At 62.5% G+C, this 113,862-nt stretch carries 99 protein-coding genes and 1 tRNA gene (2 of these 100 cut by a window edge); 43 read left to right on the top strand and 57 right to left on the bottom strand.

All coding sequences use genetic code 11. The features are described 5' to 3' along the window. The 6 genes in view from FTO74_RS12680 to FTO74_RS12655 are tightly spaced (at most 31 nt apart) and all read left to right on the top strand, a layout consistent with a single transcriptional unit that may run on beyond the window. Nucleotides 1-1,550, top strand: partial view of a putative baseplate assembly protein gene (locus tag FTO74_RS12680; RefSeq protein ID WP_162538481.1) — the 3' portion only. 946 nt of this gene lie to the left of the window's left edge; the window shows 1,550 of its 2,496 coding nt (coding positions 947-2,496); the start codon falls outside the window, past its left edge; it ends in the stop codon at nt 1,548-1,550. Continuing rightward, nucleotides 1,547-5,626, top strand: coding sequence for a putative baseplate assembly protein (locus FTO74_RS12675; RefSeq protein WP_162538480.1), 4,080 nt, complete (start codon nt 1,547-1,549; stop codon nt 5,624-5,626). Before FTO74_RS12680 ends, FTO74_RS12675 begins: the two co-directional genes overlap by 4 nt. Then, nucleotides 5,623-8,004 (top strand): hypothetical protein, encoded by a 2,382-nt coding sequence (locus tag FTO74_RS12670; RefSeq protein ID WP_162538479.1) that lies wholly within the window; start codon nt 5,623-5,625, stop codon nt 8,002-8,004. Before FTO74_RS12675 ends, FTO74_RS12670 begins: the two co-directional genes overlap by 4 nt. An 11-nt stretch (nt 8,005-8,015) precedes the next feature. Next, the gene (locus FTO74_RS12665; RefSeq protein WP_162538478.1) at nt 8,016-10,475 is read left to right on the top strand and encodes a DUF6519 domain-containing protein; all 2,460 of its coding nucleotides are present in this window, start codon (nt 8,016-8,018) and stop codon (nt 10,473-10,475) included. An 11-nt stretch (nt 10,476-10,486) separates the two neighbouring features. After that, nucleotides 10,487-11,413 carry a DUF6734 family protein gene (locus FTO74_RS12660; RefSeq protein WP_162538477.1) on the top strand — a complete coding sequence of 309 codons (927 nt, stop codon included), beginning with the start codon at nt 10,487-10,489 and terminating at the stop codon, nt 11,411-11,413. 31 nt (nt 11,414-11,444) lie between these two features. Continuing rightward, entirely contained in the window at nt 11,445-13,631 is a 2,187-nt protein-coding gene (locus tag FTO74_RS12655; RefSeq protein ID WP_162538476.1) for a DUF4157 domain-containing protein, read from the top strand. An 83-nt stretch (nt 13,632-13,714) separates the two neighbouring features. On the opposite strand, the gene FTO74_RS12650 is transcribed toward FTO74_RS12655, so the two are convergent. The 4 genes from FTO74_RS12650 to FTO74_RS12635 form a co-directional block, all read right to left on the bottom strand. Next, a complete protein-coding gene (locus tag FTO74_RS12650; protein ID WP_162538475.1) occupies nt 13,715-15,757 on the bottom strand; it encodes a glutaminase family protein in 2,043 nt (680 codons plus the stop codon). Between the two features lie 60 nt (nt 15,758-15,817). After that, a complete protein-coding gene (locus FTO74_RS12645) occupies nt 15,818-16,327 on the bottom strand; it encodes a DUF1003 domain-containing protein (RefSeq protein WP_162538474.1) in 510 nt (169 codons plus the stop codon). 103 nt (nt 16,328-16,430) lie between these two features. Then, nucleotides 16,431-19,106, bottom strand: a complete 2,676-nt coding sequence (gene ligD / locus FTO74_RS12640; RefSeq protein ID WP_162538473.1) for a DNA ligase D — start codon at nt 19,104-19,106, stop codon at nt 16,431-16,433. A 60-nt stretch (nt 19,107-19,166) separates the two neighbouring features. Beyond that, on the bottom strand, nt 19,167-20,003 hold the full coding sequence (locus tag FTO74_RS12635) for a Ku protein (protein WP_162538472.1): 837 nt from the start codon (nt 20,001-20,003) through the stop codon (nt 19,167-19,169). A gap of 409 nt (nt 20,004-20,412) precedes the next feature. Between FTO74_RS12635 and msrB the strand changes: the two genes are divergently transcribed. From msrB to FTO74_RS12605, 6 genes are all read left to right on the top strand, one after another. Then, complete coding sequence (gene msrB / locus FTO74_RS12630) at nt 20,413-20,865, top strand: peptide-methionine (R)-S-oxide reductase MsrB (protein ID WP_162539862.1); 453 nt, start codon at nt 20,413-20,415, stop codon at nt 20,863-20,865. A 4-nt stretch (nt 20,866-20,869) separates the two neighbouring features. Continuing rightward, nucleotides 20,870-21,376: a peptide-methionine (S)-S-oxide reductase MsrA gene (msrA, locus tag FTO74_RS12625; protein ID WP_162538471.1), complete on the top strand. Its 507-nt coding sequence runs from the start codon at nt 20,870-20,872 to the stop codon at nt 21,374-21,376. Between the two features lie 641 nt (nt 21,377-22,017). Continuing rightward, complete coding sequence (locus tag FTO74_RS12620) at nt 22,018-23,346, top strand: TlpA disulfide reductase family protein (RefSeq protein WP_162538470.1); 1,329 nt, start codon at nt 22,018-22,020, stop codon at nt 23,344-23,346. A 74-nt stretch (nt 23,347-23,420) separates the two neighbouring features. Next, on the top strand, nt 23,421-25,106 hold the full coding sequence (locus tag FTO74_RS12615; RefSeq protein ID WP_162538469.1) for a hypothetical protein: 1,686 nt from the start codon (nt 23,421-23,423) through the stop codon (nt 25,104-25,106). Then, nucleotides 25,103-25,582 carry a protein-disulfide reductase DsbD domain-containing protein gene (locus FTO74_RS12610; protein ID WP_162538468.1) on the top strand — a complete coding sequence of 160 codons (480 nt, stop codon included), beginning with the start codon at nt 25,103-25,105 and terminating at the stop codon, nt 25,580-25,582. Before FTO74_RS12615 ends, FTO74_RS12610 begins: the two co-directional genes overlap by 4 nt. 727 nt (nt 25,583-26,309) lie before the next feature. Beyond that, nucleotides 26,310-29,129 carry a TonB-dependent receptor gene (locus FTO74_RS12605; RefSeq protein ID WP_162538467.1) on the top strand — a complete coding sequence of 940 codons (2,820 nt, stop codon included), beginning with the start codon at nt 26,310-26,312 and terminating at the stop codon, nt 29,127-29,129. Nucleotides 29,130-29,340: 211 nt separating this feature from the next. On the opposite strand, the gene FTO74_RS12600 is transcribed toward FTO74_RS12605, so the two are convergent. Continuing rightward, a tRNA-Glu gene (locus FTO74_RS12600) sits at nt 29,341-29,416 on the bottom strand. 111 nt (nt 29,417-29,527) lie between these two features. On the opposite strand from FTO74_RS12600, the gene FTO74_RS12595 reads away from it, so the two are divergent. Together FTO74_RS12595 and FTO74_RS12590 are read left to right on the top strand one after the other, a co-directional pair. Next, the gene (locus tag FTO74_RS12595; protein WP_162538466.1) at nt 29,528-30,259 is read left to right on the top strand and encodes a queuosine precursor transporter; all 732 of its coding nucleotides are present in this window, start codon (nt 29,528-29,530) and stop codon (nt 30,257-30,259) included. Nucleotides 30,260-30,482: 223 nt separating this feature from the next. Beyond that, on the top strand, nt 30,483-33,593 hold the full coding sequence (locus FTO74_RS12590) for an efflux RND transporter permease subunit (RefSeq protein WP_162538465.1): 3,111 nt from the start codon (nt 30,483-30,485) through the stop codon (nt 33,591-33,593). A gap of 135 nt (nt 33,594-33,728) precedes the next feature. On the opposite strand, the gene ligD (FTO74_RS12585) is transcribed toward FTO74_RS12590, so the two are convergent. Genes ligD (FTO74_RS12585) through FTO74_RS12575 form a run of 3 tightly spaced genes read right to left on the bottom strand, consistent with a single transcriptional unit; the run spans nt 33,729 to nt 38,202 of the window. After that, a complete protein-coding gene (gene ligD / locus FTO74_RS12585) occupies nt 33,729-34,625 on the bottom strand; it encodes a non-homologous end-joining DNA ligase (protein WP_255462237.1) in 897 nt (298 codons plus the stop codon). Nucleotides 34,626-34,674: 49 nt separating this feature from the next. Then, on the bottom strand, nt 34,675-35,457 hold the full coding sequence (locus tag FTO74_RS12580) for a fumarylacetoacetate hydrolase family protein (protein WP_255462236.1): 783 nt from the start codon (nt 35,455-35,457) through the stop codon (nt 34,675-34,677). Between the two features lie 30 nt (nt 35,458-35,487). Then, nucleotides 35,488-38,202, bottom strand: coding sequence for a PIG-L family deacetylase (locus tag FTO74_RS12575; RefSeq protein ID WP_162538463.1), 2,715 nt, complete (start codon nt 38,200-38,202; stop codon nt 35,488-35,490). Between the two features lie 85 nt (nt 38,203-38,287). Between FTO74_RS12575 and msrP the strand changes: the two genes are divergently transcribed. Further along, nucleotides 38,288-39,232, top strand: coding sequence for a protein-methionine-sulfoxide reductase catalytic subunit MsrP (gene msrP, locus FTO74_RS12570; RefSeq protein ID WP_162538462.1), 945 nt, complete (start codon nt 38,288-38,290; stop codon nt 39,230-39,232). Here msrP and FTO74_RS12565 read toward each other — a convergent pair. Next, complete coding sequence (locus FTO74_RS12565) at nt 39,226-39,702, bottom strand: hypothetical protein (protein WP_162538461.1); 477 nt, start codon at nt 39,700-39,702, stop codon at nt 39,226-39,228. The genes msrP and FTO74_RS12565 overlap by 7 nt on opposite strands. Nucleotides 39,703-39,838: 136 nt before the next feature. Between FTO74_RS12565 and FTO74_RS12560 the strand changes: the two genes are divergently transcribed. Both FTO74_RS12560 and FTO74_RS12555 read left to right on the top strand, forming a co-directional pair. Further along, nucleotides 39,839-40,537 carry a protein-methionine-sulfoxide reductase heme-binding subunit MsrQ gene (locus FTO74_RS12560; RefSeq protein ID WP_162538460.1) on the top strand — a complete coding sequence of 233 codons (699 nt, stop codon included), beginning with the start codon at nt 39,839-39,841 and terminating at the stop codon, nt 40,535-40,537. Between the two features lie 81 nt (nt 40,538-40,618). After that, a complete protein-coding gene (locus FTO74_RS12555; protein WP_162538459.1) occupies nt 40,619-42,097 on the top strand; it encodes an RNB domain-containing ribonuclease in 1,479 nt (492 codons plus the stop codon). A 113-nt stretch (nt 42,098-42,210) separates the two neighbouring features. On the opposite strand, the gene hpt is transcribed toward FTO74_RS12555, so the two are convergent. Then, nucleotides 42,211-42,789 carry a hypoxanthine phosphoribosyltransferase gene (gene hpt, locus FTO74_RS12550; RefSeq protein WP_255462235.1) on the bottom strand — a complete coding sequence of 193 codons (579 nt, stop codon included), beginning with the start codon at nt 42,787-42,789 and terminating at the stop codon, nt 42,211-42,213. Nucleotides 42,790-42,888: 99 nt separating this feature from the next. On the opposite strand from hpt, the gene FTO74_RS12545 reads away from it, so the two are divergent. Beyond that, entirely contained in the window at nt 42,889-43,752 is an 864-nt protein-coding gene (locus FTO74_RS12545) for a prolipoprotein diacylglyceryl transferase family protein (RefSeq protein ID WP_162538458.1), read from the top strand. A gap of 173 nt (nt 43,753-43,925) precedes the next feature. Further along, nucleotides 43,926-45,134, top strand: a complete 1,209-nt coding sequence (locus FTO74_RS12540; protein ID WP_162538457.1) for a glycosyltransferase family 4 protein — start codon at nt 43,926-43,928, stop codon at nt 45,132-45,134. Nucleotides 45,135-45,144: 10 nt separating this feature from the next. On the opposite strand, the gene FTO74_RS12535 is transcribed toward FTO74_RS12540, so the two are convergent. From FTO74_RS12535 to FTO74_RS12520, 4 genes are all read right to left on the bottom strand, one after another. Then, nucleotides 45,145-45,831, bottom strand: a complete 687-nt coding sequence (locus tag FTO74_RS12535) for a M48 family metallopeptidase (RefSeq protein ID WP_162538456.1) — start codon at nt 45,829-45,831, stop codon at nt 45,145-45,147. Between the two features lie 260 nt (nt 45,832-46,091). Beyond that, nucleotides 46,092-46,631, bottom strand: a complete 540-nt coding sequence (locus tag FTO74_RS12530) for a hypothetical protein (RefSeq protein WP_255462234.1) — start codon at nt 46,629-46,631, stop codon at nt 46,092-46,094. Next, nucleotides 46,628-47,083, bottom strand: a complete 456-nt coding sequence (locus tag FTO74_RS12525; RefSeq protein ID WP_162538455.1) for a hypothetical protein — start codon at nt 47,081-47,083, stop codon at nt 46,628-46,630. Before FTO74_RS12525 ends, FTO74_RS12530 begins: the two co-directional genes overlap by 4 nt. Nucleotides 47,084-47,152: 69 nt before the next feature. Then, a complete protein-coding gene (locus tag FTO74_RS12520; RefSeq protein ID WP_255462233.1) occupies nt 47,153-48,475 on the bottom strand; it encodes a tetratricopeptide repeat protein in 1,323 nt (440 codons plus the stop codon). A gap of 402 nt (nt 48,476-48,877) precedes the next feature. Between FTO74_RS12520 and FTO74_RS12515 the strand changes: the two genes are divergently transcribed. Further along, nucleotides 48,878-49,225 carry a hypothetical protein gene (locus FTO74_RS12515; RefSeq protein ID WP_162538453.1) on the top strand — a complete coding sequence of 116 codons (348 nt, stop codon included), beginning with the start codon at nt 48,878-48,880 and terminating at the stop codon, nt 49,223-49,225. Between the two features lie 55 nt (nt 49,226-49,280). Here FTO74_RS12515 and uvrA read toward each other — a convergent pair whose 3' ends face one another. The 4 genes from uvrA to ileS all read right to left on the bottom strand — a co-directional run bounded on the left by uvrA (nt 49,281) and on the right by ileS (nt 57,007). After that, a complete protein-coding gene (uvrA, locus tag FTO74_RS12510; protein WP_162538452.1) occupies nt 49,281-52,256 on the bottom strand; it encodes an excinuclease ABC subunit UvrA in 2,976 nt (991 codons plus the stop codon). A gap of 41 nt (nt 52,257-52,297) precedes the next feature. Further along, complete coding sequence (locus FTO74_RS12505; protein ID WP_255462232.1) at nt 52,298-53,458, bottom strand: acyltransferase; 1,161 nt, start codon at nt 53,456-53,458, stop codon at nt 52,298-52,300. A gap of 126 nt (nt 53,459-53,584) precedes the next feature. Then, entirely contained in the window at nt 53,585-54,118 is a 534-nt protein-coding gene (gene lspA / locus FTO74_RS12500) for a signal peptidase II (protein WP_162538451.1), read from the bottom strand. Nucleotides 54,119-54,136: 18 nt separating this feature from the next. Then, on the bottom strand, nt 54,137-57,007 hold the full coding sequence (ileS, locus tag FTO74_RS12495; protein ID WP_162538450.1) for an isoleucine--tRNA ligase: 2,871 nt from the start codon (nt 57,005-57,007) through the stop codon (nt 54,137-54,139). A gap of 348 nt (nt 57,008-57,355) precedes the next feature. On the opposite strand from ileS, the gene FTO74_RS12490 reads away from it, so the two are divergent. After that, nucleotides 57,356-58,339: an energy transducer TonB gene (locus tag FTO74_RS12490; protein ID WP_162538449.1), complete on the top strand. Its 984-nt coding sequence runs from the start codon at nt 57,356-57,358 to the stop codon at nt 58,337-58,339. Nucleotides 58,340-58,431: 92 nt separating this feature from the next. Here FTO74_RS12490 and FTO74_RS12485 read toward each other — a convergent pair whose 3' ends face one another. Both FTO74_RS12485 and FTO74_RS12480 read right to left on the bottom strand, forming a co-directional pair. Further along, complete coding sequence (locus FTO74_RS12485; protein WP_162538448.1) at nt 58,432-60,246, bottom strand: chloride channel protein; 1,815 nt, start codon at nt 60,244-60,246, stop codon at nt 58,432-58,434. Further along, complete coding sequence (locus FTO74_RS12480; protein WP_162538447.1) at nt 60,243-60,677, bottom strand: MarR family transcriptional regulator; 435 nt, start codon at nt 60,675-60,677, stop codon at nt 60,243-60,245. The genes FTO74_RS12485 and FTO74_RS12480 overlap by 4 nt, the downstream gene beginning before the upstream one ends. A gap of 101 nt (nt 60,678-60,778) precedes the next feature. Between FTO74_RS12480 and purB the strand changes: the two genes are divergently transcribed. From purB to FTO74_RS12465, 3 genes are read left to right on the top strand one after another with little or no spacing between them, the layout of a single operon-like run. After that, nucleotides 60,779-62,074, top strand: coding sequence for an adenylosuccinate lyase (purB, locus tag FTO74_RS12475; RefSeq protein ID WP_162538446.1), 1,296 nt, complete (start codon nt 60,779-60,781; stop codon nt 62,072-62,074). 57 nt (nt 62,075-62,131) lie between these two features. Next, nucleotides 62,132-62,713: a YkgJ family cysteine cluster protein gene (locus FTO74_RS12470; protein WP_162538445.1), complete on the top strand. Its 582-nt coding sequence runs from the start codon at nt 62,132-62,134 to the stop codon at nt 62,711-62,713. A 14-nt stretch (nt 62,714-62,727) separates the two neighbouring features. Then, a complete protein-coding gene (locus FTO74_RS12465) occupies nt 62,728-63,333 on the top strand; it encodes a UbiX family flavin prenyltransferase (RefSeq protein WP_255462231.1) in 606 nt (201 codons plus the stop codon). A 237-nt stretch (nt 63,334-63,570) separates the two neighbouring features. Here FTO74_RS12465 and FTO74_RS12460 read toward each other — a convergent pair whose 3' ends face one another. From FTO74_RS12460 to FTO74_RS12450, 3 genes are all read right to left on the bottom strand, one after another. Continuing rightward, nucleotides 63,571-64,524 (bottom strand): alpha/beta hydrolase, encoded by a 954-nt coding sequence (locus FTO74_RS12460; protein ID WP_162538444.1) that lies wholly within the window; start codon nt 64,522-64,524, stop codon nt 63,571-63,573. Nucleotides 64,525-64,848: 324 nt separating this feature from the next. Further along, nucleotides 64,849-65,496, bottom strand: coding sequence for a nitroreductase family protein (locus FTO74_RS12455; RefSeq protein ID WP_162538443.1), 648 nt, complete (start codon nt 65,494-65,496; stop codon nt 64,849-64,851). 151 nt (nt 65,497-65,647) lie between these two features. Next, nucleotides 65,648-66,706: a hypothetical protein gene (locus FTO74_RS12450; RefSeq protein ID WP_255462230.1), complete on the bottom strand. Its 1,059-nt coding sequence runs from the start codon at nt 66,704-66,706 to the stop codon at nt 65,648-65,650. Nucleotides 66,707-66,826: 120 nt separating this feature from the next. Here FTO74_RS12450 and FTO74_RS12445 point away from each other — a divergent pair, with 120 nt between their 5' ends. Then, nucleotides 66,827-67,543 carry a hypothetical protein gene (locus FTO74_RS12445; protein ID WP_162538442.1) on the top strand — a complete coding sequence of 239 codons (717 nt, stop codon included), beginning with the start codon at nt 66,827-66,829 and terminating at the stop codon, nt 67,541-67,543. A 5-nt stretch (nt 67,544-67,548) separates the two neighbouring features. Here FTO74_RS12445 and FTO74_RS12440 read toward each other — a convergent pair whose 3' ends face one another. The 7 genes from FTO74_RS12440 to FTO74_RS12410 all read right to left on the bottom strand — a co-directional run bounded on the left by FTO74_RS12440 (nt 67,549) and on the right by FTO74_RS12410 (nt 71,235). Continuing rightward, nucleotides 67,549-67,806 carry a glutaredoxin family protein gene (locus tag FTO74_RS12440; protein WP_162538441.1) on the bottom strand — a complete coding sequence of 86 codons (258 nt, stop codon included), beginning with the start codon at nt 67,804-67,806 and terminating at the stop codon, nt 67,549-67,551. Nucleotides 67,807-67,834: 28 nt separating this feature from the next. Further along, nucleotides 67,835-68,608, bottom strand: a complete 774-nt coding sequence (locus FTO74_RS12435) for a glucose 1-dehydrogenase (protein WP_162538440.1) — start codon at nt 68,606-68,608, stop codon at nt 67,835-67,837. A gap of 26 nt (nt 68,609-68,634) precedes the next feature. Beyond that, on the bottom strand, nt 68,635-68,898 hold the full coding sequence (locus FTO74_RS12430) for a GlsB/YeaQ/YmgE family stress response membrane protein (protein ID WP_162538439.1): 264 nt from the start codon (nt 68,896-68,898) through the stop codon (nt 68,635-68,637). Nucleotides 68,899-69,014: 116 nt separating this feature from the next. Beyond that, entirely contained in the window at nt 69,015-69,371 is a 357-nt protein-coding gene (locus FTO74_RS12425) for a DUF3175 domain-containing protein (protein WP_162538438.1), read from the bottom strand. Between the two features lie 57 nt (nt 69,372-69,428). Beyond that, a complete protein-coding gene (gene tadA / locus FTO74_RS12420; RefSeq protein ID WP_162538437.1) occupies nt 69,429-69,878 on the bottom strand; it encodes a tRNA adenosine(34) deaminase TadA in 450 nt (149 codons plus the stop codon). Further along, nucleotides 69,875-70,204 carry a hypothetical protein gene (locus tag FTO74_RS12415; protein WP_162538436.1) on the bottom strand — a complete coding sequence of 110 codons (330 nt, stop codon included), beginning with the start codon at nt 70,202-70,204 and terminating at the stop codon, nt 69,875-69,877. Before FTO74_RS12415 ends, tadA begins: the two co-directional genes overlap by 4 nt. Beyond that, entirely contained in the window at nt 70,201-71,235 is a 1,035-nt protein-coding gene (locus FTO74_RS12410) for an agmatine deiminase family protein (RefSeq protein ID WP_162538435.1), read from the bottom strand. Before FTO74_RS12410 ends, FTO74_RS12415 begins: the two co-directional genes overlap by 4 nt. Before the next feature lie 213 nt (nt 71,236-71,448). Here FTO74_RS12410 and FTO74_RS12405 point away from each other — a divergent pair, with 213 nt between their 5' ends. Further along, entirely contained in the window at nt 71,449-71,880 is a 432-nt protein-coding gene (locus FTO74_RS12405) for a CRISPR-associated protein Cas5 (protein ID WP_255462639.1), read from the top strand. Nucleotides 71,881-71,960: 80 nt separating this feature from the next. Here FTO74_RS12405 and FTO74_RS12400 read toward each other — a convergent pair whose 3' ends face one another. Continuing rightward, on the bottom strand, nt 71,961-72,875 hold the full coding sequence (locus FTO74_RS12400) for a carbon-nitrogen hydrolase (RefSeq protein WP_162538434.1): 915 nt from the start codon (nt 72,873-72,875) through the stop codon (nt 71,961-71,963). A gap of 284 nt (nt 72,876-73,159) precedes the next feature. Between FTO74_RS12400 and FTO74_RS12395 the strand changes: the two genes are divergently transcribed. The 3 genes from FTO74_RS12395 to mdh all read left to right on the top strand — a co-directional run bounded on the left by FTO74_RS12395 (nt 73,160) and on the right by mdh (nt 76,860). Beyond that, complete coding sequence (locus FTO74_RS12395; RefSeq protein WP_162538433.1) at nt 73,160-74,590, top strand: glutamine synthetase family protein; 1,431 nt, start codon at nt 73,160-73,162, stop codon at nt 74,588-74,590. A gap of 177 nt (nt 74,591-74,767) precedes the next feature. After that, nucleotides 74,768-75,841, top strand: a complete 1,074-nt coding sequence (locus tag FTO74_RS12390; RefSeq protein ID WP_162538432.1) for an acyltransferase — start codon at nt 74,768-74,770, stop codon at nt 75,839-75,841. An 89-nt stretch (nt 75,842-75,930) separates the two neighbouring features. Further along, entirely contained in the window at nt 75,931-76,860 is a 930-nt protein-coding gene (gene mdh, locus FTO74_RS12385; protein ID WP_162538431.1) for a malate dehydrogenase, read from the top strand. Nucleotides 76,861-76,931: 71 nt separating this feature from the next. Here mdh and FTO74_RS12380 read toward each other — a convergent pair whose 3' ends face one another. Then, nucleotides 76,932-77,453, bottom strand: coding sequence for a peptidylprolyl isomerase (locus FTO74_RS12380; RefSeq protein WP_162538430.1), 522 nt, complete (start codon nt 77,451-77,453; stop codon nt 76,932-76,934). 83 nt (nt 77,454-77,536) lie between these two features. Then, nucleotides 77,537-78,343, bottom strand: a complete 807-nt coding sequence (locus FTO74_RS12375) for a peptidylprolyl isomerase (protein ID WP_162538429.1) — start codon at nt 78,341-78,343, stop codon at nt 77,537-77,539. 231 nt (nt 78,344-78,574) lie between these two features. Here FTO74_RS12375 and FTO74_RS12370 point away from each other — a divergent pair, with 231 nt between their 5' ends. Next, complete coding sequence (locus FTO74_RS12370) at nt 78,575-78,742, top strand: hypothetical protein (RefSeq protein ID WP_162538428.1); 168 nt, start codon at nt 78,575-78,577, stop codon at nt 78,740-78,742. Nucleotides 78,743-78,806: 64 nt separating this feature from the next. On the opposite strand, the gene FTO74_RS12365 is transcribed toward FTO74_RS12370, so the two are convergent. From FTO74_RS12365 to FTO74_RS12335, 7 genes are all read right to left on the bottom strand, one after another. Further along, on the bottom strand, nt 78,807-79,226 hold the full coding sequence (locus FTO74_RS12365) for a heme-binding protein (RefSeq protein ID WP_162538427.1): 420 nt from the start codon (nt 79,224-79,226) through the stop codon (nt 78,807-78,809). A 178-nt stretch (nt 79,227-79,404) separates the two neighbouring features. Continuing rightward, nucleotides 79,405-80,151, bottom strand: coding sequence for a succinate dehydrogenase iron-sulfur subunit (gene sdhB / locus FTO74_RS12360; RefSeq protein WP_162538426.1), 747 nt, complete (start codon nt 80,149-80,151; stop codon nt 79,405-79,407). A 131-nt stretch (nt 80,152-80,282) separates the two neighbouring features. Then, the gene (sdhA, locus tag FTO74_RS12355) at nt 80,283-82,052 is read right to left on the bottom strand and encodes a succinate dehydrogenase flavoprotein subunit (RefSeq protein WP_162538425.1); all 1,770 of its coding nucleotides are present in this window, start codon (nt 82,050-82,052) and stop codon (nt 80,283-80,285) included. 89 nt (nt 82,053-82,141) lie between these two features. Then, nucleotides 82,142-82,903 (bottom strand): succinate dehydrogenase, encoded by a 762-nt coding sequence (locus tag FTO74_RS12350; protein ID WP_162538424.1) that lies wholly within the window; start codon nt 82,901-82,903, stop codon nt 82,142-82,144. A gap of 126 nt (nt 82,904-83,029) precedes the next feature. Beyond that, nucleotides 83,030-83,626, bottom strand: a complete 597-nt coding sequence (locus FTO74_RS12345) for a non-canonical purine NTP pyrophosphatase (protein WP_162538423.1) — start codon at nt 83,624-83,626, stop codon at nt 83,030-83,032. 64 nt (nt 83,627-83,690) lie between these two features. After that, a complete protein-coding gene (locus FTO74_RS12340) occupies nt 83,691-85,115 on the bottom strand; it encodes a hypothetical protein (protein WP_181955709.1) in 1,425 nt (474 codons plus the stop codon). 61 nt (nt 85,116-85,176) lie between these two features. Next, entirely contained in the window at nt 85,177-85,587 is a 411-nt protein-coding gene (locus FTO74_RS12335; protein WP_162538422.1) for a hypothetical protein, read from the bottom strand. Nucleotides 85,588-85,616: 29 nt separating this feature from the next. On the opposite strand from FTO74_RS12335, the gene FTO74_RS12330 reads away from it, so the two are divergent. Beyond that, nucleotides 85,617-86,045 (top strand): secondary thiamine-phosphate synthase enzyme YjbQ, encoded by a 429-nt coding sequence (locus FTO74_RS12330; RefSeq protein WP_220399009.1) that lies wholly within the window; start codon nt 85,617-85,619, stop codon nt 86,043-86,045. A 256-nt stretch (nt 86,046-86,301) separates the two neighbouring features. On the opposite strand, the gene FTO74_RS12325 is transcribed toward FTO74_RS12330, so the two are convergent. The 4 genes from FTO74_RS12325 to FTO74_RS12310 all read right to left on the bottom strand — a co-directional run bounded on the left by FTO74_RS12325 (nt 86,302) and on the right by FTO74_RS12310 (nt 90,014). Further along, complete coding sequence (locus FTO74_RS12325) at nt 86,302-87,849, bottom strand: helicase HerA-like domain-containing protein (protein ID WP_162538421.1); 1,548 nt, start codon at nt 87,847-87,849, stop codon at nt 86,302-86,304. A gap of 283 nt (nt 87,850-88,132) precedes the next feature. Then, a complete protein-coding gene (locus tag FTO74_RS12320) occupies nt 88,133-88,891 on the bottom strand; it encodes a flagellar motor protein MotB (RefSeq protein WP_162538420.1) in 759 nt (252 codons plus the stop codon). Further along, complete coding sequence (locus FTO74_RS12315; protein WP_162538419.1) at nt 88,888-89,703, bottom strand: flagellar motor protein; 816 nt, start codon at nt 89,701-89,703, stop codon at nt 88,888-88,890. The genes FTO74_RS12320 and FTO74_RS12315 overlap by 4 nt, the downstream gene beginning before the upstream one ends. A gap of 44 nt (nt 89,704-89,747) precedes the next feature. Beyond that, complete coding sequence (locus FTO74_RS12310; protein ID WP_162538418.1) at nt 89,748-90,014, bottom strand: flagellar FlbD family protein; 267 nt, start codon at nt 90,012-90,014, stop codon at nt 89,748-89,750. Nucleotides 90,015-90,306: 292 nt separating this feature from the next. Between FTO74_RS12310 and FTO74_RS12305 the strand changes: the two genes are divergently transcribed. From FTO74_RS12305 to FTO74_RS12295, 3 genes are all read left to right on the top strand, one after another. Beyond that, nucleotides 90,307-91,848: a flagellin gene (locus tag FTO74_RS12305; protein WP_162538417.1), complete on the top strand. Its 1,542-nt coding sequence runs from the start codon at nt 90,307-90,309 to the stop codon at nt 91,846-91,848. A gap of 184 nt (nt 91,849-92,032) precedes the next feature. Then, nucleotides 92,033-93,409, top strand: a complete 1,377-nt coding sequence (gene fliD / locus FTO74_RS12300) for a flagellar filament capping protein FliD (protein WP_162538416.1) — start codon at nt 92,033-92,035, stop codon at nt 93,407-93,409. A gap of 45 nt (nt 93,410-93,454) precedes the next feature. Continuing rightward, the gene (locus FTO74_RS12295) at nt 93,455-93,925 is read left to right on the top strand and encodes a flagellar export chaperone FliS (RefSeq protein WP_162538415.1); all 471 of its coding nucleotides are present in this window, start codon (nt 93,455-93,457) and stop codon (nt 93,923-93,925) included. A 60-nt stretch (nt 93,926-93,985) separates the two neighbouring features. On the opposite strand, the gene FTO74_RS12290 is transcribed toward FTO74_RS12295, so the two are convergent. The 3 genes from FTO74_RS12290 to FTO74_RS12280 all read right to left on the bottom strand — a co-directional run bounded on the left by FTO74_RS12290 (nt 93,986) and on the right by FTO74_RS12280 (nt 97,896). Further along, nucleotides 93,986-95,737, bottom strand: a complete 1,752-nt coding sequence (locus FTO74_RS12290; protein ID WP_162538414.1) for an ABC transporter ATP-binding protein — start codon at nt 95,735-95,737, stop codon at nt 93,986-93,988. A gap of 144 nt (nt 95,738-95,881) precedes the next feature. Continuing rightward, complete coding sequence (locus tag FTO74_RS12285) at nt 95,882-96,790, bottom strand: HAMP domain-containing sensor histidine kinase (protein WP_162538413.1); 909 nt, start codon at nt 96,788-96,790, stop codon at nt 95,882-95,884. 167 nt (nt 96,791-96,957) lie between these two features. Next, nucleotides 96,958-97,896, bottom strand: coding sequence for a fatty acid desaturase (locus FTO74_RS12280; protein WP_162539854.1), 939 nt, complete (start codon nt 97,894-97,896; stop codon nt 96,958-96,960). 361 nt (nt 97,897-98,257) lie between these two features. Here FTO74_RS12280 and FTO74_RS12275 point away from each other — a divergent pair, with 361 nt between their 5' ends. After that, nucleotides 98,258-99,154: a type I phosphomannose isomerase catalytic subunit gene (locus tag FTO74_RS12275; RefSeq protein ID WP_162538412.1), complete on the top strand. Its 897-nt coding sequence runs from the start codon at nt 98,258-98,260 to the stop codon at nt 99,152-99,154. Between the two features lie 12 nt (nt 99,155-99,166). On the opposite strand, the gene FTO74_RS12270 is transcribed toward FTO74_RS12275, so the two are convergent. Next, nucleotides 99,167-100,024 carry an IclR family transcriptional regulator C-terminal domain-containing protein gene (locus FTO74_RS12270; protein WP_162538411.1) on the bottom strand — a complete coding sequence of 286 codons (858 nt, stop codon included), beginning with the start codon at nt 100,022-100,024 and terminating at the stop codon, nt 99,167-99,169. Between the two features lie 177 nt (nt 100,025-100,201). Here FTO74_RS12270 and pgi point away from each other — a divergent pair, with 177 nt between their 5' ends. Continuing rightward, nucleotides 100,202-101,836 (top strand): glucose-6-phosphate isomerase, encoded by a 1,635-nt coding sequence (gene pgi / locus FTO74_RS12265; RefSeq protein ID WP_162538410.1) that lies wholly within the window; start codon nt 100,202-100,204, stop codon nt 101,834-101,836. A gap of 85 nt (nt 101,837-101,921) precedes the next feature. Here the strand turns inward: pgi and FTO74_RS12260 are convergent, their stop codons facing one another. From FTO74_RS12260 to FTO74_RS12250, 3 genes are all read right to left on the bottom strand, one after another. Then, nucleotides 101,922-102,776: an MqnA/MqnD/SBP family protein gene (locus FTO74_RS12260; protein WP_162538409.1), complete on the bottom strand. Its 855-nt coding sequence runs from the start codon at nt 102,774-102,776 to the stop codon at nt 101,922-101,924. Between the two features lie 48 nt (nt 102,777-102,824). Then, the gene (locus FTO74_RS12255) at nt 102,825-103,445 is read right to left on the bottom strand and encodes a biotin transporter BioY (RefSeq protein ID WP_162538408.1); all 621 of its coding nucleotides are present in this window, start codon (nt 103,443-103,445) and stop codon (nt 102,825-102,827) included. 90 nt (nt 103,446-103,535) lie between these two features. Next, complete coding sequence (locus FTO74_RS12250; RefSeq protein ID WP_162538407.1) at nt 103,536-103,769, bottom strand: hypothetical protein; 234 nt, start codon at nt 103,767-103,769, stop codon at nt 103,536-103,538. Between the two features lie 193 nt (nt 103,770-103,962). Between FTO74_RS12250 and FTO74_RS12245 the strand changes: the two genes are divergently transcribed. The 3 genes from FTO74_RS12245 (at nt 103,963) to FTO74_RS12235 (ending at nt 106,089) form a co-directional block, all read left to right on the top strand. Then, on the top strand, nt 103,963-104,337 hold the full coding sequence (locus tag FTO74_RS12245) for a septum formation initiator family protein (RefSeq protein ID WP_162538406.1): 375 nt from the start codon (nt 103,963-103,965) through the stop codon (nt 104,335-104,337). Nucleotides 104,338-104,385: 48 nt separating this feature from the next. Further along, nucleotides 104,386-105,024, top strand: coding sequence for a flavin reductase family protein (locus FTO74_RS12240; RefSeq protein ID WP_162538405.1), 639 nt, complete (start codon nt 104,386-104,388; stop codon nt 105,022-105,024). 96 nt (nt 105,025-105,120) lie between these two features. Further along, nucleotides 105,121-106,089 carry a TIGR01777 family oxidoreductase gene (locus FTO74_RS12235; protein WP_162538404.1) on the top strand — a complete coding sequence of 323 codons (969 nt, stop codon included), beginning with the start codon at nt 105,121-105,123 and terminating at the stop codon, nt 106,087-106,089. Here the strand turns inward: FTO74_RS12235 and FTO74_RS12230 are convergent. Both FTO74_RS12230 and FTO74_RS12225 read right to left on the bottom strand, forming a co-directional pair. After that, on the bottom strand, nt 106,086-106,919 hold the full coding sequence (locus tag FTO74_RS12230; RefSeq protein WP_162538403.1) for an ATP-binding cassette domain-containing protein: 834 nt from the start codon (nt 106,917-106,919) through the stop codon (nt 106,086-106,088). The two genes, FTO74_RS12235 and FTO74_RS12230, sit on opposite strands and share 4 nt — an antisense overlap. Continuing rightward, entirely contained in the window at nt 106,916-107,695 is a 780-nt protein-coding gene (locus FTO74_RS12225; protein WP_162538402.1) for an ABC transporter permease, read from the bottom strand. The genes FTO74_RS12230 and FTO74_RS12225 overlap by 4 nt, the downstream gene beginning before the upstream one ends. A 117-nt stretch (nt 107,696-107,812) precedes the next feature. Here FTO74_RS12225 and FTO74_RS12220 point away from each other — a divergent pair, with 117 nt between their 5' ends. The 4 genes from FTO74_RS12220 to hpnE are packed head-to-tail and all read left to right on the top strand — an operon-like array spanning nt 107,813 to nt 112,162. Further along, nucleotides 107,813-108,880 carry an alcohol dehydrogenase catalytic domain-containing protein gene (locus tag FTO74_RS12220; protein ID WP_162539853.1) on the top strand — a complete coding sequence of 356 codons (1,068 nt, stop codon included), beginning with the start codon at nt 107,813-107,815 and terminating at the stop codon, nt 108,878-108,880. Continuing rightward, a complete protein-coding gene (hpnC, locus tag FTO74_RS12215) occupies nt 108,877-109,836 on the top strand; it encodes a squalene synthase HpnC (protein ID WP_255462229.1) in 960 nt (319 codons plus the stop codon). Before FTO74_RS12220 ends, hpnC begins: the two co-directional genes overlap by 4 nt. Further along, on the top strand, nt 109,833-110,759 hold the full coding sequence (locus tag FTO74_RS12210) for a phytoene/squalene synthase family protein (protein WP_162538401.1): 927 nt from the start codon (nt 109,833-109,835) through the stop codon (nt 110,757-110,759). The genes hpnC and FTO74_RS12210 overlap by 4 nt, the downstream gene beginning before the upstream one ends. Next, nucleotides 110,756-112,162, top strand: a complete 1,407-nt coding sequence (gene hpnE, locus FTO74_RS12205) for a hydroxysqualene dehydroxylase HpnE (RefSeq protein WP_255462228.1) — start codon at nt 110,756-110,758, stop codon at nt 112,160-112,162. Before FTO74_RS12210 ends, hpnE begins: the two co-directional genes overlap by 4 nt. On the opposite strand, the gene FTO74_RS12200 is transcribed toward hpnE, so the two are convergent. From FTO74_RS12200 to FTO74_RS12185, 4 genes are all read right to left on the bottom strand, one after another. Further along, nucleotides 112,159-112,530: a hypothetical protein gene (locus tag FTO74_RS12200; protein WP_162538400.1), complete on the bottom strand. Its 372-nt coding sequence runs from the start codon at nt 112,528-112,530 to the stop codon at nt 112,159-112,161. The genes hpnE and FTO74_RS12200 overlap by 4 nt on opposite strands. A 191-nt stretch (nt 112,531-112,721) precedes the next feature. Then, complete coding sequence (locus tag FTO74_RS12195) at nt 112,722-113,111, bottom strand: hypothetical protein (RefSeq protein ID WP_162538399.1); 390 nt, start codon at nt 113,109-113,111, stop codon at nt 112,722-112,724. Continuing rightward, entirely contained in the window at nt 113,108-113,533 is a 426-nt protein-coding gene (locus FTO74_RS12190) for an EamA family transporter (protein WP_162538398.1), read from the bottom strand. The genes FTO74_RS12195 and FTO74_RS12190 overlap by 4 nt, the downstream gene beginning before the upstream one ends. An 83-nt stretch (nt 113,534-113,616) precedes the next feature. After that, on the bottom strand, nt 113,617-113,862 hold the 3' portion of the coding sequence (locus tag FTO74_RS12185) for a DUF3574 domain-containing protein (protein WP_162538397.1). It continues 225 nt past the right edge of the window; only the last 246 of its 471 coding nucleotides appear in the window; its start codon lies off the right edge, out of view — the gene reads right to left on this strand; the stop codon is at nt 113,617-113,619.

The following is a 113,862-nucleotide window of genomic DNA, read 5'->3' as shown; positions in this document are numbered from 1 at the left end:
CGGCGTTGCCCTTCCAGGCGCTGCATGACCTGAAGGCGTACTCGGCAAATAACCAGATTCTGATCTACACGTGGAGCGATACGGGCTGCTGCCTGCCCGTGGGCTCGACGTCTGCGACGCTGCGGGACGACGGCTCAGAGGCGGTGGTGCTGGCGGCGGGCGATGCGTTGTTGCTGGAGGAGATCATCAGTCCGGTCACTGGCGCAGCAGCAGATGTGGATGCCTCGCACCGTTGCGTAGTCCGGCTCACCACGGTCACGCCGAGCATGGACCCGCTGACGGGAACGCGCCTGCTGGAGGTGACGTGGGCCGCTGCGGATGCGCTGACCTTTTCACTGTGCCTCTCTGCGTCGGTGGAGGCACTTGGCGACGCGATGCTGACTGACCTGAGCGTGGCTCGCGGCAACATGGTGCTCGCGGATCATGGCGTGACGGTGGAGGACGAGGCGCTGCAGCCCGCGGTGGTTCCGTCGACCGGCGTGTACCGGCCGGTGCTGGCGAACACGGGGCTTACCTTTCAGGTGCCCTATGACGATGCGGCGGCGAGGTCGAGTGCAGTCTCGACACTGCAGACGATGGACCCGCGCGTAGCACTCCCGGCCATCACGCTGCAGGGCAGTGAGAGTGTCTGGCAGCCCGTGGACAACCTGTTGAACGCGACGCCGTTCGAGCAGAGCTTCGTAGTGGAGACGGAGGATGACGGGTCTGCCACGTTGCGCTTCGGAGACGGCACACTGGGCGAGCTGCCGGAGAGCGACATGACGGCGACCTATCGCATTGGTAACGGGAGCGAGGGCAACGTGGGCGCAGGCTCCATCTCTAACGTGACTGCAACCGCTGTTGCCAGCGTGCGCAATCCTCTAGCGGCCGCGGGCGGCGTCGATCCCGAGCCGACGGACCAGGTGCGGCTGTATGCGCCGCAGGCCTTCCGCGTGCAGCAGCGGGCCGTGACGCCGCAGGACTATGCGGACATCGCAGGGCAGCGTGCGGATGTGCAGAAGGCCATGGCCACACGGCGTTGGACCGGAAGCTGGTACACGATGTTCGTCACCGTGGAACGCGCGAGTGCGGTGGCGGTGGATGCGACCTTTGAGAAGGATGTGGCTGCCTATCTCGAACCCTTCCGCCTGATGGGCTACGACATCGAGGTGTTGCCGCCGGTCTTTGTGCCGCTCGATATCGCCTTCAGCGTGTGCGTCAAGAGCGGATATCTCAGCAGCAGCGTGGAGGCGGCGCTGTATCAGAGCTTCAGCAGCAAGCGGATGGCGAATGGACAGACAGGGTTCTTCTACCCGGCGAACTTCACCTTTGGACAGACGGTGTATCTCAGTACCCTGATCGCCCGGGCGATGCAGGTGCCGGGCGTGCAGTGGATCAACACCGATCCGGCAGACCCGCGCAATCGCTTTCAGCGCTGGGGACAGGCCGCGGCGGGCGAGCTGCAGGCGGGCGAGATCCGTTTTTCGGATCTGGAGATTGCGCAGCTAAGTAACGATCCCAGTTCACCCGAAGACGGCCGCATCGTCTTCACCATGATGGGGGGCCTATGAGCTGCGCGAACGGAGGCTGCACCTGCGGCTGCTGCACGGGGCTAGGGCCGGTCGCGGCGGTGACGAACCGTCCCGGCCTGCCTGCACTGTCCTATCGGATCGGAACTTATACAGACTTCTTCGCGCGCATGAGTGCGCAGATCGCCTCGCCAAGCCTGCTGGCTTCGCCACCGGAGAGCGGAGGGTGGCCGATCGCGCGCCTCTCCACTCGGTCCACGGACGATCCGGCGATTGCTCTGCTGGATGCATGGGCTGTGGTGCTGGACGTTCTGAGCTTCTATCAGGAGCGGATTGCGAACGAGGGGTTTCTACGCACGGCGACGGAGCGGCGCTCGGTGCTGGAGCTGGCGCGTGAGATTGGCTATGAGCTGGACCCGGGAGTGGCCGCGAGCACATATCTTTCCTTCCTGATCGAGGACGTGATCGGCACGCCTCCTCCTGTGTCGATTCCGCAGACGCCGCGAACGCCGAGCGCGCCGACGCAGGGTGGAGCCACTTACAATCTGGGCACGGTGCAGCTCGATGCGGGGACACAGGTGCAGAGCGTGCCGCCGCAGAACCAGTTGCCGCAGACGTTTGAGACGTCGTCGCCGCTGGCCGCGCGCACGGCATGGAACCTGGTGCTGCCGCGGATGACGCGGTTCGCGGATTATGCGTTGACCGCGACGGGCACGCTGGTGATGATCGACCTGCGTGTGAACTTTGCGCCGGGCACGCCTGTGGTGCAGTTGGACGGCACCAGTTGCTATTTGTTGAATGAGTCGACGCCGATGTTGCCCGCCGGAACGCAGGTGAACGCCGTGGGCGTGGATCACGTGTACGTCGATGGCGTGAGTACGGGCTTGAGCCTGGGTGATCTGCTGATGCTGGTGGGAGTGAACGGAAGCGGGCAGGTGGTGGCAGGCTTCCAGCATGTCTTTCAACTGACGGCGGATGTAGTGGCCGGGCGCACCCGCATCGACTTCGACAGCGCTCCTGCCGCCGATCCGGGATTCGCCCTGAAGAGTTTCCCCACGAACGCGGTGCCGGGAACTCCTCTGCCGTTGACCCAGGCCAACGTGGACAAGTACATCCTGCTGGCCTCCATCACAGAGTCCGACCTGCAGGCGCTGATCGGCATCAGCGGATGGGACCCGACGCAGTTGGCGACGATGGTGAACAGCGCTCCGGAGACGGGTGTTGCGGGGGCGATGGGGATCTACAGCTTCGGGTCGGAGGCTTCGTTCTTCGGGAACAATGCTCCGCTGTGGAAGTCACTGCCGAAGCCGGACTATCAGCGCAGCGACCCGTACCCTTCAAGCTGGGACGATCTGCATGGAGGCGCGGGACCTCTGATTACGCAGACCTCGCAGGGCTCGCTGTATGGCAACGGACTGGCATACCTGGAGAGGAGCATGACCGTCACGCCTGGGTCGCTGGGGGTGCTGGAAGATAACTCCGGAGATCTGGCTGGCGTAGAGATCACGTCGGCCAACGACCGCTCGCTCGCCGACTATAGCCTCTCGGGCAAGTCCACCGGCGTGACCTTTCAGTTGATCGCGGCATCGGGCGTGCAGCAGTTCAGCAATCCGGTTGCAGCCCTGCTGAACAGCGGCAACGTGGCGGTCTTCGGGACGGCGGGCGGCAGCGTGTACCAGATGCAGAGTGCGACGGCTGCATCGTCCAAGCCGACGCTTCGGCTCTCCGGCAGCTTTCCCGCATCGGCGACCGCTATTGCGAACTACCCCAGTGCGCTGGAGGTGTTCGCGGTGGACGGCTCGGGCAACCTTATACACACCAACCTGCTGAGTGAGTCGAGCGGCGTCTGGTACGGTCCGTTCACCATCGGCACGGGCTACCGCGGCAAGCCCACGGTGGCGACGGCGGTCCTGGGGACGCCGTTCAGCAATGTGATCGATGTGTTCGTAGCCAGCGTGGATAACGAGCTGGTGCACTTCTGGTACAACACCGACCAGCCGTGGTCCGGGCCGGAGGTTCTCTCCTCGAAGTACAGCATCGGGAGCGGAGGCGCGCCGGTGTTGGTGAAGGATGGACCATCCTCGCTGGAGGTCTTCTTCATCAACGCCTCCGGTATTTTGATGCACGCCGGATATCCCCACCCGGTTGCGGGAGCGCCGCTGCCGACGTGGTGGGGACCGCTGAGCGTGCTCGGCTACCAGAACGTCAGCCTGCGCGGAACGCCTACGGCCAGCCTGTTCACGCCGGGTCATCCTGCCGGGCAGAAGCCCATCGACGTGTTCGCGCATGGGCTGGACGGTCACCTGCATCACGCCTGGTACATCAATAACGCCTGGAATGGGCTGGAGGATCTGGGCGCGCCAGCGACTGTGTCGCAGCCCTCGAACGGCGTGACCTTTGTGGGTGATCCATGCTTAGTGGAGAACGGTCCCTCGGCGTTGGAGGTGCTTTCGATCGGTACGGATGGCAACCTGTACACCACTTGGTGGACTGCCGGGAGTTGGCATGGTCCGGTGAGCCTGGGCGGAGATGGCCAACTAGTGGGCTCGCCTTCGGCCGTATCGGCGAACGGACAGATATGGGTGGTGGCGTCCGCCAAGGACGGCACGGTCTTCCAGATTCAATACGCTACGCAGGGGACATCGAGCGCGTGGTCTGGACTGGTCTCGCTGGGTGGTGGATTGAGCTTCTACACGCGTACCTCTAAGCTGCACTTCGATAGTCAGCAGCAGCCGCTGGGGCAGCCGCCGATCACCGACATCGTCGCGGCTGGAAGCCTTTCAGTGCAACTGAATGGATTTCTGCCGGGGTTGAGCGTGGGGCAGGCTGTGGCGCTGACGGGGCAGCATCCCGCGACCGACGCGGCGGGTGTGACCGGCAGCGAGATCGTTCTGTTGACGGGGATCGCGCATCACGGTGGATTCACGGAGTTGCAGATTGCATCGCCGGGGCTTCAGTTCAGCTACATCCGCAACACGCTGACGCTGAATATCAACACGGTGCTTGCCACCAACGGCGCGAGTATTCCTGTGACCGAGATTCTGGGCGGTGGCGATGCGACGCAGGCGAACCAGAGCTTTGTGCTCTCGCGGACGGCGCTGACCTATGTGCCTGCGGCAACGGCTACAGGTAGTATCAGCACGCTGACGATTCGGGTAAACGGCATTGAGTGGAAGGAGGCTCCGACGCTGTACGATCTGGGGCCTAACGACCGTAACTACATCCTGCGTGAGGACGACACGGGTACGGTGACGGTGACGTTTGGCGATGGCATCTGCGGGGCGCGCCTGCCCACGGGGCAGAACAATATCTCCGCGCAGTACCGCACGGGCATCGGCGTTGCGGGCAACGTAGCGGCTGGAACGTTGAGCGTGTTGCAGTCGCGGCCGCCGGGGCTGCGCTCCGTCAATAACGCGGTGCCCGCAAGCGGAGGCGCAGACCCGCAGGTGCTGGCCGACGCGCGGACGAATGCGCCGCGCACCGTGCTGACGCTGGATCGCATCGTCTCCGTGGAGGACTATGAGAACTTTGCCGCGACCTTTGCGGGGATCGGCAAGGCCCAGGCAGTTTTGCTTCCGCTGTCGAGTGCGGAGTTCCAGGTGATTCACATCACGCTCTCAGGTGGCGGCGGCGCTGCCGTCGACGCTACTTCGGACCTGTTTGTGTCGCTGGCCGCTGCGATTGATGCGATGCGCGATCCCGGCCCCTTTGTGCATATCCGCACGTATACCCCGGCGCTCTTCAACCTGTCGGCGCAGCTCATTCTTGATCCGGCTTACATTGCGGCGGATGTGCTGGCGAGTGCGGGGGCGGCGGTGAGCACGGCCTTCAGCTTCGCCAATCGCGACTTCGCGCAGCCGGTGCTGGCGGCCGAGGCGATTGCAATCCTGCAGGCGGTGGAGGGCGTGGTGGCGGTGGAGCTATCTCTGCTGCGACGGAACTCGGGCACGTATGCACCGACGGACCCGCTGGTGATGCCGGTGCTGGTGGCCGCGGCCGCGGGCATTCCTGCCGGATCGAATCCCACCACGGTTTCTGCTGTATTCGCGGCCATTACACCGGCGGAGCTGCTGCTGCTGAATCCGGTGGGTCTCACGCTTACGGAGAAGACATCATGACCAGCTCGACGCCAACGACCAACCTGTTCCAGATGCTGCCGTCGGTGTACCGGATTCGCGATGGCCTGTCCGGCGGCGCTCTCGAGAACCTGATGGCGATTCTGCAGGACGCGCACGATGCCATCGACGCGGACATCGCGCAGATGTACGAGAACTGGTTCATTGAGACCTGCGCGGAGTGGGTGGTGCCGTACCTCGGCGATCTGTTGAAGTCCACGGTGCTGGAAAGCTCGGACCTGGCGGGCGTGACGCTGCGCGGCTACGTGGCCTCGACGCTGTCGTACCGCAGGCGCAAGGGAACGACGGTGGTGCTGGAGCAGTTGGCGCGGGATATCACCAACTGGCCTGCTGTAGCGGTGGAAGGGTATCAGTTGCTGGCCACCACGCAATATATGCAGCATCTGCGGCCCGGCAACGTGGTGACGATGGATATGCGCGATGGGGATGCGTTGGCGGCGCTGGGTGGGGCGTGGGACCGCGCGGCGCGTACGGCAGACCTGCGCGGAATCGAGAGCCCGTCCATCCGCAGCATGGCGACGAGTGGAGATCCGGGCAGTGGCACGCAGTTGTACGGACGGGCGAACCTGACCAACATTGCGATCTTCTTGTGGCGCATCGAATCGTTCGCGCTGAACAGTGTGACGCCGCGCGCTGTGACTGCGGGGGCAGACGGTAGATATCGCTTTCATCCATTGGGCATCGATGCGCCGTTGTTCGGCAACGGGAGTCCGTTGCCGCAGTTCACGCAACCCGCGGGTCCGCAGGATATTCCTGGGCCGTTGCTGCTGCGTGCGCTGGCAGCAGACCTGGAGGCGCTGCGGCAGTCGATGGTCGATAACGGATCGCTGCCGGGTGTGGCAGGTACGGCGACGTATGCGTCTATCTACTTCGGCGCTGCGCCTGTCCTGCAAGTGCTGATGAATGGCCTCCCCATCGCGCCGGAGAAGATCTCCATCTGCGACCTCAGCGATGTGGATGCGGCAGGGAACTGGAGGACGCTGCCCGCCTCCCGGACGTACACACGGTCGTTCGACGGCACCAGCACCGTGATGCCGATTCAGGCGTGCGTCGATCCCGTGCTGGGGCGTCTGGCATTCCCGGCAAGTGCGCCTGCGGGGTCGGTCACGGTGGACTTCAGCTACGGCTTCAGCGGGGAGATGGGCGGAGGGCCGTATGATCGCACGGCCTCGCTGCGCGGCGTGATGACCGGCATCGACCCGACGGACGATACCGATGTGTACTGGCAGGCGCTGGTGGACGTGACGGGCAGGTTGGCCAGAGCAGACTATGTCTATCCGGATCTTGCGTCGGCGGTTGCCGCATGGAATGCACTGCCACCGTCAGGAAGCAGCTCGCCCGGAAGCAGTACGGATGCGCCAAGGCCCGGCCGCTTTGGCGTGATCGTTCTGCCGGACAGCCGAACGTACACGGCTCCGACGGCCACGATTGAGGTTGCGGATGGCGAGAGCCTATTGCTCGTGGGCGCGACGTGGCCGACGCTGGAGAGCCTGAGTCCGACCGTGTCCTTCGCGATCACGGCCGGTAACTGCCGCCCGCACATACTGGGCGATCTACAGGTAGCGGGCACCGCGCCTTCGACCAGCGCAAACCCGGGAACGCTGCTGCTGAACGGCATTCTGCTGGAAGGTTCTCTGCGCGTGATGAGCGGCAACCTGGGGAAGTTGCAGATCGATCACACCACGGTGTCTCCGCTGGATTCTGTGCTGCAGGTGCTGGCCGATGCCAGCGGCCTGCCGGGGTTGCAGAACACGGCGTTGAGCGTGGTGGTGAACCGCAGCATCGTGGGTCCGGTGGTCTTTGCGGATGGGACCGGCGGCGCGCCGACGATTGCCATAACGGACTCAATTGTGGATGCGGCAGGCGCAGAGGCGATCCACGCGCCGGAGGCGGATGCGACGCTGAGCGGATGCACGATACTGGGAACGATCGGCCTGGTGGATGCGATCGGGTTGCGCACGCTGTCCGCATCGAATGTGATCTTTACCGGCGTGGTGAACGTGGAGCGGGTGCAGAGTGGATGCCTGCGGTACTGCTCGCTGCCTCCGCAATCGGTCTCGGTGCCGCGACGCTTCCGCTGCCAGCCGGATCTGGCAGCCGCGGCCGTTTCGGGTACAGCCGCGATTGCGGCCGTGCAGCGGAGGCTGACGCCCTCGTTCACCAGCACGCAGTTCGGTGATCCAGCCTATGGGCAGTTGAGTGCGACCTGCGCGCCGGAGATCCGGGCAGGTGCCGACGATGGATCGGAGATGGGATCGTTCGGGTTTCTTGAGCAGCCGCAGCGCGATGCGAATCTTCGCTCCGTGCTTCCGGAGTATCTTCTCCCCGCGTTTGGGGCTGGCATCTTTTACATGTCCTAAGGAAGGTTTATATGGCAGGCGATATCTCTCGTTTCTCCTTTCAAGCAGCCAAGGCGAACACCGGCGTACGGATGCAGCAGGGCCGCGTCATGCTGGACGCGGACTGGAATGAGCAGCTCGATATACAGGCATACCGTGAGCGGATGCTGGCGACGGATCTGCTGGGATCGGCGGTTCCGAGTGTGGTTCCGGGCTTCGCTATTTCGACGGACGGAACGGCGCTGATCGTCAATCACGGACGGATGTATGTGGAAGGCATCCTGTGTGAGAACACGACGCCATGCACGGTATTTCCTCCTGCGCCGCCCTCGACTGGCTCCGGATCTCCGACTGAACCGCCCAATCCGGGGATGAGTCTTGTTCCCCTCAACCCAGGGCTGCTGGGCCGCACCTTCAGTGAGCGGGTGGACCTGGCTTTGAAGGCGAAGCTGACGCTGGCTCCAGTCGTGTCTGTTTCTACTTCCACTGCTGCCGATGATGATGATGGGACTCCAGCGCCGAGCCTCTTCGATACTCCAGTGACGAGCAGCGCGGGGCTGTCTGTTCAGCCGTTTCTGCCTAGCCTTCCTGCTGTGTTGCAGACTGGCCAGTACGCGGTCTATCTCGACGTGTGGGAGCGCGACATTACCGCGCTGGAAGACCCGTCGATCCGAGAGGTCGCGCTGGGCGGCCCTGACACCACGACGCGGACGCGGGTGGTCTGGCAGGTGAAGCTGGGCCTGTACGATGGACCTCAGGGGTGCCCGTCGAACCTGTATAGCGAAGGCATTCTCAACCCGAGCGCAAGCTGGTTGAGCGCGCGCGCGGCTGCGGCCGATCCGACGAGCAATCCCTGCCAGATCTCCGCGACGGCGGGCTATCGCAGCCTCGAGAACCAGCTCTATCGCGTGGAGATTCATACGCCGGGACAGACGGGGCAGGCAAGTTTCAAGTGGTCGCGCGACAATGCCTCCATCGTGGTGGGATGGGAGGGAGGCGATGGCAGCTTGTCTGTCACCTCGCTGGGGCGAGACAACACGCTCGGCTTTGCGGCGGGGCAGTGGGTGGAGCTTACGGATGACTCGCACGAGATCGCCCAGAAGAATGGGACGCTGGTGCAGTTGAGCAGCGCGGAGCTGGTGGGACAGGTGCCGACCCTCACCATCGATACCTCGACCGCAGCACCCGGTTCGGACCTCACATTCGCGAAGTTTCCGTCGAACCCGAAGGTGCGGCGGTGGGACCAAAGCTCCGCTTCGTCGACGAACCTGGTGAGTGGCGCGATCCCCATTGTCGAAGAGACCTGGATAGACCTGGAAAACGGTGTGCAGGTGTACTTCGGCAAAGGCGGCTCCTACCAGACTGGAGATTTCTGGCTGATGCCCGCGCGCACGGCAACCACGGCAAGCCAGCCCACGGTGATCTGGCCGGTGGACACAAATAACGCGCCGGTGGCTCAGGTGCCGCAGGGGATTCGCCACCACGTTGCGTCGCTCGCGGTGGTGAACTTCGATGGAACGAACTGGTCCGTGTTGAGCGATTGCCGCAGAGTCTTTGCACCCATCTCCACGGTGCCGGCAGCCGTTGTTTCTTCGGTGAATACGCTGGACCCGCAGTATAAACAGGTCGTTTCGGGATCGGTGTTGGAGCCGGTCGACCTGTTCACGGGGTTGCATGTGGCCTTCAGGAACATCATCGACGCTTCCAGGCTGAATGTGAGTACGTTTGCGGTGAGCCTGGATCTTCCGGCAAGCGATGAGCTCTTTGCCGAGTCAGTCCAGTTTGGGCAACAGGTGCCCGCGGCAATCGCAGTGAAGGCGCTGGGCAACTATAGCGTCGTGAAGCAGAGCGGCACCACGTGGTCTCCGTTTGCATCTACAAGCAGGTACTTCCTCACGCGCCTCGCTCAGTTCGGAGCGGTCACGCTGGCGCAGGGACGGGCGCAGTTGCAACTGAGAATTCGTACTGCGGCCATTCTGCAGGGGGTGCAGAACGACACAGGGTTTGGCTTGAACGAGGAGATCGTCTTCACGCTGTCGGCCTGGGTGAAGCCGTATATGGATCCGACGGTTTTCGCAGGTCCGGTGATGAGCCGCTATCAGGTCTTCGGTCCGGATGCCTCCGGCGATTACGTTGCGGTGGGCTTTATGGCATCTTCTGTCTTCAATCAGATGATGCAGTTGCCCGCTGCGGATGTGAGCGGCAAGATCTACGAGCAGCCGGTGTTGATGGCGACAGGGAAGAGCGTGTACGCCTATGTGCCGACCGATCTGGAGCGCAAGGGAAACTTCTCGCAGTTTGCGGTGCAGCTACTGGATCCGGCCACAGGCGGGGTCATCCCCGGCAATGTGATTCCAGCCAGCGAGTGGCCGGTTGCGGGGCAGCGCGACGGCATCTTTGCCTGGCGCTTCCGCGGTAACGCGCCTCCACCTTCGCCCTATGCGGCGTACTACGGCTATGGCGGCGGAGTGGTAGGCGGTGAGCTGATCTAACAGGAGGTCCCTTGCGAGCAGTCTGGTCATTCTGGAGCCGTCCTCATCTGTCCGGGCGCAACTTTACCTGGAAGACGGAGCTGCATCACCGTCTTTCCTGGATTCTGTCGGTGGAGAGCGCCCGCCCGCACTTCAGCTCTCTGGCTTTGTGGACGGACGACGCCGGTGCCGAGATGCTGATCGGCCAGCTTGGCCTGCGCTTCGATGAGGTCTCGACATCGTTGAATGTGCTGGCCGAAGACGACACCGACTGGTGGATGATGGGCAAGTTGCAGTGCTATGCGGAGCAGTATCAGCCCTATGTACACATCGACTCCGACGTATACCTGTTTCAGCCGCTGCCGGAGTGGGCCAGGACGGCTGCAGTGGTGGCGCAGAATCCGGAAGACACCGTCGCGGCTCTGCCCTGGTATGACGCGGACCGCGCCGCGCTGATGATCCGGGTCCATGGCAACCGCCGGATTCCAGAGGAGTGGACGTGGTATCGCACCTTTTCTCCGGTGCAGACGGCGGCGTGTTGCGGCATAGTCGGCGGCAACCGAACGGATCTCCTTCGTCGTTATGCGGATACGGTGCTGTCGGTGCTGCGTGCGCCGGAGAACCGCAGGGCCTTTGACGATTGGGACGACAAACGTGTGCTCAATCCACTGTTTGAACAGTACCTGCTGGCGGCCTGCGCGGCGTATGAGGGCGTGCCCATCACGTATCTGTTCGAGTCGTATGGGCAGGCTGTGAACGGCGGCGCTGCGCGTCTTGGCTTCACTCATCTAATGGCGGGATCGAAGGTCGATCCCGATCTGATGGAGCGGCTGGAACGCCGTGTTGCACGCTGCTATCCGGAACTCTACGAGAGGGCCGTGAGCAGCATGGAGGTATTGGAAGAGAGCGCCGCGAAGGACTCCGCGCCTGTAGAGGACGAAGAGCGCGTCGGGGTCTGAACGAAGGGTTGCCGCAGGAGGAGCGTACATCATGGAGTTTGCCTCAGCGGAGCGCAAGCCCGCAGCCAGGACCACACCGGCACAGTTGCGTGTGGGGCCGGTGCAGGATGCGCTGGAGATGGAGGCCGAACGAGTTGCAGATGCTGTAATGGCATCGGCTCCGCCGAGCTTTCCGTCGTCTCCGGGGGGCGGCGGTGCGCCGATGATTCGACGCTGCGCCTGCGGTTCGCCAGCCCGCGGCGAGGAGTGTGAAACGTGCCGGAAGGCGCGGCGGAAGAGCGAAGGCAAGGTGCAACGCGAGGCCGATGGCCAGGCGTATCCGGAGTTCGCTCCTCCGCTCGTGCATCATGTGCTGGCGACGTCGGGTAATCCGCTGGATGGTTCTGCGCGGCCCTTCCTCGAAGGGCGCTTCGGATTCGACTTCAGCCGGATTCGCATTCACAATGACGCGCGCGCGCACCAGTCGGCGGAGGGGATTGGAGCCAATGCGTACACGGCGGGCGATCACATTGTGTTTGCTCGCGGACGGTATGCCCCGGAGACCTGGGCAGGCCGCCGTCTGCTGGCGCACGAGCTTGCGCACACGGTGCAGCAGCGCAGGGGCGAGGCGAAGAGCGTGCAGCGGCAGCCGACTCCGCCACCGATTCATGCGGATGCGGATTTTTCCGCCAACGTGACCCGCCTGGAGGAGATCATCCGCACTGGCGGTCCAGTTCCGGGCGAGACGCGGGTGATTGCTTCCGCCATCATCGACGTGGAGGGGTATACCGGACCGCGCGAGATGCGCGCCATCAGCGGAGCGGCCACGGACGCTTTGGGGCAGGGAGCGCCGGTGTACCATGCGCACTCTCCCGCGGGTGGACCAGGGGCGGCAACCTCGGCTACTCGGAGCATCGCAGGTGCGGGCAGCCGTCGCGAATTTCCGTTCTCGCACATCAACGATGCGGAGCGGAAGATCTTTGAAGACCTTGCGGGGAGGCTTCCCGAGAACGCGAGAGGAACAGTCCATTTTCTTACGGAGCGCGTTCGGCAGGTGAATGGGCAGACTGTGTTTGAACCCATCCCCGCGTGCTCCGGATGCACGCAGGCGACCTTTCAGATGGGCAGCTTTCGCGGAGTGAACTTCGTCAGCCACGCCGCGACGCATCCGACGCCGACGCTGGATCTCGGCAAGGGGCCGGAGAATAAGGTGAATCCGCCGCCGGAGACGAAACCGAAGGCTGAGCCTGAGAGCACCAAGGCGTTAGGCGAGGCGGAAGGAGGCGTTGGGACTAAGGCACTGGGAGAGGCCGAGGGAGGACTGGGTACGAAGGCTCTCGCGGATTCAGAGGGTCTGGAGGGAGGCTTGGGAGCGGCTGCCGGTGAAGAGGCTGCTGCTGCCGATGCGGCGCTGGGAACTCGCGCCCTGGGCAAGGCAGGAGGCATCGCAGTAGGCATCGCCTTGATCGCGGGGTGGGTTCTTTGGGAGATCACGGTAGAGCCCAAACTGCAAAAATTACGTGACACGGTGGAGGGGTACAAGGATGAGCGCCGTAAAGAGTTTATGGCGAAGATCCAGCAAGATTTTCAGAAGCAGGGATCGGAGCGGGTGGGGCTCATCCTCAAATCCTGCTGGCTGCAGAGGCTGCGTGAGAAAGAGAAGGAAGGTAAGAAATCGTACGTCCATGTTTCGCTCAAAGTGACGTATAGGGACAACCGGATCTTCTTTACGCATGGTGATCCCGAAGCCCCGCTCGATCTAGATTATGCAGGCTCGGAGGTGGTCGGTGTCAGCGTAGATCAGACGGTTCAGGGGGCGTCCCTCGAGCCTCTGGTGCACTCTGATGAAAAGAGCTTTATGACCGCCAGCAAGGTCTTCTGGACGCAGATTCTTCACTTTTCTTTTGAAGCGCCTACAACGGCTGCTATCGAGAAGGAGTTCGGCAAAGCGGACGATGTGCTGAACTGTCAAAGCGGGGCTTGCTTCATCGCGACGGCCTGCTACGGTACGTCCAGCGTTCCGCAACTGGATACGCTTCGCTCATTCCGTGACGGGGTGTTGGCGCGCTCGCGTGCGGGACGCGCATTGGTGCGGTTCTACTACCGCAACTCCACTCCAGTTGCCCTCTATCTATGGAAGCACAGCGCTGCTCGTCGCACCGTTCGTTACGGGCTGGTTGCACCGCTAGTCCTGCTTGTTCGCGTCTGCGGGGCGGGTGGCGCAGGTCAGCAACTCTGATTGATGGGGGTTCGGCTTCCGCTCGCTCATCTTATTCGTCAGCTTTCATGACGCTCTAGCCTTGTCGAAGAGAGGCTAGCTCACTACTTGGGGCCAAGCCCTGACTGCCGCAGCGATCGGATGAAGATGCCTCCTACGACGGATCGTGCTTGAAAGCCCTCCTGTTTGCCGGTCTTTGTGTCGTACCAATCGGTAAGTGGGACACGGGTTGGGGTTTCATCCAGCCACCTTCCCAGCGGGACGACCAGCATGCGGAAGGTAGCATCCTCGTCGGCCAACGTTGCCGTCCACAGCTCCCAGTCGAGCTTCGTGTAATCTCTTCGACTGTCGAGCGGAAGGCCGTACTGGTTGAGCTTTGTCTTGTAGTACGCCAACTCGGCGTTCTTCACGGATGCAGGAAAGAGCCTCAGTTCGAGCAGGTCGTCCCACACCAGGTTGTACTTTTGGCTCCAGGTGTTTGCAGAATCGAATGCCAGTTTGTAGTGGTCGCCTTCCTTTGCCAGGTCAATCCACTTCTTAGCCATGTCCTGAGACAGAGCTGTGTATTCTCTGGCCAGCTTGTCATCGCCAACTCCCTTTGCTATTTCGGCAAAGGCTCCGAGCGCATCAATCGCTTTGATGGAGAGGTTCGCATTGTGTGCGAGGTGGCCGGCAAAATCATCGGTGGAGAGCTGGTTTTCCGGATCAAGACCTTTATCTTTCAAATAGGCTGCCCACTTGACCAGCAGCGGCCAGTACTGCTTCGCGAAGTGCCAGTCGCCCTGAGCCCTGCCCATTGCTGCGATCATCAGCAGCATGTTGCCGCTTTCTTCCACAGGCATCTGGTCCTCTTCAGTCATCTCTCCGCCGCCGTAAACCTGGCCGTTAGCCAGTGGATAAGTTCCTAAGTCGTGCGGCGCAAAAGGGAACCTCCACCTTGGGAGAGAGGCGTACTCCATCACAGGCTTTAGCTGCGCCTCCAGCAGGGCCGGGTTGAAGTAGAGAAAGAACGGCGAGGAAGGATAAAGCACATCGACGGTCGCGATGCAGCCATTAGAAAAGTTCTCTTTAGGAAACTGCAGCGGAGATCCATCCATATCGGCAGCCAGGCCATTGGCAGCCAGTGTCTGCCGGAAGGCAAGCGTCGCGAGCCGTGCATAGACCGGTCCACCATCTTTTATGAGCTTCGCGGTTAGCTGTTTATCGTATGCCTCGGACTTTGATACAGCCGAGGCATACCCTTGCATCGCTTCGATGAGCATGGCTTGCACCGGTTTTCCGTTGCGAGCCCAGTAGGGCTTAAGACGGCGGTTCAGATATTCGATTGCAAAAGGCTGCGTGAACGCGAGACCGACATGCCGCTCGACGGTTTGCGATGCGCTCACCTGCAGCGTCTCTGCCACGGCCAGCAGCGGGGCACGATTGGCCTGCCGAGGCTGATCGAGATCGTCGTCGTGCGGGATTCCGCCGGTCTTGAGAAATTCGGCCTGTGAGTTGGCAGCGGTGGAAGTCATCGCCTGTGAGTCAGCCGGTACGACAAGATGGAAGTAGCCCCAGTCGGCGCGAAGATTGTCTCCGGCCCGGACGAGTGCTCTCTGCTCCAGGGAACCAACGCTCAGGATTTCCAGATTACCGGCCCTGCCGCGGCGCCACGTTACCTGCTGATCGGAGGTATCCACGGCGATGCGTGCATCAATCCCCAGATAAAGTTCAATGGTGTGTGGTTTCCCGTCGGTTGCGGTGGCTCTCCAGGTGAGATAGGTCACTGGCTGCGAGAGCAGGTCAAGATCCGTAGGGATTCCGGGGGAGAGAAACGTCGCCTGCAGCCGGACTCCCGCCGACTCAAACGTGTACTCCGTCCGCGTCGGCGTGACATGTAGCCCTGTCTGCTTCATAGCTGGAGTCATGCTGGGATTGCGGCCCATCCAGCGATATGATATGCCATCAATCCGGGCGAAACCATGCATCGGCATCTCGGCACCGGTCCAGTGCTTCGTATTCTGGTCGGTAAGATTGTCTGCCATCGACCAGACGCTGAAGTAGGGGTCAAAGGCGATGAGAGGCGAAGCGGGGTTGCGCTCGTTTTGAGCTGTTGCGAATGGAGAGGTGAGAATCAGAACAGCCAGAGCAAGAGTCTTCAGAGCCATGCAGAGCAGGCTACCGCATAATACTCAGGTCCCGCCACTCTGCATGTGCAGGACGCATGGTTATTCCGCAGCCTGGATATTTTCCTGGATGTTTTTTGCCATGTCTTCGATGGACGTCTGCTCACTGAGCTCTTTGATCTCGGGTTGGTCGGCCACCCTTCCGAGACCCGCCTGTTTCGCCAACTGCCTGCTCATTTCGAGGACCGCGGTGATCTCCCTCTCGCTCAGAAGAAGAATCTGTAACATCAGATGATCTCTTTCGTCCCCGCGCCGTCCTATGCGCGATTGCCGAATGAGGATGAAGCTTGCCAGAAGAAGCGCCTCCAGCGCCACGATGGTGCTGAGAAGAGAGTAGGGCGGCGGATCGAAGTGATGTAGTTGGGTAATCTTGAGGCTGTTCAGAGTGATCCATGCCGCAAAGATCACCAAGTGGAGGCCAACGAATGCCAGGCTCCCGGCGAATCCGGCGACTTCATCACTCAGTTTTTCGGCGCGGGTTCTCCGTGACAGGAAATCCTGTTCGTGTTTGGCGATGAGATCAATGTGTTCCTGAACGTGGCTCTGAGACATTGCAATTCCTTCCTTGCTATCTAGATCCTCGATATCTTCGTTGCTACGCTGAGGGCTATCAAGGTTCGATGCAAGCCATACTGGATACCTTCTTATCGCATCGCTATTGTCGCGCTACGGTAAAAGAGAGTTCCTGCTGTGCCTGGAAGAAATCCTTCCATGGATCCGATTTAAGCCGTTTCCTCCACTTTCCGAAGTCGGCAACACGACAGACCGGATATTCATCCTGTTTCAGTTCGGACCAGTCTAAGGGCAAAGATACGTTCATACCGGATCGCGCTCGGGGCGAAAAAGGTGCGACTGCTGTCGCCCCTCGTTCGTTACGAAGATAATCCAGATAAATCTTGTTCTTGCGGGCTGCCTTACTCATCTTTGTTAGATAAAGATCTGGATTCTGTTGTTCCATCGCCAGTACAAACTGGTGCGAGAACTCTTTGACATCCATCCACTCGCGTGTCGGCTGTATGGGAACTACAACATGCAGGCCCTTGCCTCCCGTTGTTTTCAGGAAGCTGACAAGGCCCAAAGTCTTTAGCTGCTTCCTGATCTCTAGAGCGGTAGACGCGAGAGTCTGCCAGGAGATGGCGATGTCAGGATCTAAATCGAAGATGATGCGATCGGGGTGCTCAAGATCTTCATTGCACGATCCCCAGGGGTGCACTTCGAGAACGCCCATCTGCGCAAGCTCTGCAACGGCCTCTCGCGTTGACAGAGTAATGTAGGCTTCTGGTTTCCCGGTCTTCTTATCGGGAACGGAGACGGTATCGACTGCTGCTGACACTGTCTTGTTCCCATGCTTCTGAAAGAAGCAGTTATGGCCGGTCCCATCGGGGCAACGCACTAAGGACAACGGCCGGTTCGCGATGTGAGGCAGGATGAAGGGAGCGATCTCCCAGTAGTACTCCGCCAACTTACTTTTGGTCAGATTTGTTTCCGCGTCGAGAATCTTATCTGGATTGGTAAATGTAATGGGCGATACCGGGGGAACGTTTTTCTTCGATAGAGCCGTCTCTACTGGAGCAGGGAATGATGCTGGCGTTTTGCTCTTCGTGGGTTTTGTAGCTCGGGGTTTGGAAACCGCACTATCTTCCTTCCGTACCTCAATTGCGGGTTTATCTTCCCGAATGCCTTGGAACGCGGCTTGCCTAACCAGGTTATCGGCGGTCCAGGTAGCGAAGGTTACCTGGGCTACCAATTCGGGCTTCACCCAGATCGCACCGCGCCGCGCGTCGGCAGGTAGCTGACCATGAAAGGGACTCTTCTCCTGTTTGCGCTCATCGAGCTGCGATCGCAGTGCCTGATGGGTCTTTTGCGTAAAGCCTGTGCCTGTCCGGCCTGCATAGATCAGTGCGCCATCCCGATAGTAGCCGAGCAGCAATGCACCCACGCCAAGACCTCCATTCGAGAGGAGTGTGTAGCCGCCGATCACGAACTCCTGTTCGTGGATACACTTCGACTTCAGCCAGCTTGAGGATCGTCCAGAGACATAGGCAGACGACGCTGATTTCGATACGATGCCTTCGGCATGAAGCTCACAAGCATGATGGAATAACTCCATTCCATCAGCCTCCAGGTGTTCGCTGAAGCGGATGAACTCGCCCGCATCCTGAACGATGCTCAAGAGTAGTTCTTTTCTCTCCTTCAGCGGCCGCGGGCGAAGATTGTGTCCGTTGAGATGAAGCAGGTCGAATACAAAGTAGGTAAGTGGGTGCTTGACGCCTTCCTGAAAGGAAGCTTGCAGGTTCGCAAAGCTCGTCGTGCCGTCCTCGGAGAGCACGACTACCTCTCCATCAAGGATGGCCAGTTCTACTGGAAGAGCCGCAATTTGTTCGGCAATGGTCTTCATGCGGTGCGTCCAGTCGAGACCGTTGCGGGTCAGGAGCTGAACTTTCTTACCTTCTTTTCGAGCCTGGATGCGGTAGCCGTCGAGCTTTAGCTCATGCAGCCAGCCAGGTCCCCTGGGAGGTGTGGCCGTCGAAGACGCGAGTTGAGGCTCCATGAATCCGGGCAATTTCTCATCAGGAATTTTCGCGAGCGAGGGAAGCGGGCTTGCGGCTCTCTTCTTCTTCGCTCCATTGCTATTTGTCGGCTCCTGCCTGTACCAGGCGTTGCCATCCGCAGTCTTGCTGGAGTCCCAGACATGGTCTTCATGTTCGGCAATCTGTTCTAAGCTACGCCCGGTGACGACGCTGTTCGGCATCTCTTCAGTGATGGGCTCGTCATCCGCAGTCTTCTCGAACTCATCATGTTCCTTGATCAGAAGCCAGTTTGGCTTTCGTTCGCCGCCAGCCTTTCCTTCCATGCGAACGAGTGCCCATTTGCCGCGCATTTTTTTGCCGTGCATGACGAACTTGAGCGATCCCTTACGCAATCCTTCAGCCACGTCGGTGTGGCCGGCCTGTGGTTCCCAGGTTCCCTGATCCCAGATCATGACGGTGCCTCCGCCATATTGGCCCTTTGGAATAATGCCCTCGAAGCCGCCGTACGCCATGGGATGATCTTCGACCTCGACTGCAAGACGTCTCTCGCTGGGGACATAACTCGGGCCTTTAGCGACAGCCCAGCTTTTTAGAACCCCGTTCCAGCCAAGTCGAAAGTCGTAGTGAAGCCGCGTCGCGGAGTGTTTCTGAACAACGAAGGGGAACTGACCCTGCTTGGGAGCGGCACCTTTTTGCCTGCCGCTTGGCTCGGATGTGATGGAGAAGTCGCGCATGGAACGATAGCGCTCAAGTTGTTCCTCAACCGCATCGGATGGTGCCTGCTTTCGGTGTGTCTTCATTGTCCCCCCATCGAGCCACTCCGTTGGAGACCAGGCAAAGCATACCGCTGATGGTAGTCATCAAGCAGCCTTTCCACGACGGGCGGAGCCTTTCTGCGATGAAGTGGAAGAGGTCTTCTTCTTCGCCAGACTCTGGCGAAGGGCGTCCATGAGGTTGATGACCTTGCCTGATCTTTGCTTCGGCTCTTCGACCGGCAACGGCTTGTTCTTACGCTTTGCATCTACCAGTTTTCGGACGGCACTCTCATAGTCATTTTTGTAGGCTGCATGATCGAACGTCGAGGTGCCGCTGCTGATCAGTTGTTTTGCCAGCGACAGTTCTTTGGAATCTATAGCGGTGTCCTTGACACTGCCGACAGCTGACTGAGGATCTCGCAGCTCTTCTTTGTATCGCAAGGTGTATAGCATCAACCCACCTTGTTTCGGGTCAAGAGGCGCGGCGATAGCGACAAGGTGCTCGCGGCCGCTGAAGGCGATCTCGCCGATTCCCATGGTGCCGGTCTGAGCGAGTCCCTTGCGCATGATAGCGAGCGCTTTAGCCTGTGCCTCATCTTTGGGGGCAACAAAATATGGTCTGTCGATCAGCTCCCGCGATATCTCTTCGGCCTTCACGAATTGCCTGATCTCCATGACGGTCGCTGTCGGAATGCGAAGTCGCTTCAGCTCATCCGGTTCGATCTGAACATACATTCCCTTGGCGTACTCGAAGCCTTTGATAACGTCCTTCTGTTCGACCGACTCGCCTTCGGCAACGTTCTGATGGTGGACCCGCTTGCCAGTCTTTCGGTCAATCTGGTGGAACTCCACCTGGCGGGCGGAGTTGCTTGCGGGAAAAATTTTGACTCCAATCGACACTAGAGAAATCTGGATTTGCCCTGACCAGGTTGGCCTTGCCATGTTGTCCTCCGAAATAAGCAATTTAGTACGATGCACTTAGTCGATTTTCGGTTTCGCAGCGATCCGATACGGAGCCTTTCCACAAGGTCGACATGGGTTGGTTTCCGGCGCGGAACTTCATGAAGTTCCGCTGGGATATCTACGAGTCTTCACGGATCGTATTACGAACTTGGCGGTATAGTGGGATCAGCCAGATTGGGTTATCCCAGGTCGGAGTTGCAGCCGCTCAAGAACCTGCCAGATGCATCACTTAGCTTGCTGGATCGTGGGGAAGGTAGGCGATTTCGCTCGCCCTCGAACCTGGGCTGAACAAGCAATAAGCATTTTTCCTGAACAAAGCTGCATCTGCTTTGTCGTCGGAAAGATCAAATCAACAGCTAATGGAATTAGCTCAAGATCGGCGGAAAAAATGCCAAATTACACCAAGGACCCAGATGCAATTGCTCGACTGTCTCCCGAACAGTTTCAGGTCACACAGCAGAGTGGAACGGAACGGCCATTCGATAATGCCTATTGGGACTATAGCGAACCTGGTCTCTATGTAGACGTGGTCTCTGGTGAGCCGCTCTTTTCTTCGCTCGACAAGTTTGACAGCGATTGTGGATGGCCTAGCTTTACCAAGCCGGTCGAGGGCGACAATGTGGAGCAGCGGCCTGATAACAGTTACGGCATGGCCCGGACTGAGGTGCGTTCGAGCCACGGTGACAGTCATCTTGGGCATGTATTCGACGACGGCCCGCAGGAAGCAGGTGGTCTTCGATACTGCATCAACTCCGCTTCGCTGCGGTTTATTCCCGTGGACGAGCTTGAAAGCGAAGGCTACGGCGATTATTTGAAATTATTCGATCCGAAGGAGGAGTAACACAATGAGTTCTTTTGAGACCGCAATCTTGGCTGGTGGCTGCTTCTGGGGGATGCAGGATCTTTTGCGCCGGTATCCCGGAGTGATCTCCACGCGAGTCGGATACGCCGGTGGCGATGTAGAAAATGCAACTTATCGCAACCATGGCACTCATGCCGAAGCGATTGAGATCGTCTTCGATCCGAAGCAGATAAGCTATCGTAAGTTGCTCGAGTTCTTCTTCCAGATTCACGACCCGACGACACTGAACCGGCAGGGAAATGATCTTGGAACCAGCTATCGCTCTGCGATCTTCTACACGAATGAGGAACAGAAGCGCACGGCGGAGGAGACGATCGCGGACGTCAATGCCTCGGGCCTTTGGCCGGGTAAGGCGGTGACGGAAGTAGTGGCTGCCGGGCCTTTCTGGGAGGCGGAGCCGGAGCATCAGGACTACCTGGAGCGTATTCCAAACGGCTATACCTGCCACTTTATTCGGCCAGATTGGAAGCTCCCCCACAGGGCCGCGTGAATGGTATAGACGCCATGCCGGAGGGCAAATGATTGGCACAAATATGCCTGTCTCATCAGGATCAGCTAGATGAGACAGGTATATTTATGCCTTTGTCAGTTGTTGAAAGCATTGGTGTCCATGACGGAATTCGAACCCATGCCGTTGCCGTGAAAAGCATCGTCCTAAACCGTAAGCCTGACCGGCCACTGTTGGGATACTCCCATGGGCCTATTCCTCCATCCAGAACCCAGTAGTTCGGGACGGGCTCATAGCTGAGTTCCTGCTTGATGTAATCGCCGAAGATCGAGGTATAGGGCGGGCGGATCGTCACTTCACTGGGATCACAGTCATTGGACTGCCGGGTAACCATCCTGGCGGCGGCCGGGAAGTGATCGGGCTGAGTGAAGCGTAGGCGATCCAGCCCTCTATCCTGTTGGAGTTGTCTTCCACTCGACCAGTCGGCTCCAATGTTGCTTTTACTTGACTTGGCAACGAGGGGAGGGCTACTTTAGCTCTGTGAGCGTCCTGCCCAAACTGTGTTGTTGTTGCCGACTCATGCCGGCCCTCGCAGTTTCGCGCCCTATCCGTTAGGCCCTCTCTCGAATTCAAATCGGCCCAGTCCCGGCTGCTAATCCAGCTTATTTGCAATGGAGATTCCGATGAATCGCCTTTTCAGCTATTTCGTGCTGTCTGCCAGTGCCTTAGCTTCTTTGTCCGCGCCTGCGCGTCTCTTTCCGCAGGGTGACCCCGGCGCCCCAATAGGCGGCATCTGGCAGGGCTTCGCCACGGTCGCTGGCTCGGTGCAGGTGCCGGTTACGATTCGGATCTCCGGTGCCGGTGCGAATCTGAAGGCATCCTTCCTCAACGGTCCGGCAGAACATCCCGATACCACTCCCGCTTCTTCAGTCACCTTCAACGGTACGCATCTCGTAGTCTCCTTCGATTACTTTGCCCGCAAGTTTGAAGCTGACCTGGTGGGCCGCACCCTTACCGGCACCTATGGCACCGCAGTTGCTTCGAGCCTCTCGAAGGCTGCAGCCCCGATCCCGGTCACCCTGAACCATGTCGATCGAGTCACAGATCCCGCGGCTGCCACCAATGCGCCTTCCATCAGTGGTTCCTGGGAGATCGCGACCCAGAGCGCGAAGGGAGAATCAGCCTGGGAGTTTCGCGTCGATCCGCCTTTACACGATTCACCGGTCATCAAGACCGTTATCCAGCGCATTGACGGCGACACCGGAGGACTCTGGGGCACCTGGACTGGAACCAGTTACACTGTCGGACACTTCACCGCCGCGGGCCCTGCCCTCTACGCCGTCACGCCAGCCTCCGATGGCACCCTTGCCGTCAAAAGCCTCTTGCCCCCGGTCCACGGTCCTGCCCCCGCTACCTGGATCGCCCGCCGCCCGGCAGAAGCGCGCAAGCTGAACCTCCTCGCCCCAACCGACCCCTCCCAGCAGACGACCGTAAAGGAGCCCAACGCGCCCTTCACCTTCAGCTTCCCCGACGTAACCGGAAAGACCGTCTCCAACACCGACCCACGCTTTCGCGGCAAGGTCGTCATCATCGCCATCGGCGGCTCCTGGTGCCCCAACTGCCACGACGAGGCTCCTTTTCTCGTCAGCCTTTACAGGAAGTTCCACCCGCTCGGCCTCGAGATCGTGAACCTCGACTTCGAACAGGGCGATCCGGCGACAGACACCAAGCGCCTGCAATCCTTTATCGCGCACTACGGCATCACCTATCCGGTGCTGCTTGCCGGAACCACCGACCAACTCAACGAAAAGATCCCCCAGGGCGTCAACCTCAATTGCTGGCCGACTTCTTTCTTTATCGGTCGCGATGGCCGCGTCAAGCGAACGCACGCAGGCTTCGCCGGTCCCGGTAACACCGCTGGCCATGAAGCCCTGGAGCATGACGTTACGGCACTAGTCGAAACGCTCCTCGCCCAGCCTGCTCCCCGTCACACGGCGGAGCTGGTGAGGTAACAGGAAGGCCCGCGTTGGCAGGTAGCACTAACGGTCCAACGCGTATCGAACGGCATCTCGAAAAGAGGGAAGTTATGACTGGACGAAATACGGCGGTCGGCTTCGGACTACTGGCGCTGGCACTCGCCCTTCCTGCGCAGACACCGCACCAGGTCAACCTGGCAAATACCCCACTGAATGCCCCGACAACGTCTCCGGAGCACGGTTCGCAGTCTCAAGCGGATCAGGCGTTCAGCGCGGCCAAAGAGATTGAAGATCCGAAGTCGAGGGTGGAGGCTTTCCAGAAGTTCTTGAAGGACTACCCGGATACGAGGTCGGCTCACGATCTTGCCGGTGGCGAGTTGATCGACGCAGCGGTCGCAGGGTGGCCGAACGATCTTACGAAGGCAGTTGCCCTGGCGAAGGAGACGGCGGCGTCGGCGACGGGTATGAATCAGGTGTATCTGTCGACGCAGTTTGCAGTTGCTTTGCTGGACAAGGATATGGCTCTGCCTGACGCCGAGACGTTTGCCCACAAGGCGTTCGATGGATTGAGCTATCCGCTATTTGCAGACGGAGTCCACAAGACTTATGCAACCGCTATCCGCCCACCAATCGAGGGGTCGATCGAGAATCTGTACAGGACAGCCCAGGCGCACATTCTGACGATCCTCGGCCAGATTTGCGTGAAAGAAAATAAGACGTCCGAAGGGCAAAAGTTCCTGGAGCAGTCGCTCGAGAAAAACGCCTACTCGACCGAGACGGCGCATAGCCTGGCAGAGCTTGCGGCTGCAAGCGGCGACAAGGATAAAGAACTCGCTTATCGGACGCAGGGTTACCTGGCGCATGCCAACAAGGCGGACCGGACAAAGCTGGAGGCGCTTTATCGTGCGGCGCACAATGGCTCGCTGGACGGTCTGGAACCGTATCTAGATACGCAGTATCGTAAGGACTTTCCGAAGCAGACTGCGCTGGAGGAGTATGCGGGGACGCCGCATCGGACGGTGTTACTGGAGCTGCTGACCGGATCGAAGTGCCCTCCGTGCCTGGGCATGGATATGGCGTTCGACCAGCTGTTGGAGCGTTACCCGCGCAGGGATGTTGCGGTGCTGATGTACCATCAAAACCGCGCTGGCCCAGACCCGATGACGAACTATCCTTCTCTGGCCACGTTCGCATACTACACGGGAGTGAGCGCTCCTACGACGATTCTGGCCGGGCATGTGGAGCTGGGTGGCGGTTTCGCGGAACGGTCTCATGAGTTTGCGCTGCAACTCTCGCACGATGTAGATGAGCAGCTTGCGATTCCCGCCGAAGCGGACTTTACGCTGAAAGCATCGGAGAAAGGGCATGATATTCCGGTAAGCGTTCAGATCAAGAGGATTCAATCGACTTCAAACCATCTGACGCTGAAGCTTGCGGTGGTCGATAAGCTGCTGACTTACTCTGGAGAGACGGGCGTGCGGTTCCATCCCATGGTGGTGAGGACAACGGAAAATATTCCGCTGACGAGTACGAAGCCGCAGACGATTGAACACACGTTCAACCAGGATCAGATTCTGGCGGATATCAAGAAGTATCACGACGACTTCGAAAAAGGCGACGACAAGGATAACGTCGATGGAACCTATCGCTGGCCCATTCGCCTGGAGAAGTTAGGCGGCAACGGCCTGGCAGTGGCGGCATTCATCCAGGATGATGACACCAAGAAGGTGTTGCAGGCTGGCTGGGTCGACCTTTCTCGTGCTCCTAACGAAAAGATAGTTGAGGCGAAGAGATGATCGGGCGACTTCCTTTGGTTCTGCTGGCTATGTCGGTAGGTGCGCTGGCACAAGATGTGAATCCGGTTCGCTGGAGCTTCTCCGACCACGATGTGAAGGCCGCACCGGGTGTCCCGCTGACTGTCCATGTAACGGCGGAGATCGAGCCAGGATGGCATCTGTACGGCATGAAAAAGATCGAGGATGGGCCGATTCCGACGACTCTGGTGTTGGACCAGGGACAGGCATTTGAAGCGGCGGGACCGATCCATGCGTCGCCGCCGGTATCCACGGAAGATCCGAATTATGGGATCAAGGTGGACTACTACATTGGGCGAGCTCACTTCGACCTGCCGCTTCGCGCAGTGAACGGACATAAGCCGGGGCTGGATGTGTTGAAGGTAACGGCACGCTACCAGATGTGTAACGACCACGTATGCCTGACGCCAAGGAAGATGACGATCACGCTTCCGGTTGAGATTCAAGGTACTCACTGAGGCAAAAGTGGGAGCGATGGCCGCGTTGTCTTCGTGATAAAGGCTGGGAAGGTCTATAAGATCATTCACCTTGAGCCGGAACAGCCTTCGATCGAGTTGGGATTTGGTAAGAGATAGATTCGAGGTTTGCCAGGTGGGGACTGGAGTAATTCCAGAATAATTCCTTATAACTGGAGCCCACATTTTCGGGCTTCAATTATGTCTTAGCTTCCGGTCCTATTCGAGGACACTTACCAGTCATGTAAGTCAAAAATGAGAAAGCGCTTGTCTGACCTTTCAACTTGAGATACAGTGATTTCCATCCATGAGCTTCTTGACTGCATTACTTTGTGGTTGTTGTAGCTAGCGCTTTCTCTGAAGCTGCTTCGGCCCGCCTGTCCTAGTCTCCTATGGCGGTAGCAGAAGAGCGCGGAGGCGTAACGATGTTACGAGCTCAATCAAAGTTGCAAATAAACAATACTTAACGTTTGCGTGGGCTCTGAAGAAGAGCTTGCGTTCATAACGAACTTGCGCATTGGATTTTGGTGGTCCGTATTTCCAGGGATTGACCATCCTCTGTCTACGCCCCTGCTGGCCAGAGCACTTGTGCAGTCGAGATCGATTCTATTTACACAGGTTGTACTTAGGAGAAGCCATGTCTTATTCCGCATTTTCTGCTTTTCTTTTTAGGGTGAAGAGTTTTTCACTCCTTCGTTGCTATGTCACAGTAATTCTTCTTCTCTGCCTGATGACGGGACTGTTGAGTGTGCCGGGTCATGCCCAAACCGATAGCTCGATTGTGGGTGTAGTTTCCGACGCGACCGGCGCGGTAGTTCCGGGAGTTTCTGTACAGATCACAGGTGCATCGTTGATTGGCACAGGCCGCCAGACCACGACCGATAGCGGCGGACGTTATCGCGTCATCGACCTTCGTCCGGGGATCTATACGGTGACGTTTACTGCTCCGGGCTTCAGTGTACTGCGGCATGAGAATGTTGAGCTGGCCGCGGCCTTCACCCAGACCCTCGATGCTGCGCTGGTTTTGGGCGCGAACAACGATACGGTCACGGTCTCCCTGCAGGCCCCGCTGGTCGACGTGCAGGACTCGGTAACCGAGCAGGTCATCGACCGCAAGGCGCTGGATACAGTGCCGACCGGACACGATATCTTCGGCGTGGGCCAGTTGATCGCCGGTGTGACTACCTCAACCCCAGACGTGGGCGGCACGACCGGTATGCAACAGGCGACGTTGCAAGTGCATGGATCGTCAGGCAACGACAACGTGTTCCTGGTGGACGGCATGTGGATTCAGCACACCGGCTTCAGCGGCAACCAGACGGGCGCATACTACAACGACAGCCTGCTTGAGAACATTGTGTACACGACCGATACGTTGCCGGCGGAGGCGCCGATCGGCGGTATCCAGATCAACATGATTCCAAGGGAAGGCGGCAACCAGTTCCACGGTTCGGTCTTCGGCACGGGGGCCAACCAGTTCCTACAGAGCGGTAATCTAACCCCGGACTTGGTGAAACTGGGCCTGACAGCTCCGAACCGCATCGATACGATCTATGACATCAACCCCGGACTAGGCGGCCCGATTCTAAAGGATCGTCTGTGGTTCTTCGGCAGCTTCCGGCGCTGGGGCGCGAACAACTTCCTGGCCAACACCTTTACTCCGCAGGGCACACAGGCGCTGGACGACAATCGCTTGACGGACGCGGCGCTTCGGTTGACCGGCCAGATCAGTAAGAATCAGCGGCTGACGGTCTCCTATGACCGCGGCTTCAAGTTCCGCGGTCATAGGCCAAACAACCTGCTGACCGCGAACTTCAACGATCCGCTTGCCGACGTGGTGCAGAAGACGTGGCTGAACTATATCGCGCAGGCCAAGTGGACCTTTACACCAACACCGAAGCTTGCGCTGGAACTTGGTATGACGCTGATGCCGGTGAACTACAACCTGGGCTTTGAACCGGGAGTTGTTGCGGGTGCAGTTGCTGCCTACGACCAGATTACCTCGACGATCTCGCGTGTCTCGCCGCGCGCCGATAACGACCGCGGCACATTCCGCGCGTATATGACGAGCGCAACGTATGTAAGTGGACGGCACAGCCTGAAGACCGGACTGCAGATGCGGACGGGGTCATGGCAGGAGGCGTTCACCATGAACAACAACATGATCCAGGTCTACAACAGCGGTGTTCCCAACTCCATTCGGTTGTACAATGCGCCCTTGGCACACCGCGAGACGATGCCCGTCGACCTGGGCTGGTACCTGCAGGACACCTGGAAGATCTCCAAGCGGATTACGATCAACCCGGGAATCCGTTTTCAGCACACCAACATGACGATCCCGCAGCAGTCGTCTCCAGTTGCCCAATGGACTGTTACTCCCATTGTCGTAAATGGGCAGTCCTATGGGACCTATCAGGCAGCCCAGAACGGATACGTTCTCTGGAATACCTTTTCGCCGCGTCTGGGTATTTCGTGGGACGTCTTTGGCGATTCGAAGACTGCTGTTCGTGGAGGTGTAAGCAAGTACGACCGCCTCGAAGGCACAACGCTCGTGCAGAACATCAACCAGAACTTCCTGGCATACCGGACCTGCCCGTGGAGTGCGACTGCTCTCGCGCCGTACAGTATGGATCCCAACGTTCTTCCGACGAGCTATGCAGAGATTCCCGCGGGTATTCAGGCGCAGTGCACAGCGTTCAGCAACAACGGAGCGCACCTGGACCCGGGGATCAAACGGCCGTATCAGATGGAGTACACGGCGATGATTCAGCACCAGTTTGGTTCCAGCACGTCGGCCAGCGCGGCGTACTACCACCGTACGTTTTACGATCTGTACGGCATCGTGAACCAGGCCGTGCCGTCTACCTCTTATACGCCGGTGACGATCACCAATCCGATCAATGGGCAACCGCTGACGGTCTATAACCAGAACAAGTCCACGTTGGGACTCTCTAAACTGTACGAGCAGACGTTGCCTAATCTCTTTCAGCACTACAACGGTGTCGAGTTTACAGTGAATACCCGCTTCAGGAAGGGATCGGTGTTCGGCAGTTTCACCTGGGGGCGAAGCATCGGCACTCCGGATGGATCGAGCACGTCGAATGACTTCAACAATCCGAACAACCTGATCAACCTGGCAGGTAACCTGGGGTATGACGCGCCTTTCCAGATTCGCATCGGCGGCAACTACTCGATCTGGAAGAAGATCCAGGTTTCGGGAACACTGCGGTCGAACTCGGGCCTGCCTCAGTCGCGTACCTATACCGTTACCACCTCGATTGTTCCAGGGCTGACGCAAGTGACACAAAACGTCTTTGTAGCTGCTCCTGGAAGCTACCGTTATCCGTTCCAGAACCTCGTGGACTTACGAGTTTCGAAGTCCTGGAGCATCCGGGAGCGGGTGCAGTTCGAGCCGGTAGCCGATCTGTTCAACGTGTTCAATACAAGCGCGGTGACTGCGGCGGTAACGACGATCGGGCCTTCGCTCCTCAAGCCATCGGGTATCGACTTCGGCCGAATGGCGCGCCTCGGTGGTAAGGTCACGTTCTAACTGAAACCCTAAAGATATCCGGGCCGCCCACTCAGGGTGGTCCGGATATCGGTCAAATGCAGATCTAACGCTGTGTTTTGCAGGTCAAAGCAAGCGGCTCTATGGGGGCAGCAAAGACAAATTCCAGCTTCGAGCTTTGAGATTTTTTTGAAATGTTCTATGAGCTAAGCTCGGCCAGCAGCTCGATTCGCTTGTAAGTTATTGAAAGGGTTGGCGTCCCCGACGGGATTCGAACCCGTGTCATCGCCGTGAAAGGGCGGTGTCCTGGGCCTCTGGACGACGGGGACGCATAACAAGGCAACAGCCCGCCCCACGCGGGTTCCTGTTCACTCATCTTCAACGTTAACAACATCTCTCCGCCCTGTCAAAAGGCCCGCCTTTCGCGCCATACTGGTCTCATGTCCGCAGCGCCACCGAACGCCCGCCCCACGCCCGCCGAACCCCTGCCGCAGCGCCGTTTTCTCTACCTCGACGCCCTCACAACCGCCTTCGTCGTCATCCTCCTGGTCTCCAACCTCATCGCCCAGAAGGTCTGCCAGATCGGCCCGTTTCCCGTCTCCGGCGCCATCCTGCTCTTTCCCATCACCTACATCTTCGGAGACATCTTCACCGAGGTCTACGGCTACGCTGCCTCGCGCCGCGCCATCTGGCTGGGCTTCTTCGGCACTGCCCTGCTCTACGGAGTGGCGGCCACTGTCATCGCCCTGCCTGCTGCTCCCGGCTGGCCCAACCAGCAGGCCTTCGCCACCGTCTTCGGCATCATCCCGCGCATCCTGGTGGCGTCACTCATCTCCTTCTGGGCCGGGGAGTTCGCTAACTCCTACACCATGGCCCGGCTCAAGCTGCTCACCCGAGGCCGTATGCTCTGGACCCGCACCGTCGGGTCCACCGTGGTCGGTCAGGCCGTCGATACCAGCCTGGTGATCGTCCTTACCTTCGCGGGCTCCGTGCCGCTCAGCACGCTGCCAAAGATGATCCTCGTCGGCTACGGCCTCAAGGTCGGGTACGAGGTGCTGGCCACGCCGCTTACCTATCTGGTGGTCAACGCGCTCAAACGCGCCGAGCACTCCGACGCCTTTGACGATCATGTGAACTTCAATCCGTTCGCCTTCGCCCGAAGAAACGAGTAAGAACCGTCCTGCCAGAGCACTTCGTGGCATTTTGGAGCAGTCTGAGGAGGCTAGCTCCCTTGATACTTCCACTTGATATTTTCATTAGTCGGAATCAAACGATGCTCGCTGTCGACCAACGGAGGCCCTCAGAAGACGATCTTGCTCATGTAGCCCGAGAACGGCACGAAGTGCGTTATCTTGTTGGTATTACAAAATCAAGAATAGTTAGCCAAGCTACTCAGTGACGTACCTCTCCGCGCCTTTTATCCGTCGGCCCGTCGCAACCACACTGCTCTCCGTCGCAGTCATGCTAGCTGGGGCGCTTGCCTACTTCTTCCTGCCCGTCGCATCCCTGCCGCAGACCGAGTTTCCGACCATCTCCGTCCAGGCCGCACTCCCCGGAGCCAGCCCTTCCGTCATGGCCTCCTCAATTGCCACTCCGCTCGAGCGCCAGTTCGGCCGCATCGCCGGTATTACCGAGATGACCTCCGCCAGCACCACCGGCGGCACCACCATCAACCTCCAGTTCGACCTGAACCGCGACCTCAACGGAGCCGCCCGCGACGTCCAGGCCGCCATCAACGCCGCCCGCTCGCAGCTCCCCACCAACCTGCCCAGCGCGCCCTTCTACCGCAAGGTCAACCCGACCGACCCCTCCATCCTCATCCTCGTCATCGAGTCCGACACCGTCCCACTGCGAGAGATCTACGACATCGCCGACTCGACCATCTCGCAGAAGATCGCGCAGGTCCCCGGCGTCGGCCAGGTCTCACTCAACGGCTCCTCCAAGCCCGCCGTCCGCGTCGAGGCCAACCCGCTTGCACTCAGCGCCTACCGCCTCGGCTTCGAGCGACTCCGCTCCGTCCTTGCCGGGGCCAGCGTCAGCAAGCCCAAAGGCCGCCTGCTCGAAGACGACCGCGTCTGGAGCATCTCCGCCACCGATCAGCTCGATCGCGCCGACCAGTACGCCCCGCTCATCCTGGGCATGAGCCACGGCTCTGCCGTCCGCGTCCGCGACGTCGCCACCGTCCTCGATTCGGTCGAGGACACCCGCACCGGCGGCTTCGTCAACGGTCACCCGGCCATCCAGATCGTCGTCAACAAGACCCCCGGTGCTAACGCCATCGCCACCGTCGACGCCATCCTGGCTCTGCTTCCGACCCTGCGCGCCAGTCTGCCCCCCACCATCCGGCTTTACTCCATGATGGACCGCACCACCACCATCCGCGCCTCCATCCACGACATCACCATCACGCTGGCGCTCTCCATCGTGCTGGTGGTGCTGGTCGTCTTCGCCTTCCTGCGCGAGGGCCGTTCCACCCTCATCCCATCCATCTCGGTGCCGCTCTCGCTGCTCGGCACCTTCGCTGTGATGAAGCTCGTCGGCTTCACCCTCGACAACCTCTCGCTGATGGCGATCACCATCGCCACCGGCTTCGTCGTCGACGACGCCATCGTCGTCATCGAGAACGTAGACCGCCACCTCCAGGCCGGTCTCTCGCCCACGCAGGCGGCCATCAAAGGCTCCAGCGAGGTCGGCTTCACCGTCATCGCCATGAGCATCTCGCTCGTCGCGGCTTTCATCCCCATGCTGCTGATGGGCGGCATCGTCGGCCGCCTCTTCCGCGAGTTCTCGATGGTCCTCTCCATCGCCATCGCCTTCTCGCTCGCGGTCTCCCTCTTCGTCACGCCGATGCTGTGTTCGGTGCTGCTCGAACCCCATAGCACCCGCCGCCACGGCCCCTTCTACCGCTTCGGCGACCGCATCCTCAACCGCCTCGAAGCCGCCTACGCCGCCGGTGTGCGCGTCGTTCTGCGCCATCAACCCATCGTGCTGGCGGTGGCCATCCTTACCTGCGCTCTGACGGTCTTTCTCTACACCCGCATCTCCAAAGGCTTCTTCCCGCAACAGGACACAGGACGCCTCTTTGGCCAGATCCGCGGCGCGCAGGATATCTCTTTCGACGACCTCGGTGCGAAGACCAGGCTGGTCCAGGAGATCGTCGCCAAGGACGACGCAGTAGGGAACCAAAGCTCTTTCTTCGGCCTGAACCCCAACACGCCCGCGCCCAACGTCTCTAGCCTCTTCCTCGTGCTCAAGGGCATCGAAGAGCGTCACCACCTCTCGTCGATGCAGGTGCTCAAGCGCCTCCAGCCACAGTTCAACAAGGTCATCGGAGTACAGGTCGTCCTCGTCCCACAGCAGGAGCTGAACATCGGCGCACGCAGCTCAGCCTCGCAGTTCCAGTACACGCTCACGTCCGAGAGTCTCGAGATGCTGAACCAGTGGGGGCCGCGCGTCACAGCGAAGATGAAGCAGATTGGCGGCATCCGCGACGTCATCAGCGATCAGGTGAACGCCGGGTTAACCCTTCAACTCGACGTGGACCGCGACACCGCCAGCCGCTTCGGCATCACCGCCGATCAGGTGGACCAGACCCTCTACGACGCCTTCGGCCAGCGCCAGGTCTCCATTATCTACGGCCCCACCAACCAGTACCACGTCGTCGTCGAGACCGCCCCGCAGTACCAGCAGGACACCGACTCGCTCTCGAAGATCTACGTCCACGGCACCGGCTCGGCGCTGGTTCCGCTCTCGGCCTTCAGCCGCTTCACCACCATCAAGACGCCGCTCGTCGTCAACCACCAGGGCCAGTATCCAGCCGTCACCATCTCGTTCAACCTAGCGCCCGGCTTCGCTCTCGGCGACGTCGCTCCCGTCATCGAGTCGGCCATGCAGGACATCGGCCTGCCCCAGATCGTGCACCACGCCTTCGCCGGAACCGCGCAGGCCTTCCAGTCATCGCTCAAGTCGCAGCCGCTGCTCATCGCGCTGGCGCTGGTCACCATCTACCTCGTCCTGGGGATGCTCTACGAGAGCCTCATCCACCCGCTCACCATCCTGGCCACGCTGCCGTCTGCGGGCGTAGGCGCACTGCTCGCACTCATGGTCACGGGCAACGACTTCAGCGTCATCGCGCTGATCGGCGTGGTGCTGCTCATCGGCATCGTGCAGAAGAACTCCATCATGCTCATCGACTTCGCCCTGAACGCCGAGCGCAGTGAAGGGAAGTCGCCCGAGCAAGCGATTTATGAGGCCTGCCGACTCCGCTTCCGCCCCATCCTGATGACTACGATGACAGCGATTCTAGGCGCTCTGCCGCTGGCCCTCGGCAATGGCGTAGGCTTCGAGCTGCGCCGCCCGCTCGGCATCAGCATCGTCGGCGGTCTGTCAGTCTCGCTACTGCTTACGCTGTATACAACACCGGTGCTCTATCTCTACTTCACCCATCTGAGCCGCATCCTCTCGGGCACTAAGCCGCACGCAACCCTCGTCATCCAGCCCGAGTAGCTCATCTCTCCAGATCCAAGTTCTTGCTGTTGCCGTTGCTTCTGAGGTAGGTCCGGGCTTTAGCCCGGACATCAAAACCAGCCACAGACGCGGGCTTTAGCCCCCGAGGTATGCTTTCTTACCCACCTGCAATCCCTACGCCTGCATCCCCAAAGCCTTCCTTGCCTTCGGACTCACCCTCTGCTTCACCGCAAAGAACTCCTCCCACGCGTCCTCCACCAAACGTCCCCGCCACTCCGCAAAGCCGCCCACCCGATACACCGGCCGTTCCTTCACCTTCAACTCCGACCAATCGAGCGGCATCGCCACCCCCACATAAGCCCGCGCCCGTGGCGAGTACGGAGCCACCGCCGTAGCCCCGCGTTCATTCCTCAGATAATCCAGATAAATCTTCCCCACCCGAGCGGCCTTGGTCATCTTCGTCAGGTACAGCTCTGGATTCCCGCGCTCCATCTCGAGCACCAGCCGATGGCAAAAATCCTTCACCTCCGGCCACTCCATCTCGGCCACGATGGGCACCACCACATGCAGCCCCTTGCCTCCGGTCGTCTTCACAAAGCTCCGCAGCCCCAGCGCTTCGAGCCGCTCCTTCGCATCTTCCGCAGCCCCGGCCAGTTCCACCCAACTCAAAGCCTCATCCGGATCGAGATCGAAGATCAACCGATCTGCCCTCTCGAGATTCTTCGCCAGCGATCCCCACGGATGCACCTCCATCACGCTCATCTGCGCCAGCGAGGCGATGGCCTCCCGCGTATTTGCCGCGATGTACTCCTCCACCGTGCCCGTCTTCTTATCGGGCACGGCGACGGAGTCAAAGCCATCCGGCATCATCGCGGTCTTATGCTTCTGATAAAACTGCGGCTCGCCGATCCCATCCGGCACCCGCACCAGGCTGATCGCCCGCCCCTTCAGGTGCGGCAGCATCTTCTCGGACACGGCCCAGTAGTAGTCGGCCAGCCCCTGCTTTGTCAGGCCCGACGCCTCGTCCAGCACCTTATCCGGATGCGTCAGCCGCACTGGAGCCTTTGCCATCGTCTTCACCATGCACCTCGTGCCGTCCTCAGAGAACGGCACGAGGTGCCTACTCGAACTGGAGCATCACCCGGCCCACGGTGGAGAAGCGCACATCCACGCTTGACCCAGCCTCGGCCTGGGTGACGCCCGTCCAGCTTCCGGTCGTGATCCACTGCCCAGCCTTCAGCCCGCCCGTGCGTGCGGCGGCCTCGTTGGCCAGCCAGGGCAGCAGCCGCTTCAGGTCGCCCGCTGTATTTGATCCAGTGCGCTCTACCCGCACGACCCCATCCACAGCCAGCGTCACATGCTCCTGCTTGAAGTCGACCGACTGCCAGTCCGGATACGCCGGACCATACACAAACCCGCCGTGAATCTGGATATCGGCCAGCATCGACATCCGTACCGCCTTGTTCGGATCGGCCAGTCCGGAGTCCAGAACCTCAATGGCCGGGTGGCAGCTCTCAATCGCCGCCTCGACTTCCTCGCGTGTGTACGGCGTGGCCCGCGCGGGCAGATCCTCGCCCAGCAGAAAGGCGATCTCCGCTTCCAGCCCGCGATACCGATATCCCTTCAGCAGGCTTTCACTCGCGGCGATCCAGTTCGTCGGCATCGGCGCGAAGATCGGCACGCCGTCCGCTGTGGGCGAGCCCACCTTCCATCCGCCCACTTCGCCATAGGCTTCGGCCATCGTATCCTGCACGAAGTAAGCCTCCTCGAGCGTGGTTGGTTGCAGGTTCACCGGAAGGTCGGCGAGGACCTCCTTCGTCCGTCGTGCATCCAGCAGCAGATTCGCTGCCTCGATCAACTCCGCCTCACGCGCTCCACTCAACTCGATCATCATGCCTCCCATGTGCCTCAACAGTGTGCCTCAACCGAGGCATTATTGTCCTGCGGGAGCCTTGCCCAGGCTCAACAGGTTCGCAAATAGCCGGTACGCGCCGGGCACACCCTCGGGCAGTTGCCGGTAAAGCGCCAGCGCACAGTACACCCACGTTCCCTGACCCGTCCGGGCCACCAGTAGTCCGCCGCGCTGCGGGTCCTGGTCCGGGTCGTGGACCTCGAGCGGAGCCTCGTACTTCGCATCCCACGTCCCCATAAAGCCGTGGCCCCACTCCTCTACCCAGCCCTTGAAGTCCGCCGGTCCGAGCCGGTTCGGCCACGCCAGCACCGTGCTCGCGGGCTTCAGCAGAGTCATCGGATCGGTCTCGACCACCACCTTCTCTTCCGTCCCCAGAGCCATCGGATACGGAGCGGTCGCGGCATCGAAACCGCCCGTCACGTACTGCACAATCACCGTGCCGCCGTCCTTTGCAAACGCCAACAGCCCCGCACTGCCCGCCCCGCGCAGCTCCGGGTGCGCCGCGTACGCCCGCACACCGAGCACCACGGCATCGTACCCGGCCAGCTTGCCCGCAACCACGTCGGCGACGGAGAGCATCGTTACCTTCACTCCCAGGTTCTCGAGCGACGCCGCCACCGCATCGCCGGTTCCGGCCAGGTAGCCCACCCGCAGCCCCGGAGCCACCTTCACATCCACGCCCTGCGCACGGTAGACGGCTGGCCGGTATAGGTTCGTCCGCACCAGCTCCCCATAGCCGACGCTGCGATAGCCCTCGCGGTAGGTCTTGCCGCCCGCCTCGGCCACCGCCGTCAGGGTGTACTCCTTACCCGCCTCCAGCTTCATCGGAGTCACCACAAAGGGCACCGAAACCTCCTTGCCCTCGGCCAGCGAGACCTTCGCCACCGCTGGCTCCGACGCCCAGCCCGAGGGTAGCTCCAGCCGAACCGTGCCCTCTATGTCGCCCGTGGTGCCAGCCACCCGCGTCGTCAGAGTAAACCTCTTCTCCCCCAGCGGAATGATCCCCGCCGCCGGAGACATTGCCACCGAGACCGCCGGAACGACCTTCTCGGGCATCGTCGGCACAGAGCTGGAGACCACCGTCTTCACCTCAACCAACGCGCCGCCATAGGCGAAGTGAACCGTTGCCGTCATCGGATACGGCGTCATCGCCGCGTTCCGCAGCGACATATCCGACAGGTCATAAACCGCCTGCTCCATGTTGGGCCGCGAGAAGTAGGGCCGCGTCCCGGCTGCATCCTCCGGCACCTTTAGTGCAGCCCTGCCGGTAGCTCCCGCAAAGGTAAACCGCACCGGCTGCCCTGCGCCCGCGAAGCTCCCCGACAGCCACGCATCCTCAACCTTCGCCCCCCCACTGACCTTCAGCGCGACCTGCACCTGACTCCCCGGCAACACGTCCCGCGTCTGCTCGACCGAAGCTTCCGCCGTCACTCCCAAAGCCAGCGCCAGCGCATCATTGAACTGCACCCGCTTCACCCGCAGCTCGTGCAGTACATTCTCCTTCTCCGCTGCTGGCAGAGCACTCTTCTCCACCGAGCCGATCAGCCCATCCAGCGCCTTCAACCCCTCGCTCAGCCCCGGCGCACTCTTCTCCGGAGCCGCCTTGGAGAACGCCGCAGCCGCCTTAGCCGCATCCCCATCAATCCCCACCAGCGCCGCCTTCAGCGCACCCGTATCCGAAGGAGCCAGCGCCGCGATCCCCGCCAGCGTCACGTCGATTCCATCGAAGAAGCTCTTCTCCTCATCCTTCACCGGAATTCGCGATCCATACCGCGTATACCCCACATCGAATGCCCCACCCGGAGCCGAACGCATATCCCCCATCTGCGTCTTCTGGAGCGCCAGCCCCCGTCGCGCAAACTGGAGATACGTCATCCCCAACGCCGGGCTCATCTCGCCCTCGTGTACGACGACGTTCTCCACCGGCAGGTCGGTCGTCCACTTCTTCGTCACGTAGTTGTAGAACCGCGTCGGAGCTATCTTGCCCGTCGCATAGTCGAACATCCCCTCTTTGGTCACCCGCGCAAACGGCACCCGCGCATACACCTTCACCGGAGCCCACGGTGCCAGCCCCATCTCGGGAAAGACCTTCGGATCAGCCGCCGCCGTAAAGACTTCCTGCGCCATCTGCCCAGCCACCTGGTGGTGACCATGCCCGTCCGTCACGCCGCCCACGAAGACGCTCGCGACTACCAGCGGCCTGTAGAGCCGCACCGCCCGCACCGCGTCGTAGAGCACGCGGTCGTACCCCCACTGCGCCAGCGTCTCCTCCTTCGTCTTCGAAAAGCCGAAGTCCACCACCGTGCCGAACATCTGGTCGACGCCCGTATATCGCCCCTCCGCCAGCAGCTCCTGCGTGCGGATCAGCCCCAGCGCGTCGTTGAAGTCGGCCGACATTACATTCTGGCCGCCCTCGCCGCGGTTCAGCGTCAGCATCCCCACCCGCGCGCCCTGCCCACGCGATTCGTACGTCAGCATCCCGCTGTCCTCATCGTCCGGGTGCGCGACGATCAGCATCAGGCTGGCCCGCGTCCGCAGCTTGGGCAGTAACTGCTCGAGCGCCGCCGCGCCCTGGTTGATCGGCAGCGGCACATACCCGCCCAAGACCCGCACCTGCTCGCCGCTTAGCCCTGTCGGGTCAACCTTTATACCTGCCTGCCCCCATGCGGGAACGACACCCAAACCCAGAGCGACCGCGACCACCCAATCACGCCTGCGAAACCCAAACTTTCCCATGCACCTAAATCTCTCATATTCGCCCCAGATTCTGTCACCGAATCCGCCCGCCGTAGTCTAATCAGCAGTAAGGGAAGGGAACGACATGCTCCTCCGCACCAACAAAACCAAGATAGCCTCCTCCGAGATCACGCCGGAGTCCGCCTTCCGCAATCGCCGCCAGTTCCTGACCTCGGCGGCCACGCTCGGTGCCGGAGCCATCGCCTCCAGCCTGCTGCCCGCTTCTGCCTTCGCCGATGCGCTCACGACCTTCCCCAGCAAGTACACCCTGCCCGACGCCCTGACCCCCATCGGCAAGGCCGCTGCCTACAATAACTTCTACGAGTTCGGCACGGAGAAGTCCGACCCCGCGCACAACGCCCATACCCTCCAGGTCCGACCCTGGACGATCCAGGTCGCGGGCCTGGTCAAGAAGCCCCTGACTGTCGGCATCGACGATCTGCTCCACTACCGGCCCATCGAGTCCCGTGTCTACCGCCACCGCTGCGTCGAGGCCTGGTCGATGGTCATCCCCTGGGATGGCTACTCGCTCTCCGAGTTCATCAACTTCTGCAATCCGCTGCCCAGCGCCAAGTACGTCCAGTTCATCTCCAACATCAACCGCAAGCAGATGCCCGACCTGCCCAGCGAGTACAACTGGCCCTACTCCGAGGGCCTGCGCATGGACGAGGCCATGCACCCGCTGGCGCTGCTCTGCTTCGGCTGCTACGGCCAGACGCTGCCCAACCAGAATGGCGCTCCGGTCCGCGTGGTGCTGCCCTGGAAGTGGGGTTACAAGTCCGCCAAATCCATCGTCAAGATCGTATTCACGGATAAGCAGCCGCGCACGCTCTGGAACGACCTGATGCCCGAGGAGTACGGCTTCTACTCCAACGTGAACCCCAACATCAGCCACCGCTGGAGCCAGGCCCACGAGCGCCGCATCGACTCCAGCCTGCTGCCCCACACCATCCCCACGCAGATGTTCAACGGCTACGGCAACGAGGTGGCCAGCCTGTACAACGGCATGGACCTGAAGAGGTACTACTGATTCGGTACATAGTGGAGCTTGTGGCGAGAATATCGTTCGACGAAGTCGAAGCTAAACGAGTTCAGTGGCACCCTTTTTGACGTCTCTGTGCCGGACGCTAAGGTCAGCCAGCCCCAGATATTGAACTTTGTATCCGCTGATTCGTTCTTCACAACCTCGATTCCGATCTTCCCGAAAGACTTTTCATCCAGCGCCACAGCTCCGGGCTTCGCGCTGGCTTCCAAGCTTGTCGTCCATGAAGGATCGTCATCGACTGCTACCTTCCATCCGGTTGGGATTTCCTCAACGCTGTAGAACACTCCTGCAACCATATGCAATTCGAAGCCGATGATCCGGGCCCCCTTTGGAACCTGGAGCGGCTTTAGATAAAGCTCCCCATGTGGCTGTGGCATAGCTGGCTCTTGAGCGACCGCTACGCTGCACCAAAGATGGAAGAGTAAGAGTAGAGCAAAACTCGCGGTTCTCTTCATGGTCGGTATTGTCTTTCCTCCTGCTCTCCTGATGGCTTTGAAATCTCATCTCTTTGACCCTCGGTGCATATTGATCGTTTAAGCGTTACGCGGGATTTTCGTCAACTCAATCCTCCCCACGATAAACTCACAAAAGATGCCGACCCGCCTCATCCCTTACCTCAAGATCCTCGTCCATCTCCTCTGCCTTGCGCCGTTTTTATATCTACTGAACACCTACCGCACCGGCGCGATCGCCAACGAGGCCGACCCGGTCAACTCCATGACCCACTTCACCGGCGACTGGGCGCTCTGGATCCTCCTGGTCTCGCTGGCGATCACACCTCTCCGCCGCCTACACCCGGCGCTCTCGAACCTCATCCGCTTCCGCCGCCTCGTTGGCCTCTACGCCTTCTTCTACGCGACGCTCCACCTCGCCATCTACGTCTTCCTCTTCTCCGGCTACGACATCCAGAGCGCCATTGCAGGCGTGCAGGCTGGCCACATGGGGGAGATCGTCAACCAGTTCAAGATCATCTGGCCCAGCATCCTCGAAGACCTCGGCAAGCGCCGCTTCATCCAGGTTGGGCTGCTCTCGTGGACCATCCTGCTGGCGCTCACGCTCACCAGCCCGATGGTGGTGCTACGCAAGATGGGCGGCAAGAACTGGCAGCGGCTGCACCGTCTGGTCTACGTGGCCGCCATCGCCGCCTGCGTCCACTACTGGTGGCTGGTCAAGGCGGGTGTCCGCGCACCGCTGCCCGATAGCCTCATCCTGACGGTGCTGCTGCTTGCTCGGCTTGGATGGGTCTACCTCAAGGGGCGGCGTACAAAAGCAACGGCAAAAGCGTCCTGACGCCGGACGGGCGGCACTTCGTGCGGTACTGGACGCTTCGCGTGTTTCTTCGATAACGCCAACGTGCTAACCTCTCCACGAATGCACGCCCATCTGCCTCCCTCCTTTGACCTGGCCGCCTCGGCCACCGCCGAGATGATCCGCGAAGGCTTCCACATCGGTGAGCTGCCCGGCTCCGAAGCCCAACTCGCCCAGATCCGAGCCAGTCTCGAAGCTCCAGCGCCCGGCCTCCACGACCTCCGCCACCTCCTCTGGTCCTCCATCGACAACGACACCTCCCGCGACCTCGACCAGCTCGAGTACGCCGAGCGCACTGCGAAGGGAATCCGCGTGCTGGTCGCCATCGCCGACGTCGCCTCCGCCGTCCTGAAGGACACGCCGCTCGACGCCGCCGCCCGCGCCCAGACCCAGACCGTCTACACCGCTGTCCACAACTTCCCCATGTTGCCGCTGGAGCTATCCACGGACCTGACCTCGCTGAACGAGCACCAGGACCGCCGCGCCATCGTCTGTGAGTTCACGGTCGACTCCAGGGGAGCCATCGTCTCCCCGGCCATCTACGCCGCGCTCGTCCGCAACCAGGCCCAGCTCGCCTACTCGACCCTCGGCCCGTGGCTCGAAGGTCGCCCGCGTGAGGACGGACGCATCGAGCACAAGGTATTTACAATCATCGGTTTATCAGATCAATTGAAACTTCAAGATGAAGCTGCCCAGCTTCTCCGCGCCCAGCGCATCGCCCTCGGAGCCCTCGACTTCAACCGCACCGAAGCCGATCCCGTCGTCATCGACGGCAAGGTCCAGTCGATCCAGGCCGTGCAGCAGAACCGCGCCTCCGACCTCATCGCCGGTTTTATGATCGCCGCCAACGAGACCATGGCCCGCACCCTCCGTGCCTCGGGGCGGTCGTCCATCCGCCGCGTCGTCCGCTCGCCGGAGCGCTGGTCGCGCATCGTCACCCTGGTCGCGGCCAAGGGCACCCAGCTTCCCGACACGCCCGACTCCGCCGCGCTCAACACCTTCCTGCAAGCCCAGCGCGCCGCCGACCCCATCCACTACCCCGATCTCTCGCTGGCCATCATCAAGCTCATGGGTCCCGGTGAGTACGTGCTCTCCATCGGCGGCGCGGAGGAGGCTCCCGGCCACTTCGGACTGGCCGCTCTGGACTATACCCACTCCACCGCTCCCAACCGCCGCTTCGCCGACCTCGTTACCCAGCGCATCGTCCACGCCATGCTGGCCGACACGCCGCCGCCCTACACCGACGACGAGCTGGCCGCCATCGCGCAGCACTGCAACGACCGTGACACCGCCGCGCGCAAGGTGGAGAGGGCGATGCAGAAGCGGGTAGCCGCGGTGGCGCTCGAGTCCGAGATCGGCCGCCACTTCGAGGGCGTCATCACCGGGGCCAATCCTAAGGGAACGTTTGTGCGGGTCTTCAATCCGCCGGTCGAGGGCATGGTCACTCGCGGAGCCGAGGGGCTCGACGTAGGAGATACGGTAACGGTGACTCTGGCCAGCACGGACCCAGTCCACGCGTTTATCGACTTTACCCACCCTTGATGCACTTCGTGCGGTCCTGGGGGCAGCATGGGAAGGGAAATAGCATAAGGCCTCCCGCTGGTTGGCAGCGGGAGGCCCGTGGGAAAGAACGAGAGCTTGCAGCTAACAAGCTATCAATGTCCAGCCAACTCTTCGGGGAAGAGGCGGATGTCGGGCAGATTGCGGTAGTGCTCGGCGTAGTCCATGCCGTAGCCGATGACGAAGCGGTTGGGGATCTGGAAGGCGACGTAGTCGGCCTCGATGGGCACCAGGCGGCGCTCAGCCTTGTCGAGACAGGTGGCGATCTTGAGCGAGGCGGGCTTGTGCTGAAGCATCAGGCCGCGCAGATAGCTCAGGGTCAGGCCGGTATCGAGGATGTCCTCGACCAGGATGACGTGCTTGCCCTCGATAGGATTGTCGATGTCCTTGATGAGCTTGACGGCTCCCGAGGAGACGCGGGCGCGGCCGTAGCTGGAGACGGCGACGAAGTCGAAGCTGTTATCGACCTTGATGGCGCGGGCCAGGTCCGAGAGGAAGATGGCCGCGCCCTTGAGCACGCCGATGAGCAGAACGGACTGTCCGGCGTACTCGCGGCTGATCTGGTCGCCGAGCGCCTGGACGCGGTCTGCGATCTGCTGGCGGGTGAAGAGGATCTCCATGGGGTCGGCGGAGGGAAACTGGGCGTCGTTGCTGGGCGTCGTGCTGGAGGACATAGAGTCTTAGGGTAGCGCGTTTCGGCGGAGGGGAAAAGGGCAGGCTGGGGGAACGGTATACTTTGGTGTGGGCCTTCTGAGTCGGCCCGTGCGAGGCGTATGTATCCCTATCTGAATATCGGTCCGCTGCATCTGGGCACGTTCGGGCTGTTGCTGTGGCTGGCCGCGGTGGCGGCGACCGTGATGCTGCACCGCAGCTTTACCCGCGATGGGGTGGATGGCGATGCGCTGAACATCGTCGCGATGGTGGTGATCGCAGGCGTCATCGGCGCCAAGACCTGGCACGAGCTACAGAGCCCGAAGGAGCTGGCCGCGGCCATGCACCTGATCGTACGGTCGGCGCAGGGCAGGCCGGTGCAGGTTGTCATCGGTTTTCTGCACTGGTTTCAGGCCGGGTTCGCCTGGTTTGGCGGGATGCTCGCGGGCATCGGCATGTTGATGTGGCAGGGCAGTGCGACGAAGCCGAACGGGATGACCGGGCTGCGTGCGTCGGCGCGGATGCTGGACCTGGCGGCTCCGGCGGCGGCCATTGGCTACGGTGTGGGGCGGCTGGGATGCCTGACCAGCGGCGACGGCGACTACGGCCGGAACACGACCTCGCACTTTTGGGGCGTACACATGAGCAGGGAGGCGCTGGTGCCGGTGAATCCGCCGGACGCGCTGGTTCTGCCGACTCCGCTATGGGAGTTCGGGATCGCGATGGTGTTCGCGTGGGTGCTGTGGCGGCTGGCGGGCAGGCCGCGTCCTCTGGGCTGGCTGACGGGCCTGTACCTGGTGCTGAGCGGCGTGGCCCGGTTCCTGGTGGAGTTCGAGCGCATCAACCCCCGGTTGTACTGGGGCATGAGCAACGCTCAGGTGGCGGCGCTGGGCAGTGTGGCTGCCGGGGTCATTGTGATGATAGTGGTGCGGGGCCGGGCCAAGGTGGGCGGGCCGGTGGTGGCGGTGCAGTCGGTTACAGCGTGAAGAAGATGTCGTCTGGATCTCTGCCGCACATCTTAGTGAAAACAGGTCTATGAGACCATAGACGAAATTAGCCAGGTCGCCTCCAGTCCGGTCTCCTTCCGTACAGATGCCTCGAGCCTCTATGTGCAGGAATCGACTCAGGAGAAGAGGAGACCGGCAAGGAGAAGGCATCAGTGGGAGTGAATGAGGCTGGAGTGTCGCAGGTGCAGAGCCGTACGCGGCTGGCAATCGTCGTTTCGCATCCGATTCAGCACTTCTGCCCGATGTATCGGGATATCGCCGCAGACGGCCGGGTGGATCTGCTGGTGATCTTCGCCGAGGCGGGCGCGGCTCCGAAGTTCGACCCCGGTTTCGGGAAGGTGATCCACTGGCAGGCCGATCTGCTGGAGGGTTTCAATCACACGGTGCTGTCGGATGCAAAGCCGGAAGAGCGGCCGAAGGCGGTGCTCGCGGAGCTGAAACGGTTTTCGCCGGATGTGGTGTACGTGCACGGCTACGCGCTGCCGTATCTGCGGGCGACGATGCGTTGGGCCAAGGGTGCCGGGATCCCCGTGCTGATGACGACCGACAGCGAGCTGCTGCACCCGCGGCCCTGGTATATCGAGGCGGTCAAGCGGGTGGTGCTGCCGTGGACGCTGAAGAGCGTCGATCTCTTTCTGACGGTCGGCGACGAGAACGAGCGCTACTTCGCACATTACGGTGTCGACCGCGAGCGGTTTCACCGGGTGTCGTTCTCGATCGACAGCAAATACTACGAAAAGACGCTGGTACGGCGAGACGAGGCGCGCCGCGAGGTGCGGGAGCGGCTGGGGATTCCAACCGACGCGATGGTGGTGTTGACCGTCGGCAAGATGATTCCGCGCAAGGAGCAGGCCGATCTGGTGCGGGCGTTTCTGGCGCTGGAAAAGTCGGGATATCGCTCGGCAGTGCTGCTGATCGCGGGCGACGGCGCGCTACGGCCGCAGATGGAAGAGCTGGCCAAGCCGCTGGGCGAGGCGGTGAAGATGCCGGGGTTTGTCGGGGTCGATCAGCTACCGGAGTTTTACGTGGCCTCGGATGTATATGCGCATCCGTCCACGTACGATCCGCACCCGCTGGCCATCAGCGAGGCTCTGTACTGCAGCCTGCCGGTGGTGGCTTCGGACCAGATCGGCAGCGTGGGTGCGACCGACGACGTGCAGGCGGGGCGCAACGGATGGGTCTATAAGACGGGCGATATCGGCGAGCTGACGACGATTCTGGCCAGGCTGATCGACCAGCCCGAGATGCGCAGGAACGCGGGCAAGGAGTCCAAACAACTGGGGAATCTTCACGCGTCGGACTACTGTGCGAAGAAGTTTGTGGATGGGGCGTTGCTGGCCCTCTCGCGCAAGCGGCGATAGGGCGGAGAGATCAGAGCCGCTTGAGGTAGGCCTTGGCCTCTTCCAGTTCGGGGAAGAGCTTCTCTTCGGCCTGGAACTCGCGTGAGTGGACACAGCGGCGTCCGGCTTTGACGCGGACGGGATGCTTCAGGTGGAGCATCTCGTGGTACAGCAGGTACTCGATGGCGCAGCGCGGGGTGTCGGGCCGGTCGAAGACGCGGCTGACGACGATGGTGTTGTGGGCTGCGTCGTAGTGGCCCAGCATACGGCGCGCGGCATGGGCGCTCCAGGTGAGCGTGGGGCGGCCCATCAGGCCGTGGAAGAAGCGCGTGTTCAGGGTCTCGAAGACCTCGTCGAGATCGTAGTAGTGACCGACGGGGGTGGAGATATTCTTGCGTCCGCGGGTCTGGCGGATATGCTCGGCCTGCTTGCTGACGACGTCGGAGGAGACGTAGCGGCGGTAGCGGTCGGCGTGCGCGGGCGCGATGGGTTTGCGGTAGAGCTTGGCCAGCAGGATGTGCGCGATGGCGCGGTGGACGGACTCGGGCGAGGCTTCGAGCAGGTCGGAGAGGCGCACCAATAGCTTGCCTTCGCGCAGGCGGATGGTGGTGTTGAGCGAGGTGAAGCGGCGGAAGCGGATGTCGAGCGGGGGGATGGGAGCCCGGGGACGGAGTTCGCGGTACTCCTGCTCGAAGATCGGGATCAACAGGGCTGACACGTTATCTTCAAGGTTAACATGGCCGCATGGATTGCGGTTGATACGCGAAGCGTCCAAGACCCCACGAAGTGGTGCCTGCCCGGCATGAGGGCGCTGTTGCCTGTTTTCTTGGTTGTCATTCAGGAGCGAAGCGGAGGAATCTGCTTCTGCCTTTGCGGTTGCTTCTTGGGTGGGTCTAGGCTTCAGCCCAGACACCAAAACTTGCCACTGATGTGGGCTTTAGCTCCCGAGGTATGCTTTCTTCTCCCATCCTCACTCGGCTAACGCGGCTCTTCGCTACGGCCGTCGCCATCCTTCGAAGGAGGATGCTGGGCAAACCAGCTCTTCTGCTCCTCGATCAGGCGAGAGGCATCTTCCCGCACATCGTGAAGGGCCTCGAGCGCGAGTCGGCGCGGGACGGTGTAGGCATCGTTCTCAGGCGGCGTGCGCAGCGTGGTGGCCCAGCGTTCGGCGGCTTTCAGAAGCTTCGGTAGAGCCTTGCGAAGGTCGCGATGGTGCGGGCCGTAGTCGTCGAGGTTATCTTCCAACTCGTCCAGAATATCGCTGAACTGGGTGTAGAGGTCGTGCAGATCCTCCTCGCGGCCGGGCTTGCGCGGGCCGTTGCTCAGCTTTTGGATCGCATCGGCTCGCTCGTCGAGAAACGATACGAAGACGAGGACGCGTTCGCTGGGGAAGTAGGCCGCATCGCGCAACTTCTCGACTTCTTTATCGCTGAGGCTTGACTCGCGCTCCTGCGCGTGGCCGCAAGGAGCGAGCAGAGCCGCGGCAAGCAACAGGGCAAAGCCACGGCGGGAGATCAATGCTGGAAGACCTGCGTGAGCAGCTCTTCGTTGACCCGGTCGAGCTGCGCCAGTGTGGCCTGTAGCGCGGGCCTGTCGTCGCTCGAGGCCAGGTGCAGGCACTGCCCGAGGCGGTGCGTGGTGGTTTGCATCAGCATCTCGGTCTCGCGGAGGCGGCGGGTGTCGCGGGCCAGCGCCAGGTGGATTAGCTCGGCGTAGTGCTGCACCTGCTTCAGCACGGCGGCAGCCTCTTCGGTCTCGCCCTCAGCGAGCCTGCGTCCGGCGATCTCGGTCATGATGTGGACGATTTGTGTATAGAGATAGCACTGCTCGCGCGGCCGGGCGGTGCGGGCCTCATCTTCAAGCTGCGCGAGCAGGGCGGGGTGGTCGATGGCGTCTTCAGGCTTGACGGCGGCGGACACCGGCAGGCTTGAAGCGAGCAAAGCAAAGACAAGAACGACGCGGAAGCGCATGAGAGCACCTGCCTGGTTCTGTCACTCCCGGCTGGCGGCTTCTTCCGGGATGACGCCGGAGCGTGCGGTTCAATGCTGTAGAGCTACAAGCCGGTGGCGCGCCTGGAACTCCTGATCGGGGAGCTTGCCGTTCGCCAGCGCCAGGAATCGTTTGTAAGCCTCGATGGCCTCTTTCCGCTGACGAAGCTTGTCATGGGAGATGGCCTCGAGGAAGAGCGACGAGGGCGATGGTGGCAACACAGTAGCACGAACCGTAAGTGCCTGCAAGCAGGCTGCGGGGTCGTTGTTCTCGGACGCCGCGAAGGCCAGATGGCTGGCGGCGGAGCCGAGATCGGCGGGTGTGTGGAAGAGCGCGGGCTGGGCCACGATGCGCTGGAGAATGGCCTGGGCGTCGGCGTTACGGCCCGTGTGGATAAGCGCGTCGGCGTGGTCGTCGGCCAGGACGGCGTCCTGCGGGGACTGGGCGGAGAGCGCCGCCAGCAGAGGCTCGGCCTTAGCGTAGTCGCCACCCTCGGCGTAGAGGTCGGCGAGGAGGCGGTTGACGGCGGTGTCGTCAGGGTGAGCGGCGTGGAGCTGCTCGACCAGAGGCAGGGCCTGCGCGGACTTGCCCTCGGAGGCGTAGAGCGTGGCGAGCTGCACGGTGAGCGTGCTGTCGCCGGGGTGCTCGGCCAGCGCGGCGGTCAGCAGCGGCTCGGCTTCGGCGGATTTCTTCTGCTGGATGAGCAGGTGCGCCAGCCCGGCGGTGGCAGCCGGGTCGTTGGGCACGGCGGCGAGGCTGCGGCGGTAAGCCTGCTCAGCGGCGAGCTGGCCGTTGCTGGCGTGGGCCGCCAGCTCTGCGCTCAGCTCGGTGTCCTGCGGGGTCTCGGGAGTGAGTTTCAGGGCCTCAAGCAGCTCGTCGCGAGCTGCGGCGGGGGCTGTGGCCACGTCGAGACGAGCGAGGGCGCGGTAGGCGCGGGCTCGCAGCGGCTTGTCCTCCTCCTTGTCGTCCTTCAGCGCTACGGCTTCGAGCAGTTCCTTGTGCGCTGCCTCGGTGTGGCCGGTACGGGCCAGCATCAGACCCAGGCCGACGCGCGGCTCGAGGTAGGCAGGGTCGTCCGCGATGGACTGGCGGTAGCTGGCCTCGGCGGGGGAGTTCTGGTCGAGCGCGTCCTGCGAGATGGCGAGGTCGAAGAGCAGGTGGGCGTCCTTGGGGCTGGCCTCGGCGAGCGGCGTCAGCAGCTTGAGAGCGCGTGGGTAATCGGCGGCCTCGAGTGCGGCGTTGGCCTCGGTGAGGCGATCGCTGGCGGCCTTGGCTTTGGCGTCGGCCTGGGCCTGCTCTTCGCCGACGAAGATCTGGGCGGGCAGGGCGGGGGAGAACCGCAGCAATGCCACGACTGCAAGGGCCTTGGGCAACCAACCCGCACGGGAAACAGGCCCTGACTTACACTGCACCATCTTGTACCTCATCCTTAACCGCAACGTCATGAGACGCGAACAGAAGCGTCATGTAACTAGCCTAGTCTCATATCTGGATTTGAGCATCGTTTCACTGCTTTCGAGCATCAAATCCGACCTGCTTTTTTCGACGTAAGTGTCAATGTTTTGTGAATCTTCCGTAAGGGGTTCCAGGCACTTGTCAAACGTGAAAAGAGGGGTCTATATTCAACAACGCTGCCTGAAGTCATGCAGCGTTTAGAGTGCAACGAAGCCCTCCGGGCCAGCCCGCGAGGATCGCCATAACGCAGTATCAACCACGACCCTGCTACACAGTAAGACCCTGCAGCTCGAGTCGCAGTAGAAACATCGGAGCTTCAAATGATGAACCGCAAACAGATTGTTCTTCCCCTTATCGCTGCTGTAAGCCTCGTCCTCCCCGTAGCTGCCACTGCTCAGAATGGCTTTGCCAGCAACACCCAACAGACGACCCAGCAGGGCAAGAAGATCAAGCCCGTAAAATTCACCCTTCAGAACAAGAGCGCATCGACGTTGGAGCTGAAGAGCGGCGATGAGCCGGTCACGCTCGCCGCGGGCGAGTCCAAGGTCATGCAGGCCCCGGCTGGCACCCGCATCGTAACTGCTTCGGAGTCTTCGCGTGGAGCGGCTGGCACCGTTGTTGCCCAGATCTCAGGCGACATGAATGGTTCGACGATCGACCTCCACTAAGCAACCTGAGAGTTGCTGGAATCGGCGGAGAGCAATGTGCTCTCCGCCGAACTGCTTAAGCATTCTGCTCTGCGAGCAGCGGAGCCAGCCAGTGGCCTGTGTGGCTCGCGGGGTTCGCGGCGATCTCCTCCGGCGTACCCACCGCGACGATCTGGCCGCCGCCACTTCCACCTTCGGGACCCATGTCCACGATCCAGTCCGCCGATTTGATGACGTCGAGGTTGTGCTCGATGACCAGCAGCGAGCCACCGCCGTCGATCAGCTTGCGGAAGGCCGTGAGCAGCTTGGCCACGTCATCGAAGTGCAGGCCGGTGGTGGGCTCATCGAGGATGTAAAGCGTGCGGCTGGCGGCTCGTTTGGCGGCCTCGTTGACTGCGCCTCGGTTGGAGATGGAGCGGGCCGTCGCAAGGTGTGAGGCGAGCTTGACGCGCTGGGCCTCGCCGCCCGAGAGCGTGGTGGCGGACTGGCCCAGGCGAACGTAGCTGAGGCCCACCTCATCAAGTACATGCAGCTTGTCGATGATCTTGGGGTGACCGGAGAAGTAGACCAGAGCCTCCTTGACCGTCATGTTCAGCACGTCGTGAATGTTCTTGTTTTTGTACTTCACGTCGAGGATGGAAGATTTGTAACGCGTACCGTTACATTCTTCGCAGGGCAGCTCGATGTCGGCCAGAAACTGCATCTCGACCGTGACGGTTCCGTCGCCCTCGCAGACGTCGCAGCGTCCGCCGGGGACGTTGAAGGAGAAGCTTCCGGCGGTCAACTGCTTGCGCTTGGAGTCGGGCTGCGCGGCGAAGAGCGCGCGGATATCGTCGAAGGCCTTGATATATGTAACCGGATTTGATCTTGGCGTGCGGCCGATGGGCGACTGGTCCACAAGGATGACTTCGTTGAGGTGCTGGGTGCCCGAGAGTTCGCGGTAGAGGCCCGTGGAATCGCCCCCTTCTGACTGTCCCAGAGACTGTTGCAGAGCGCGGTAGAGCACCTGGTGGACAATGGTCGACTTGCCCGAGCCGGAGACGCCGGTGACGCAGCAGAGCAGGTTCAGCGGGATGTCGAGATCGACCCCGCGCAGGTTGTGGATGCGCGCGCCGTTGAGGCGGATGTGCTCGCGGCCCGGTTCGCGGCGATAGCGCGGAACCGGGATGGTGAGTCGGCCCGAGAGGTACTTGCCGGTGATGCTGTTGGGGTTGGCCATTACCTCGGCCACAGTGCCCGCGGCGAGGAGCTGGCCACCCAGCTCACCGGCTCCGGGGCCGAGGTCGAGCAGGTAGTCGGCGGCGCGGATGACATCGGGATCGTGCTCGACGACGAGGATGGTGTTGCCGAGGTCGCGCAGCTCTTCCATGATGTGGATGAGCTTGGCGGTGTCGCGTGTGTGCAGGCCGATGGAGGGCTCGTCCAGCACGTACAGAGCGCCTACGAGGCGCGACCCTAAGGACGTTGCGAGCTGGATGCGCTGGGCCTCGCCGCCCGAGAGCGTGCTGGCCAGGCGGTCGAGCGTGAGGTAGTCGAGCCCGACCTGGTGCAGGAAGTGCGTACGCTGGCGCACCTCTTCGAGGATTTTGCCTGCGATCTCGAGCTGTGACGGGGAGAGTTCGAGGGCGTCGAAGAACTCGCTGGCCGCGGTGATGGTAAGGGCGCTGATCTCGCAGATGTTGCGGCCGTTGAGCAGGACGGCGCGGGCCTCGGCGCGCAGGCGGGTGCCGCGGCAGTCGGGGCAGAGCGCGTAGCCGCGGTACTTCGAGAGGAAGACGCGGACGTGCAGCTTGTATTTTTTGCGGTCGAGGTCGCGGAAGAAGCCTCGGATGCCCATGAACGAACCAGCCCCGTCGTCGATGAGGCGCTGCTGTTCGGCGGTCAGGTCGTACCAGGGCTTGTTGGTGGGAATGCCGTTGGCGCGCGCGAAGCGGATCAGTTCGGCGTGCATGGGGCGGTACTTGCCCGTGGCCCAGGGAGCGATGGCGTTGTCGGCGAGCGACTTCGTCTTGTCGGGGACGATGAGGTTGGGGTCGAAGTCGATGGTGTTGCCGAAGCCCTGGCAGCGCGGGCAGGCGCCGAAGGGGTTGTTGAAGGAGAAGAGGCGCGGCTCCGGCTCGCGGTAGGCGCGGTGGCAGGTGGTGCACTCGAAGGCGGAGGAGAAGCGTAGCTTTTCGGCGGCTTCGTCGCCGCGCGGCAGCGTGTGGAACTGGATCTCTCCGGCCTCGCGGTAACCGGTCTCGATGGCGTCGACGAGGCGGCTGCGGACTTCTGCGGACAGGGCAAGGCGGTCGATCAGGACGAAGATCGGCTGCTCGAAGTTCAGCTCCAGCAGGGACTCGGGGGTGGAGAACTCGACGATGTTTCCGACCTGATAGAGGCGGTTGTAGCCGCGTCGGCGCAGCTCTACGAGGCGATCCTTGAGGGCGTCGGTCAGGGTGGCTGCGGCGATGTTGGTCGTCGGCTTCTTTGCGGTTTTGGCGGCCTTCTTCGCTGGCTTGGCGGGGGCCTCGGCGCTCTCGACCGTCTGCATGGGCTCGAGCTTGATCTCGGCGCGGACGATGGGGAAGAGGGCGTAGGTGCGGGTGCCCTCGGGCAGCGCCAGCAGCGTGGAGACGATCTCGTCCACGGTGTCGCGCTTGACGATGCCGCCGCAGTGCAGGCAGGTGACGGTGCCGCAGCGCGCGTAGAGCAGGCGCAGGTAGTCGTAGATCTCGGTCGCGGTGGCGACGGTCGAGCGCGGGTTGCGCGTCTGGTTCTTCTGCTTGATGGCGATGGCCGGGGCGAGGCCGTCCATGTGGTCCACGTCGGGCTTCTCGATGCGCTCGAGGAACTGGCGGGCGTAGGCGGAGAGCGACTCGACGTAGCGACGCTGGCCCTCGGCGTAGACCGTGTCGAAGGCCAGCGACGACTTGCCCGAACCGGATACGCCCGAGACGACGGTGAGGGCGTTGTGCGGGATGTCGACGTCGATGCCCTTGAGATTATGGGTGCGCGCGCCGCGAATGGTGATCTGCTGGATGCGTTCCGGAGGAAGATTCGGTTCAGTCATGGCCAATCTCTATTGTCGGATACATCGGCGGCAAAGGCCAGTTAGGGCGTCTGTGACATGGAGCCGACGCCGCCGGGACGTAGTTCCGAGGGGACGGGTGAGCCGCGTAGGAGGCGATTTGCGGGTTCCGTGACGAGGCGCGAGAGCAGGTAGCCCAGAAGCGCAGATAGCAGCACTGTTCCCACGACCCAAAGGGCGACCGGTCCACGGTGCCGGGAGAGGAAGAACGAGAGTACGCCCATCACTACGAAATCGTGGGATAGATAAATCTCGTAGCTGTAGCGTCCGAACCAGCGCAGCGGGGCCGTCCAGCGCCAGCCCTTCGCGTTGCGCAGGACGCTGCCGAGCATGATGAGGCATACTCCGAAGCCCAGGATAGTTACGTCTGTTCCAGAGCGGGCCATCGCTCGCTTTACGTGCCAGCCGAGGATGATTCTCGGCCAATCCCACACCACGATGAACGCGGTGAGAAGTGTCCCAAGAAGTTGCCAATAGAGCGGCCAGCGGGAGCGGGAGAAGCGGCCAGTCTTCGCTAGATGGGCTGTAAGCAAGCCGAAGAGGCAGCCTAGAGCGACGTTGTCGATGTTGCCCAGGTAGGACTGATAGAGCCAGATCTCGTTGCTGCTGTACCAGGGCGTTCGGGCGAAGGGGCCGAAGAGAATGAGGCCGCAAAGAAGGATGAGAAATAAGGGGCGGGACCAGCGTTGACGTAGCAGAACGATGCAGACCACGGGGAAGAGCAGGTAGAACATCTCCTCGACTGAGAGCGACCAGAGGACCGTCCAGGGTGGCGGCAAAAAGCCGTGTGCGGCCTCGAACCAGTTGAGGTGGAAGGTGAGGGCGGCGAAGATCGCCTGCCGCAGAGTGCCGGTGTTGGGTGGGATCCAAAAATTGGGCGCGCCAGTTAAATGGCAGACGCTTAGGACTAGCAATAGTACTGCCAGCAAGGGGAAGATGCGGGCGAAGCGTATGCGGTAGAACGTTCCGAGGCGAAGTTCAGCCAGGCTGCCGAAGCGGCGGATCGAGATGAAGGTGATGAGGAAGCCGGAGATGGCGAAGAACGCCGAGACGCCATTGCCGCCCTGGCTGAAGACGACGTAGCGGAGCCAGCGCGGGAGGCTCTCTCCAACTTTGGAGCCGTGGGAGGATAACCAGAGGCTCGCGTGAAGGAGCACCACGCCGAGGGTCGAGAGGCCACGCAAAAGGTCAATGGTGTCGAAGCGAGGGGCCGTCGGTTTCAGGGATGGCCCCTCGCTTTCGTGAGTCGCAAATCTCAATCGTCACCTCGCAGGCAGTGGCAAAACGAAAGACGTGCGGCTCTGTTGGCGTTACTCCTGCGTTGCGGGCTGGCCGCGGAAGATCTCGAGCAGCAGCAGGCACGCGCCGGTGACGATGGCGGAGTCGGCTACGTTGAAGTCCGGCCAGTTGTAGTGGTAGATCTTTACCGCCAGAAAGTCGATGACGTAGGAGTAGTGGATGCGGTCGTAGAGGTTGCCGAGCGCGCCCGCGAGGATGAGCGTCAGGGCGACGGAGGTGGTGGATAGCTCGCGCCCGGCGCGCCAGAGCAGGCCCAGCACCACCACCACGGCCACGATCGAGAAGCCGATCAGGATGTCGCGGACCACCAGCGACGACATCGACTCGGCGAAGAGCGAGAAGGCCGCGCCGGTGTTGAGCACGTGCGAGATGCGGAAGACGCCGGGGATCACGGTGATCCAGTGGCTCTGCAAGATGTGATGCTCGACCCACAGCTTGGTGAGGCGGTCGAGCAGGAGGATGAAGACCGTCAGGACCAGCAGCATGGGACGCGCGTCGCGGTGCCGGTGCTGCTGGTCGGGAGTGGTGAAGGACGTGTCGGACATGTGAGGCTGTACTCCGGTTCAGGCTTGGTTCGGGCTTGGGGTGTAGGGGGCGAAGTCGACGGCCTCGAGGGCCTCGGCGCAGCGCAGGCAGACGGAGGGGAAGCGGGTGTCCGCGCCTACGTCGGGGATGAAGCGCCAGCAGCGCTCGCAGCGGGTGTCGGCCGACTTGATGGCGTCCACGGAGAGCGTCTCGCCAGCGGCGAGCTTCACAGTGGATACGTTGAATAGCTCAGGCAATGCTGTCTCGTAGCGGGTGAGGAGAGCAAGGTCGGTGGGGTTCGCGGAGAGGGTGACCTCGGCCTCCAGAGCCTTGCCGATGATCTTCTCCGCACGCAGCGCCTCGAGCTTCAGCAGGACCTGGTCGCGGACCTCGAGCAGGAGAGCCCAGTCGGCTTCGATGGCGGAGCGGTTGCCGGGGATGATCTCAGCGAGGTCGGGGAAGAGCGCCAGATGAACGCTGTTCTCGCGGCCTTCCACCTTGGGCAGGAAGCCCCAGACCTCGTCGGCGGTGAAGCTCAGGATGGGGGCGATCAGCCGCGTCAGCGCCTCGGCGATCCGCCATAGCGCGGTCTGGCCGGAGCGGCGGGCGGGGGCGTTGGGCGCGAAGGTGTAGAGCCGGTCCTTCAGCACGTCGAGGTACAGCGCCGAGAGGTCCGTGTTCACGAACTCGTTGAGCGCATGGTAGGCGCGGTGGAACTCGAAGTCATCGTAGGCGCTGCGGATTTTGGCGTCGAGCTGCGCGGTGCGGGTCAGGATGTACTGGTCCAGCGGCTCCATCGCGGCGAAGGCGACGGCGTCGGTGGCGGGGTTGAAGTCGTGGATGTTGCCCAGCAGGAAGCGCAGCGTGTTACGCAGCTTGCGATAGTTGTCGCTGACGCGCAGCATCAGGTTCTCGCTGGCGGCGACGTCCTCGCGGAAGTCGACCGAGGCGACCCAGAGGCGGATGATCTCCGCACCCAGGCGCTTGGCGATGTCGACTGGATCAACGCCGTTGCCGAGCGACTTCGAGAAGGCGCGGCCCTGCTCGTCGAGCGTCCAGCCGGAGGTGGCGACCTTGCGGTATGGAGCCACGCCGCGCAGCGCCACGGAGTTGAGCAGCGACGAGTGGAACCAGCCGCGATGCTGGTCGCCGCCCTCGGTGTAGAGGTCGGCGGGGAACTCCAGCTCCGGCTCGGCGTCGAGCACCGCGTGCCAGCTCGAGCCGGACTCGAACCAGACGTCGAGAATGTCCATCTCCTTGCGGAACTCTTTATTTCCGCAGGAGCAGGCAGTGCCGGAGGGCAGTAGCTCCTCGGCGGTTTTCGTGTACCAGATATCGGCGCTGTGCTGGCGGAAGAGATCGACGATGTGGGCGCTGACCTCGGTGTTCTTGAGCGGCTCGTGGCAGGCGTTGCAGAGGAAGACCGCGATGGGCACGCCCCAGATGCGCTGGCGCGAGATGCACCAGTCGGGCCGTGTGGCGATCATGTTGGAGATGCGCTCCTCGCCCCAGGCCGGGTCCCAGACGACCTGCTTGATGGCGTCGAGAGCGCGCTGGCGGAAGGTGCTTGGGGTGCTGTCTGTAGTCCCGTCTTCCGCGGGCATCGGCGTCTCCATGCCGATGAACCACTGCTCGGTGGCGCGTACGATGACGGGGTTGTGGCAGCGCCAGCAGTGCGGGTAGCTGTGTTGCAGGTTGAATGACCCCATCAGCGCGCCGCGCTCGCGCAGCAGCTCCGTGATGGGCTTGTTGGACTCGAAGACGGTGAGGTCGGCGTAGGGCTGGTCGCCGGTGTTGCGCTGGCGGCCCGCGTTATCGACATACTGCACGTCGGGCAGGTTGTAGCGCTTGCCGGTGTAGAAGTCGTCCACGCCGTGCGCGGGCGAGGTGTGGACCGCGCCGGTGCCCTGGTCGGCGGTGACGTAGGCCGCGATGGTACCCAGTACGGAGCGCTCGAGGAAGGGGTGCTGGAAGGTGACCAGCTCGAGGCGATCTCCTTTGAATCGAGTGATTTCCTTAGAGTTCTTCAGGTCGCCGATGAGGTCGCAGTTGGTCTTCACCTGCTCCACCAGGTCGGCAGCGACGAGGTAGATGCTCGTGCCGTCGTCGAGGCCGACGTACTCCAGCTCCGGGTTGAAGGCGATGGCCATCGAGGCCGGGATCGTCCACGGCGTGGTGGTCCAGATGATGGTGTAGACCTCGCGGCCGGCTAACTCAGGAGCAATCGCTGCTGCATCACTCGTCAGCCGGTAGCGCACGTAGACGCTGGGCGAGGTGTGCTGCTCGTACTCGACCTCGGCCTCGGCCAGCGCGGTCTGGTCGTGGATGCACCAGAAGACCGGCTTCAGCCCCTTGTAGACGAACTCCTGCTCGAAGTAGTCGTAGAAGGTCTCGAGGATAGCGGCCTCGTACTCAAACGACATCGTTTTGTACGGGTTGTCCCAGCGCCCGAAGACGCCGATGCGCTGAAACTGCGAGCTTTGCAGATCGACGTACTTCTGCGCGTACTCGCGGCAGGCGCGGCGTACGCTGACGGCTGGCATCTCGAGCTTCTTGCGGCCCAACTGCTCGTCTACCTTGATCTCGATGGGCAACCCGTGGCAGTCCCAGCCGGGGACGTAGGGCGAGTCGAAGCCCGCCATGGTCTTGGTCTTGACGACGAAGTCCTTGATGCACTTATTGAGCGCGTGTCCCAGGTGAATAGCGCCGTTCGCGTACGGCGGCCCGTCGTGCAGGATGTACCTCGGCGACCCGGCGCGGGCGGCGCGAATCTGCGCGTAGAGTCCGGAGGACTTCCAGGCCTCGAGCCGCGCAGGCTCGTTCTGGGGCAGGTTCGCCTTCATCGGGAAGGCGGTCTGGGGCAGGTTCAGGGTCGACTTCAACGGCTTCTGGTCAAGCACTTCCGGCATCTAAATCCTCATGGATAGGGCGAGCTGGGTGGCGGGCGCGATTTGCTTGCCGCCAAATGTCTATTGTATCCGGCGGCGGCGGATTATTTAGTTTCCTTGTTCCTGCGGGGAAGTTGACCTGTCGCCCGCCTGATGCGTCCAACTAAACTGCATGGGGGAGTTGTTTTCCCCCGAAAGCACAGCGGAAAGAAACTTTGTAGAATGTTCATTGGAAGCCAGATGCGATGCCTGCACCCGACGCAACACCCAACCGGCGGAAGACCGTGAACGTTATTGAAACGATGAGTGTGAGGCATGTTGGGTCTTGCGAGCACCCGTCTCGCAAACCATCTGAGGGCAACCAGCATTATGGCTAAAGCGCAATTCCTGCCCCCTGATCCAGTGGGCGAATCCGGACTGAACCTGAGACCCGACGACTCCGTCCGGCTAAGTGGCGATCTCTCCTCGACGACCGAAGAGGGGGTCTTCGGCTCGCTGTTCGAGAGCCTCAGAGACGTATTTTTTCCTCAGAAGCTGCCTCCGCTGCAACTGACTTCAAAGCCGATCGCGGTGCCGGACCGGATGGCGGTCAAGCGCGATCCCAAGTCGACGATTCTGGCGGCTGTCATCAACGGGTTGGTTTTGGCGTTCCTCCTGTGGTGGGGAGCGCGCAAGGTCGGCATTATCGCCGCTCCGGCTCCGAAGGTCATCAGCCTCGTGGAGCCTCCGCCACCGCCGCCGAAGGCTCCTCCGAAGGCTGTGGTGATGGGTGGAGGTGGTGGCCAGAAGGGACCGACGCCGGTCACTCGCGGCAATCCGCCGAAGTTCGATCCGAAGCCGATTCTGCCGCCGATGGCTCCGCCGAAGATCGAGCCGAAGCTGGCGGTCGATCCGGCCATCAACGTCCAGAAGGACATCAAGATGGCCAAGTCGGACCTGCCGAACATCGGTATGCCCAACTCGCCGCTGGTCGGCATGTCGATGGGTAATGGCAACGGCAGCGGCCTTGGCTCGGGTAACGGCAACGGCATGGGACCGGGTTCGGGCGGCAATACGGGCGGCGGAGTGTTCCGCATTGGCGGCGGTGTTTCGGCTCCGCAGATTCTCTATCAGCCGGAGCCGGAGTTCTCGGAAGAGGCGCGCAAGGCCAAGGTGGCGGGGAACGTGCTCGTCTATCTACAGGTCAATACCGACGGACGGCCGATGCACGTGCGCGTCATCCGCGGGATTGGTCTGGGCCTGGACGAGAAGGCGATGGAAGCGGTGAAGCAGTACAAGTTCAGACCCGCGATGAAGGACGGCAAGCCTGTCATCGTTGAGATGAACGTCGAGGTCAACTTCCAGATCTTCTAAACGAGATAGAAAAAGCCGAGAGCCCCATTCATCGCAATGAATGGGGCTCTCGGCTTTTCAGGCGTTGCGCATGCTTTCTCAGGCACAAATCCTTACGCTGAGATATCCGGCTTGGAACGGAACGGCCAGCGTAGCCTCAGAACACGCGAGCGTTCGCGTTCACGCTGCTCGGCAAGGGTGCGGGCCTGCAAGAGGTCGCTAATGGTGACGATCCCGGCAAACTTATCCTGAGCATCGAGCACTGGAAACGCCGTGTGCTTGGACTCGGCCATTACCATCGCGGCCTGGCGCAGCGTCTGCATATTGAAGAGCGTGGTCGGGCTGGCCGAGCCGTCTTCCAGTAAAGGTCTTTCGAGTTCTCCTGCCTGAGCGGCGGCGACCATCTGCGCCCGCGTGAGGATACCAGCCAGACGGCCATCTTCGTGGACCAGCGGGAAGATTCTCTGCCAGTGTGACCACGCCCCCGGCCCGCGAGCGTTCATGCTGGCGAACCAGTCCGCCGCCTGACTGCGGCGCGCGTCGGCGGGCAGGGCAAAGACGCTGGTGTGCATCACCGCCGAGACCATCACCACCTCCAGCGGGTCCACGCCGTAGTCGCGCGAGAGGTGCAGCCCCTTGCGGCTCAGGCCCTCGGTCAGCATCGAGCGCGGAGAGATCAGGATGCTGATGCCGTAGGAGCAGATGCAGGCCAGCAGCACCGGCAGCATCAGTCCTCCGTTGTGCGTCAGCTCCACGGCCAGCATCGCGGAGGTCAGCGGCGCGCCCAGCGCGGCTGAGAGCATCGCCGTCATGCCGACGACGGCCCAGGCTCCGGGCGTCAGGAAGGGCATCCAGTGGCCCAGAGTGACGCCCAGCGCCGCCCCGATCATCAGCAGGGGAGCCAGGATGCCGCCTGCCGTATTTGAACCCAGCGAAAACATCCAGATGATGCTCTTGACGATGAGGACTCCGGCCAGCAGCCTCCAGGTGATGTCGCCCGAGACCAGTTGCTGGATGACCTCGTACCCGGCCCCCAATGCGGGAGGGAAGATCATTCCGCCCAGCCCGACGACGATGCCGCCGATGGCCGGCCACCACATCCAGTGGATCTTTTTGAGCGTGACCTCGAAGAAGTGTTCGGAGAGGTGGATGCCCCGGCTCAGGCCGATGGCTCCGAGCGCCGAGGCGAAGCCGATCAGGAGCGCCGCCAGCATGGCCGCGTGGTGCATCAGGCCGGTGGTGGGGGGCATGGGGAAGATGGGCAGGCTGCCGAGCAGCAGGTGCCGCACCGATCCCGCCGTGACGCACGCCATGGCCACCGGGACCAGGCTGCGCGGGCGCCACTCGAAGAGCAGCAGCTCCACCGCCAGCAGCACGGCGGACATGGGGCAGTTGAACGCCGCTGCCACGCCCGCCGCCGCGCCCGAGACCATCAGTACGGCGCGTTCGCTGTCCGACACCGGCAGGAGCTGGCCGATCACCGAGCCGATGGCTCCGCCGGTCATGATGACCGGACCTTCGGCCCCGAACGGGCCGCCTGAGCCGATGGAGATGGCCGTGGCAATGGGCTTCAGCACGGCGATGCGGGGCGAGACACGGCCGCCCTGGAAGACGATGACCTCCACGGCTTCGGGCATTCCGTGGCCGCGCACCTTGGGTGAGCCGAAGCGCGCCATCAGGCCAACGAGGAGGCCACCGGCGACGGGGACCAGAGCCGCCCACCAGTGTAGCGGGCGGCTGTCCGGGGAGACCTCCAGAAAGCTGAAGCGGTGCAGGTAGAAGAGGTTCGTCGAGAGGGCGATCAGGCGGATGAGTGCCCAGGCTCCCACCGTGCTCAGCGCGCCGAGAAGGCAGGCCAGCGCGCTGACGTAGAGGACGCGTGAGTCGATGGTGTAATCGCTAAGTGGTTTATTTGTAGTGGCTTTCATCGTTGGGATGGAAGTAGTTCCTGAAGAGATGAGGCCAGCTCCGGCGCGGCGGTAGCCAGATAGCTCAGGTGCTCGCCGGTAAGCTTCGCCAGTAACTCCTGCCCGTGCGGGGTGATCTCGACCACGGCGCGACGGTGGTCGGTGGGATCGGCTACGCGGCGGACCAACCCGGCCCGCTCGGCGCGGTCCACCAGCTCGACGGCGCTGTTGTGGCGTAGCAGAAGCCGCTCGGCCAGCGCGGAGATGGTGGTGCGGGCGGCGTCCGCCTCCATCCGCGCCGCGCCCAGCACCTGCAATAGCTGGTACTGCTGCATGGTGACGCCTGACTCCTCGCAGGTGGATTCGGAGTAGGCGAGGAACTGGCGCAGGCGGAAGCGGAAGTTGGCCAGTTGAGGAAGACGGTCGATGGTGTCGGGGGATTGATTCGGCATAAATTTATATCGTGTTGCGATATATATGATTATATCGCGTCACGATGTATCTGCACAGTCAGTAGACTTGAACCTGAGACATCTACTTACAGGAGCTTCCTTTGATCGCGCGTTACACACGTCCGGAGATGGGCCGTATCTGGTCCGATGAGAACAAATACCGCTGCTGGCTGCGGGTCGAAACTGCCGCCTCGCAGGCCCTGGCCAAGGCCGGGCTGGTGCCCCAGGAGGCCGCGGATGCGATCCGCGACAAGGGCAACTTTTCGGTCGATCGCATCAACGAGATCGAGGCCGAGGTGAAGCACGACGTCATCGCCTTTACCACCTCGGTCTCCGAGTTCGTCGGGGCGGAGTCGCGCTGGTTCCACTACGGCCTCACCTCCACCGACGTGGTGGACACGGCGCAGGCGTTGCAGCTTCGCGAGGCCTCGGCCATCGTCCGCGAGGGCATCGTACGGCTGAGCGAGGTGCTGAAGGCGCGTGCGCTCGAGTTCAAGCACACGCCCATCATCGGCCGGACTCACGGCATTCACGCCGAGCCGAGCACCTTTGGGCTGAAGCTGTTGCTCTGGTACTCGGAGATGCAGCGCAATCTGGCCCGTTTCGATGCCGCCGCGGAGGACCTGCGCGTGGGCAAGCTCTCGGGAGCCGTCGGCACCTTCGGCCACCTGAAGCCGGAGCACGAAGAGGCCATCTGCGCCGCGCTGGGACTGAAGCCCGTAGCGGTCGCAACACAGGTTGTCCAGCGCGACCGCCACGCGGCTTATGTTGCGACTCTTGCGGTGCTCGCGTCCACGCTGGACAAGATCGCCACTGAGATCCGCCACTTGCAGCGCACTGAGGTCCGTGAGGCGGAGGAGTTCTTCTCCGAGAAGCAGAAGGGCTCGTCGGCGATGCCGCACAAGCGCAACCCCATCACCAGCGAGCAGATCAGCGGTCTCGCCCGCGTGATCCGGGGCAACGCGCAGGTAGCGTTCGAGAACGTCGCACTGTGGCATGAGCGCGACATCTCGCACTCCTCGGCTGAGCGTGTGATCCTGCCGGACTCGACCATTCTGGCCGACTACCTGCTCCAGAAGACGGCCACTCTGATCGAGAAGCTGCTCGTCTATCCGCAGCGGATGATTAAGAACCTCGAATCGACCGGTGGGCTGATCTTCTCCGGGCAGTTGCTGCTCGATCTGGCGGAGTCGGGTATGTCGCGTGAGGACGCGTACCGGCTGGTGCAGGGCCACGCGATGAACTCGTGGAAGAACGACCTCGTCTTTCGCGACGAGGTGGCCAAGGAGCCGGAGATCACCAGCCGCCTGAGCCTCGAAAAGCTGGCCCACGCCTTCGACTACACGCGCCAGCTCGCGAACGTGGATGCGATTTTTGCACGCACGTTAGGGGAATAGTGGTATTCCGCCATAGCGCGATGTTTGACTGTCGCGCTATGGCGGATGGATTTTGCGATGGATGATCTGGTTCACATTGCGGATGCGGCGCTGGCCGATGCGGTGCGGCGAGCGGGCGGGCATCTGGTCTGCAAACCGGGCTGCTCGCAGTGCTGCGTGGGGGTATTTCCCATCGCGTTACAGGATGCGGCGCGGCTGCGTGACGGACTGGCTGCCGCCGCTCCCGAGCGGGCGAGCCGTATCCGCCTGCGTGTTGAAGACTCGCTTCGGCGTCTGGAGCCGTGGTTTCCGGGTGACCGTGCCACGGGGATTCTGGGTGAGGACTACGAGGCGGCGATTCTCTTCGAGGAGTTCGCCAACGACGAAGTCTGCCCGGTGCTGGACCCGACGACGGGGACGTGTGACCTGTACGCGGCTCGGCCCGTTCTCTGTCGTACCTTTGGTCCTCCTATGAGGACGGAAGAGGGTAACTTGGGCACATGCGAGCTGTGTTTTATCCACGCGTCCACCGAGGAGATCGCGGCCTGCGAGCTTGATCCGGGGTTTCCGGCGGTGGAGGAGGCCAGCAATGCGGCCTTCGATGAGGCGCACGGCCTGCACGGCGAGACGTTGGTGGCGTACGCATTGCGCGGCGTTTAGACGATAATCAGCGAGTGAGCGATTTGAAGCGGAACTTTACTCTGGCGATTACGGGGGCCAGCGGCAGCGTGTTTGCCGCCGAGATGCTGCGGCTGCTGGTGGCCGACGAGCGTGTGAGCCGGGTCAACCTCGTGGTCTCGGAGAGCGCATTGAGGGTGCTGGCCGAGGAGCTGCACCTGAGTGGACGGACGGCCCTGGTGGAGAAGCTGCTGGGTACGTCGAGCGACAAGGTACGGCAGCTTGCCGACGAGGATATTGGGGCCAGCATCGCTAGTGGGAGCTATCCGACAGAGGCGATGATCGTGTTGCCGTGTTCGATGGGGACGCTGGCGAGGATCGCGCATGGAATGGCTTCGAGCCTGATCGAGCGGGCGGCGGATGTGACGCTGAAAGAGCGGCGGCGGCTGGTGCTGTGCGTGCGCGAGACGCCGCTGAACCTGATTCACCTGCGTAATATGACGGCAGCGGCAGAGGCGGGTGCGACGATCTATCCGGTGATGCCGGTACTGTACACGCAGCCGCAGGATACGGCGGTGATGGCGCGGCAGTTTGTGCATCGGGTGCTGGGGCATGTGGGGTTGGGGCAGGCGGATGCATTTGTTTGGGGAGATGAAGAGTAGTTTTTACGCGTAGCGTCGAGAACTGCACGAAGTGCCGCCCGCCCGGCGTGAGGGCGCTTTGTTGTTGTCTTTTGTGGTTGAGAAAAGAAAGCATATCTCGGGGGCTAAAGCCGGACCTACCCCAGAAGCAGATTCCTCCGCTTCGCTCCTGAATGACAACCAAGAAAACAGGCAACGGCAAGTGCGCCCTTGCGCCGGGCGGGCGGCACTTCGTGCGGTTTTGGACGCTTCGCGTGTTTAAGATGCGGGGTGCGGGACGGTGGTCTCGCTGCGGGGCAATGCAGGATTGGCCGTAAAGAACGCAACCGTCTCCTTCAGGATAGGCGGCGCGCACTCGCCCGGAGCCAGATGCCCGCAGTCTTCGATGACGAACAGAACCGACTGCGAGATCTCGCGGTGCATCTTCTCGCCCGTCACCAGCGGAATCAGCCGGTCCTCCTTGCCCCAGACGATCAACGTGGGCTTCGCGATCTGGTGCAGGCGGAAGTCGAGCAGGTCCCGGCCGTTGAGCATCGCGGCGACGCTGCGCTCGATCACCATGCGGTTCGCCTGCAGCTTATGGATGGCGTCGCGGGCGACGAAGGCAGGCAGCGGCCTCGGCTTAGGGTAGAGCATCGCGTTCAAATGGTCGAGCCCGGCGGCATCGGTCGGCAGGAAGAGGGAGGCGTCGAAGGTGCGCGGAAAGTAGACCCCGGCGGCGTCGTACATGGCCAGCCGGTCGACCATCTCGGGGTGGTCGAGCGTGAGCCGCGCGACGACCCAGCCGCCCATGGACCAGCCGCCGAGATTGGCGTGCTCGAGATGGACGGCGTGCATGAAGTCGATGACGGTGCGGGCCTGTGTCGAAATGGAGTAGCTGATATCGGGCTTGGGCGAACGGCCGTAGCCGGGCAGGTCGGGCACGTAGACGTGGAAGCCCGCGGCGGCGAGGCCGGGGATGAGCGGTGCCCAGTCCTCGCCGCGGGAGCCGAGACCGTGGACGAGCACGAGGGACGAGCCGTCGGAGGGACCGGCCTCGAAGTAGTGCAGCCGGTAGGGTCCGGCCTGGATGTACTCGCTGTGGACCCCGGCGCGCCACAGCTTGTAGCGGATGAGCTGGTCGTTGACCCGGAGCGGGGCGCAGTAAAATGTGGCCCCGGCGGCCAGGGCCAGGAACAGGAGGAGGACGGTGGCTCTCTGGAGAAACTTCATTGCGGGTTCTGCTCTCTTCGTGTGGGCGCCGGGAGGCGATATCCAATGTTACAACTGTGTTAATGCGAGAGAGTAGCAGGAATCGCAGAGAGTGGGGATATTTTTTACGCGAAGTGTCCAAGACAGCACGAAGTGCCGCCCGTCCGGCGTGAGGACGCTTTTGTTGTTGTTCCTGGGATAGGTCGGGCCTTCAGCCCTCATCCGCTCATTGGGATGTTTCCCTGGGGCTTTGCCCCAGGCTGGTATAGGGCGCGCCGTTGGCGCTTTTTGTGGTGAAGGGACAACCGTATCCCATGCCTCGGAGTCGAGGCATGGGTTATAGGGTTACTTGAGCGGCTTGCCGTACTCTTCGGAGAAGACGGTGTGGTTCAGCTCGAAGCGGCCGCCGTCGAACTTATCCGGTCCCTTGAGGTGACCGACGGCGAGGAAGGCCACTACCCAGTAGCTGAGAGGTAGGCGTAGAACTTCGTGGACCTTGTCCTGTTCGAAGCCTTCCATGGGAGCGGTATCGTAGCCCAGCACCTCGGCCATCAGCATCATGTGCGTGAAGGCCAGCATGACCTGCTTGTTCAGCCAGCCCTTCATCTGGTCGGGCGTGAAGCTCGAAAGGTAGTTGGGCACGCTCGACCGGGCCTGGGCGGCGTAGCTCTCGGGCATCCCGCCCTCGAGGCCCATCTGAAGCATCAGGTCCAGATCCTTGCGCCATCCGTCCGCGTCTCCGCAGGCGACGATGACTGCCGAAGCCTCCTCGACCTTGCCCTGGTTGTAGGCCGCGCCCCGGAGCCTGCGGCGCTGGTCGAGATTCTGCACCACGACGAATCGCCAGGGCTGCATGTTGTAGCCGCTGGGAGCAAAGCGGCCGGCATCGAGGATGCGGCGGAGATCCTCGGGCGGAATGGGGGTACCGTCGAAGCTGGGAGTGGCGCGACGGTCCAGGATTGCCTGATCGAGAGGTTTCATAGTTGGTGGCATGGCACTCTTTCTACTCTGTCGGGATGATGGAAGCAGGATCAGTCAGGGAGACAGTGGTGCGAAAGCTGTTCCACACAAAAAATACAACATTTTGGGATGCGAAATATTACGTTTTGTATGGTTACCCGCTGGGATCTCCAGAAAATAGCACCTAGTGGATCTCATTCATGGCCGCTTCATTGGCCACTGGAGCCTGTCCGGGGGCGTCGGAGAAGATCCAAACGCCGTGGAAGGCGGTGCGTAACTCGGGGTGGGCGGCCAGTAACGCGCTCATGGCGGCCAGGTTGCGGGCGCGGGCGGTGTTGGCGTCGCCGAGCGAGTCCACCTTGATGTGGGCGGCGACGTCGGGCTTTTCCTTATCCAGCGTGTTGTCGGGGTAGAGGGACGTGAAGCGGTACTCGGCACCGTCGGCGGCCTTGATGACCAGCGGGTTGTCCGGGCCGATGCCGTTGGCCAGAGCCGGGGGAGCCGCCGAGGCGGTCTCGGTGCGGAGCGCCTCAAGGTGCGTGCTGGAGACGAAGGGCGCGGGTTGCAGCAGTTGGCGAGCCTGTCCGAAGTAGAGGAAGGCGTTCCACGGCTGCTTGGCGGCGCTCAGGGAGCGAGCCTGGGTCCAGTACCAGAGGCCGTCATGCCCGGCGACGGTGGCGGCCTTGGGATAGAGCCCGGCGAGTTGCCACGGAGACGCAGGCGTCTGCTGGCGGAGGAGGAACGAGACCAGCCACGGGGACTCGCCGGTGAAGCGGACGAGGGTGAAGGCGTAGCGCCCCGGCGGCAGGGAGGCAATGGTGAAATCGGCTTCGGCGGCGGACTTGTTGAGGGTGCAGTCGAACTGGGCGTCGGGCGAGGAGCCATCGGGGTTCCGCTTGTTGGCGGAGGCGTCGAGAAGGTAGACCTGCTCGACGACGGGCGTGCCGGACTTGAGATGAGGAGCGGTGGACGAGATAGTGTTGCCGATGCCGTCGAAGCTCGAGGCAAACTCGGCGATGGTATTGGCGCGGACGCCTGCCAGGTCGGCGGCCTGGATCTTGAGGGCGAGGCTGCGCGCGGCTCCGGCCAGCGTGTCGCGCTCGGCGGGCTGCATCTGGGACTGGGTGGTGCAGGTCTCGGCCGGAGCGGCTCGGAGCGCGAAGAAGGGCATGAGGAACAGGGCTGCGGCCGCGACGGTTTTATTGTGACTGCGGTGTCTGATGGGTTTTGCCTCTCGTGTCATTGCGGCTTCCTGCGCCGGGCGGTTCCATGCCAGTCTAGTACATGAGATGCGGGGAACAGATAAGACATAAACTGGGGTGGGTGTGCTGAAAGCCGCTCGGCTTCGTCCTACGAGAGACCAATGTTGAGATCGAGTGCAATTCGGGTGATGGGGCTGCTGCTGGCCGGGTGCGTGGGATCGGGGGCGATGCTCGCGCAGGCGGCTCCGGGTGCTGCTGCGCCCGTGGAGAGGCCGAAGCTGCCGGGGCAGATGCCCGCACATCGGGCTCACGTGACGTACGCCGATGGACGGCTGGCGGTGGAGGCGGATAACTCCAGCCTGAACCAGATTCTGCGGGAGATCGCCCGGCTGACGCAGATGAAGATCACCGGCGGGGTGGCGGAGGAGCGCGTCTACGGGAGCTATGGGCCGGACGCTCCGGCTAAGATTCTGGCGGCGCTGCTCGATGGGACCGAGAGCAACATGTTGCTGATCGCTGGTTCGGATACGGTGGCGAGCGAGCTGGTGCTGACGCCGCGAGCTGGTGGGCCGACGCCGCCGAGTCCGAGTGTGGTTGCGGTGAGCGAGGAGGAGGAGAAGACGGATCGGCCTCCCGATGGGCAGGTGCGGCCGAGTGTTCCGGCGGCTCAGGGAGCCGCGCCAGCCGGGGTGATTACGCCCGGTGGTGGTGGTGCTGCTGCTCCCGGTGCTGCGGCTGAGGCTCCGGCGGCAAGCTCTGCACCCGCGCAGCCCGCTGCGGATACGACGCAGGTGCAGTCGCCCAATGGGGTGAAGACGCCGCAGCAGATCTACGAACAACTCATCAAGATGCAGCAGCAGAAGACGCCGCCACAGTAAGAGGGCTACTCGTGCGGGACGCCGAATAGCTCGGCCATCTCGGCATGCAGGAAGCCGCGTCCGGGGCGGTAGGGCTGAATCCACTTGCCGTCGAGGACGAACTGCGGGATCGCCCGCTTGCCGACGTTCTCGAAGACGGTATCGGCCGCGCCGGGCGTCTCCTCGATGTCGATCTCCTGGAAGGGGATGTTGTGCTTGGCGAGGAATCGCTTGGCCTCGCGGCAGTCGCGGCACCAGGATGCTGAGTAAACGGTAAGCTCCATAGCAGTATTCTACTGCTCCTTCCCGTTTTTACTGTTCTTTGTAGTTGCGCATCAGGCCGCCGTCGACGACGTAGGTCGAGCCGGTGATATAGCCCGCCTCGTCCGAGGCCAGGAAGGCGACCAGCGCGGAGACGTCGTCGGTGCTACCCAGGCGGCCCAGCGGAATGTTGTTGAGCAACGCGTTGAGCTTGGGCTTGTCGGCCAGCAGCGCGGTGTTGATGGGCGTGTTGATGGCTCCCGGAGCCACGTTGTTGACCGTGATGCCGACCGGGCCAAGTTCCATGGCAAGGTCGCGCATGAGCATTCGCATCCCGCCCTTGGCCGCGCAGTAGCTGGCGAAGTTAGGGAAGACCATGTCCTCGTGGACGGAGCTGATGTTGATGACGCGGCCCGGCTTCTGGAGTGCGACCAGCCGTTTGACGAAGGCCTGGGTGAGGAAGAACGCGCCCTTCAGGTTAGTGTCGAGAACCATGTCGTAGTCCTTCTCGGTGACCTCGAGGAAGGGCGCATTCTTCTCGACACCGGCGTTGTTGACCAGTATGTCGCAGCCGCCGAGCTGGATGTAAGCCTGATCGACGAGGTTCTGGGTGTCGGCCAGGGAGGAGACATCGGCCTGAACCGTGATGGCCTTGCTCCCGAAGGCCTCGACCTTGGCTTTGGTCTCATTGGCTCCCTCGGGGTGGGAGTGATAGTCGATAACGACGGCGGCTCCCTCGCTGGCGAGCCGTATGGCGATGGACTGGCCGATGCCGGAGGACGATCCGGTGACGATGGCGACTTTTCCCGTAAAGCGGTCAGGCATGAGTTCTCCGGGGAGGATGGTTAAGCTCAGGTTCGAGAAGACCCGCGCGTGATGAGGTGGTAGATGCCGAGCAGAATGCAGGCTCCGAGCAGCGACATGAGGAACCCGGCATACTGGCCGGGCTCGTAGTGGCCGATGGCGCGGCCCAGGTAGGTGCCGAGGAAGCTGCCCGCGATACCGATCACGGAGGTGATGATGAAGCCGGAGGGCTCGCGGCCGGGCATGATGAGCTTGGCGATGAGACCGACGATAAAGCCGATGACGATGGTCATGATGATGCCGTGGGGCATGATGGTTCCCTCCGGGATGCAGAATCTGCGATGCGGAAGCGAAGGACGGAGCTGCTATGGATATGGATGCAGAATCCGGATTAAGAATCGCCCGAAAAGTGTTGGGCGGCGCAGATTTATTTTGCCGACCTCTTTGCCGGTAACTTCTTTGCTGACTTAGCCGGTGTTTTTTTAGCCGCTGTCTTCTTAGCCGCACTCTTCTTATCGGCGATCATGCCGGAGAGGATCTCCTTGGCGTGCTCGAGCGTTTTCCGGCGATCTTCTGGAAGATTTTTCCCGGCCCGGTTGATGTAGAAGTTGAGCATCTGCATCCCGGAGGCGGGGCCTTTGGGGGAGACTTTCTCCGAGAAGAGTGCTTTGGCGATGCTTGGGGCGGACTTCTTGAAGAGACCTTCGTCGGGGTGAGTGGAGTCGGTGTTGACCTTAGCGGACCACTTACGAGGCGTCTTTTTTGCGGGGGATTTTGTCGGCATGGGCGCTCTCCTTTGCGGTGGTTCGATGCAGGAGAGGCTTGCGGGGTTGATGCTGGGTCAGGATCGCTTGGCGCGGAAGAAGGCGGTGAGTATCTGGCCGCACTCTTCGGCCAACAGACCGCTGGTGACCTCGACGCGGTGGTTGAGCTTCGGGTGGTTCATCACTTCGAGAACCGAGCCGCAGGCACCGGCCTTGGGGTCGGGCGCGGCGTAGATCAGGCGGCGGATGCGCGCGTGCAGGATGGCTCCGGCGCACATGGCGCAGGGCTCGAGCGTGCAGTAGAGGTCGCAGCCCTCAATGCGGTAGTTGCCCAGAGCGAGGCCAGCGGCGCGCAAGGCGACGATCTCGGCGTGGGCGGTGGGGTCGGAGTCGCGGATGACGCGGTTGGAGCCGGTGGCGAGGATCTGGCCGTCACGCACGATGACCGCGCCCACAGGGACTTCGCCAGCCTGCTCGGCGGAGCGGGCTTCGGCGATGGCGGCGCGGAGGAAGTCTTCGTCGGTCATGCCTGCGAACGTACCTGGGGCTGGGCCTCGGGGCCGAAGAAGCGTTCGATCTCGGCGGCCAGCGAGTGCAGCGCCGGACGGCTGACGGCGAGGGCTTCATCGCTGTGGGAGAAGCTCTCGCGCCATATCTTTTCGAGAATCGGCGTCAGGATGGGCGCGGTGAGCTGCGCGGTGGGGAAGTGGCGGATGGCCGCGAAGATCGCGTCCTCCTCCGGCTCGTACTCGTCCGCCGGAGCGCCCGAGGCGATGTGGCCCTCGGGGTCGGCGGTGCGGATGAGTTCCTGGATGGAGTGGAGGTCGGGCGGCGGCGGCCAGGGCTTGCTCATGCAGGCTCCTGCTGGGTCATGCAATGCAGCGCGCCCAGCCCCCAGATGAGGTCCATGCAGTGGATGCCGACGATCTCGCGGTCGGGGAAGCACTCGGCCAGCAGGTTCAGGGCGCGGCGGTCGTTAGGGTCGTTGAAGGTGGGGACCAGCACCAGACCGTTGGCGATGTAGAAGTTGGCGTAGCTGGCGGGCAGGCGCTGGCCCTCGAAGACGACCGGCGCGGGCATGGGCAGCTCGCGGATGTCGAAGGCTCCGCCCTTGAGGTTGCGCGCCGAGCGCAGGCGGTCGAGGTTCTCGGCCAGCGGTAGGTGGTTCTCGTCGGCCACGTTGTGCTCGACGGCGGTGAGGATGGTGTTGGGCGCGACGAAGCGGGAGATATCGTCGACGTGGCCGTGGGTGTCGTCGCCCGCGCAGCCGCGATGCAGCCAGATGATCTTCTCGATGCCGAGGTGCTCGTTGAAGGCGGCCTCGAGCTGCTCGCGGGAGATGCCGGGGTTGCGCTGCTGCACCTCGGAGAGAAGGCACTCTTCCGTCGTGAGCAGGATGCCCTGGCCGTTGACGTCGATGCTGCCGCCCTCGAGCACCAGCCGGTGGTCGCCGATCATGGGCCGCCGCTCGGGCATGTCGTACAGCTTGGCCACGTGCTGCGGAATCTGGTCGTCGCGCCGCCAGTTGTCGTACTTGGCCCAGGCGTTGAAGTGCCAGTTGGTGATGGAGGTCTCGCCAGCGTCATCCTTCACGAAGATGGGGCCGGAGTCGCGGAGCCACACGCGGTCGGTGGGCCAGTGGTGGAAATGGATGCGGGCGAGGTTGGCCCCGGCGCGCTTGAGCAGTTGGGTGACGCGGCGCTCGGCGTGCTCGTCGTTGACGAGGATGTTGACGTCCTCGACGCGCGAGAGGTTGCGGACGATCTCGGAGTAGACCCAGGGGATGGGCTGGAACTTGCCGGGCCAGTCCGAGACGTTGTGGGGCCAGGCGATCCAGGTGGCGGCGTGAGGGGCCCATTCGGCGGGCATGCGGTAGCGGGTCATGGGTCTCTTCGTTTCGGGATGCGAGGTGCCTCTCCCGTCTATGTTGCGCTGGGGGAATTGGACGATTCGTCGTCGAACTGCACTGTAGTAAGTATAGCGGTTTGAGGTAGATGACGACGCTGCACGCATGTTGCAGAGGAATGAATGTTAGGGACGGCCAGGGGCGCTACGAATGGTCTCCGGCAATTACGGCTTACTTATGGGTTGCGTCCTATGATCGTTTGCAATGAGAAGGAGGCATTTTGTATGCCGCTGGTACATGGTTTGGAGTTCGGTGCGAATCAAGCAGAGCTGGTAAAAGATCTGGTTCGCGAGCTGCTGAAAGATGGAAACTGCGCTGTGTACGCGCTTCATAACATGAAGCCGAATGGCGAGTTGAGAATGGTTTCGATGCCGACGGATGCAACGAAAAAAGCAGGCCGAGGCGTGTTCCTGCGGATTCGGCCCGGAGCCCAGGTAGCTATGATCGTGCGCCCGATGAATGCAAAGGGCGGAGATAAGTTCACGCCGGTCTCGAAGCTGACACAGTCGGAGATGCTGAAGGTGATTCGCATCTGGCGTAAGCAGACGGCATTGCATGTGCTTCCTGTGATGAGAGCGGCTGACCGTTTGGATGGTCCAGTCGATATCAGCCAGCAGCGTTAGCAGGGAGGCTCCCGGAGCCGCTACTCCGGGAGCCTCTGTCGATCCCACCAAAGGTATGAAACGACAGTTCTCTGGACGGTTTAGTCGAGGAAGCGGCTGGTGATGCCCTGATAGGCGTCGATGCGACGATCGCGGAGGAAGGGCCAGTTGCGGCGCGTGTCTTCGAGCAGCTTCAGGTCGATCTCGGCGATCAGGATCTCTTCCTTATCGTGCGAGGCCTGCGCAATGACGCGCCCGAACGGGTCGGCGATGAAGCTGCCGCCCCAGAACTCGAGGCCCGCGCCGCCGGGGCCGGGGATCGAGACGCCGTTATGGATGACGTCGCCGTACTCGTGCCCGACGCGGTTGACCGCGCCGACGAAGACGCCGTTCGAGATGGCGTGGGCGCGCTGCATGGTCTGCCAGGCCGAGTACTGCGCCTCGCCGAACTCGGCCTTCTCGGACGGGTGCCAGCCGATGGCGGTCGGGTAGAAGAGCGTCTCCGCGCCCTTGAGCGCCGTGAGGCGGGCGGCCTCGGGATACCACTGGTCCCAGCAGACCAGCGTACCGATCTTGCCCTGGCTGGTGTTGAAGCTCTTGAAACCCAGATCGCCGGGGGTGAAGTAGAACTTCTCGTAGTAGAGCGGGTCGTCGGGGATGTGCATCTTGCGATAGACCCCGGCGAGCGAGCCGTCGGCTTCGAGGATGGCGGCAGTGTTGTGATAAAGCCCTGGCGCGCGGCGCTCGAAGAGGCTGGCGATGAGGACGATCTTCTCTTCGCGGGCGACCTGGCTCAGCAGCTCGGTCGAGGGGCCGGGGATGGACTCGGCGGTGTCGAAGAGGGCGTGCTCTTCGCGCTGGCAGAAGTACTGCGCGCGGAACAGCTCCGGCAGGCAGACGACGTTGGCCCCGGCGCGGGCGGCGTCGCGGACGAGGGTGGCGGCCTTTTCGAGGTTGGCCTGGGTGTCGGGAACACACGACATCTGGATGAGGGCGATCTTCTTGTGCTTAGTCATGGTCACTTTTCTTTGGATGTTGCGGATGGGCTACGGGTTCGTCCCGCTGGGCTTTCATACTGGTCTCTTCCAGTTTACGGCTTGGGGGCAGGCATAAAGTTGTAAAGACTCCATAAAGATGCGCCTGCGGGTGGGCAAAACTGTCGTTCCACCGTGAATTTCTGATAACTTATCGTTGGAAGCTCAGGCTGTCCCCAACTCTTCAACGTTTGTTTTTGGTCTATTCGTCACCACTTTTTCCGGGCGGCTCTATACTCCGCACCGCACCCTTTTGAAGGAGCACCATGTCGAGCGAATATCGTGATTTTCTGGAACTTTCGTATGCGGAGCTGGAAGAGCTGAATCTGGCCGCCAAAGAGCAGCGCAAGAAGCGCGTTCCGGCCGAGGTACTGCAGGAAGAGCGTCTGAACTACCTGAAGAACGAGCCGCGCATCAAGGCCGTGACCGTGGTCTTCTCGGACCTCGAAGGCCGGCTGCACATGCTGGACTACGACAAGAAGTTCCTGGTGAAGAGCTACGACAACCTGACCTTCGACGGCTCCTCGATCCGCGGCTTTACGGCGCAGCGTGAGAGCGACCTGCGCCTGGCGCTGGACTGGGCGGCCTTCTACTGGACCCCGGCCGACGTCTTCGGCGCGGGCAAGGTGCTGGTCTTCGGCGAAGTGATCGACAAGAATGGCGGCTTCTACTCGGGCGATATCCGCGGCGTGCTGAAGAACTTCTCGAACGAGGTCTTCGAGGCCAACGGCTGGGTACTGAACGCGGCCAACGAGATCGAAGGCTTCCTCTTCGAGGGCATCGACGCCGAGCGCAGCTTCCACGAGATCGGCAGCTTCGAGTACGTGAACAAGGGCGGCTACTACCACTCCCTGCCGGGCGATCCGTTGCGCGAGTTCATAGACACCGTCTCGGAAGTACAGCGCGCGATGGGCTTCGAGAACGAGAAGGATCACCCCGAGGTTGCGCCCTCGCAGTTCGAGATCAACTACACCTACGGCGACGTGGTCGCGGCTGCGGACCAGATCCAGCTCTATAAGCTGATCTGTCGCCAGGTGGCCACGCAGATGGGCATGACCGCCAGCTTCCTGCCGAAGCCGGTGACGGGCGTAAACGGCTCGGGCATGCACACCAACGTCTCGATCACCAAGAACGGCAAGAACCTGTTCTGGGACCCCAAGGGCGAGGAGAAGATCTCTCGTATGGGCTGGCAGTTCGTCGACCGCATCCTGACGCACGGCAATGACATCTGCCTGCTGCTGAATGCGAGCGTGAACGCCTACCGGCGTCTGGACCCGCACTTCGAGGCTCCGAACCAGATCAAGGCTTCGGCTACGGATCGCGGCTCGATGGTCCGTATCCCCATCGGCAACGAGAAGTCGTCGCGTGTCGAGGTCCGTTCGGTCGGCCCGGATGCGAACCCGTACATGGTGCTGTACTCGGTCTTCAAGACCGGCCTGCACGGCGAGACGGCGAAGATCAAGAACCTGCGCCAGGCGGACCGTTACCTGCCCGACAACATCTACACCGCGCTCGAGGACTTCAAGGCTGCGACCTGGACGACGACCATGCTGGGCGCGGATGTGAAGGCACGGTATGCGGACCTGAAGCAGGCTTCGGCGGATCGCTGCCCGCGTCTGCTGGGAACGATTGTGAAGTCGTCCGAGGTCCAGTTCCACCACGACGTCTACAACCAGTTGCTGTGGAATATCTTCTAATCGGCCAGATTTTGTGGTTTAGCTGTAAAAATGCCTGTTCCCTCTATGGAACAGGCATTTTCTTTTTATTCCCGTATTGGAATGGCGCGTGATGAATCGCGGTTGATTTCGGGAGAAACGTCCATATCGTGGCTTACGCTCGGGAGGAATTTTATTCCCTACACCCGAGTGTGACCTATGCTGAAGAACGATCTAAGACTGAGAGCCGCGACAACCAGACCGTACTTTCCCGAGTTGGATGGCGTGCGAGCGATTGCCGCGTTGATGGTGATGGTGTTTCATTTTGGGCAGGATTGGTACTCGTCGAAGCTGCTGGTCTTTGGCCAGACCGGAGTGGATCTGTTCTTTGTTCTGTCGGGCTTTCTGATTACGACGATCCTGCTGCGATCGCGGCAGGGAGACTGGCACGAGATCAGAAACTTTTACATCCGGCGCACGCTGCGGATCTTCCCGCTGTACTACGGCTATCTGTTGGGAGTGTGCCTGCTGGGCGGTACGGTGTCGCTCTGCTACTGGGGCTATCTGCAGAATCTGGCGGCGGCGTTTGGAGGACCGCTTCATCTTGCCGCGCCGTCCGGCCCTGCGCACTTCTGGTCCCTGGGGGTGGAGGAGCAGTTCTACCTGGTCTGGCCGTTTCTGATCCTGTTCTGGCCTCGGCGCTGGCTTGCGCACGCCATGTGGGGGATGGTTGTCTTTTCGATTCTGCTGCGCGTGGCGCTGATCGGTAGCTCTGTCGACACCTTCCGGTTTACGCTGACGCGGCTGGACGGGCTGGGGGCGGGCGGGTTGCTGGCGTACTACTACTTCCGCGGCGTGCTGGGGCGGTTCAAGCCGCTGTTGATGGCGCTCGCGCCGTTGGCTCTGCTGAGCCTGGTCGTGGAGAAGATGGCCTCCCATGGGACGGGAGTGGCGTGGGTCGAGGTGATGAAGTACACGTCGGCGACGGTGCTCTATGTGGCTCTGATCGGGCTGCTAGTGACAACCGAGGACTCCTGGATGCACCGCATCCTGCGGACGAAGCCCATGCGAGGGATCGGCGGGGTGAGCTACGGAATGTATGTCTACCATCCGGCGATCTTCATGGCGCTTCCGGGCTACCTGGGAGGACTGCCGATTCTGGCGAAGGCGGCGATCTGTTTTGCGGTGGTGTACCTGGTGGCGCTCGCGAGCTTTTATGGATTCGAAAGACCGTTTGTGGGGCTCAAGGCCAGGCTGGCATCGGAGAAGCCATTTCGTGCGGTTACCGCTTAGAATAGGCAATATTTTTGGTTTGGGCGGCTTGTCTCCGTATGATAGTGGGGCTTGCTTTGTCTGATATCTGTCTATTTGAAAAGGGGATTATGCGGAAAAAAGTTACGATCGTCGGAGCTGGAAACGTAGGCGCAACGGCTGCGCACTGGATTGCTGCGAAGGAACTTGCGGACGTGGTTCTGCTGGACGTGATGGAAGGGGTTCCGCAGGGCAAGGCGCTGGATCTGCTGGAGGCCATGCCGATCGAGAAGCGCGATGTCTCGATTGTGGGTACGAACGACTATGCCGACACCAAGGGTTCGGATATCGTGGTCATCACGGCGGGCATCGCGCGCAAGCCGGGCATGAGCCGCGACGACTTGTTGAACACGAACTTCAAGATCATGAGCGACGTGGTGGAGAAGGCGGTTGCGGCTTCGCCGGATGCGATCCTGATTATCGTCTCGAACCCGCTGGACGCGATGGCGCAGACTGCTTTCAAAAAGGCTGGGTTGCCGCGTGAGCGCGTGATCGGTATGGCGGGCGTGCTGGATTCGGCGCGCTTCCGGACGTTCATCGCCGAGGAACTGCAGGTCTCGGTGGAGAACGTGACGGCGTTCGTGCTGGGCGGCCACGGCGATACGATGGTGCCGCTGTCGCGCTACTCGACGATGGCCGGGATTCCGATCACCGAACTGATCGCGCCGGACCGGCTGAAAGAGCTGGAGACGCGGACGGCGAACGGCGGCGCGGAGATCGTCAAGTACCTGAAGACGGGGTCGGCCTACTACGCGCCGAGCGCGGCTGCGGTCGAAATGGTCGAGGCGATCCTGAAGGACAAGAAGAAGGTCCTTCCGTGCGCGGCGTATCTTGAGGGCGAGTACGGAATCTCGGGGCTATACGTCGGGGTGCCGTGCAAGCTGGGAGCCAAGGGTCTCGAGCAGATCATCGAGATCAAGCTGACCGAAGAAGAGAAGGCTGCTCTCGACAAGAGCGCGGCCGCGGTGAAGGAGCTTTGCACCGTCATCGGCGTAGCGTAGTTTACCGCCACGGTAGAAACGAGAAGGCCCGCTCGAGTGAGCGGGCCTTTCGCATTGCGGTGGGGAAGGAGTTACGCGATGCGCTCGATGGTGACCGACTCGAGGACGACCGGGGTCTTGGGGCGGTCCATGGCGTCGCGGCTCACCTTGGAGATCTTCTCGGCGATCTCGTAGCCCTCGACGACCTCGCCGAAGATGGTGTGCTTGCCGGTGAGCCAGCTCGTGTCCGTGGTGGTGATGAAGAACTGGCTGCCATTGGTGTTGGGACCAGCGTTGGCCATGGCGAGCTTGCCGGGGTTCTTGAAGTGGTGCGGCGAACCCTTGGTCTCGTCGGCAAACTTATAGCCGGGGCCGCCCATGCCGCTGCCTTCGGGGTCTCCGCCCTGGATCATGAAGCTGGGGATGACGCGGTGGAAGATGGTGCCGTCGTAGAGCTTATCGCCCTTCTTCGAGCGCGAGTTCCACTCCTTGGTGCCTTCGGCGAGGCCGATGAAGTTCTTGACGGTCTCGGGAGCGTCCTTCTCGAAGAGCTCGCAGACGATGGTGCCTTCGCTGGTCTTGAAGGTTGCGTAGGTGCCGGGCTTGGTTGGCATTTCGGTGTTCTCCTTGCGGGTTAGGGCGCGGGTTCGAGCCGGACGGTTGTGGATCGACTGCAAGGTTGCAGGACGAAAGAAAGTTAGTGGGCTGCGGGCGCTGTGGCTCCAGATGACGCTGCTGCTGGTGTAGATGCAGCAGCGGGCTCGGGCGGCATGGGCTGGCCGTCGCGGACGATGGTGACGTGCGTCATGGTGACCGGCGTGGCGGGCTTGTCCTGCGGGTCGCGGTCGACGCGGGCGATGGAGGCGACGAGCAGGACGGAGTGCGCGTCGCACTGGCCGAAGATGTTGTACTTACCGTCCAGATCGGGCTGGGGGGCCTCAGTGATGAAGAACTGGGTGCCGTTGGTGTTGGGACCGGCGTTGGCCATGGCCATGCGGCCGGGCACGTCGAAGACGAGGCCGGGGACGATCTCCTGGTCGAAGTAGTAGCCGCCGTCGCCGGTGCCGTCTCCCTTGCGGTCGCCGCCCTGGATCATGAAGCCGGGGATGACGCGGTGGAAGGTGGTGCCGTCGTAGAAGCGGGTGCCGTGCATCTTCTTCTGGGAGACGGGGTCGGTGAAGTCCTTGGAGCCCTCGGCGAGACCGATGAAGTTGGCCGAGGTGATGGGGGCTTCCTTGTCGAAGAGCTTGCAGGTGAGGCGGCCCATGGTGGTGTCGATGACGACGGTGGGGCCGGAGGGCGTGAGCGAGGGCTTGGGCGCGGCGGCGGCTCCGGGAGAGTCGGGGAACTGGTCGGCCGGGGCGGTGGCCGGAGCGGCTGCCGGTTCCTGCGCGGGAGGCGGTGCGGTTGGGGTCGTCGCCTGCGCGAGAGCTGGGTGGGGGAGCAGCAGGAAGGGGGCCAGGAGTGCGCCGGGTACGAAAGAGGCCTTGCGGAAGAGAATCATCTCGTCTGCAAGGTTAACGCATTGGACGGGCGGCGGCAAAGGCCGGGGAGGCATCTCAGGGGAGTAGGGACAGAGTTTCGTGGCGACGCCTCATAGAGATGTGACTAAATTCAGTAAAATAATGAAATAAGATGATCGACATAAGATAATGGGCGCAGAACAACGCAGCAGCAACTGATGGCAGCACCGCACTTACAGACGACTACTTAGGGACGACAAGGAGAACCGACTATGAGCATCGAGCAGAGTGGAAATCCGGGAGCGGACAAGCTGGACACGAACTCCGTTGAACATGCGCACACGGAAGAAGAGCGCGTGGAGCATGAAGCCGACAAGATGGCCAAAAAGGCCGAGCACACGTTGAAGAACAGCGATTCGAACAACCTGTTTACCAAGTAGATATGGTTTAGAAACAAGAAAAAGCCCCGCTCCAGTGGCGGGGCTTTTTGCGTCTGCGAAGGAACTAGAGGGCAGCTACACCAGCTTCGGCGACGGCGTGGTCCTGCTCGCCGGAGCCGCCGCTGACGCCGATTGCGCCGACGACTTTGCCTTCATGGAGGAGAGGGATGCCGCCCGCGAAGATCATGACCTTGCCCTGGTTGGAGGCGTTGATGCCGAAGAACTGCTGGCCGGGCTGGGAGTTGTCGCCGAGGTCTTTGGTGGAGATGTTGAAGGCGCGCGAGGTCCAGGCCTTCGAGATGGAGATATCGACCGAGCCGAGCCACGCGCCGGGCATACGCTCGAAGGCGAGCAGGTGATTGCCCGCGCAGACGACTGCTATGTTCATGGGCTGGCCAAGTTCCTCAGCCTTTTTGGTGGCGGCGGCGATGATGGTGCGGGCCTGTTCGAGGGTGACGGTGTTGTGCGACGCTACTGTGCTCATGGATCCTCCGATGTGGTGATGTTAGATTGCCACAGTTTGGATGCTGGGGAGTTACAGGAGAAGTATGTCCTGCAAAAGTAGGGGGCCACCTGCCGGAAGAAAAATGCTCGCTGCCGACCAGCGGGAGGCCCCATGTAGATCATTTACCGATACCGCCCCGAGAACGGTACGAAGTACCCTAGCGAACGAAGAAGTCTTTGACCTGCTGGATGACTACGTCGCGGCTTACGTCGGAGATGGCTTCGATGAGCGGGAGCTGCTTGGGGCAGGCGGCTACGCAGTTCTGGGCCATGCCGCACTCCTGTACACCGCCGTCGCCGGCCAGGGCGCGCAGGCGCTCCTCCTTCAGCACGGAACCTGCCGGGTCCATGTTGAAGAGCTTGGTTTGGGCGATGGTGGCCGCGCCGACGAAGCTGGTCGAGTCGTTGAACTGCGGGCAGACCTCCATGCAGATGGTGCAGGAGATGCAGTTCGAGAGCGGGTAGCGCTGCTCCTGGATCTGGGGGAACTGGCGCGGGCCGGGGCCGAGGTCGTAGGAGCCGTCGATGGGCACCCAAGCCTTGACGGCCTTCAGGTTCTCGAAGAGGACGGAGCGATCGACGGCGAGGTCGCGGACGACGGGGAACTTCGAGAGCGGCGCGAGGGTGATGGGCTGCTCGAGCTTGTCTACCAGGGCGGAACAGGCCATGCGGGCCTTTCCGTTAATCAGCATGGCGCAGGAGCCGCAGATCTCCTCGAGGCAGTTCGAGTCGTAGGAGACGGGCGTGGTGGCCGCGCCGGTGACGTCTACCGGGTTGAGCGCGATCTCGCCGAGCAGCGAGGTGATGTTCATGTTCGGCCGGTAGGGGATCTCGAACTTTTCGGTGCGCGCTGGGGCGTCCGGTGTGGCCTGACGCTTGATCTCGACTTTGATGGTGCTTGGCATAGTGATTGCCCTCAGGAGCTGTTGTTCGTCTTCGCTAATACTGGATCACGGCTGAGTTCATCAGGTTAGCCGTTCCGCGTGGGGAGGCCGCTCTCTTCTCCGCAGCGACTCTCCCTGGGTGCTTCCTGCGGCTAGGTGGAGCTGTAAACGCGGGGGCGCGGTTTGATGTACTGGATATCGACTTCTTCGTAGGTAATCTTCGGGGCTCCGTCGACGAACGAGGCCTTGGTGGTCTTAAGGAAGCGCTCGTCGTCGCGGTTGGGGAAGTCGGGCTTGTAGTGGGCTCCGCGGCTCTCGTCGCGCAGGCGCGCGCCCTGGACGATGACGCGGGCAAGCTCGAGCATGTTCCAGAGCTGGCGGGTGAAGGCGAAGCTGGTGTTGGCCCACTGGCTCTTGTCCGAGAGGTTGACGTTCTTGTAGCGGTCCATCAGTTCGACCAGCTTGGCGTCGGCCTCATCAAGCCCGGCGTTGTAGCGGACGATGGTGGCGTGCTTGGTCATGGTCTCGCCCAGCTCGCGCCAGATCTTGAAAGGGTTTTCCGTGCCCTTGTTGTTCAGGAGCAGGGAGTTCATCTGCTTCTGGCGAGCCAGCTCGGCGGCGTGGCCACCGTCGCCCTCGGCCGCGGGCAGGGACTTGGCGTAGGCCGTGGCCTGCGGACCGGAGACGAAGCCTCCGTAGATGCAGGAGAGCAGCGAGTTCGCGCCGAGGCGGTTGGCTCCGTGGATGGAGTAGTCGGCCTCTCCGGCAGCAAAGACACCCGGGATGTTGGTCTGCTGGTTGAAGTCCACCCACAGGCCGCCCATCGTGTAGTGCATTCCGGGGAAGATCTTCATTGGAACTTCGCGGGGATCGTCGCCGACGAACTTCTCGTAGATCTCAAGGATGCCTTCGAGTTTGTGCAGACGCTCCTTCGGCAGGTGGGTCAGGTCGAGGTAGACCATCGGCTGGCCGTCGATGCCCATGTTGTCCTCGTAGACGACCTTGAAGATCTCGCGGGTGGCGATGTCGCGGGGGACGAGGTTGCCGTACTTGGGGTAGCGCTCTTCGAGGAAGTAGTAGCGGTCGGCCTCGGGGATGGAGCGGGGAGCGCGCTTGTCGCTGCGGTCGCGCGGAACCCAGACGCGGCCGCCCTCGCCGCGGGCCGACTCGGACATAAGGCGGAGCTTATCTTCGCCGGGTATGGCCGTGGGGTGGACCTGGATGAACTCGCCGTTGGCGTAGGACGCGCCCTGCTGGTAGAGCGCGGACTGGGCCGAGCCGGTGCACACCACGGAGTTTGTGGATTTGCCGAAGATGGCTCCGTTGCCGCCGGTGCAGACGATGATGGCGTCGGCGGGGAAGGTGCGGACCTCCATCGAGCGCAGGTCCATGGCCGAGATGCCGCGGCAGACGCCGTGGCTGTCGAGGACGGCGGAGAGGAACTCCCAGCCCTCGTACTTGGTGACCTTGCCCTCGGACTCGTATCTCCGGACTTGCTCATCCAAAGCATAGAGGAGCTGCTGGCCGGTAGTGGCTCCGGCGAAGGCCGTGCGCTGGTAGAGCGTGCCGCCGAAGCGGCGGAAGTCGAGCAGGCCCTCGGGGGTGCGGTTGAAGGGCACGCCCATGCGGTCGAGCAGGTCGATGATGGCCGGACCCTGCGCGGTCATCTGCTTGACGGGGGTCTGGTTGGCGAGGAAGTCGCCGCCGTAGATGGTGTCGTCGAAGTGCTTGAGGACGCTGTCGCCCTCACCCTTGAGGTCCTTGGCGGCGTTGATGCCGCCCTGCGCGCAGACCGAGTGCGACCGCTTGACCGGGACGATGGAGAAGAGGTCGACCTTGCCGCCTGCTTCGGCGATCTTGATGACGGCGGCGAGTCCGGCGAGGCCGCCTCCTACGACGATGATGCGGGGTGTTGCTGCCATGCTTTTACCTCAGAGGCGAAAGCCCCGATTGATCTCTTTGGGTGTCTTCTGGACTGTGGCCCAGAAGCAAGTCCTGTGCTGCTAATCTGTTACGGATTGCTGGGCGCGGGCAGGGTGATCCCGGCGGGCTGCTCGGGCATGACGTCGGCCGGGGCGTTGGGGTACTTGTAGACGACCGAGTAGATGCTGATGAGGCCCATCAGACATAGAACCGTGCCGATACCGGCGCAGATATAGCCGAACCGCTTGCGGGCCTTGTCGCCGGGGGTGATGCCCCACTTGGCGGCGAAGAGCCAGATGCCGTAGGCGAAGTGCCAGGTGGTGGCGATCATGGCGATGACATAGATGGCCAGCATCCAGGGGTTCGAAAGCTCGACCTGCACCTTGTGGAAGGCGGCTCCGGGGTGTTCCGGCAGCATGACGCCCGAGAAGCGCTGCCGCCAGACGTGCTGGACGATGTAGAGCAGCGCGATGATGCCGGTGATGCGCTGCATCAGGTACATCCAGTTGCCCGCCCAGGGGTAGACGTTGACCGAGGCGCGGCCGCGGAAGGCGATGTAGACGCCATAAAGCGCGTGGAAGGCCAACGGAATGAAGATCAGGCCCCATTCCAACAGGCGTACCAGAGGAAGGGAGTTGAGGAGCTTGACCTGCTGGGCGTAGGCGAGCGGGCCATTCCAAGTCTCGAAGTTGGAGACGATGTGCTCGACCAGGAATGCGCCGATGGGGACGATTCCCGAGAGCGAGTGCAGGCGACGCCAGAGGAAGGAATTGCCCTGACCGGCGCGGAGGGGCTGTACGCCGCGAATTGAGCGGTCGGCGGTGGGTGCGGGGGGCGCTACAGCGGCCATGGGCAGGTCCTTCTTCTCGTACGGAATCGTTGGGTGCGGCAGGGTGATTATTCCGCCGCGCGGAGGCGGGCGTCAAGAAAAGGAGGTGGTTTGGTTCGGTTATCGAAATGATTGTGCGAAAAAGGCTTAGAGGGCGGCGAGCAGGGCCGCCAGGGCGCGGCCGCGATGGCTGAGCGAGAGTCGGGTGGGCTGGTCGAGCTGGGCCATGGTCTTGCCGTGGGCGGGGATGTAGAAGATGGGGTCGTAGCCGAAGCCGCCGGTGCCGAGGGGGGCGGTCAGGAGGGTGCCTTCGACGTCGCCGGTGGCGGTGGCGAGGAGGACGCCGTCGCGGGCGGCGGCCAGGACGCAGCGGTAACGGGCCTGTCGCTGGGGGGCGGGCAGGTGGGCGGCGCGGTCTAGGAGGCAGAGGAGATTGCGCTCGTCCGGGGTGGCTCCGGTGTCGAAGTGCTCGTCTTCGGCATAGCGGGCGGAGCGGACGCCGGGGACTCCGTGGAGGGCGTCCAGCTCGATGCCGGAGTCGTCGGCCAGGACGGTGAGGCCGGGGGCCGCGAGGGAGTAGGCCACGGCTTTAAGGATGGCGTTGCCGGAGAAGGTGTCGGCGTCTTCCTCGGGGGCCGGGATGGAGGCGAGGCCGGGCAGGGGGGAGAGGGTAATGTCGCCGGTGACGGCGGTGTTGAAGTCGCGGAGCTTGCCGGGGTTGGAGGTGGCTACGTAGAGGTGCATAGGGAGAGTTTATCGGGTGGTGGGGATGTTTTAAGGGCACGGCTGAAACCGTGCCCTTAAGGGGTTAGTGAGAGAGCCGGAAGCGGACGAAGGCCACGGCTCCGAAGGGCGTGCGTCCGTAGGTGGAGACCAGGGCATCGGGGGCGCGGTAGAGGGTGAACTGGGCTCCTGGTGCCGCTAGAACGTGGCCGAGGCGGAAGTCCCGGTCGTAGCCGAGCGTGTACGCCTGTACGTGGCCTACGGACGACTCGGGTGGGGCGATGGCGGTGTTGGGGCCGAGCAGCAGGTCCGTGGTGCGGGCGGCGGATTCGATGCGGGTCCAGAGGTAGTTGCGGGTGTGGAAGTTGAGGAGCGACTCGAGGAGGTAGCTGTTGTCCAGCTCGCCGTCGGGGATGGACTTCGTCTGGCCCCAGACAAAGGTGGTGGACCAGCTTCCGGTGGCTGGGGTGGCCATGTCCATGCCGGGCATGCTGGTGGTGTCGTGGTGAGCGCCGATGGGCCGGGTGTACATGACGCTGGCGGTCTGGCGGCGCTGGTCTTCACTGGGGTGCAGGGCCTCGGGGCTGGTGATGTGGGCGATGGAGTACTGCCCGGACCAGTTGCGGGTGGGCGACCAGGTGAGGCGCAGGGAGTCGCTGTCGACGGCGTGGCCGTTGGGGGACGGCTCGAAGTTCCAGCGAGACTCGGTGGGTTCGGCGCCGTGGAAGCCGGAGCCTTCGAGGCGGATCGTCTTCCAGGTAAGGCCCGCGGTGAAGACGTTGAAGGCGATGTGGGTGGAGTCCTGCTGGTGGTGGCCGAGGGCGGCGATGGGGTCTTCGGACGCGGAGAGGCGGTGCGGGTAGGCGGTGGGGCCGATGGCGGGGTCGCCGACGGGCGCGGCGTAGAGGCTGAGCAGAGCGTGATGGCCGAGACGGAGATCGTAGAGAGCGCCCAGCTCCATGACGAAGTTGTGGGGATGCTGGCCGTCGACGATGGGACGGCCGAAGGCGGTCTCGCCCTGCTGGAACAGCTCGGGGTACTGGCGGTCGGCGACGGTGGCGGGCTCGAGCGAGAGCATGGTGCGGAGCGTGAGCTGGCCGTAGCGGCCGTTGGAGCCGAGCGGGCGCATGGCCATGGGCATGATCCAGTTGGTGGAGAAGAGCTTGTCGGAGCCGCGGCGGTAGGAGGCGACGCAGGGGCTTTCGATCTCGGCACAGAGGGCGGCGGGCGGCGCGGTGGGGTTGTCGGTGGCGTGCTGCTGGGTGTCGGCGATGAAGATGTTGGCGTGGAGCATGAGCATCCACGGGCCGCGCTGGGTGGTCAGCATGGGGTGCGGGGTAGCGTCGGGCTCGATGCTGGTGCCGGAGGAGCTGTGTTGCAGCTCGGTGTCGATGAGGGTTTGGGGAGGCTTGCTCATGTCCATGCCCGGCATGGACTGGGCAGATGCGATATGGGTAAACGTTGCGGCGGACAGCAGGAACAGACGCGCGAAGGCGCGGGGGGATTGCATGGGATTCGTCTCCGGTGGCTTCGGTGGATGAGAACTTCGAGGCGCTGGCGGGAGATCGGGATCAGATGCGGAGGGCGAGGAGTCGAGGCGGTGAGAACGCCTTCAGTGTGGCCGGGGTGGAGGCTGAGAAGAAGGTCTTGTGAAGATCGAGCGAACTGAGGGGGAAGGCGGTAAGTTCGACTGCGACGTGTGGCGAGGCCAGGGTGACGGCGTCGGGCAGGCTGCCGTTTGAGGCCTCGCAGCAGGCAAGCTGGGTGGGCGTGGACGCGTGGTGGCAGCACTCGGCGCAGACGGGATGGGAGACCGTGAGGTGAGGCTGCGAGTGGATCAGCGTGATCGCCGAACAGTTGAGCGGCGTGGCCAGAAGGATCAGCAGGAAGAGCAGTGCGGAGAGGCGGTAGAGACGGCCTGAAAGGCGCGCGATGCGGCTGCGGCGTGTGCTCCTTCGCATTGCGGTGGCCGGGCCGTTCATACTGTGAGTATAGACGAGGAGGAAGGGCGATGGGTTCCATGAAGGCGCATACGGAGTATCTGAAGTTCAACACGGCGGATCGATACGAGATGGTGCACATCACCGACCAGGTGGAGGCGATCGTGCGGCGGAGCGGGATCGACGATGGCCTGTGCTTTGTTTCGCCCATGCACATTACGGCGGCGATCTATGTGAACGATCACGAGTCCGGGCTGATCGAGGATATCGGCACGTGGCTGGAGAAGCTGGCCCCGAGCTGGCCGGGGTACAAGCATCACCAGACCGGCGAGGATAACGCCGATGCTCATCTGAAGGCTCTGCTGCTGCATCACGAGACGACGCTGCCGGTGACGAAGGGGCGGCTCGACCTGGGGACTTGGCAGCGGGTGTTCTATGCGGAGTTCGATGGGCAGCGGCCGAAGCGGGTGATTGTGAAGGTGCTTGGGATTACGGCTTAGGTGTGATGGCACGGTTGTAGCCGTGCCATCACACCTAAGCGAATAACGCGGGGAGATGGAGATTCTTGCGGGTTTGAAAGAAAGCATACCTCGGGGGCTAAAGCCCGCGTCTGTGGTGGGTTTTGGTGTCCGGGCTAAAGCCCGGACCTACCTCAGAAGCAAAAGCAAGAACAACGGCAAAGACAGAAGCAGATTCCTCCGCTTCGTTCCTGAATGACAACAAAAGAACAGGCAACGACAAGAACAAGCGGTCAGCCTAACGGCGGCGGGTGTTGGTGGCTAAGACGCCGCCGAGGATCGAGCCGAGGACGCCGCGTACGATCTGGCGGCCTGCCTGGCTGGCCACGGCGCGGGCCGCGCTCTTCATCATCACCTCGGCGATGGAGTCGGAGCCGCGTCCTCCGCGTGGGCCGGTGGGACCGCGCTGGGTAAGTGCGCCGGTGATGCTGCTCAGCCAGCCGCCGGACTCGGGAGCCGCTGGCTGTGCGGAGGTGGGTGCGTTGGGCTGCGGCGTGGGGGCAGAGGAGTTCTCCGCGCGGGCCTTCAGGCGCTCATAGGCGCTCTCGCGATCGACGGGGGTCTCGTAGACTCCGGCCACGACTGAGGTGGCCATGAGGGCCTTGCGCTCGGCGGGCGTAATGGGGCCGATGCGTGCGTGCGGCGGGCAGATCGTCGCGCGCTCGACGATGGTAGGAGTGCCGCTCTCGTCGAGGAACGAGACCAGCGCCTCGCCGACGCCAAGCTCGCTGATGGCCTTCTCGGTATCAAGCTGCGGGTTGGCGCGGAAGGTCTGCGCAGCAGTCTTCACGGCCTTCTGCTCCTGCGGGGTGAACGCCCGCAGCGCGTGCTGCACGCGGTTGCCGAGCTGGCTCAGGATGACGGGCGGAATGTCGGCGGGGTTCTGCGTGACGAAGTAGATGCCGACGCCCTTCGACCGGATGAGGCGCACGACCTGCTCGATCTTCTGCGAGAGAGTGGCGGGAAGATCGTTGAAGAGCAGGTGGGCCTCGTCGAAGAAGAAGACGAGCTTAGGCTTGTCGAGGTCGCCCGCCTCGGGCAGGTGCTCGTATAGCTCGGAGAGCAGCCAGAGTAGGAAGGTCGCGTAGAGCTGAGGTGAGTTCATCAGCTTGTCTGCGGCCAGCAGGTTGATGACGCCCTTGCCGTCGATGGTCTGGAGCAAGTCGTCGATGTTCAGGGCAGGCTCGCCGAGGAACTGATCGCCGCCCTGCTGTTCCAGGCCGATGAGGCCGCGCTGGATGGCTCCAATGCTGGCCGCGGAGATGTTGCCGTACTCGGTCTGGTAGGTCTTGGCGTTGTCGCCGACGGCTTGCAGCATCGCCTTCAGATCTTTGAGGTCGAGCAGCAGCAGGCCGTTGTCGTCGGCGATTTTGAAGACTAGCGTGAGCACGGCTGTCTGGGTGTCGTTCAGGTTGAGGATGCGGCCGAACATGAGCGGGCCGATCTCGGAGGCGGTGGCGCGCAGCGGGTGGCCCTGCTCGCCGAAGATGTCCCAGAGGGTGACGGGGGAGGCTGCGAATTTGAAGTCTGCGAGACCGAGTTTTTGTACGCGGGCGTCGAACTTGGCGTTCGATGCGCCGGGCTCGGCGATGCCGCTGAGGTCGCCCTTGACGTCGGCGGCGAAGACGGGCACGCCGATGCTGCTGAAGGCCTCAGCCATGACCTCGAGCGTGATGGTCTTGCCCGTACCGGTGGCTCCGGCGACGAGGCCGTGGCGGTTGGCCATGGCGGGGAGAAGAAGTAGCTCGGTCTCTCCGCTCTTTGCGATGAGTAGGGGTTGCGTCACCTGTGCTCCTTGGTTCAATACGTGTGTCTTTGAGAATCCTAGCGTATTGAGGAGATGGTGTTTTTACGCGAAGCGTCGAGAACTGCACGAAGTGCCGCCCGCCCGGCGTTAGGGTGTCTTTGCCTTTGTTTCTTGTGGTTGAGAAAAGAAGGCACACTTCGGGGCTAAAGCCCGGACCTACCTCAGAAGCAAAAACAACGACAAAAGCAGAAGCAGATTCCTCCGCTTCGCTCCTGAATGACAACAAGAAAACAAGCAACGGCTGCTGAAGATGGCGAGGTGCTTAGGGCTTTTGCGGAGTGGGGAGTGTGACGGTCGGCGAAAGCAGGACGATATCGACGCGGCGGTTCTTGGCGCGGCCATCGGCTGTGGCGTTGTCGGCTACGGGGTGGAACTCCGCGTATCCGGCGGCGGAGATCTGCTCGGGCGTGGTGGCCCGGTCGACCAGCAGCAGCCGTGTGATGGTAGCGGCGCGGGCCGTGGATAGCTCCCAGTTGGTGGCGAACAGAGCCGTGTGGATGGGGTTGTTGTCGGTGTGGCCCTCGACGCGCATGGGCTGGTGCGGCAGGGCTGCGGCGACGGCGTTGAGGACATCGAGCGATTCGTTACGGACCGTCGCGGAGCCGGAGTCGAAGAAGCCCGCCTCGCGCATGGAGATAACGAGACCCTCCTGCGTCAGATGCGTGCTGACGAGGCCGTCGGCCAGGTGCCGCGCGGCTACCTGCGCCTTGATGATCTCGCGGATGCGCTGCTCGGTCTGGCGAAGCTGTTCGACCGCAGTGGGGACGGGTGGGGAAGCGTGCTGGGCGAGTGCGCCCGCCGCTTCTTCGAGCGGCGGCGTCTTCGAGTGCGGGTCGAAGATGCCGCTGTGATCGAAGGCAGCCTGCATGGCAGCAGCGAGCTGCGTCTTCTTCTTTTTGTCGGATTGGCTGGAGGCGAAGAGCACGACGAAGAAGGCGAAGAGCAGCGTGATGAAGTCGGCGTAGGAGACCAGCCAGCGCTCGTGGTTGACGTGTTCGGGATGCTTCTTCTTGCGGCTCATGCGGCGGCCTCGGAGCGGCGGGCGGCCTTGCCGGGCTGAGGTTTGGCATCCTGCGCCTCGTGTGGCTTCGAGGCGAGAAGGTAGGTGCGGAGCTTCATCTCGAGCATGCGCGGGTTCATCCCTTCGAGGATCGAGATGACACCCTCGAGGATCATCTCCTTCTGCATCACCTCTTCGCGATGGCGGAACTTGAGCTTGCCCGCCGCGGGCAGGCAGATGAGGTTCGCGAGAGCGACGCCGTAGATGGTGGCGACGAAGGCCGTGGCGATGCCGCGTCCAACCTCGTCGATGTTATCGAGGTTCTTCATCACCTGGATGAGGCCGAGCACCGCGCCGATGATGCCGATGGTGGGCGAGTAGCCGCCTGCGGCCTCGAAGACAGCAGGGATCTTCTCGTCGATCTCGGAGCGGTTGTCGAGCTGGAGCTGCATGATGGTGCGCACCTCTTCAGGCTCGGTGCCATCGACGGCGAGCATGAGCGCCTGCTTGAGGAACGGGTCTTCAATGCGGTTCAGGTCGGAGTCGAGCGAGACGATACCGCTCTTGCGAGCTTTGTTGGCGAACTCGACGATCTGTGCGAGAACTGCCTCGCCGTCGGGGCCGCGATGCATGAAGACCTTGACGACGTCCTTGCAGGCCGCGAGGAAGATGCTCATGGGGAACTGCAGCATGACGGCTCCGGCGGTGCCTCCGAGGACGATCATCGCGGCTGTGGGCTGGGTGATCTGCGAGATGCTTCCGCCTTCGATCATCATGCCGGCGAGGATACCGGCGAGGGCCAGGATGATGCCGCCAATGCTGGCGATATCCATGATTGCTGCTCCTTGTAGTTGTGGCTTGAAGTGCCTGCGTGAAGTTAGTTGTCGATGCGCGAAGAAGCCTGGCCCGTTATGGCGTTGGCGCTACGCGCGGCGAGGGCGGATGCCGCCTCGGGCCATGCGCCGCGAAGGACCTCTCCGCGATAGGCGATGATGCTAGCGGTCAGCTCGTCGAGGCCCTCGCGGACGATGAGCTTCTCGCCGGTGACGAGGGTGAGCGTGGTGTCGGGTGCGGCTTCGGCGAACTTGATGAGATCGCAGTTGATGACGATGCGGGTGCCGTTGAGCCGGGTAAGGTCGATCATCTTGGGCTGCATCCTCCTGTGGGGCGTTATCGGCGTGGGGTGGGGAAACGATAGGAGCTGTCCTTAGATGCAAGCGATGCGTATGCGGCGATGGCATTATGCAAGACCTGTCTAAAGTCGCCGGGGGGCAGGCCGATGAAGGGGTTGAACGTGATGCCTGCCGCATGGTGACGAAGCGCACGGTGCAGAGTAACTGCTGCAGCAATTGAGGCGGTCAGCATCCGGGACAGTCAACGCGGTTTCTCAAAACCAGATAACCAACCAAATCAATCGACCGATATAGGAGCGAATCATGTCCTTGGGTGTACTGAATAACATCGCAGCGATCTACGCGCAGAACAACCTGAACAACACGCAGGCCAGCCTGCAGACGACCCTGCAGCAGCTCTCTTCCGGGTCACGGATCAACAGCGGCGCCGACGACGCGGCCGGTCTGTCGGTCTCCGATGGTCTGAACGCCAACATCGCCGCTCTCTCGCAGTCTTCGCAGAATGCGACCGACGGCATCGGCCTGTTGCAGACCGCTGACGGCGCTCTCTCGCAGGTGACCAGCCTGCTCGACCGCGCCACGACGCTGGCGACCGAAGCCGCCAACGGCACGCTGAACGGCAGCCAGGTCAGCTCGGCCAATCAGGAGTATCAGAACATTCTGTCTGAGATCGGCAACATCGGATCGACGACGAACTTCAACGGCAACAGCGTGTTCTCGAACCAGGCAACCACGGTGTTCGTCTCTGACGGTACGTCGAACGGCTCGGCTGTCTTCAGCGAGGTGACGGGCACTCTGAGCGCCTCCAACGTTGGTGAGACCGAGCCGACCGGCGCTGTCGGGCCTGCTTTGGCGACCACTGCGGTAGCTCCCACCGGCACTGTGGCTGGTACGCTGACCTTTGCGGCACCGGCGAACTCGACCGATACCCTCTCGGGTAGCTTCTCTATCTCGATGGGCGGCGGTACGGCCGTGTCCCTCACGGTGAAGGCCGGTTCTACGATGACTGATGCGGTAAGCCAGTTGAACACGCAGCTCGGTGCGGCTGGCTCGACCCTGACGGCGGCCGTTACTGGTGGCAAGGTTGTTATCTCCACTGCTGCGACTGCCCCAACCACGGATACCCTGGCGATCACCTCCGGTGCGCTCCACGATACTCCGTCCACTGCGCCGACGCTGATGGCGGCTCCCACCATCGTGGCTCCCACGGCAACGGTGGGCGGCACGGCAACCTTTGCGGCGCTCCCTGCGGGAGGCACCATCTCCGGCACTCTCGCGGTCCAGGTCGCCGGCGGTTCGTCGATCATTTCGACGATCACGACAGGCACCTCGCTGTCGGACGCGGTCTCCCAGTTGAACGCGCAGTACAGCCAGGATGGCTCGGGGCTGACGGCGAGCCAGGGCACGGGCGCCAATGCCGGTCAACTCGTTATCACCGGTGCGGCCGGAGTAGCGAATGTCCTGACCACGACCGGCACTTCGCTGGTTTCGACTCCGGGCTCGGCTACGACTCCTGGTGCGGGTGTGGACTTCACGGCCGCAGGCGTTTCGACACTGACGGCGGATACTGCGCAGAATGTGCTGACGTCGGTGACCAACGCGATTGCTGGTGTAGCCTACCAGCGTGGCGTAATCGGCGCGGACATCAACGAGCTGACGGCGGCGTCGAATGTGGCGTCAGCCGAGTCCACCAACCTGACCTCGGCGCAGAGCGCTATCGACTCGACCGACTACGGTCAGGCGACGAGTAATCTGGCCAAGTACCAGGTGCTGAGCCAGACCGGTATCAGCGCGCTGGCCCAGGCCAACACTGTACAGCAGGAAGTTCTGAAGCTGCTCCAGTAAAACGAGAGGATGGGCGGTTTCGCGGCGGCTTGAGCTTGCTCAAGCCGCTGCGGAGCCGCCTGTTCTGTTTTCCTGTTCTTTTTTGTAGCTCATGGCTAGATTTTTCTAATCCTGCCTGCTCTGGTTTGGCTGTTTGTTTGCACCTGTCGTAGCGCAACTACTCTCATTCATTACAAGGATCAGCATGGGCACAGTTGGAATCAGCTTCGGCTCGGCAACCAGTGGCGCGGGATTCGATGTGACCTCGACGGTCAACTCGATCCTGGCGATTCAACAGGGGATTGAGACGCCCTGGAAGACGCAGTTGACCACGCTCGCGGCCCAGGATACGGCCTTCACGCAGATCGGCACGGACCTGGCGACGCTCTCCACGTCGCTGTCGGCGCTGACGAACTTTGACGGCGTGCTGGCGCAGAAGCTGGGCTCCAGCTCGGATGAAAATGTGCTGGCGATCACCTCGGCGAGCACGTCGGCGGTGGCGGGAAGCCACACGATCACGGTCACGCAGTTGGCGCAGACCTCATCGGTGTACACCAATGAGATTGCGAACAAGGGCGATACGTTGAGCGGAACCCTGACGTTGCAGGTAGGCTCGGGCGCGGCGCAGACGATTACGCTGGACAGCACGAACAACACGCTGGTCTCGCTGGCGACGGCGATCAATACGGGCAACTACGGGGTGCAGGCCAGCGTGGTGACGGATGCGAATGGGTCGAGGCTGTCGCTGGTGAGCCAGACGAGCGGGGCCGGGGGGCAACTGAGCACTACGGGCTCGGCCCTGACCGACTCTACGACCAATGCGGCGATGGACATCTCCGTCGGGCAGACGGGCCAGGATGCCAAGCTGAATGTGGACGGCATCGACACCACGAGCGGGTCGAACACGGTGACGAATGCGATTCCGGGGGTGACGTTTCAGTTGCTCTCGGCTCCCGTGGGGGCGCAGGTGCAGGTGCAGATCACGAACGATAACTCCGCCATCGAGACGGCGATGCAGGCGGTGGTGACCGCGTATAACACGGTGGCGTCGGACCTGAAGACGCAGGAAGGGAATACCTCGACGGGTGCGGCGGAGCCGTTATTCGGCGATCCGACACTGTCGCTGATTCAGGACCAGCTTAGCTCGGCGCTGTTTCAGGGCGCGGCGAGCGGCTCGATCAAAGGCATCACCGACCTGGGGCTGGAGGTGAACGAGAGCGGCCAGCTTACGTTTACGCCTTCGACGATGGACGCGGCGCTGAATGCGAACTTCAACGATGTGGCCGGGTTCTTGCAGACTGCGGGGAGCTTCGGGCAGAGCTTCACCACGACGCTGAACCAGATGGGCAACAGCTCGACGACCGGGGCGGTGTCCCTGGCGTTGCAGCAGAACTCGACCGAAGAGGCGGCGCTGAACACGAATATCAGCAACGAGGAGACGCTGATCGCGACGCAGAAGACGGCTCTGACGACAGAGTTGAATAAGGCGAACGAGACGCTGCAGAGCATTCCTTCGCAGTTGGACGAGGTCAATGAGCTTTACGCTTCGTTCACCGGATACAACACCAATACGGGAAGCTGACTGGATAGGCCAGCGCGCAGGCGGAAGAGGCGAGGGGACAGGGGGATGAGCCAGATGAACTATCAGCAGCAGAGTTTGACAGGGGCCACCGGGTTGGAGTTGGTTGTGGCGCTATACGACGCGGCGATTGGCGGGCTGTATCGGGCGATCCAGTGTGTGGAAGAGGATGACACCATCGGGCGGCGCATCGCGGTCAAGAAGGTGGTGGACATCCTGATGTATCTGCAGGCTCGGCTGCGGCCCGATGTTGGTGGTGCCGCTGCGGCTTCGCTTGCGGACTTCTACGCGGCGATGTTCACGCTGACGCTGGAGGCTTCGCACCTGGCCTCGAAGGAGCAGTTTACCGAGGTGATCGGGTGCATCCGTAATGTGCGCGATGCGTGGGCGATTGCGGCGAAGGACCCGGCTGCGGGGAAGGTGTTGCCGCGTGAGCTAAGGACGCGGGAGGAGACGTTTGTGGCCGCGCGGACCGATGCTGCGGGTGAGGTCGTGGGGGCTTCGCGGTGGTCGGCTTAGGGTAGGGATTGTGAAGACGTGCAGCGTTTGAAAGCCCATCTCTTGGAGATGGGCTTTCTGCTAGTTGGCTACGGCCAGCTCTTCTTCGAGCTGCTGCTTCTCGTAGAGGCGGGTGTAGTAGCCACCGGAGGCGAGCAGCTCGTCGTGGGTGCCCAACTCGGCGATGCGACCGTCCACGAGCACCGCGATCTGGTCGGCGTTACGCGCGGTCGAGATGCGGTGCGAGATGAGGATGGTGGTGCGTCCCTGCATGACGCGGCGCAGGCCGGAGAGAATCTGTTCCTCGGTGTGGGTGTCCACGCTGGCCAGCGCGTCGTCGAGGATGAGAATGCGCGGGTCACGCAGGACGGCGCGGGCGATGGAGGTGCGCTGCTTCTGGCCGCCTGAGAGGGTGACGCCGCGCTCGCCGACCAGAGTCTCGAAGCCCTTGGGGAACTCGAGAATTTCGGTGCGGATGTAGGCGGTAGCGGCGGCGTCTTCGATCTCCTGGAGGGTGGCGTCGGGCCTGCCGAAGGCGATGTTGTGGTGGATGGTGTCGGAGAAGAGGAAGGTCTCCTGCGGGACGAAGCCGATGTTGCGGCGCAGGGTGGCGAGCGGTTGGCTCTGGATGGGCGCGCCGTCGATGAGGACCATGCCGGGGGCGGCGTCGTAGAGGCGCGGGATCAGGTTGACCAGGGTGGATTTGCCCGAGCCGGTGGGGCCGACGACGGCGAGGCTGGAGCCGGCGGGGATGGTGAGGTTGATCTCCTCGAGGACAGGCACGCCGGGCGTGTAGGAGAAGTTGAGGTTGCGGAACTCGATGCTGCCTGTAATGGGTACAGGATTGGCGGCGAGCAGAGCCGGGACGTCCTCGATGGTGGGTTTTTCTTTGAGCAGGTCGTCGATGCGGATGACCGAGGCGGTGCCGCGCTGGAAGAGGTTGACGACCCAGCCGATGGCGATCATGGGCCAGGTGAGCTGCACCATGTAGACCATGAACTCGGCGAACTGGCCGCTGGTCATGTGGCCGGAGATGACCTCGTGCCCGCCGACGAGCAGGGTGATGACGAGCGAGATGCCGAGCACCAGCTCCAGCGTGGGCCAGAGCATGGCCATCAGGCGGACGAGGTGGAGCGAGCGGCCGATGTACTCGTCGTTGGCGGTCTCGAAGGAGGAGATCTCGGCCTCTTCTTGCGCGAAGGCGCGGATGAGGCGGGCTCCGGAGAAGTTCTCCTGGGTCTTGGCGGAGATCTCGGAGAACATGTCCTGAATGCGCTCGAAGCGCTTGTGGATGCGGGCTCCGAAGCCCTGCACGGCGATTGAGGCCAGCGGCAGTGGGATGAAGGCGAAGAGCGTGAGGCGCGGGCTGAGGCGGAACATGAAGGGCAGCGCCGCGGCGGTAAAGAAGAGCGTGTTGGCCGAGTAGAGGATGGCGGGGCCGAGGAGCTGGCGGACGGCGTTCAGGTCGTTGGTGGTGCGGGCCATGATGTCGCCGGTGCGGTGGGTCTGGAAGAAGGAGGACTGCTGGCGCTCCAGATTCGCGAAGATGTCGTTGCGCAGGTCGAACTCGATCTCGCGCGAGGCTCCGATGATGATCTGGCGGGAGAGATAGAGGAAGACCGCCATGATGGACGCCACGAGCAGAAGGCGCAGGGCGTGGTGCAGGATGACGGCGGAGGTGACGCCGTGCTGCATGTCGTCGACGGCGTGGCCGATGACGGGCGGGAGCATGGCCTTGCTGGAGTTGTAGAGGATAACCGCGATGGCACCCCAGGCGAGACTCTTCCAGTATCGCTTCAGGTAGGGGGAGAGCGGTTTTAGACGATCGAACATGGGGATTAGATGATCCTCGGGCGATTGGGACGCAGCCTCTACAAGCTTATATGGTTTGCGGCGGATGAAAAAGCAACGGCAAAAGCGCCCTCGCGCCGGGCGGGCGGCACTTCGTGCGGTTCTCGACGCTTCGCATGAAGGCTTTTAGACGAGGGGGAGGGTCAGGGTCATGGTGGTGCCCTGGTTGTGGCCGTTGCTGGACGCGGTGATCTCGCCGCCGTGCTGGCGGGCGATGGTGCGGACCAGGAAGAGGCCCAGCCCGGTGCCCTTGATCTTAACCGAGTAACGGCCGGGGACTCGGTAAAAACGCTTGAAGATCAGCTTCAGCTCCTTGGGCGGCACGCCGAGGCCCTGGTCGGTAATGGAGAGAGCCACCTTGGTGTAGTTGCTGATGGCCAGGGCGCAGCGGATCTGTACGCGAGTGGGGGAGTACTTGACCGCATTGTCGAGCAGGTTGAGGATGGCGGTGCGCAGGTCTTCGGAGATGCCTTCGACGCGCAGGCGGACAGCTCCGGGGACCGGGTCGAGGACGATGGCCTCGGGCGGCAGGTGGTGGCGCGAGAGCGTGATGGCGATACACTCGGCGACCAGCGGCTCGAAGTCGAACTGGGTGCGGTTTTGCTGCTGACGATGGCGCTGGCCCAGTTCGCCCGCCTTGAGGACTTGCTCAACGGTTGAGAGCAGGCGGTCGGAGTCGGCGTGCATGACCTGGTAGAAGTGCTGCTTCTGGGCTTCGGGGAGGTCGCGGCGCTGGAGCGTCTCGAGGTAGAGGCGGATGCTGGCGATGGGGGTTTTCAGTTCGTGGGTGACGGCGTTGAGGAAGGAGTCCTGACGCTCGTTGCGGCGGATCTCGCGGACGAGGAAGATGGTGTTGAGGACGACTCCGGCGACCAGGATCGCGAAGAGGATGATGCCCAGGACCAGCAGGGCAAGGTGTCCCTCGTTGCGGATGCGGATGATCCAGGTGATGTTGAGGAAGACGGTGAGGCCGGTGAGCAGCACGCCGAGGGTGATGAAGGTGGCGATGGCTCCGCGGCGGCGTGTGATGTTCATGCTTGGGTGAAAGTATAGCGATTTTGGGGCACTTGGCGTTTTTACGCGAAGGGTCCAAGACAGCACGAAGTGCCGCCCGCCCGGCGTGAGGGCGCTTTTGCTGTTATTTGTTTCAACGAGAAAGCCCGGCACAATGGCCGGGCTTTCTCGTTGATGCTGCTATTCGGTTATGCGCCAGCCGGTTTGGGGTTGAACTTATCGAACTTGGCGATCTGGACCTTCTTGGCCAGGCCCATCTTCGAGAGCAGCCAGATGCAGTAGTAGTTGATGTCGAACTCGTACCAGGCGAGACCGTGACGGGCGCTGACCGGGTGGGCGTGGTGGTTGTTATGCCAGCCCTCGCCGCCGGTGAGGATGGCGACCCACCAGTTATTGCGCGAGTGATCGCGGGTCTCGAAGCGGCGCGAGCCGTACATGTGGGTGGCCGAGTTGACGAACCAGGTGGCGTGCAGGCCTACGACGACGCGGAGGAAGGTTCCCCAGAGCATCATGCTGAGGCCACCGGCGAGGGCGTGGCCAGCCGGAGCCAGAGCTGCGCCGAGGCCGATCTGCGCGAAGCCGGTGAGCGTGAGCAGGACCCAGTGGTACTTCGAGAGGAAGACGTGGACCTTGTCGCGGGTGAGGTCGGGAGCGTAGCGGCCGAGGAGCGCGGTCTCCGAGTGCATGGCGCGGCCGGAGATGATCCAGCCCGCGTGCGACCAGAAGGTGCCGTCGACGGGGGTGTGCGGATCGCCTTCCTGGTCGGAGTTCTGATGGTGGACGCGGTGGGTGGCGACCCAGAAGATCGGTCCGCCCTCAAGCGCCATGGTGCCGCAGGCGGTGACGAAGTACTCGACCCACTTGGGGGTGCGGAAGCCGCGGTGCGTGAGCAGGCGGTGATACGCCACGCCGATGCCGACGTTGATGGCGAAGAAGTACATGACGCCGAAGGCGATCAGGTTCTTCCACGAGAAGCAGAAGAGCGCGGCGAGGGCGCCGACGTGGAAGAGGCCCATGACGATGGCGGTGATCCAGTTGACGCGGCCTTCCTGGTACGCGCGGCCCATGCGGAGGTCCTGCTTGACCTGGGCGCGAACCTGCTCCGCGGTGGAGACGGGCTTCTCCATGGAGAGGTTGCGGATCTCGGACTCCTCGGAGTCGATGGCGCGCTGGCGCCTCTCGAGGGCCGATTCGATGACGGCTTCGTTGGCTTCGTCGTTCTCGATGGCTTCCTGCTGGAAGGCTGCGTAGCCGGTAGCCTTGCTCGCGGAGGTCTTGGTCGCGGTGACTTCAGAGTTCATGGTGTCCTCGTCTTTTCGGTGGTGCCTTGCTGCTCTAGGAACAACGCTAGCAGGATGGAGAGAGAGGCGTTGTAAGACTTTTGTAATGGGGGTTCTGACGAATGGACCTTCTGCGCGGAGGGAGATCGCTTCGTGACGCGTATATCTTGACGTGCCAATAGAAACGCCCGTTTGGTAGGCTGTTGGCATGACATCTGAGCTATTAGCACCGTTTCGTCTGGGACCGCGATTTAGTGAACGGATCTGGGGTAAGCCCGATCTGAAGCCTTGGTATGACTCGACCGGGACCAGCGAGCTGGTGGGTGAGGCGTGGCTCACAGGGCCGGATTGCCCGGTTGAGACGGGCACGGAGTTGGGCAAGTCGCTGAAAGACCTATACCCTGAGTTTCCGCTGCTGGTGAAGATGCTGTTTCCCAATGACAAGCTCTCGGTGCAGGTGCATCCCGATGATGAGCAGGCGCAGGCGCTGGGGCTGGCGCGGGGCAAGACGGAGTGCTGGTATGTGCTGGAGGCAGAGCCGGGCTCGACGGTGGCTTGCGGGCTGAAAGAGGGTGTAACGCCAGAGCAGGTGCGGACCGCGGCGCTCGACGGCAGTATGGAGTCGCTGATGGAGATGGTGCCGGTGAGCGTGGGCGATATGGTCTTCGTCGATGCGGGGACGGTGCATGCCATCGGGCCGGGGCTGGTGCTGCTGGAGGTGCAGCAGACCTGCGATGTGACCTATCGGATGTTCGACTATGGCAGACCGAGGGAGCTGCATCTCGAAAAGGGGCTGGCCGTGATGCGGACCAAGACCGCCGCGGGGAAGGTGGCTCCGCGGGAGATGGACGGGTTCGTGCGGCTGATCGAGCAGAAGTATTTTGTCGTGGACCGGTTCGATATCGAAGGCGAGGAGCTGGTTTCGATGACGGGGCCGGGCTGCCTGGTGGCGCTCTCGGGTGAGGGCGTGGTGATCGTGCCGGGCGAAGAGGAAGAAGTCGAGCTGACGGCGGGGAAGGCTGTCGTGGTGCCCGAGGGATGGGACACGGTGGTGGTCGAGAGCCTGAAGGGGATGAGCTTCGTGCGGTGCGTGGCTCCGGTGTAAAGGACGGCGAGCTTAGCGCAGGAAGGCGCTAAGCTCGCTGGCAGCCTGACGGAGCGGGCTGAGGAACTGGGTCTGCATCTCGAAGACCGGCATACGCGGGGCGTTGCCGGAGAGGTTGACCGTGGCCACGACGCGGCCCGAGGGTGCGAAGACCGGCACGGCGAGCGAGCGTAGACCGACTTCGAGTTCCTGATCGACCAGCGCGTAGTTGAGGCGGCGCACCGTGCGCAGGGCGAGCCGCAGCTTGTCGACGGTGGTGATGGTGCGGGTGGTGTGGGGGATCAGGTTGACGTGGGCGAGGTAGTGCTCGAGCTGCTCGGTGGGCAGGTAGGCGAGCAGCACGCGGCCCATGCTGGTGCAGTACGCGGGCAGGCGGCTGCCGATGTGCAGGTCCACGGCCATGACGCGGGAGACGCTGGTGCGCGCGATGTAGACGATGTCCTCGCCGTCGAGCGTGGCCACCGAGAAGGACTCGCGGTAGTTGGCGGACATGCGCTCGAGGATGGGCTGCGCGGCGGTGGAGAGCGCGGACGATGTAGTGTAGGTGTGCGAGAGAGTGAGCATGCGCGGGCGCAGGGCGTAGCGCTGGCCGTCTTCGGCTCCGGCGAAGCCCAGCTTGGTGAGCGTGTAGAGGCAGCGGCGCACGGCAGCCCGGGAGAGGCCGGTCTTGACCGAGAGCTGCGAGATGGTCATCTGCGGGTGCTGCTGGGTGAAGGCCTGAATGACGATGAGGCCGCGCGCGAGCGAGGTCATGAAGTTGGGGTCGCCCTGGTAGGTGTCGAGCGCGGATGCGGGGGTGGGCTTGGCTACGGGAGGCTGAGCGGGAAGCTCCTGTGCGGGTGCGTTGCTGGGACGGGAGACTGGGGCCATCGGGAATCCTCGTACGGGTAGGGGCAAGCAGAGAGCGCCCGTTGTGGCGTCGTGCGATTGCCGGACTGCTATTACGATAAACGCACGGAAGCCGGGAAGCAAGGTCAACGCGGCTGTGATGCGGCGAGCCCCACGGCTATGAGAAGATAAGCCCGTAAGATGGGGAGAGATTACGGTATGCCGAGTTCAATCAAAGTGGCGCCGCTCGCGGAGCGGAACGCATGGAAGGCGCTGGAAAACCATGTTGGCGAGATACGCGGGAAGCACCTGCGCGAGCTGTTTGCGGCCGATCCGGGCCGCGGTGAGCGGTATACGGCCGAGGCTGGCGGTATCTTTCTCGACTACTCGAAGAACCGCATTGATGACAAGACGCTGAAACTGTTGGTGGAGTTGGCCGAAGAGTCCGGGTTGCGCGAGAAGATCGAAGCGATGTTCACGGGCGAGAAGATCAACATCACGGAGAACCGAGCGGTGCTGCATGTGGCGTTGCGTGCGCCCAAGGGTGAGTCGATCCTGGTGGACGGCGAGGACGTGGTGCCGCCGGTGCACGAGGTGCTGGACAAGATGTCGGGCTTCGCGGAGCGGGTGCGCTCGGGCGAGTGGAAGGGACACACCGGCAAGAAGATCAAGAACGTAGTGAACATCGGGATCGGCGGCTCGGACCTGGGGCCGGTGATGGCGTATGAGGCGCTGAAGCACTATAGCCAGCGCGACCTGACCTTCCGCTTTGTTTCGAACGTGGATGGCACTGATTTTGCCGAGGCTGTGGTCGATCTCGCGGCGGATGAGACGCTCTTCCTGGTCGCGTCGAAGACCTTTACGACGCTGGAGACGATGACCAACGCGCACTCGGCTCGCGAGTGGACACTGGCCGCGCTGGGCGGCGACGAAAAGGCGATTGCCAAGCACTTCGTGGCCATCTCGACCAACGCGAAGGAAGTGGCGAAGTTCGGCATCGACACCGAGAACATGTTCGGGTTCTGGGACTGGGTCGGTGGGCGTTACTCGATGGACTCGGCCATCGGTCTTTCGACGATGATCGCGGTGGGGCCGGATAACTTCCGCGCCATGCTGGCGGGCTTCCATGAGATGGACGTGCACTTCCGCACGACTCCGTTCGAGAAGAACCTGCCGGTGCTGCTGGGGCTGCTGACGGTCTGGTATACGGATTTCTTCGACGCGCAGACGATGGCGATTCTGCCTTATGAACAGTATCTGAAGCGCTTCCCGGCGTATCTGCAGCAGCTCACGATGGAGTCGAACGGAAAACATGTAACACTCGACGGCACACATGTGACGACCGAGACCGGGCCGATCTACTGGGGCGAGCCGGGGACGAACGGGCAGCACTCGTTCTACCAACTCATCCATCAGGGAACTCGGTTGATTCCTTGCGACTTCATCGGCTTCTACAAGACGCTGAATGTGCTGGGACGGCATCACGACATGCTGATGGCGAACGTCTTCGCGCAGGCTGAGGCGCTGGCGTTCGGCAAGACGGCGGAAGAGGTGAAGGCCGAGGGCGTTGCCGAGGCTCTGGTGCCGCACAAGGTCTTCGAGGGCAACCGTCCGTCGAATACGATTCTGGCCGATGTGCTGACTCCGAACGTTCTGGGCAAGCTGATTGCGCTCTATGAGCACAATGTCTTTACGCAGGGCGCGATCTGGAATATCGACTCGTTCGACCAGTGGGGCGTGGAGCTGGGTAAGGTGCTGGCGACGCGGATTCTGGGTGAGCTTGAGGGCGATGCAGAGCTGACGCATGACAGCTCGACCAATAGCCTGATTCGGAAGTATCGCGCGAATAAGTAACTGGTTTAGTTGCTTTTATGGAAGACAGGCCCGCTCCTCTTTGGAGCGGGCCTGTCTTTTTGAGTGAAGAAAATACGCGCAGTGACTAGCCTACGAAGTCTACCTGGGCGCGGTGGGGGATGATTCCGCGCTCGTAGCCTAGCTCCAGCAGCTTGCGGACGCCCTCGCGGCCATCGTCGCCGAGGTCCAGCGTGCGCTCGTTGACGTACATGCCGACGTAGCGGTTGGCCAGGGTGGGATCGACCTCCTGGGCAAACTGCATGGCATAGTCGAGGGCGGGCTCACGGTGCTCCAGTGCGTGGCGGATGCTGTCGCGGATGGCCTGCGTTGTGGTCAACATGATCTCAGGGCCGAGCGAGCGGCGGATGACGTTGCCGCCGAGCGGAAGGGGCAGGCCGGTCTCCTCGTGCCACCACTGGCCGAGGTCGAGGATCTTGACGAGACCGTCGTTGGCGTAGGTGAGCTGGCCCTCGTGGATGAGCAGGCCAGCCTGGTACTCGCCCGCGAGGACGGCAGGGATGATCTTTTCGAAAGGAACGACGACGGTTTCGACGTCGGGCGCGAAGAGCTTGAGCGCGAGGTAGGCCGTGGTAAGGGTGCCGGGGACGGCGATGCGGAGCTTCTTCACCTCGTCGAGCGAGTGGCGGTGGGTGGAGACGATCATGGGGCCGTAGTTGTCGCCGACGCTGGCGCCGCAGGTCATCAGGGCGTAGTTGTCCTGAAGGTAGGGGTAGGCGTGGAAGCTGATGGCCGTGACGTCGTAGAAGGCCTCCTTCAACGCGAGGTGGTTGAGGGTTTCGATGTCGGTGAGGTTATGGACGAACTTGTAGCCGGGGACCCGGATCTTGTTGGTAGCCAGGCCGTAGAACATGAAGGCGTCGTCGGAGTCCGGGCTATGGGCGATGCTGATTTCTTTAATGCCAGATTCGGTGGTGATCATAATGTGCTGCAGTCCTTCTTGTTTTAAAAAGCGGGGAGGTTAGGTGGATTAGGCGCGCTGCTGCCGCCAGCGCTGGGTGGCGCTATAGATGCCTGCGGCCGCGGCGATCTTGGCCAGGTTGCCGAAGAGGAAGGGAAGCACGGCGAGCGCGATGGCCTTGCCGGCGCTGAGGTGCATGACGGTGCCGAGCCAGATCGTACCAATGGTGAAGAGCAGGATGCTGGCCAGGGTTGCGCCGATGGCTCCGGCTACGAAGCGGCTGGTGCGGCTGGAGAGGGCGCGTGCGACGATCCCGGTAGTGAAGGCGACCAGCGGGTAGGCGAAGAGGTAGCCGCCGGTGGGTCCGAGAAGCTGCAACATGCCGCCGGGGCCGTTGGGGGCGAAGACCGGCAGGCCAGCCGCGCCTTCGAGCAGATAGAGCAGCAGTGCGGAGAAGGCAGTGGCGGGGCCGAGGGTCACGCCCAGGGTGAGGACGGCCATGTCGCCGAGGAAGATGGGCACCGGCGTGAAGGGCAGGGGCAGGGCGACGTGCGCGGCGACCGCGACCAGGACGCTGGCTCCGACGGCGAGGACGGCCTTGCCGGGGAGGGTGTCGGCGCTGGCGAGCAGCGCGGCGGCCGAGCGGGGCGCGGAGAGGGTGGTCGGCGTTTCCGGATTGGTGGGACGCATGATCGTGTTTCCTTTCGAGTAGCTGCGAACTTTACTGCTGAGATCTATGCTGCTGATACTTGGGCCGGTGGTCAGCGTGTGCGTGAGCGGTCACCCTTGCCTGTGTGAAGCATTGAAGCCAGAGGAGGTGCCGGTATAGCGAGATCGCTGGAGCGGCTGAATACGGTCGTTCGCGGCATCGGTGGAGAGGGTGATGTCGGGATCGGTGGAGGCTGCGTGGCTTGCCTGTGCGGACTGGCTGCGGCGGATGTGCCGGGTGATCGCAACTGCGGCCCAGAGCAGCAGGCAGAAGCTGAGAACCGAGATGGCAAAGAGAATCTTCATGCAGCCTTCCAAGCATAACAAGGCCGGGGTGGTTTGTATGCTCCGGTAATGCTTCCGAAGGGGCTTTATGGCGCGAGAAAGGTTGCTTTGCGGCTCGAAATAGGCTGTGCCCGTGCTCAACTTGATTCGGCTGGACGGCCACACGGGTAATATGCTTGACTGCGCGTATCCGCCCCCGTTAACTACAACTTGGATGGCTACCGTCAAACCATTTCGTCGAGTCTCCGCGTCTGCCGCCAGGGTGGATCGGGTAACGGCTGGCGTCTACAAGAATCGGCGGCGGTTTGCGACGGGGGCTGTGGCGGTGCTGGCGATCGGAGTGGGGTACCACGTCGTCTTCGGGCATAACGGTCTGACCGTGTACGAGCAGAAGCGGCAGAATGAGCACGCGCTGCGGCAGCAGCTCGAGACGCTGAAGCAGGAGAACGAGAGCCTGAAGGGGCACGTGACGCTGCTCGAATCCGACCCAGATGCGATTGAGCACCAGGCGAGGGAAGAGCTGCACTACACCCGGCCGGGCGAGGTGATCTATACGCTGCCGCCTGATCCTCCGGCTGCCGCGCATTAGGAGGAGGCTTCCGGTACTCTCGAAGGAAAGAGCTTCAAGGAGAGACGGATGATCTTCGAGGTCGATAAGGTTCCCACGCACAATATCTACAACCTGCTGATCGGGCTGGTGGCTCCGCGGCCGATTGCGCTGGTGACGAGCATGAACGAGGCCGGTGGGCTGAACGCTGCGCCCTTTAGCGCGTACAACTACCTTTGCACCGATCCGCCGATTGTGGGGCTGGGGGTGACGAATCGTCCGGGTGGGGAGTTTGTGCCCAAGGATACGGCGCAGAATATCCGGCGGACGAGCGAGTTTGTGGTGAACGTGGTAACCGAGGACCTGCTGCCTCAGATGAATATCTGCGCCACGGACTTTCCTGCGGAGATCGACGAGTTGGAGATGGCGGGGCTGGATACGGCGGCTTCGGCAGTGGTGAAGGTGCCGAGGATCAGGCAGGCTCATGCGGCGCTGGAGTGCGTGGAGCACTCGACGATTGAGATTGGGCGGTCGCGGATTATCCTGGGGCGCGTGGTGGCAATGTATGTCGAGGACCGGTTTATCGATCCGGCGGGTCCGTATGTGTTGGCCGAGGAGCTGCACGCGATTGGGCGGATGAATGGGCTGGGGAGCTATGTGAAGACGCGGGATGGGTTTCTGACGCAGCCGAGGATTCCTTATAGCGAGTGGTTGAAAGGCAAGCGGTAGTTTTTACGCGAAGCGTCCAAGACCGCACGAAGTGCCGCCCGCCCGGCGTCAGGGCGCTTTTGTTGTTGCCCTGTCGGGCGGGCGTATGATCTCCGCATGCGCATCGTCATTCCTGGCGGTTCCGGTCAACTTGGTCATATTCTCGCGCGTCATCTCTATGCTGCTGGCCATGAGGTCACCGTCATCTCTCGTAACCCCAAATCGGCTCCGTGGACCACGCTGCGTTGGGATGGACTTACGCTTGACCCTGCCTGGACCAGCACGCTTGAGGGGGCTGATGCCGTCATTCACCTCTCGGGCCGCAGCGTCAACTGCCGCTATACTCCGGCTAATCGACGCGAGATTGTGGACTCCCGTGTAGTGCCCACGAGGCTTGTCGGCAAGGCCATTGAAGCCTGTGCGCAGCCTCCGCGTGTCTGGATGAACGCCAGCACTTCCACCTTCTACCGCGACTCCCGCAACATCCCCGGCGATGGGCCGCAGGATGAGTTCACCGGCGAAAAAGGTGGTCAGGAGCCGAATGTTCCGGACTCGTGGAACTTCTCCATCTCGGTTGCCGAGCAGTGGGAGGAGGCTTTTTATGCCTCCACTACGCCCGCTACTCGTAAGATCGCGCTGCGGACTTCCATGACCATGAGTCCTGATAATGGCGGGATCTTTTCTATTCTGTTGCGGCTGGTTCGCTTTGGGCTGGGTGGGCAGCAGGGCGGTGGGGATCAGTACGTCTCGTGGATGCACGAGCTGGATTATTGCCGGGCGATTGATTTTTTGCTGGCTCGGGAGGAGATATCCGGGGCGGTTAATTTCACCGCGCCGAATCCGCTCTTGAACCGCGATTTCATGCGAGGGCTGCGGCAGGCTTGGGGGATTCCCTTTGGGCTGCCCGCGCCGGGGCCGATTCTGGCGGTTGGGACGTTTCTGATGAGGACCGAATCGGAGCTGGTGTTGAAGAGTCGGCGGGCGGTGCCGACCGTGTTGCTGCGGCATGGGTTTCGGTTCGATTACCCGACGTGGGATGAAGCGGCTCGGGAGCTGGTGGGGCGGTATCGGACGGCAAAAGCTTAGGAGAGGTACTCCTTGATCCACGGATCTTCGGACTCGACCAGCTCCAGCGTGGAGCCGTGGAAGACGATGGCTCCCTCGTTGAGCACGAGGAACTGGGTGCTGTCGTCGATGCCGCCGTTGGGGATCGGCTCGACCTGGCCCGTAGCGGAGTTGAAGCGGTGGGTGGCCAGGGTGAAGGCGTCCTGAAGACGGTGCGTCACCAGCAGCGATGTGGTGCGGGTGACGTCGCGCTGCTTGATGATGAGGTCCACGATGGTGGTCGAGGTGATGGGGTCGAGGCCGCCGGTGGGGGAGTCGTAGAGGATCAGGTCGGGCTTGGAGATGATGGAGCGCGCGATGGAGACGCGGCGGCGCATTCCGCCCGACAGCTCCGAAGGGAACTTGGCGATGGCTTGGCCCAACTCCACGAAGTCGAGCACCTCGACGACCAGGGCATGGGCCTTGTCCGGGGCCATCCCCTCCTCGTGCAGGCGGTAGGCCACGTTGTCCTCGACCGAGAGCGAGTCGAAGAGGGCCGACTCCTGGAAGACCATGCCGATGCGGGCGCGCAGCTTGAAGAGGTCGGTCTCGCGCATACGGGTGACGTCCTGGCCGAAGACAGTGATGGTGCCGGAGTCCGGCTTGAGCAGGCCGTTGGCCAGCTTGAGCAGCACGGACTTGCCGGTGCCCGCGGGGCCGAGCAGGATAAGTGTCTGGCCGCGGTTGACTGAGAAAGAGATGTTCTGGAGGACGGGCTTGTCCTCGAACTTGATGGAGACATTGTCGAAGACGACAACCGGGCCTTCGTCTTGCGGGGGCGGGCTGGGGAGCGTCGCGTCGGCGGTGCTCATCGCCCGAAGATCCCGATCATGACGCGGCTGACGATGAAGTCCATGATGATGATGAAGACGGAGGAGAAGACGACGGCCTGGGTGGTGGCGCGGCCGACGCCCTGCGTGCCGCCCTTGGTGTTGAGGCCGAAGTAGCAGCCGACCGTGGCAATGATGAAGCCGGAGAAGAGCGGCTTGGTGAGGCCCTGGACGACATCGCCGTAGACCAGCGAGCGGTAGGAGGAGTGGAAGTAGGAGTTGAAGTTGAGGCCGAGCATGGAGATGCTGACCAGCGCGCCGCCCGCGATGCCCACCGCGTCCGAGACGATGGTGAGGAAGAAGAGCATAAAGATGGTGGCGATAACCCGCGGCGTCACCAGCTTGCGCACGGGGTCGGTGCCGAGGGCGCGCATGGCGTCGATCTGCTCGGTCACCTTCATGGAGCCCAGCTCGGAGGCCATGCCGGAGGCGTTGCGGCCGGAGACCATCAGGCCGGTCAATACGGGGCCCAGCTCTTTGACCATCGAGAGGGCGACCAGCGAGCCGGTCATGTTGACCGCTCCGAACTCCTGGAGTGACGTGGCCGATTGCAGCGCCAGCACGCAGCCGGTGAAGAAGCCGGTGAGCACGACGATGGGCATGGAGCCGACGCCGATCGAGTCCATCTGGGTGTAGACGTCTGCCCAGTAGCGCGGGCGCGAGAAGATGTTGCCCATCGCCCGACCCGCCAGTAGCGAGTACTCCTGGATAGCGCCGATTCTTTCCTTAGCGAAGACTTCTGGCGAAACGAAGGGCATGGCTTCTCTGGCTCAGAGTATCAGATGCGGGGAGGGTAGAGTTCGGGGTCGGGAATCTTCGAGGCCGGACGAAGGGGCGAAGGAGATGAGAAAATAGAGAGGATGAGCGACTCGACGATGGAAGCTGTAGTCCTGTACGGCAAGGAGGACCTGCGGCTGGAGCGTGTGGCCGTGCCCGCAGCCGGTCCGGGGGAGATTGTGCTACGCGTGGGCGCGGCGTTGACGTGTGGGACCGACCTGAAGGTCTACCGGCGCGGATACCACGCCATGATGCTGAAGCCGCCGATCCCGTTTGGGCACGAGCTGGCCGGGACCGTGGTCGAGATTGGCGAGGGAGTGACGAAGTTCAAGGTCGGCGACCGGGTGGTGCCGCTGAACTCGGCTCCCTGCGATGTTTGCTACTTCTGCCAGCATGGCCAGCAGAATCTTTGTGAAGATTTGCTGTTCAACAATGGCGCTTACGCCGAGTATATGAAGATTCCGGCGCGGATCGTCGAGAAGAATACGCTGCCGGTTCCGGATGGAGTCTCGTTTGAGCACGCCGCGCTGACCGAGCCGCTGGCCTGCGTGATCCGGGGGATGGAGGAGAGCGCGGCCAGGGCGGGCGACAGCATGGTCGTCATCGGCGCGGGGCCGATTGGGCTGATGTTCCTGCACGCGGCCAGCCTGGCTGGGGTGGACGTGATCGCGGTGGTGAAGCGCGAGGATCAGGTGGAGACCGCGAAGTTGCTGGGGGCGCGGCAGGTGCTGAAGATCGAAGACGGTATGGATGTGGTAGCGGCCACGCGGGCGCTGACCCCGGCGGGGCGCGGCGCGGATGTGGTGATCGAGGCCGTGGCCACCCCGATGACGTGGGAGTGGGCCGTGGGTATGGTTCGCAAGGGGGGCGTGGTGAACTTCTTCGGCGGGCCGCCGAGCGGGACGGTGGTCGCGCTCGACACCAACCGGCTGCACTACGGAGATATCACGTTGAAGGCCAGCTTCCACCACACGCCCTCGACGAGCCGGACGGCCTTTGAGCTGATTACCGGCGGTCGGTTCAAGGCGGCGGAGTTCATTACGAGCACGGCTGTGCTGGACGAGGTGCCGGAGGTCTTCCAGCGGATGATGACTCGGTCGAATCCCGGCGGGCTGAAGGACATCAAGACGGCGATCTTTCCCGCTTCCACGGGAGGCACTCAGTGAGTTTCGAGCTGCTGCGGGACGATCTTGCGGGCGGTCCTGCCGAGTATCTGACTCCGGCGGTGCGGCCCTCGCTGGTCGAGGCGCAGCAGTGGTGCAAGACGCTGGCCACGACGCACTATGAGAACTTCCATGTGGCGACGTGGTTTTTGCCGAAGCGCGTGCGTCCCTACTTTCAGAGCATCTATGCCTTCAGCCGCGTGGCGGACGACCTGGGCGATGAGGTCGCCGACCCGGTGCTGGCGGCTAACCTGCTGACGACGTGGCAGGGGATGCTGGACGAGTGCTACGACGAGCCTGCGCGCTCGCGGCATCCGGTGTTCGTGGCGTTGCAGCAGACGATCGCCGAGACGGGCGTGCCGCGCCAGCTCTTCAGCGATTTGATTCATGCGTTTCAGATGGACCAGACGGTGACGCGGTATGAGTCGCTGGAGCAGTTGATCGGGTATTCGCGCTACTCGGCGAACCCAGTGGGGCGGCTGGTGCTGTGGGTGTCGGGGTATCGGGACGAGGAGCGCGGGCTGCTCTCGGATAAGGTGTGCACGGCGCTGCAACTGGTGAACTTCTGGCAGGACGTGGTGGAGGACTGGGAGCGCGGGCGGCGGTATCTGCCCGCCGATGCCATGCAGCGGTTCGGCGTGACTGACGAGCACATCGCGGGGCGGGTGTTTACTCCGGGCTTCAAGCAGATGATGGTCTTCCTGACTGACTACGCGCGCACGATGCTGCTCGAGGGCGGCGCAATCAGCGGCACAGTGGACCGCGAGCTGACCGTGACGCTGGACCTCTTCCGCAAGGGCGGTGAGGCGGCTATTGACGGCATCGTGGCGCAGGGATATGACGTGCTGCGGGCGCGGCCTTCGGTCTCGAAGACAACGAAGATGCAACTGCTTGGCGGCGCGCTGGTGGGCAAGCTTGGCGGCCTTTTTAGCAGCGATAAGCCGGAGGCGCGACCTTGAGCGGGCTTACAGAAGCGTACGCGGTCTGCAGCGAGATCGCCAGGCGCGAGGCCAAGAACTTTTACTACTCCTTTAGGGTGCTGCCGGAGCATAAACGCAACGCCATGTGCGCGGTCTACGCGTTCATGCGGCGCGCGGACGATATCGCGGATGACGAGTCGCAGACCGTAGAGCAGCGGCGCGAGACGATGGCCGCGTGGCTCGCGGAGTGGCGGCTGGCGCGGGCGGGAGCGCCTACGGATAACCCCGTCTTCATCGCCGTGGCCGATGTACAGCAACGCTTCAAGATACCGGATCAGTTACTTGAAGAGCTGGTACAGGGAACCAGCATGGACCTTGAGCCGGTCTCGGCCGAGCCGCGCGATGGCCATGCGGTGCAGCTTGCCGACGGCACGATGGGGTATCGCAGCTTTGAGGATCTTTACCGCTACTGCTATCTGGTGGCGTCTGTCGTCGGACTCGTCTGCATCCGGATCTTCGGCTACAGCGATCCGGCGGCGGAGTTACTGGCGGAGAAGACGGGGATCGCGTTTCAGCTCACGAATATCCTGCGCGACATCAAGGAAGATGCCGAGCGCGGGCGGATCTACCTGCCACAGCAACTGCTCGAAGAGTTTGGGATTACGAGCGCGGAGATACGTGCTCTGGCGGGCGGCGCGCCACTGCGCACGAACGACCGGGCGATGATCGACGCGCTCTCGGTGCAGGCGTGGGAGTACTACGCGGCGGCGGATAAGCTGCTGCCTCTGATCGACCGTGACAGCCGTCCGGCGCTGTGGGTGCTGGTGCGGATCTACAGCGAGCTGCTGCACAAGATCGAGCATGCGCACGGAGATGTCTTCAGCAAGCGGGCGCGCGTGTCGACGCCGGGGAAGCTGTGGATTCTGGCGCAGGGTGCGGCTAAGTCGGTGCTGCGCCGGTGAGCGAGCGGATGCAGGACGTGGTGATTGCCGGGGCCGGTCTGGCCGGGTTGGCGGCGGCGGTGGCGCTGGCCAAGGACGGGGCGCAGGTGACGCTGCTTGAGCGTCGGCCTGAAGTGGGTGGGCGAGCTTACTCGTATCATCATCCCGCGCTGGCCGAGACGGTGGACTCGCAGCATGTGGTGCTGGGGTGCTGCACCAATCTGCTGGACCTGTGCGGGCAGGCGGGGACGGCGGATAAGGTTCGCTGGTACGACGAGCTGATGTTTCTGGAGCCGAACGGCAATCGTAGCCCGATGAAACCTGGGCTGCTGCCCGCGCCTTCGCACCAGACGATGAGCTTTCTGCGTGCGCCGATGCTCTCGGTCAAGGACAAGGTCCGCATCGCTATGGGGCTGATGCAGTTTCTGCGCGGCTATCCGGGCGACGACGCGGAGAGCTTTGCCGCGTGGATCAAGCGGACGAAGCAGACCGACCGCGCCGTGCGGCACTTCTGGGAGCCGGTGGTGTGGGGTGCATTGAATGATACATTTGAGCGCTGCTCGACCAAGTATGCGGGCAAGGTCTTCCACGAGACGTTTCTGCGCTCGCCCGAGGGGGGGCGACTGGGGATTCCGGCGGCTCCGCTGACGGAGTTTTTTGCTCCGGTAGCCGAGTTGGCGGAGCGGTATGGGGTTCGCGTCGAGCGCAAGAGCGGGCTGGAGGGGCTGGAGCAGAGAGCCGATGGTAGTTGGGCCGTGAGCACGGGCGGCGAGACGCTGGTTGCGCCTGCGGTGGTGCTGGCGTTCGACTTTCGGCAGACGTCTAAGCTGCTGGCTGGGCTGGAGGGTAAGGAGCCGGAGGAGTCGCCGTTTATGTCGGCTCCTATTACGACGGTTCATCTCTGGTACGACCGCGATGTGACCGGCATGGACCACGCGGTGCTGCTGGATACGCGGATCCAGTGGGTCTTTGCGAAGTCGCGGATTCGCGGCTGGAGCAAAGACAGGGGATGCTATCTGGAGCTGGTCATCAGCGCGTCGTGGGCTGAGCTGGAGATGGGGCGACAGGAGATTCTGGCCTCCGCGCTGCGGGAGCTGGAGATGTTCTTCCCCAAGGTGCGCGAGGCCAAGCTGCTGAAGAGCAGCGTACTGAAGGAGGCGCGGGCGACCTTCTCGGTAACGCCGGGGCTGGACCGGCATCGTCCGGTGCAGGCTACGCGGTGGCCGGGGCTGTATGTGGCTGGGGACTGGACTGCCACGGAGTGGCCCTCGACGATGGAGGGTGCGGTGCGGAGCGGGCGGCTGGCGGCGGGTGCGGTGCGGGGGGATCGGCTGCGGTTTATGTCGCCGGAAGTGCCTGCCGCGGGGTTGATGCGGTGGCTGAGTACGCAGGTGCCGCCGTTGTCGGTCGGCGACAGGCGTTAGCTGTGGGTTTGGGGAGGCTCTCCCCAGTGCTCAGAGGAGATAGGGGCGCTCTGACGCCAGTCGATACGCGGCCCGGTGGTGGGTGGGTGAAAGATCCTCTTCAGGTTGGTCGCGGCGATGAGGGGGAAGTAGAGCATCGAGATTGCGCCGGATATATGCCCGCTGCGCACGGAGAACAGAAAGAGAACAACGCAGAAAGCCACTCCCAGGCGGATGATCCAGTCATAGAAGGGCAGTGCTACCCATGCGCGTGCAGCTTCGACCTGGGCGTGCGGCCACCGGTCATCTCGCAGGCCCTTCCTGAGACTCGACTCGCACCATATCTCGAGCGAGAGTATGAGAAGGAGGGGAAGAAGCAGGAGGAGCATGGAATAGCGGGGGAGACGATGCCCGCTGAAGAGGAGGAATGGAAGCCAGAGGGTGTAGAGAAGCAGGGCCAGCAGGGAGATGTGGGTGAGCTGGAGCGGTGTCAGCGCGGGCTTCAGAACGGCCTCCTCGGCGTTGCTCGGATCTGTCCCGATTGTCGCATGGCGATCGAGCTTTTTGCCCGGTCGCCGCGTTATTTCGCCAGCAGAGCTACGCCGATGCAGACGAAGACGGCGGCCAGCCAGCGGCGGCGGTCGACGTTCTCGTGGAGGAAGTACTTGGCGACGATGGCGTTGCCAAGGTAGGTGATGGAGGCCGTGGCCGGGGCGATGAGGCTGACCGGCGCGGGCGGGCTGAGCGCGAAGAGCAGCGAGAAGAAGCTGAGGGCCATGGCGAAGACGCCCAGCAGGAACATGGGAGAGGAGACCACGGCGCGGATCGCTCCGAGGAGGCCGGACTGGGCGCGGATGGCGTCGAGGTCGCCGATGCGGCGCATGGCTCCGGCGGTGAGGACGTCTCCGGCTACCGCTGTCGAGGCGACCAGCAGGATGGAAGACCAGATGCGGAAGGTTAGGGCGTTCAAGGCTTTACCGCCGATTCTTCGGGGAGTGCCGGATGCTCGGTGAGGGGTGGTCCGTTGGCCACGAAGCCGACGCCGCAGACGATGAGCAGGATGCCCGTCCAGCGCCAGATGGAGATGTGCTCGTGCAGCCAGAAGTGGCCGAGGAAGGCGACGACGACGTAGCCGAAGGCGGTCGAGGGCAGAACGAAGGTCAGGTCGGCCCAGCTAAGAGCCGTCAGGTAGCTGGCGAAGAAGCCGATCAGCAAGAGGATCCCGGTGATGACCCAGATGTTGGTGAGCGCGGTCAGGAGCCGCGAGAGGTGCGCTCCGTCGATGGTGCCGACCTGGCTCATGCCGTGCGAGAGCAGGGTGTCGCCGACCGAGGCGGTCATCATCACAGTGAAAAGAACCATGTACTGCCGGAGGGTCAGAGTCTGCTTCATCTGATCTTAATTTTAGAAGAAATTGGCGGGAGAAAGAGCGCTGGAACGGCGAATGAAGAGGGATTGGAGCGGAAATAAATTGACTAGAACGACACGGAAGCGGGTTGTGTCACCTTCAAGACGGACTGGTTGCCGGTGCGCTGCTTCCAGGCGCGCCGGATGGCCTCGATGCGGGCGTTGTTTGCAGGGGTTGCGGGGTAGTCGATGACCAGCATCTTCGAACGGATGCGCTCGACTGTACCTGCGGCGGCTTCCTGTTTGCCCTGCCACTGGCCGTAGACGTTTACCACGCTGAGGCCGGAGGGGAAGCGGGGCGTGACCTCTTTATC

It is taken from the genome of Granulicella sp. WH15, assembly GCF_009914315.1.
GTDB lineage: Bacteria > Acidobacteriota > Terriglobia > Terriglobales > Acidobacteriaceae > Edaphobacter.
Note: the sequence above shows the minus strand (reverse complement) of the source record. Positions and strands in the feature narration are given on the sequence as shown.

Excerpts from the sequence above, each read along its gene's own strand:
- mdh (WP_162538431.1), top strand. The coding sequence starts at position 75,931 with ATGCGGAAAAAAGTTACGATCGTCGGAGCTGGAAACGTAGGCGCAACG.
- FTO74_RS12435 (WP_162538440.1), bottom strand. The coding sequence starts at position 68,608 with ATGCCTGACCGCTTTACGGGAAAAGTCGCCATCGTCACCGGATCGTCC.
- msrA (WP_162538471.1), top strand. The coding sequence starts at position 20,870 with ATGAGTTCTTTTGAGACCGCAATCTTGGCTGGTGGCTGCTTCTGGGGG.
- FTO74_RS12235 (WP_162538404.1), top strand. The coding sequence starts at position 105,121 with ATGCGCATCGTCATTCCTGGCGGTTCCGGTCAACTTGGTCATATTCTC.
- tadA (WP_162538437.1), bottom strand. The coding sequence starts at position 69,878 with ATGACCGACGAAGACTTCCTCCGCGCCGCCATCGCCGAAGCCCGCTCC.
- FTO74_RS12610 (WP_162538468.1), top strand. The coding sequence starts at position 25,103 with ATGATCGGGCGACTTCCTTTGGTTCTGCTGGCTATGTCGGTAGGTGCG.
- FTO74_RS12250 (WP_162538407.1), bottom strand. The coding sequence starts at position 103,769 with ATGAAGATTCTCTTTGCCATCTCGGTTCTCAGCTTCTGCCTGCTGCTC.
- FTO74_RS12440 (WP_162538441.1), bottom strand. The coding sequence starts at position 67,806 with ATGGAGCTTACCGTTTACTCAGCATCCTGGTGCCGCGACTGCCGCGAG.
- FTO74_RS12225 (WP_162538402.1), bottom strand. The coding sequence starts at position 107,695 with ATGCCCTTCGTTTCGCCAGAAGTCTTCGCTAAGGAAAGAATCGGCGCT.
- FTO74_RS12295 (WP_162538415.1), top strand. The coding sequence starts at position 93,455 with ATGAGCCAGATGAACTATCAGCAGCAGAGTTTGACAGGGGCCACCGGG.
- FTO74_RS12345 (WP_162538423.1), bottom strand. The coding sequence starts at position 83,626 with ATGCACCTCTACGTAGCCACCTCCAACCCCGGCAAGCTCCGCGACTTC.
- FTO74_RS12620 (WP_162538470.1), top strand. The coding sequence starts at position 22,018 with ATGAATCGCCTTTTCAGCTATTTCGTGCTGTCTGCCAGTGCCTTAGCT.
- ligD (WP_255462237.1), bottom strand. The coding sequence starts at position 34,625 with ATGGCAAAGGCTCCAGTGCGGCTGACGCATCCGGATAAGGTGCTGGAC.
- FTO74_RS12315 (WP_162538419.1), bottom strand. The coding sequence starts at position 89,703 with ATGGATATCGCCAGCATTGGCGGCATCATCCTGGCCCTCGCCGGTATC.
- FTO74_RS12655 (WP_162538476.1), top strand. The coding sequence starts at position 11,445 with ATGGAGTTTGCCTCAGCGGAGCGCAAGCCCGCAGCCAGGACCACACCG.
- FTO74_RS12575 (WP_162538463.1), bottom strand. The coding sequence starts at position 38,202 with ATGGGAAAGTTTGGGTTTCGCAGGCGTGATTGGGTGGTCGCGGTCGCT.
- FTO74_RS12675 (WP_162538480.1), top strand. The coding sequence starts at position 1,547 with ATGAGCTGCGCGAACGGAGGCTGCACCTGCGGCTGCTGCACGGGGCTA.
- FTO74_RS12310 (WP_162538418.1), bottom strand. The coding sequence starts at position 90,014 with ATGATCGACCTTACCCGGCTCAACGGCACCCGCATCGTCATCAACTGC.
- FTO74_RS12485 (WP_162538448.1), bottom strand. The coding sequence starts at position 60,246 with ATGAAAGCCACTACAAATAAACCACTTAGCGATTACACCATCGACTCA.
- FTO74_RS12365 (WP_162538427.1), bottom strand. The coding sequence starts at position 79,226 with ATGAGCACAGTAGCGTCGCACAACACCGTCACCCTCGAACAGGCCCGC.
- FTO74_RS12415 (WP_162538436.1), bottom strand. The coding sequence starts at position 70,204 with ATGAGCAAGCCCTGGCCGCCGCCGCCCGACCTCCACTCCATCCAGGAA.
- ileS (WP_162538450.1), bottom strand. The coding sequence starts at position 57,007 with ATGCCGGAAGTGCTTGACCAGAAGCCGTTGAAGTCGACCCTGAACCTG.
- FTO74_RS12515 (WP_162538453.1), top strand. The coding sequence starts at position 48,878 with ATGATGAACCGCAAACAGATTGTTCTTCCCCTTATCGCTGCTGTAAGC.
- msrB (WP_162539862.1), top strand. The coding sequence starts at position 20,413 with ATGCCAAATTACACCAAGGACCCAGATGCAATTGCTCGACTGTCTCCC.
- FTO74_RS12430 (WP_162538439.1), bottom strand. The coding sequence starts at position 68,898 with ATGCCCCACGGCATCATCATGACCATCGTCATCGGCTTTATCGTCGGT.
- FTO74_RS12260 (WP_162538409.1), bottom strand. The coding sequence starts at position 102,776 with ATGATCACCACCGAATCTGGCATTAAAGAAATCAGCATCGCCCATAGC.
- FTO74_RS12455 (WP_162538443.1), bottom strand. The coding sequence starts at position 65,496 with ATGCCACCAACTATGAAACCTCTCGATCAGGCAATCCTGGACCGTCGC.
- FTO74_RS12580 (WP_255462236.1), bottom strand. The coding sequence starts at position 35,457 with ATGGGAGGCATGATGATCGAGTTGAGTGGAGCGCGTGAGGCGGAGTTG.
- FTO74_RS12545 (WP_162538458.1), top strand. The coding sequence starts at position 42,889 with ATGTATCCCTATCTGAATATCGGTCCGCTGCATCTGGGCACGTTCGGG.
- FTO74_RS12350 (WP_162538424.1), bottom strand. The coding sequence starts at position 82,903 with ATGGCCGCTGTAGCGCCCCCCGCACCCACCGCCGACCGCTCAATTCGC.
- FTO74_RS12270 (WP_162538411.1), bottom strand. The coding sequence starts at position 100,024 with ATGGCCCCAGTCTCCCGTCCCAGCAACGCACCCGCACAGGAGCTTCCC.
- lspA (WP_162538451.1), bottom strand. The coding sequence starts at position 54,118 with ATGTCCGACACGTCCTTCACCACTCCCGACCAGCAGCACCGGCACCGC.
- FTO74_RS12460 (WP_162538444.1), bottom strand. The coding sequence starts at position 64,524 with ATGAAGTTTCTCCAGAGAGCCACCGTCCTCCTCCTGTTCCTGGCCCTG.
- FTO74_RS12290 (WP_162538414.1), bottom strand. The coding sequence starts at position 95,737 with ATGTTCGATCGTCTAAAACCGCTCTCCCCCTACCTGAAGCGATACTGG.
- FTO74_RS12410 (WP_162538435.1), bottom strand. The coding sequence starts at position 71,235 with ATGACCCGCTACCGCATGCCCGCCGAATGGGCCCCTCACGCCGCCACC.
- FTO74_RS12480 (WP_162538447.1), bottom strand. The coding sequence starts at position 60,677 with ATGCCGAATCAATCCCCCGACACCATCGACCGTCTTCCTCAACTGGCC.
- FTO74_RS12565 (WP_162538461.1), bottom strand. The coding sequence starts at position 39,702 with ATGAAGAGAACCGCGAGTTTTGCTCTACTCTTACTCTTCCATCTTTGG.
- pgi (WP_162538410.1), top strand. The coding sequence starts at position 100,202 with ATGCCGAGTTCAATCAAAGTGGCGCCGCTCGCGGAGCGGAACGCATGG.
- FTO74_RS12280 (WP_162539854.1), bottom strand. The coding sequence starts at position 97,896 with ATGGAGAAGCCCGTCTCCACCGCGGAGCAGGTTCGCGCCCAGGTCAAG.
- hpt (WP_255462235.1), bottom strand. The coding sequence starts at position 42,789 with ATGTCCTCCAGCACGACGCCCAGCAACGACGCCCAGTTTCCCTCCGCC.
- FTO74_RS12605 (WP_162538467.1), top strand. The coding sequence starts at position 26,310 with ATGACGGGACTGTTGAGTGTGCCGGGTCATGCCCAAACCGATAGCTCG.
- FTO74_RS12635 (WP_162538472.1), bottom strand. The coding sequence starts at position 20,003 with ATGGCAAGGCCAACCTGGTCAGGGCAAATCCAGATTTCTCTAGTGTCG.
- FTO74_RS12560 (WP_162538460.1), top strand. The coding sequence starts at position 39,839 with ATGCCGACCCGCCTCATCCCTTACCTCAAGATCCTCGTCCATCTCCTC.
- FTO74_RS12405 (WP_255462639.1), top strand. The coding sequence starts at position 71,449 with ATGATCGTTTGCAATGAGAAGGAGGCATTTTGTATGCCGCTGGTACAT.
- sdhB (WP_162538426.1), bottom strand. The coding sequence starts at position 80,151 with ATGCCAAGCACCATCAAAGTCGAGATCAAGCGTCAGGCCACACCGGAC.
- FTO74_RS12200 (WP_162538400.1), bottom strand. The coding sequence starts at position 112,530 with ATGCTCCTCCTGCTTCTTCCCCTCCTTCTCATACTCTCGCTCGAGATA.
- FTO74_RS12335 (WP_162538422.1), bottom strand. The coding sequence starts at position 85,587 with ATGAACGGCCCGGCCACCGCAATGCGAAGGAGCACACGCCGCAGCCGC.
- FTO74_RS12670 (WP_162538479.1), top strand. The coding sequence starts at position 5,623 with ATGACCAGCTCGACGCCAACGACCAACCTGTTCCAGATGCTGCCGTCG.
- FTO74_RS12320 (WP_162538420.1), bottom strand. The coding sequence starts at position 88,891 with ATGAGCCGCAAGAAGAAGCATCCCGAACACGTCAACCACGAGCGCTGG.
- FTO74_RS12370 (WP_162538428.1), top strand. The coding sequence starts at position 78,575 with ATGAGCATCGAGCAGAGTGGAAATCCGGGAGCGGACAAGCTGGACACG.
- FTO74_RS12650 (WP_162538475.1), bottom strand. The coding sequence starts at position 15,757 with ATGGCTCTGAAGACTCTTGCTCTGGCTGTTCTGATTCTCACCTCTCCA.
- FTO74_RS12425 (WP_162538438.1), bottom strand. The coding sequence starts at position 69,371 with ATGCCGACAAAATCCCCCGCAAAAAAGACGCCTCGTAAGTGGTCCGCT.
- FTO74_RS12450 (WP_255462230.1), bottom strand. The coding sequence starts at position 66,706 with ATGACACGAGAGGCAAAACCCATCAGACACCGCAGTCACAATAAAACC.
- FTO74_RS12525 (WP_162538455.1), bottom strand. The coding sequence starts at position 47,083 with ATGCGCTTCCGCGTCGTTCTTGTCTTTGCTTTGCTCGCTTCAAGCCTG.
- FTO74_RS12395 (WP_162538433.1), top strand. The coding sequence starts at position 73,160 with ATGTCGAGCGAATATCGTGATTTTCTGGAACTTTCGTATGCGGAGCTG.
- FTO74_RS12255 (WP_162538408.1), bottom strand. The coding sequence starts at position 103,445 with ATGCGTCCCACCAATCCGGAAACGCCGACCACCCTCTCCGCGCCCCGC.
- sdhA (WP_162538425.1), bottom strand. The coding sequence starts at position 82,052 with ATGGCAGCAACACCCCGCATCATCGTCGTAGGAGGCGGCCTCGCCGGA.
- FTO74_RS12305 (WP_162538417.1), top strand. The coding sequence starts at position 90,307 with ATGTCCTTGGGTGTACTGAATAACATCGCAGCGATCTACGCGCAGAAC.
- FTO74_RS12390 (WP_162538432.1), top strand. The coding sequence starts at position 74,768 with ATGCTGAAGAACGATCTAAGACTGAGAGCCGCGACAACCAGACCGTAC.
- FTO74_RS12220 (WP_162539853.1), top strand. The coding sequence starts at position 107,813 with ATGGAAGCTGTAGTCCTGTACGGCAAGGAGGACCTGCGGCTGGAGCGT.
- FTO74_RS12490 (WP_162538449.1), top strand. The coding sequence starts at position 57,356 with ATGGCTAAAGCGCAATTCCTGCCCCCTGATCCAGTGGGCGAATCCGGA.
- msrP (WP_162538462.1), top strand. The coding sequence starts at position 38,288 with ATGCTCCTCCGCACCAACAAAACCAAGATAGCCTCCTCCGAGATCACG.
- ligD (WP_162538473.1), bottom strand. The coding sequence starts at position 19,106 with ATGAAGACACACCGAAAGCAGGCACCATCCGATGCGGTTGAGGAACAA.
- FTO74_RS12645 (WP_162538474.1), bottom strand. The coding sequence starts at position 16,327 with ATGTCTCAGAGCCACGTTCAGGAACACATTGATCTCATCGCCAAACAC.
- FTO74_RS12285 (WP_162538413.1), bottom strand. The coding sequence starts at position 96,790 with ATGAACATCACACGCCGCCGCGGAGCCATCGCCACCTTCATCACCCTC.
- FTO74_RS12190 (WP_162538398.1), bottom strand. The coding sequence starts at position 113,533 with ATGAAGCAGACTCTGACCCTCCGGCAGTACATGGTTCTTTTCACTGTG.
- FTO74_RS12615 (WP_162538469.1), top strand. The coding sequence starts at position 23,421 with ATGACTGGACGAAATACGGCGGTCGGCTTCGGACTACTGGCGCTGGCA.
- FTO74_RS12230 (WP_162538403.1), bottom strand. The coding sequence starts at position 106,919 with ATGAGCACCGCCGACGCGACGCTCCCCAGCCCGCCCCCGCAAGACGAA.
- FTO74_RS12595 (WP_162538466.1), top strand. The coding sequence starts at position 29,528 with ATGTCCGCAGCGCCACCGAACGCCCGCCCCACGCCCGCCGAACCCCTG.
- FTO74_RS12340 (WP_181955709.1), bottom strand. The coding sequence starts at position 85,115 with ATGCAATCCCCCCGCGCCTTCGCGCGTCTGTTCCTGCTGTCCGCCGCA.
- FTO74_RS12665 (WP_162538478.1), top strand. The coding sequence starts at position 8,016 with ATGGCAGGCGATATCTCTCGTTTCTCCTTTCAAGCAGCCAAGGCGAAC.
- uvrA (WP_162538452.1), bottom strand. The coding sequence starts at position 52,256 with ATGACTGAACCGAATCTTCCTCCGGAACGCATCCAGCAGATCACCATT.
- FTO74_RS12240 (WP_162538405.1), top strand. The coding sequence starts at position 104,386 with ATGATCTTCGAGGTCGATAAGGTTCCCACGCACAATATCTACAACCTG.
- FTO74_RS12275 (WP_162538412.1), top strand. The coding sequence starts at position 98,258 with ATGACATCTGAGCTATTAGCACCGTTTCGTCTGGGACCGCGATTTAGT.
- FTO74_RS12245 (WP_162538406.1), top strand. The coding sequence starts at position 103,963 with ATGGCTACCGTCAAACCATTTCGTCGAGTCTCCGCGTCTGCCGCCAGG.
- FTO74_RS12375 (WP_162538429.1), bottom strand. The coding sequence starts at position 78,343 with ATGATTCTCTTCCGCAAGGCCTCTTTCGTACCCGGCGCACTCCTGGCC.
- FTO74_RS12555 (WP_162538459.1), top strand. The coding sequence starts at position 40,619 with ATGCACGCCCATCTGCCTCCCTCCTTTGACCTGGCCGCCTCGGCCACC.
- FTO74_RS12400 (WP_162538434.1), bottom strand. The coding sequence starts at position 72,875 with ATGACTAAGCACAAGAAGATCGCCCTCATCCAGATGTCGTGTGTTCCC.
- FTO74_RS12470 (WP_162538445.1), top strand. The coding sequence starts at position 62,132 with ATGGATGATCTGGTTCACATTGCGGATGCGGCGCTGGCCGATGCGGTG.
- FTO74_RS12330 (WP_220399009.1), top strand. The coding sequence starts at position 85,617 with ATGGGTTCCATGAAGGCGCATACGGAGTATCTGAAGTTCAACACGGCG.
- FTO74_RS12445 (WP_162538442.1), top strand. The coding sequence starts at position 66,827 with ATGTTGAGATCGAGTGCAATTCGGGTGATGGGGCTGCTGCTGGCCGGG.
- fliD (WP_162538416.1), top strand. The coding sequence starts at position 92,033 with ATGGGCACAGTTGGAATCAGCTTCGGCTCGGCAACCAGTGGCGCGGGA.
- FTO74_RS12380 (WP_162538430.1), bottom strand. The coding sequence starts at position 77,453 with ATGCCAACCAAGCCCGGCACCTACGCAACCTTCAAGACCAGCGAAGGC.